The sequence below is a fragment of the Rossellomorea sp. LJF3 genome, from assembly GCF_037046045.1.
In the GTDB taxonomy this organism is placed as follows: Bacteria; Bacillota; Bacilli; order Bacillales; family Bacillaceae_B; genus Rossellomorea.
In genome coordinates this window covers 1-114,599 of record NZ_JBANLY010000008.1, presented here as the reverse complement: position 1 = coordinate 114,599, position 114,599 = coordinate 1, and the positions used below count along the sequence as shown (strand labels likewise).

117 protein-coding genes and 3 riboswitches (1 of these 120 running past the window's edge) are annotated in these 114,599 nt (G+C 42.2%); of the genes, 88 read left to right on the top strand and 29 right to left on the bottom strand.

The genetic code is table 11. The features are described 5' to 3' along the window. The 3 genes from V8G47_RS10165 to V8G47_RS10155 form a co-directional block, all read left to right on the top strand. Positions 1-431: the 3' portion of a TerC family protein gene (locus V8G47_RS10165; protein WP_098440967.1), read on the top strand. 355 nt of this gene lie to the left of the window's left edge; 431 of the gene's 786 nt are visible here — the last part of the coding sequence; the start codon falls outside the window, past its left edge; it ends in the stop codon at positions 429-431. Between the two features lie 321 nt (positions 432-752). Next, entirely contained in the window at positions 753-1,508 is a 756-nt protein-coding gene (sigI, locus tag V8G47_RS10160) for an RNA polymerase sigma factor SigI (protein WP_336200012.1), read from the top strand. Positions 1,509-1,522: 14 nt separating this feature from the next. Then, the gene (locus V8G47_RS10155; RefSeq protein ID WP_336200011.1) at positions 1,523-2,635 is read left to right on the top strand and encodes an anti-sigma factor domain-containing protein; all 1,113 of its coding nucleotides are present in this window, start codon (positions 1,523-1,525) and stop codon (positions 2,633-2,635) included. 92 nt (positions 2,636-2,727) lie between these two features. Here the strand turns inward: V8G47_RS10155 and V8G47_RS10150 are convergent, their stop codons facing one another. Then, entirely contained in the window at positions 2,728-2,928 is a 201-nt protein-coding gene (locus V8G47_RS10150; protein WP_034763616.1) for an alpha/beta-type small acid-soluble spore protein, read from the bottom strand. 267 nt (positions 2,929-3,195) lie between these two features. On the opposite strand from V8G47_RS10150, the gene V8G47_RS10145 reads away from it, so the two are divergent. Then, positions 3,196-4,548, top strand: a complete 1,353-nt coding sequence (locus V8G47_RS10145) for a TrkH family potassium uptake protein (RefSeq protein ID WP_336200010.1) — start codon at positions 3,196-3,198, stop codon at positions 4,546-4,548. A 662-nt stretch (positions 4,549-5,210) separates the two neighbouring features. Here the strand turns inward: V8G47_RS10145 and V8G47_RS10140 are convergent. After that, positions 5,211-5,735, bottom strand: a complete 525-nt coding sequence (locus tag V8G47_RS10140) for a hypothetical protein (RefSeq protein WP_336200009.1) — start codon at positions 5,733-5,735, stop codon at positions 5,211-5,213. Between the two features lie 140 nt (positions 5,736-5,875). Here V8G47_RS10140 and V8G47_RS10135 point away from each other — a divergent pair, with 140 nt between their 5' ends. Both V8G47_RS10135 and V8G47_RS10130 read left to right on the top strand, forming a co-directional pair. Further along, positions 5,876-6,034, top strand: a complete 159-nt coding sequence (locus tag V8G47_RS10135) for a hypothetical protein (RefSeq protein WP_336200008.1) — start codon at positions 5,876-5,878, stop codon at positions 6,032-6,034. Beyond that, positions 6,034-6,159 (top strand): hypothetical protein, encoded by a 126-nt coding sequence (locus V8G47_RS10130; protein ID WP_336200007.1) that lies wholly within the window; start codon positions 6,034-6,036, stop codon positions 6,157-6,159. The genes V8G47_RS10135 and V8G47_RS10130 overlap by 1 nt, the downstream gene beginning before the upstream one ends. Before the next feature lie 29 nt (positions 6,160-6,188). On the opposite strand, the gene V8G47_RS10125 is transcribed toward V8G47_RS10130, so the two are convergent. Together V8G47_RS10125 and V8G47_RS10120 are read right to left on the bottom strand one after the other, a co-directional pair. Further along, positions 6,189-7,916 (bottom strand): B12-binding domain-containing radical SAM protein, encoded by a 1,728-nt coding sequence (locus V8G47_RS10125; protein WP_336200006.1) that lies wholly within the window; start codon positions 7,914-7,916, stop codon positions 6,189-6,191. A 353-nt stretch (positions 7,917-8,269) separates the two neighbouring features. Further along, positions 8,270-9,295, bottom strand: coding sequence for an acyltransferase family protein (locus tag V8G47_RS10120; RefSeq protein ID WP_336200005.1), 1,026 nt, complete (start codon positions 9,293-9,295; stop codon positions 8,270-8,272). Between the two features lie 169 nt (positions 9,296-9,464). On the opposite strand from V8G47_RS10120, the gene V8G47_RS10115 reads away from it, so the two are divergent. From V8G47_RS10115 to V8G47_RS10105, 3 genes are all read left to right on the top strand, one after another. Next, entirely contained in the window at positions 9,465-11,618 is a 2,154-nt protein-coding gene (locus V8G47_RS10115) for a PAS domain S-box protein (protein ID WP_336200004.1), read from the top strand. A gap of 14 nt (positions 11,619-11,632) precedes the next feature. Beyond that, the gene (locus V8G47_RS10110; protein ID WP_336200003.1) at positions 11,633-12,088 is read left to right on the top strand and encodes a methylated-DNA--[protein]-cysteine S-methyltransferase; all 456 of its coding nucleotides are present in this window, start codon (positions 11,633-11,635) and stop codon (positions 12,086-12,088) included. A gap of 158 nt (positions 12,089-12,246) precedes the next feature. Next, positions 12,247-12,840 carry a DUF2087 domain-containing protein gene (locus V8G47_RS10105; protein ID WP_336200002.1) on the top strand — a complete coding sequence of 198 codons (594 nt, stop codon included), beginning with the start codon at positions 12,247-12,249 and terminating at the stop codon, positions 12,838-12,840. A 41-nt stretch (positions 12,841-12,881) separates the two neighbouring features. On the opposite strand, the gene mtnA is transcribed toward V8G47_RS10105, so the two are convergent. From mtnA to V8G47_RS10090, 3 genes are all read right to left on the bottom strand, one after another. Further along, positions 12,882-13,934, bottom strand: a complete 1,053-nt coding sequence (mtnA, locus tag V8G47_RS10100) for an S-methyl-5-thioribose-1-phosphate isomerase (protein WP_336200001.1) — start codon at positions 13,932-13,934, stop codon at positions 12,882-12,884. Between the two features lie 15 nt (positions 13,935-13,949). Beyond that, positions 13,950-15,134, bottom strand: a complete 1,185-nt coding sequence (mtnK, locus tag V8G47_RS10095) for an S-methyl-5-thioribose kinase (RefSeq protein WP_336200000.1) — start codon at positions 15,132-15,134, stop codon at positions 13,950-13,952. Between the two features lie 115 nt (positions 15,135-15,249). After that, positions 15,250-15,405, bottom strand: a riboswitch (SAM riboswitch). Between the two features lie 97 nt (positions 15,406-15,502). After that, complete coding sequence (locus V8G47_RS10090) at positions 15,503-16,285, bottom strand: carbon-nitrogen family hydrolase (protein ID WP_336199999.1); 783 nt, start codon at positions 16,283-16,285, stop codon at positions 15,503-15,505. 120 nt (positions 16,286-16,405) lie between these two features. Between V8G47_RS10090 and V8G47_RS10085 the strand changes: the two genes are divergently transcribed. The 10 genes from V8G47_RS10085 (at position 16,406) to V8G47_RS10040 (ending at position 25,203) form a co-directional block, all read left to right on the top strand. Beyond that, on the top strand, positions 16,406-17,590 hold the full coding sequence (locus V8G47_RS10085; protein WP_336199998.1) for a pyridoxal phosphate-dependent aminotransferase: 1,185 nt from the start codon (positions 16,406-16,408) through the stop codon (positions 17,588-17,590). A gap of 48 nt (positions 17,591-17,638) precedes the next feature. Beyond that, positions 17,639-17,741, top strand: a riboswitch (SAM riboswitch). A 106-nt stretch (positions 17,742-17,847) separates the two neighbouring features. Next, positions 17,848-19,059 carry a 2,3-diketo-5-methylthiopentyl-1-phosphate enolase gene (locus V8G47_RS10080; RefSeq protein ID WP_336199997.1) on the top strand — a complete coding sequence of 404 codons (1,212 nt, stop codon included), beginning with the start codon at positions 17,848-17,850 and terminating at the stop codon, positions 19,057-19,059. Further along, positions 19,059-19,718: a 2-hydroxy-3-keto-5-methylthiopentenyl-1-phosphate phosphatase gene (locus V8G47_RS10075; RefSeq protein ID WP_336199996.1), complete on the top strand. Its 660-nt coding sequence runs from the start codon at positions 19,059-19,061 to the stop codon at positions 19,716-19,718. The genes V8G47_RS10080 and V8G47_RS10075 overlap by 1 nt, the downstream gene beginning before the upstream one ends. Continuing rightward, positions 19,715-20,362, top strand: coding sequence for a methylthioribulose 1-phosphate dehydratase (locus V8G47_RS10070; RefSeq protein ID WP_336199995.1), 648 nt, complete (start codon positions 19,715-19,717; stop codon positions 20,360-20,362). Before V8G47_RS10075 ends, V8G47_RS10070 begins: the two co-directional genes overlap by 4 nt. Further along, a complete protein-coding gene (locus V8G47_RS10065) occupies positions 20,359-20,871 on the top strand; it encodes a cupin domain-containing protein (RefSeq protein WP_336199994.1) in 513 nt (170 codons plus the stop codon). Before V8G47_RS10070 ends, V8G47_RS10065 begins: the two co-directional genes overlap by 4 nt. Positions 20,872-21,075: 204 nt before the next feature. Continuing rightward, positions 21,076-21,321 (top strand): aspartyl-phosphate phosphatase Spo0E family protein, encoded by a 246-nt coding sequence (locus V8G47_RS10060; protein ID WP_336199993.1) that lies wholly within the window; start codon positions 21,076-21,078, stop codon positions 21,319-21,321. A gap of 233 nt (positions 21,322-21,554) precedes the next feature. Beyond that, positions 21,555-22,013 (top strand): MarR family winged helix-turn-helix transcriptional regulator, encoded by a 459-nt coding sequence (locus V8G47_RS10055; RefSeq protein WP_371928730.1) that lies wholly within the window; start codon positions 21,555-21,557, stop codon positions 22,011-22,013. 144 nt (positions 22,014-22,157) lie between these two features. Next, positions 22,158-23,852 carry a M3 family oligoendopeptidase gene (locus V8G47_RS10050; protein WP_336199992.1) on the top strand — a complete coding sequence of 565 codons (1,695 nt, stop codon included), beginning with the start codon at positions 22,158-22,160 and terminating at the stop codon, positions 23,850-23,852. A 126-nt stretch (positions 23,853-23,978) separates the two neighbouring features. Further along, the gene (locus V8G47_RS10045; protein WP_336199991.1) at positions 23,979-25,010 is read left to right on the top strand and encodes a YkvI family membrane protein; all 1,032 of its coding nucleotides are present in this window, start codon (positions 23,979-23,981) and stop codon (positions 25,008-25,010) included. Between the two features lie 73 nt (positions 25,011-25,083). Then, positions 25,084-25,203, top strand: a complete 120-nt coding sequence (locus tag V8G47_RS10040; protein ID WP_219169248.1) for a DUF6254 family protein — start codon at positions 25,084-25,086, stop codon at positions 25,201-25,203. 45 nt (positions 25,204-25,248) lie between these two features. Here the strand turns inward: V8G47_RS10040 and V8G47_RS10035 are convergent, their stop codons facing one another. Continuing rightward, positions 25,249-26,631 (bottom strand): DUF2254 domain-containing protein, encoded by a 1,383-nt coding sequence (locus tag V8G47_RS10035; protein ID WP_336199990.1) that lies wholly within the window; start codon positions 26,629-26,631, stop codon positions 25,249-25,251. A 126-nt stretch (positions 26,632-26,757) separates the two neighbouring features. Continuing rightward, positions 26,758-26,937 carry a YkvS family protein gene (locus V8G47_RS10030; RefSeq protein ID WP_044337597.1) on the bottom strand — a complete coding sequence of 60 codons (180 nt, stop codon included), beginning with the start codon at positions 26,935-26,937 and terminating at the stop codon, positions 26,758-26,760. 166 nt (positions 26,938-27,103) lie between these two features. Here V8G47_RS10030 and V8G47_RS10025 point away from each other — a divergent pair, with 166 nt between their 5' ends. The 13 genes from V8G47_RS10025 (at position 27,104) to V8G47_RS09965 (ending at position 37,654) form a co-directional block, all read left to right on the top strand. Further along, entirely contained in the window at positions 27,104-27,298 is a 195-nt protein-coding gene (locus V8G47_RS10025) for a hypothetical protein (RefSeq protein WP_336199989.1), read from the top strand. 194 nt (positions 27,299-27,492) lie between these two features. Continuing rightward, positions 27,493-28,083 (top strand): cell wall hydrolase, encoded by a 591-nt coding sequence (locus tag V8G47_RS10020; RefSeq protein WP_336199988.1) that lies wholly within the window; start codon positions 27,493-27,495, stop codon positions 28,081-28,083. Between the two features lie 91 nt (positions 28,084-28,174). Next, positions 28,175-28,360, top strand: a complete 186-nt coding sequence (locus V8G47_RS10015; RefSeq protein ID WP_336199987.1) for an aspartyl-phosphate phosphatase Spo0E family protein — start codon at positions 28,175-28,177, stop codon at positions 28,358-28,360. A 142-nt stretch (positions 28,361-28,502) separates the two neighbouring features. Further along, complete coding sequence (locus tag V8G47_RS10010) at positions 28,503-29,240, top strand: SDR family NAD(P)-dependent oxidoreductase (RefSeq protein ID WP_336199986.1); 738 nt, start codon at positions 28,503-28,505, stop codon at positions 29,238-29,240. Between the two features lie 147 nt (positions 29,241-29,387). After that, entirely contained in the window at positions 29,388-30,326 is a 939-nt protein-coding gene (locus tag V8G47_RS10005; RefSeq protein WP_336199985.1) for an AAA family ATPase, read from the top strand. Next, positions 30,326-31,519, top strand: a complete 1,194-nt coding sequence (locus V8G47_RS10000; RefSeq protein WP_261751301.1) for a DUF58 domain-containing protein — start codon at positions 30,326-30,328, stop codon at positions 31,517-31,519. The genes V8G47_RS10005 and V8G47_RS10000 overlap by 1 nt, the downstream gene beginning before the upstream one ends. Next, positions 31,489-32,745, top strand: coding sequence for a hypothetical protein (locus tag V8G47_RS09995; protein ID WP_336199984.1), 1,257 nt, complete (start codon positions 31,489-31,491; stop codon positions 32,743-32,745). Before V8G47_RS10000 ends, V8G47_RS09995 begins: the two co-directional genes overlap by 31 nt. 92 nt (positions 32,746-32,837) lie before the next feature. Continuing rightward, entirely contained in the window at positions 32,838-33,452 is a 615-nt protein-coding gene (locus V8G47_RS09990; RefSeq protein WP_336199983.1) for an ABC transporter ATP-binding protein, read from the top strand. A gap of 18 nt (positions 33,453-33,470) precedes the next feature. Then, positions 33,471-34,253, top strand: a complete 783-nt coding sequence (locus tag V8G47_RS09985; protein WP_336199982.1) for an ABC transporter permease — start codon at positions 33,471-33,473, stop codon at positions 34,251-34,253. Between the two features lie 72 nt (positions 34,254-34,325). Further along, positions 34,326-34,583: a hypothetical protein gene (locus V8G47_RS09980; protein ID WP_336199981.1), complete on the top strand. Its 258-nt coding sequence runs from the start codon at positions 34,326-34,328 to the stop codon at positions 34,581-34,583. 316 nt (positions 34,584-34,899) lie between these two features. After that, positions 34,900-35,166 carry a phosphocarrier protein HPr gene (locus V8G47_RS09975; RefSeq protein ID WP_034756145.1) on the top strand — a complete coding sequence of 89 codons (267 nt, stop codon included), beginning with the start codon at positions 34,900-34,902 and terminating at the stop codon, positions 35,164-35,166. Then, positions 35,166-36,887: a phosphoenolpyruvate--protein phosphotransferase gene (gene ptsP, locus V8G47_RS09970; protein ID WP_336199980.1), complete on the top strand. Its 1,722-nt coding sequence runs from the start codon at positions 35,166-35,168 to the stop codon at positions 36,885-36,887. The genes V8G47_RS09975 and ptsP overlap by 1 nt, the downstream gene beginning before the upstream one ends. Positions 36,888-37,477: 590 nt before the next feature. Beyond that, positions 37,478-37,654 carry a hypothetical protein gene (locus V8G47_RS09965; protein ID WP_167562111.1) on the top strand — a complete coding sequence of 59 codons (177 nt, stop codon included), beginning with the start codon at positions 37,478-37,480 and terminating at the stop codon, positions 37,652-37,654. A gap of 44 nt (positions 37,655-37,698) precedes the next feature. Here the strand turns inward: V8G47_RS09965 and V8G47_RS09960 are convergent, their stop codons facing one another. After that, positions 37,699-38,850 carry an aminotransferase A gene (locus V8G47_RS09960; RefSeq protein WP_336199979.1) on the bottom strand — a complete coding sequence of 384 codons (1,152 nt, stop codon included), beginning with the start codon at positions 38,848-38,850 and terminating at the stop codon, positions 37,699-37,701. Between the two features lie 131 nt (positions 38,851-38,981). Between V8G47_RS09960 and corA the strand changes: the two genes are divergently transcribed. From corA to queE, 4 genes are all read left to right on the top strand, one after another. Next, positions 38,982-39,977: a magnesium/cobalt transporter CorA gene (corA, locus tag V8G47_RS09955; protein ID WP_336199978.1), complete on the top strand. Its 996-nt coding sequence runs from the start codon at positions 38,982-38,984 to the stop codon at positions 39,975-39,977. A gap of 118 nt (positions 39,978-40,095) precedes the next feature. Then, a riboswitch (PreQ1 riboswitch) is annotated at positions 40,096-40,140 on the top strand. A gap of 125 nt (positions 40,141-40,265) precedes the next feature. Continuing rightward, a complete protein-coding gene (queC, locus tag V8G47_RS09950; RefSeq protein ID WP_336199977.1) occupies positions 40,266-40,931 on the top strand; it encodes a 7-cyano-7-deazaguanine synthase QueC in 666 nt (221 codons plus the stop codon). Next, positions 40,928-41,362: a 6-carboxytetrahydropterin synthase QueD gene (gene queD, locus V8G47_RS09945; protein WP_336199976.1), complete on the top strand. Its 435-nt coding sequence runs from the start codon at positions 40,928-40,930 to the stop codon at positions 41,360-41,362. The genes queC and queD overlap by 4 nt, the downstream gene beginning before the upstream one ends. Further along, positions 41,359-42,081: a 7-carboxy-7-deazaguanine synthase QueE gene (gene queE / locus V8G47_RS09940; RefSeq protein ID WP_336199975.1), complete on the top strand. Its 723-nt coding sequence runs from the start codon at positions 41,359-41,361 to the stop codon at positions 42,079-42,081. Before queD ends, queE begins: the two co-directional genes overlap by 4 nt. Before the next feature lie 57 nt (positions 42,082-42,138). On the opposite strand, the gene V8G47_RS09935 is transcribed toward queE, so the two are convergent. Next, complete coding sequence (locus V8G47_RS09935; protein ID WP_336199974.1) at positions 42,139-42,336, bottom strand: hypothetical protein; 198 nt, start codon at positions 42,334-42,336, stop codon at positions 42,139-42,141. Positions 42,337-42,933: 597 nt separating this feature from the next. On the opposite strand from V8G47_RS09935, the gene V8G47_RS09930 reads away from it, so the two are divergent. Beyond that, entirely contained in the window at positions 42,934-43,854 is a 921-nt protein-coding gene (locus tag V8G47_RS09930; protein WP_336199973.1) for a chemotaxis protein, read from the top strand. 78 nt (positions 43,855-43,932) lie between these two features. Here V8G47_RS09930 and V8G47_RS09925 read toward each other — a convergent pair whose 3' ends face one another. Both V8G47_RS09925 and V8G47_RS09920 read right to left on the bottom strand, forming a co-directional pair. Then, positions 43,933-44,400, bottom strand: coding sequence for a YkyB family protein (locus tag V8G47_RS09925; RefSeq protein ID WP_336199972.1), 468 nt, complete (start codon positions 44,398-44,400; stop codon positions 43,933-43,935). 174 nt (positions 44,401-44,574) lie between these two features. Beyond that, positions 44,575-44,862 carry a hypothetical protein gene (locus V8G47_RS09920; protein WP_336199971.1) on the bottom strand — a complete coding sequence of 96 codons (288 nt, stop codon included), beginning with the start codon at positions 44,860-44,862 and terminating at the stop codon, positions 44,575-44,577. A 409-nt stretch (positions 44,863-45,271) separates the two neighbouring features. On the opposite strand from V8G47_RS09920, the gene V8G47_RS09915 reads away from it, so the two are divergent. The 5 genes from V8G47_RS09915 to V8G47_RS09895 all read left to right on the top strand — a co-directional run bounded on the left by V8G47_RS09915 (position 45,272) and on the right by V8G47_RS09895 (position 48,805). After that, positions 45,272-45,490, top strand: coding sequence for a hypothetical protein (locus V8G47_RS09915; RefSeq protein ID WP_336199970.1), 219 nt, complete (start codon positions 45,272-45,274; stop codon positions 45,488-45,490). Between the two features lie 133 nt (positions 45,491-45,623). Next, positions 45,624-46,391 carry a 2,4-dienoyl-CoA reductase gene (gene fadH, locus V8G47_RS09910; RefSeq protein ID WP_336199969.1) on the top strand — a complete coding sequence of 256 codons (768 nt, stop codon included), beginning with the start codon at positions 45,624-45,626 and terminating at the stop codon, positions 46,389-46,391. A 160-nt stretch (positions 46,392-46,551) separates the two neighbouring features. Beyond that, a complete protein-coding gene (locus V8G47_RS09905; protein WP_336199968.1) occupies positions 46,552-47,775 on the top strand; it encodes an EAL domain-containing protein in 1,224 nt (407 codons plus the stop codon). Positions 47,776-47,848: 73 nt separating this feature from the next. Next, positions 47,849-48,088, top strand: coding sequence for a hypothetical protein (locus V8G47_RS09900; protein ID WP_336199967.1), 240 nt, complete (start codon positions 47,849-47,851; stop codon positions 48,086-48,088). Positions 48,089-48,301: 213 nt separating this feature from the next. Next, positions 48,302-48,805 (top strand): DUF3993 domain-containing protein, encoded by a 504-nt coding sequence (locus tag V8G47_RS09895; protein ID WP_336199966.1) that lies wholly within the window; start codon positions 48,302-48,304, stop codon positions 48,803-48,805. 70 nt (positions 48,806-48,875) lie between these two features. Here the strand turns inward: V8G47_RS09895 and V8G47_RS09890 are convergent, their stop codons facing one another. After that, positions 48,876-49,109: a glutaredoxin family protein gene (locus tag V8G47_RS09890; protein ID WP_336199965.1), complete on the bottom strand. Its 234-nt coding sequence runs from the start codon at positions 49,107-49,109 to the stop codon at positions 48,876-48,878. After that, positions 49,106-50,059, bottom strand: coding sequence for an MBL fold metallo-hydrolase (locus V8G47_RS09885; RefSeq protein ID WP_336199964.1), 954 nt, complete (start codon positions 50,057-50,059; stop codon positions 49,106-49,108). The genes V8G47_RS09890 and V8G47_RS09885 overlap by 4 nt, the downstream gene beginning before the upstream one ends. Before the next feature lie 155 nt (positions 50,060-50,214). Between V8G47_RS09885 and V8G47_RS09880 the strand changes: the two genes are divergently transcribed. Beyond that, on the top strand, positions 50,215-50,460 hold the full coding sequence (locus tag V8G47_RS09880) for a YkuJ family protein (RefSeq protein ID WP_034756109.1): 246 nt from the start codon (positions 50,215-50,217) through the stop codon (positions 50,458-50,460). 154 nt (positions 50,461-50,614) lie between these two features. After that, complete coding sequence (gene cbpB, locus V8G47_RS09875) at positions 50,615-51,055, top strand: cyclic-di-AMP-binding protein CbpB (protein WP_336199963.1); 441 nt, start codon at positions 50,615-50,617, stop codon at positions 51,053-51,055. 134 nt (positions 51,056-51,189) lie between these two features. Here cbpB and V8G47_RS09870 read toward each other — a convergent pair whose 3' ends face one another. Next, positions 51,190-51,915: a sulfite exporter TauE/SafE family protein gene (locus V8G47_RS09870; protein ID WP_336199962.1), complete on the bottom strand. Its 726-nt coding sequence runs from the start codon at positions 51,913-51,915 to the stop codon at positions 51,190-51,192. Positions 51,916-52,025: 110 nt separating this feature from the next. Here V8G47_RS09870 and V8G47_RS09865 point away from each other — a divergent pair, with 110 nt between their 5' ends. The 11 genes from V8G47_RS09865 to V8G47_RS09815 all read left to right on the top strand — a co-directional run bounded on the left by V8G47_RS09865 (position 52,026) and on the right by V8G47_RS09815 (position 67,243). After that, positions 52,026-52,904 carry a LysR family transcriptional regulator gene (locus V8G47_RS09865; RefSeq protein WP_098440916.1) on the top strand — a complete coding sequence of 293 codons (879 nt, stop codon included), beginning with the start codon at positions 52,026-52,028 and terminating at the stop codon, positions 52,902-52,904. Positions 52,905-52,999: 95 nt separating this feature from the next. Then, positions 53,000-53,707 carry a 2,3,4,5-tetrahydropyridine-2,6-dicarboxylate N-acetyltransferase gene (dapD, locus tag V8G47_RS09860; RefSeq protein ID WP_336199961.1) on the top strand — a complete coding sequence of 236 codons (708 nt, stop codon included), beginning with the start codon at positions 53,000-53,002 and terminating at the stop codon, positions 53,705-53,707. Between the two features lie 109 nt (positions 53,708-53,816). Further along, positions 53,817-54,935 carry an N-acetyldiaminopimelate deacetylase gene (locus V8G47_RS09855; RefSeq protein WP_336199960.1) on the top strand — a complete coding sequence of 373 codons (1,119 nt, stop codon included), beginning with the start codon at positions 53,817-53,819 and terminating at the stop codon, positions 54,933-54,935. Positions 54,936-55,167: 232 nt separating this feature from the next. Next, the gene (locus V8G47_RS09850) at positions 55,168-57,573 is read left to right on the top strand and encodes a hypothetical protein (protein ID WP_336199959.1); all 2,406 of its coding nucleotides are present in this window, start codon (positions 55,168-55,170) and stop codon (positions 57,571-57,573) included. Next, positions 57,570-58,505, top strand: a complete 936-nt coding sequence (locus tag V8G47_RS09845; protein ID WP_336199958.1) for an ABC transporter ATP-binding protein — start codon at positions 57,570-57,572, stop codon at positions 58,503-58,505. The genes V8G47_RS09850 and V8G47_RS09845 overlap by 4 nt, the downstream gene beginning before the upstream one ends. Continuing rightward, positions 58,502-59,353 carry an ABC transporter permease gene (locus V8G47_RS09840; protein ID WP_336199957.1) on the top strand — a complete coding sequence of 284 codons (852 nt, stop codon included), beginning with the start codon at positions 58,502-58,504 and terminating at the stop codon, positions 59,351-59,353. The genes V8G47_RS09845 and V8G47_RS09840 overlap by 4 nt, the downstream gene beginning before the upstream one ends. A gap of 4 nt (positions 59,354-59,357) precedes the next feature. Further along, a complete protein-coding gene (locus tag V8G47_RS09835; protein WP_336199956.1) occupies positions 59,358-60,845 on the top strand; it encodes a hypothetical protein in 1,488 nt (495 codons plus the stop codon). A 5-nt stretch (positions 60,846-60,850) separates the two neighbouring features. Continuing rightward, on the top strand, positions 60,851-61,852 hold the full coding sequence (locus tag V8G47_RS09830; protein ID WP_336199955.1) for an AAA family ATPase: 1,002 nt from the start codon (positions 60,851-60,853) through the stop codon (positions 61,850-61,852). Next, positions 61,849-62,712: a DUF58 domain-containing protein gene (locus V8G47_RS09825; RefSeq protein ID WP_336199954.1), complete on the top strand. Its 864-nt coding sequence runs from the start codon at positions 61,849-61,851 to the stop codon at positions 62,710-62,712. Before V8G47_RS09830 ends, V8G47_RS09825 begins: the two co-directional genes overlap by 4 nt. A gap of 9 nt (positions 62,713-62,721) precedes the next feature. Continuing rightward, positions 62,722-64,482: a vWA domain-containing protein gene (locus V8G47_RS09820; RefSeq protein ID WP_336199953.1), complete on the top strand. Its 1,761-nt coding sequence runs from the start codon at positions 62,722-62,724 to the stop codon at positions 64,480-64,482. Beyond that, entirely contained in the window at positions 64,466-67,243 is a 2,778-nt protein-coding gene (locus V8G47_RS09815) for a VWA domain-containing protein (RefSeq protein ID WP_336199952.1), read from the top strand. The genes V8G47_RS09820 and V8G47_RS09815 overlap by 17 nt, the downstream gene beginning before the upstream one ends. Before the next feature lie 36 nt (positions 67,244-67,279). Here the strand turns inward: V8G47_RS09815 and V8G47_RS09810 are convergent, their stop codons facing one another. Further along, on the bottom strand, positions 67,280-68,146 hold the full coding sequence (locus V8G47_RS09810; RefSeq protein WP_336199951.1) for a mechanosensitive ion channel family protein: 867 nt from the start codon (positions 68,144-68,146) through the stop codon (positions 67,280-67,282). 356 nt (positions 68,147-68,502) lie between these two features. On the opposite strand from V8G47_RS09810, the gene V8G47_RS09805 reads away from it, so the two are divergent. The 7 genes from V8G47_RS09805 to V8G47_RS09775 all read left to right on the top strand — a co-directional run bounded on the left by V8G47_RS09805 (position 68,503) and on the right by V8G47_RS09775 (position 76,794). Beyond that, positions 68,503-69,045: a peroxiredoxin gene (locus V8G47_RS09805; protein WP_336199950.1), complete on the top strand. Its 543-nt coding sequence runs from the start codon at positions 68,503-68,505 to the stop codon at positions 69,043-69,045. 90 nt (positions 69,046-69,135) lie between these two features. After that, positions 69,136-69,591: a TlpA family protein disulfide reductase gene (locus V8G47_RS09800; RefSeq protein WP_336199949.1), complete on the top strand. Its 456-nt coding sequence runs from the start codon at positions 69,136-69,138 to the stop codon at positions 69,589-69,591. A 205-nt stretch (positions 69,592-69,796) separates the two neighbouring features. After that, positions 69,797-71,551 carry an ABC transporter ATP-binding protein gene (locus V8G47_RS09795; protein WP_336199948.1) on the top strand — a complete coding sequence of 585 codons (1,755 nt, stop codon included), beginning with the start codon at positions 69,797-69,799 and terminating at the stop codon, positions 71,549-71,551. A gap of 10 nt (positions 71,552-71,561) precedes the next feature. Continuing rightward, complete coding sequence (locus V8G47_RS09790; protein WP_336199947.1) at positions 71,562-73,385, top strand: ABC transporter ATP-binding protein; 1,824 nt, start codon at positions 71,562-71,564, stop codon at positions 73,383-73,385. Positions 73,386-73,621: 236 nt separating this feature from the next. Next, complete coding sequence (locus tag V8G47_RS09785; protein WP_336199946.1) at positions 73,622-74,959, top strand: cytochrome ubiquinol oxidase subunit I; 1,338 nt, start codon at positions 73,622-73,624, stop codon at positions 74,957-74,959. 59 nt (positions 74,960-75,018) lie between these two features. After that, the gene (locus V8G47_RS09780) at positions 75,019-76,032 is read left to right on the top strand and encodes a cytochrome d ubiquinol oxidase subunit II (protein WP_336199945.1); all 1,014 of its coding nucleotides are present in this window, start codon (positions 75,019-75,021) and stop codon (positions 76,030-76,032) included. A 102-nt stretch (positions 76,033-76,134) separates the two neighbouring features. After that, positions 76,135-76,794, top strand: coding sequence for a potassium channel family protein (locus V8G47_RS09775; protein ID WP_336199944.1), 660 nt, complete (start codon positions 76,135-76,137; stop codon positions 76,792-76,794). A gap of 46 nt (positions 76,795-76,840) precedes the next feature. Here V8G47_RS09775 and rnjA read toward each other — a convergent pair whose 3' ends face one another. Beyond that, positions 76,841-78,508 (bottom strand): ribonuclease J1, encoded by a 1,668-nt coding sequence (rnjA, locus tag V8G47_RS09770; RefSeq protein WP_336199942.1) that lies wholly within the window; start codon positions 78,506-78,508, stop codon positions 76,841-76,843. A gap of 3 nt (positions 78,509-78,511) precedes the next feature. Further along, positions 78,512-78,718: a DNA-dependent RNA polymerase subunit epsilon gene (locus V8G47_RS09765; RefSeq protein WP_034756052.1), complete on the bottom strand. Its 207-nt coding sequence runs from the start codon at positions 78,716-78,718 to the stop codon at positions 78,512-78,514. Positions 78,719-79,369: 651 nt separating this feature from the next. Here V8G47_RS09765 and V8G47_RS09760 point away from each other — a divergent pair. Then, on the top strand, positions 79,370-80,143 hold the full coding sequence (locus V8G47_RS09760; RefSeq protein WP_336200053.1) for a Cof-type HAD-IIB family hydrolase: 774 nt from the start codon (positions 79,370-79,372) through the stop codon (positions 80,141-80,143). A gap of 51 nt (positions 80,144-80,194) precedes the next feature. Here V8G47_RS09760 and def read toward each other — a convergent pair whose 3' ends face one another. After that, complete coding sequence (gene def, locus V8G47_RS09755; protein WP_336199941.1) at positions 80,195-80,749, bottom strand: peptide deformylase; 555 nt, start codon at positions 80,747-80,749, stop codon at positions 80,195-80,197. A 330-nt stretch (positions 80,750-81,079) separates the two neighbouring features. Here def and V8G47_RS09750 point away from each other — a divergent pair, with 330 nt between their 5' ends. The 5 genes from V8G47_RS09750 to lpdA all read left to right on the top strand — a co-directional run bounded on the left by V8G47_RS09750 (position 81,080) and on the right by lpdA (position 87,206). Further along, on the top strand, positions 81,080-81,739 hold the full coding sequence (locus tag V8G47_RS09750) for a YkyA family protein (RefSeq protein WP_336199940.1): 660 nt from the start codon (positions 81,080-81,082) through the stop codon (positions 81,737-81,739). 464 nt (positions 81,740-82,203) lie between these two features. Then, positions 82,204-83,319 carry a pyruvate dehydrogenase (acetyl-transferring) E1 component subunit alpha gene (pdhA, locus tag V8G47_RS09745; protein WP_336199939.1) on the top strand — a complete coding sequence of 372 codons (1,116 nt, stop codon included), beginning with the start codon at positions 82,204-82,206 and terminating at the stop codon, positions 83,317-83,319. 3 nt (positions 83,320-83,322) lie between these two features. Further along, entirely contained in the window at positions 83,323-84,300 is a 978-nt protein-coding gene (locus tag V8G47_RS09740; RefSeq protein WP_336199937.1) for an alpha-ketoacid dehydrogenase subunit beta, read from the top strand. Positions 84,301-84,454: 154 nt separating this feature from the next. Then, on the top strand, positions 84,455-85,792 hold the full coding sequence (locus tag V8G47_RS09735) for a dihydrolipoamide acetyltransferase family protein (protein WP_336199936.1): 1,338 nt from the start codon (positions 84,455-84,457) through the stop codon (positions 85,790-85,792). Positions 85,793-85,796: 4 nt separating this feature from the next. Beyond that, complete coding sequence (gene lpdA / locus V8G47_RS09730) at positions 85,797-87,206, top strand: dihydrolipoyl dehydrogenase (RefSeq protein WP_034756034.1); 1,410 nt, start codon at positions 85,797-85,799, stop codon at positions 87,204-87,206. A 114-nt stretch (positions 87,207-87,320) separates the two neighbouring features. Here the strand turns inward: lpdA and V8G47_RS09725 are convergent, their stop codons facing one another. Continuing rightward, complete coding sequence (locus V8G47_RS09725) at positions 87,321-87,707, bottom strand: small peptidoglycan-associated lipoprotein (protein ID WP_336199935.1); 387 nt, start codon at positions 87,705-87,707, stop codon at positions 87,321-87,323. 290 nt (positions 87,708-87,997) lie between these two features. Here V8G47_RS09725 and V8G47_RS09720 point away from each other — a divergent pair, with 290 nt between their 5' ends. From V8G47_RS09720 to V8G47_RS09710, 3 genes are all read left to right on the top strand, one after another. After that, positions 87,998-88,246 (top strand): hypothetical protein, encoded by a 249-nt coding sequence (locus V8G47_RS09720; RefSeq protein WP_336199934.1) that lies wholly within the window; start codon positions 87,998-88,000, stop codon positions 88,244-88,246. Between the two features lie 65 nt (positions 88,247-88,311). Continuing rightward, positions 88,312-89,151: a polysaccharide deacetylase family protein gene (locus tag V8G47_RS09715; RefSeq protein ID WP_336199933.1), complete on the top strand. Its 840-nt coding sequence runs from the start codon at positions 88,312-88,314 to the stop codon at positions 89,149-89,151. A gap of 228 nt (positions 89,152-89,379) precedes the next feature. Continuing rightward, complete coding sequence (locus tag V8G47_RS09710) at positions 89,380-89,499, top strand: GapA-binding peptide SR1P (protein WP_082051137.1); 120 nt, start codon at positions 89,380-89,382, stop codon at positions 89,497-89,499. Between the two features lie 92 nt (positions 89,500-89,591). On the opposite strand, the gene V8G47_RS09705 is transcribed toward V8G47_RS09710, so the two are convergent. Further along, on the bottom strand, positions 89,592-91,061 hold the full coding sequence (locus V8G47_RS09705) for an aminotransferase class I/II-fold pyridoxal phosphate-dependent enzyme (protein WP_336200052.1): 1,470 nt from the start codon (positions 91,059-91,061) through the stop codon (positions 89,592-89,594). A 492-nt stretch (positions 91,062-91,553) separates the two neighbouring features. Here V8G47_RS09705 and V8G47_RS09700 point away from each other — a divergent pair, with 492 nt between their 5' ends. Together V8G47_RS09700 and V8G47_RS09695 are read left to right on the top strand one after the other, a co-directional pair. Further along, a complete protein-coding gene (locus V8G47_RS09700) occupies positions 91,554-92,510 on the top strand; it encodes an NAD(P)H-dependent flavin oxidoreductase (RefSeq protein ID WP_336199932.1) in 957 nt (318 codons plus the stop codon). A gap of 28 nt (positions 92,511-92,538) precedes the next feature. Then, a complete protein-coding gene (locus tag V8G47_RS09695; RefSeq protein WP_034756022.1) occupies positions 92,539-92,811 on the top strand; it encodes a UPF0223 family protein in 273 nt (90 codons plus the stop codon). Positions 92,812-92,871: 60 nt separating this feature from the next. Here V8G47_RS09695 and V8G47_RS09690 read toward each other — a convergent pair whose 3' ends face one another. After that, positions 92,872-93,492, bottom strand: a complete 621-nt coding sequence (locus tag V8G47_RS09690; RefSeq protein ID WP_336199931.1) for a YktB family protein — start codon at positions 93,490-93,492, stop codon at positions 92,872-92,874. Positions 93,493-93,671: 179 nt separating this feature from the next. Here V8G47_RS09690 and V8G47_RS09685 point away from each other — a divergent pair, with 179 nt between their 5' ends. After that, positions 93,672-93,866, top strand: coding sequence for a hypothetical protein (locus tag V8G47_RS09685; protein ID WP_034756016.1), 195 nt, complete (start codon positions 93,672-93,674; stop codon positions 93,864-93,866). A 222-nt stretch (positions 93,867-94,088) separates the two neighbouring features. Then, positions 94,089-94,886 (top strand): inositol monophosphatase family protein, encoded by a 798-nt coding sequence (locus tag V8G47_RS09680; RefSeq protein ID WP_336199930.1) that lies wholly within the window; start codon positions 94,089-94,091, stop codon positions 94,884-94,886. A 50-nt stretch (positions 94,887-94,936) separates the two neighbouring features. On the opposite strand, the gene V8G47_RS09675 is transcribed toward V8G47_RS09680, so the two are convergent. After that, positions 94,937-95,122, bottom strand: a complete 186-nt coding sequence (locus V8G47_RS09675; protein ID WP_336199929.1) for a YlaF family protein — start codon at positions 95,120-95,122, stop codon at positions 94,937-94,939. 288 nt (positions 95,123-95,410) lie between these two features. Between V8G47_RS09675 and typA the strand changes: the two genes are divergently transcribed. Both typA and V8G47_RS09665 read left to right on the top strand, forming a co-directional pair. Further along, positions 95,411-97,249 carry a translational GTPase TypA gene (gene typA, locus V8G47_RS09670; RefSeq protein ID WP_336199928.1) on the top strand — a complete coding sequence of 613 codons (1,839 nt, stop codon included), beginning with the start codon at positions 95,411-95,413 and terminating at the stop codon, positions 97,247-97,249. Between the two features lie 23 nt (positions 97,250-97,272). Continuing rightward, on the top strand, positions 97,273-97,581 hold the full coding sequence (locus V8G47_RS09665; protein ID WP_034755992.1) for a YlaH-like family protein: 309 nt from the start codon (positions 97,273-97,275) through the stop codon (positions 97,579-97,581). A gap of 43 nt (positions 97,582-97,624) precedes the next feature. Here the strand turns inward: V8G47_RS09665 and V8G47_RS09660 are convergent, their stop codons facing one another. Beyond that, complete coding sequence (locus V8G47_RS09660; RefSeq protein ID WP_336199927.1) at positions 97,625-98,065, bottom strand: hypothetical protein; 441 nt, start codon at positions 98,063-98,065, stop codon at positions 97,625-97,627. Beyond that, positions 98,055-98,255 (bottom strand): YlaI family protein, encoded by a 201-nt coding sequence (locus tag V8G47_RS09655; protein WP_336199926.1) that lies wholly within the window; start codon positions 98,253-98,255, stop codon positions 98,055-98,057. Before V8G47_RS09655 ends, V8G47_RS09660 begins: the two co-directional genes overlap by 11 nt. Positions 98,256-98,428: 173 nt before the next feature. Here V8G47_RS09655 and V8G47_RS09650 point away from each other — a divergent pair, with 173 nt between their 5' ends. Next, entirely contained in the window at positions 98,429-98,884 is a 456-nt protein-coding gene (locus V8G47_RS09650; protein ID WP_336199925.1) for a pyridoxamine 5'-phosphate oxidase family protein, read from the top strand. 51 nt (positions 98,885-98,935) lie between these two features. Here the strand turns inward: V8G47_RS09650 and V8G47_RS09645 are convergent, their stop codons facing one another. Next, positions 98,936-99,538 (bottom strand): YhcN/YlaJ family sporulation lipoprotein, encoded by a 603-nt coding sequence (locus V8G47_RS09645; RefSeq protein WP_336199924.1) that lies wholly within the window; start codon positions 99,536-99,538, stop codon positions 98,936-98,938. 178 nt (positions 99,539-99,716) lie between these two features. Between V8G47_RS09645 and V8G47_RS09640 the strand changes: the two genes are divergently transcribed. Continuing rightward, positions 99,717-101,045 (top strand): PhoH family protein, encoded by a 1,329-nt coding sequence (locus V8G47_RS09640; protein WP_336199923.1) that lies wholly within the window; start codon positions 99,717-99,719, stop codon positions 101,043-101,045. A 74-nt stretch (positions 101,046-101,119) separates the two neighbouring features. On the opposite strand, the gene V8G47_RS09635 is transcribed toward V8G47_RS09640, so the two are convergent. Further along, positions 101,120-101,617 carry a peptidyl-prolyl cis-trans isomerase gene (locus tag V8G47_RS09635; protein ID WP_336199922.1) on the bottom strand — a complete coding sequence of 166 codons (498 nt, stop codon included), beginning with the start codon at positions 101,615-101,617 and terminating at the stop codon, positions 101,120-101,122. A 139-nt stretch (positions 101,618-101,756) separates the two neighbouring features. Between V8G47_RS09635 and glsA the strand changes: the two genes are divergently transcribed. The 4 genes from glsA (at position 101,757) to pyc (ending at position 108,068) form a co-directional block, all read left to right on the top strand. Then, a complete protein-coding gene (gene glsA / locus V8G47_RS09630) occupies positions 101,757-102,680 on the top strand; it encodes a glutaminase A (protein ID WP_336199921.1) in 924 nt (307 codons plus the stop codon). A 194-nt stretch (positions 102,681-102,874) separates the two neighbouring features. Next, on the top strand, positions 102,875-103,156 hold the full coding sequence (locus V8G47_RS09625; protein ID WP_034755973.1) for a YlaN family protein: 282 nt from the start codon (positions 102,875-102,877) through the stop codon (positions 103,154-103,156). Between the two features lie 111 nt (positions 103,157-103,267). Further along, the gene (locus V8G47_RS09620) at positions 103,268-104,485 is read left to right on the top strand and encodes an FtsW/RodA/SpoVE family cell cycle protein (protein WP_336199920.1); all 1,218 of its coding nucleotides are present in this window, start codon (positions 103,268-103,270) and stop codon (positions 104,483-104,485) included. 142 nt (positions 104,486-104,627) lie between these two features. Continuing rightward, positions 104,628-108,068 (top strand): pyruvate carboxylase, encoded by a 3,441-nt coding sequence (pyc, locus tag V8G47_RS09615; protein WP_336199919.1) that lies wholly within the window; start codon positions 104,628-104,630, stop codon positions 108,066-108,068. Between the two features lie 35 nt (positions 108,069-108,103). Here the strand turns inward: pyc and V8G47_RS09610 are convergent, their stop codons facing one another. Next, the gene (locus V8G47_RS09610; RefSeq protein WP_336199918.1) at positions 108,104-109,021 is read right to left on the bottom strand and encodes a COX15/CtaA family protein; all 918 of its coding nucleotides are present in this window, start codon (positions 109,019-109,021) and stop codon (positions 108,104-108,106) included. A 478-nt stretch (positions 109,022-109,499) separates the two neighbouring features. Here V8G47_RS09610 and cyoE point away from each other — a divergent pair, with 478 nt between their 5' ends. The 5 genes from cyoE (at position 109,500) to ctaF (ending at position 114,456) form a co-directional block, all read left to right on the top strand. Continuing rightward, complete coding sequence (gene cyoE, locus V8G47_RS09605; protein WP_336199917.1) at positions 109,500-110,414, top strand: heme o synthase; 915 nt, start codon at positions 109,500-109,502, stop codon at positions 110,412-110,414. A 101-nt stretch (positions 110,415-110,515) separates the two neighbouring features. Continuing rightward, the gene (gene coxB, locus V8G47_RS09600) at positions 110,516-111,592 is read left to right on the top strand and encodes a cytochrome c oxidase subunit II (protein ID WP_336199916.1); all 1,077 of its coding nucleotides are present in this window, start codon (positions 110,516-110,518) and stop codon (positions 111,590-111,592) included. 29 nt (positions 111,593-111,621) lie between these two features. Beyond that, the gene (gene ctaD / locus V8G47_RS09595; protein ID WP_034755956.1) at positions 111,622-113,490 is read left to right on the top strand and encodes a cytochrome c oxidase subunit I; all 1,869 of its coding nucleotides are present in this window, start codon (positions 111,622-111,624) and stop codon (positions 113,488-113,490) included. Next, positions 113,490-114,119, top strand: coding sequence for a cytochrome (ubi)quinol oxidase subunit III (locus V8G47_RS09590; protein ID WP_336199915.1), 630 nt, complete (start codon positions 113,490-113,492; stop codon positions 114,117-114,119). Before ctaD ends, V8G47_RS09590 begins: the two co-directional genes overlap by 1 nt. Positions 114,120-114,123: 4 nt before the next feature. Further along, positions 114,124-114,456, top strand: a complete 333-nt coding sequence (gene ctaF, locus V8G47_RS09585; RefSeq protein ID WP_034755952.1) for a cytochrome c oxidase subunit IVB — start codon at positions 114,124-114,126, stop codon at positions 114,454-114,456. Positions 114,457-114,599 lie beyond the last annotated feature (143 nt).

Genomic DNA, 114,599 nt, shown 5'->3' with positions numbered 1-114,599 from the left:
TTGCGGATATCGCATTCGCGGTTGATTCCATGCTTGCTGCCGTTGCTTTGGCCGTAACCCTTCAGCCGACTGGGTGGTTTGATGTAGGAGGAATTGACGGAGGTCAGTTTATTGTCATGTTCCTAGGCGGCATCATCGGGTTGGTGATCATGAGATTTGCTGCAACCTGGTTTGTGAAATTACTGGAGAAATACCCTACATTAGAATCAGCAGCATTCTTAATTGTTGGCTGGGTAGGTGTGAAACTTGCCGTGTTTACCCTCGCTCATCCTGATGTAGCCATCCTGGATCACCACTTCCCTGAATCAAAAGGGTGGAAACTTGTATTCTGGAGCGTATTGATCCTGCTATCTGTAGGTGGGTATTTATTATCAAGAAGAAAAGCAAAACAGGAAGAAGCAGAAATAGAAAGAAAAGCAAAAGCAGAATAATGTCGTCATATAAAGCTAACGTGGAATTTTCCCGTTAGCTTTTTTCTGTTGTTGAACGGTAGTATCTATGGGATAAACCCCGGTAATCGGTGTTTGACTGCCCGTTGGCATGAAGATTTATTCAATTGAGGGAATTTCTTTACTTTTATTTGGTTGAACCCCCTCAAAAAAAGTTTTTTAAACGTAACTCCTTTAATAAGGCGATCGATCGGCCAACCATTAAATAACATCTGAGGTGATATGAAACCCTTTCCCATATCCTTTTCACTTTTACATTCGACACCATATGAGTATAATAGTGTGCAGGATGGGGTGAGGCTGATGCTAAATGTTCTACTATTTCTACTCGCTAAACAAAAGAAAAAGCAATCGCTTGAAGAGATGGCGATCCAAATACAAAATGGTGATGAGCAATTATTGAACATAGTGCTAGACGACTATAAGCCATTTATTAAAAAAACGGTATCATCGGTCTGCAAACGATTCATTTATGAAAGTGACGATGAATTCAGCATCGGTCTGATTGCCTTTCATGACGCCATTTTAAAGTATAATCATCAACGTGGCTCTTCCATCATCAGTTTCTCTGAAGTGATCATCAAGCGGAAAGTGATCGATTATATCCGGAAAAATGGGAAGTATCAGGATATAAGCTTCGATTTGGGCTTATTTGAAGATGGTGAAGATCCTTCTGGTTTAACGATCGATCAGATCGTGTCCGTAGAGGAATTCGGAAAACAAGAGGAAGCCAGAAAGCGACGGGAAGAGATCCTTTACTTCCAAGAACAACTGGCTCAATACAAGTTGTCCTTTCACGATCTGGTTGAACAATCTCCCAAACATGAAGATGCAAGATTGAACGCCATAGAAATCGCCAAGAAGGTAGTGGGTTCACAAGAACTTTTAGATTATCTTATAGAAAAAAGACGATTACCGATAAAAAAACTAGAAAAACAGGTGAACGTCACCAGAAAAACAATTGAGAGAAATAGAAAATATATTATAGCCATTTCTCTAATTCTTATAGGGGATTATGTCTATTTACGGGATTATTTAAAAGGGCGGTTAGAGATATGAAAAAAGGGATCATTATGGAAATCAAACAGGATATCCTGGTGATGATGACAGCGGAAGGAGAATTCCTTACAGGAAGAAAGCAGCCCGATCAACAGTATGCGATAGGCGAAGAAATTCCTTTCTTTCCTTTAAGCTCAAGAGCTGATAAACCAAATTCGATTCATAAGTGGAATTGGAGAGTGTCGACTTCTTTGTTGACAGTTCTTGTCGTCGTCATTGCCCTGTTCTCAAGTTCTGTGCTACAGAATAACCGGGCGTATGCCTATGTATCGGTCGATATCAATCCCAGTATGGAATTAACATTAAATAAAGATCAGCAGGTATTGAATATCAAGCCATATAATGGTGATGCCAAGGTCCTCTTAAAAGAACTGAGTGACTGGAAAAATGAAGATGTTGGTGCAGTGACGGAGAAAATTTTCCTAATAAGTGAAAGACTCGGGTATTTAAAGGGAATTCAAAATGTTTTCATTACTTCTTCCTTCATTGATGACTCCGATCCTAAACGGGAAACCGAATTACTGGACGAATTAAATGAATTTGTTGAGGACTACGGTTCTGATCATTCCACGAACATCATCATGAAAGAAACATCCCGGGAGTTTAGGAAAAAAGCATCTGAAAAAGGGATGACTGCAGGCTCCCTTATTCGGGAAACAGAACAAAAGGACTCCAATCGAACAATTGAGCCTGTAAAAAATGAATCGAAAAAAGAAGATAAAGAAGTTCAAGAAAAAGTGATCAAACAAGAAAAAGAGAAGCAAAAGAAAGCTATTATAGATGAAAAAATCAAAGCTGCGAATCAAAAAGTGAATCCGCCAGTAAAAGAGAAGAAACAAAATGCGGATAAGGCTCAAAAACCTCAAAGAAACCATGATCAGCGTCAAAACCCTCATCCCGAAAATAAAGGGGAGAGGGGAAAACCTGAGAAGTCACAAATTGGGAACTCCTCAAAGGGGAACAATGGGAACAGAGGTATTGACAAACCTAATAGAGGGCATGATCATTCTACCCATAATGACAAAGGGTCCCATGGAAACAATGATAAGCATAATGATCATCAAAATAATCGAAACGAAGAAAAGAAACACGATCATGGAAATAGAAAAGAAAATAAAAAAGACTAACAAGATAGGCAAAGACTCATTCAACTGAATGGGTCTTTGTTATTGAGAACGATAAAGGGTAGCTGGTACATGCCAGCTACCCGGGTGCCAAGTTATTTAGTTTGTTGTCCGGTTAATTGAGATTGAGCTTGCTTCACAAGGCGCTTCGTGATTTCTCCCCCAACTGATCCATTAGAGCGGGCAACTGTATCTGATCCAAGAGTCACGCCAAACTCCTGGGCGATTTCATATTTCACTTGATCAAGGTACTGTTCAACACCAGGAACAAGCAATTTATTTGAACTTCTAGCCATAGTCGTTTTCCTCCTTACAGGGATACTTGAAACAATGAATGTTTCAGTACCTATATTATTTGTATTATCATCGTGAACATGAATGGTAATATTTCGCCGAAATTGTATTGTTTGCTTAGAAATACTATGAATCACCACACTTGCCGGTTTAGGCGGCTTATATTAAAGGAAGAATAAACATAAAAGAAATTATTCATTTTTCCTTTCATTCTTCGGTTTTATTCTTTAAGATAGAAAAGGAAATAACGTTGAAAGGGAAATACATACATGTGGTATAAGCTTAGATTGAATTTAAATAAATTAACTCCTGCACAAGTGATTGTCACGTATTATCTTCTGGCTGCGACGATTGCGACCGTCCTGCTCAGTCTTCCCATTGCGCATAAATCCGGGGGAGAGTGGAGCTTTTTGGATGCGATCTTCACTGCCGTCAGTGCGGTGAGCGTTACTGGTCTTACCGTTGTGAGCACTGTCGACACATTCAATACAACGGGAATCTTCATATTAATGTTTGTTCTTCAATTCGGAGGAATTGGAATCATGACACTTGGTACGTTTTTTTGGTTGATCGTAGGGAAGAAGATCGGCTTGAAAGAACGCCGCCTCATCATGACGGATCAAAACCAGACAAGCCTGGCTGGACTCGTGAGTTTATTAAAACAAATCTTATTACTGATCATCTTCATTGAAATCGTGGGGGCTTTCATTTTAGGTGTCTATTTCTTAGGCTATTACCCAACATGGCAGCAGGCTTTTATCCATGGGTTGTTTGCCTCTGTCAGTGCCACGACGAATGGGGGCTTTGACATTACAGGTCAATCGCTCATTCCTTTTGCGAATGACTATTTTGTCCAATTCATCACCATCTTGTTAATGACACTGGGGGCGATTGGGTTCCCTGTATTAATCGAAACGAAGGATTATCTCATGAGTAAGAAGAGAAATAAACATCACTTTTCCTTATATTCAAAGATTACGACCGTAACGTTTTTTGGACTTATGGTGTTTGGTACTTTGGTCATCTTTATCTTTGAATATAACGGGTATTTTAATGGGATGGAATGGCATAAGTCATTCTTCTACTCCTTTTTCCAATCGGCTACAACAAGGAACGGGGGGCTCGCCACTATGAATGTGGCTGAGTTTTCTACTCCCACCTTATTGGTCATGAGTGCCCTTATGTTCATCGGGGCTTCACCAAGCTCGGTTGGTGGAGGGATCAGGACCACGACATTCGCCCTGAATATTTTATTTTTGTTCCATTTCGCTAAGGGAAACCAAACCATTAAGATATTCAAAAGGGAAATTCATCATCAGGATGTCATCAAATCCCTGGTCGTGACGATGATGGCCATTTTTATCTGCTTCCTATCTGTCATCATCCTCACGTTCACAGAGGACCATTCCATTATGGAGATTGTCTTTGAAGTTGCTTCCGCGTTCGGGACGACAGGATTATCCATGGGGATCACCTCTGAGCTGTCCTCTATCGGAAAATGCGTGATCATCGTGTTAATGTTCATTGGTCGAGTGGGGATACTTTCCTTCCTCTTCATGATTGGAGGAAAAGAAAAGACAGCTAAATATCACTATCCAAAAGAGCGTGTCATTATTGGTTAATGGACAAAGATTCTGGGACATAACAAAAGCCATTCCTTTTTAAGACAAACAATCAAAAGATTAGGTAGGGTCACTTGTTACACCGCTGTTGATTTCCGTGCAAGACTTCGCTTTCCTCGGGCGGAAGGCAAGCCTCCTCGTCGCTGACGCTCCTGCGGGGTCTTGCCTACTCCGCTTTTCCCGTAGGAGTCTTCGTCTTGCACTCCAATCAACAGCTAGATCCTGCTTTATACACTGAATAAACTTTAGCAATTATAAAATGGCCAATTTCAACCAAGTTAGCTGTTATCCATTTACAATAATTGATCACTTCAACAAACAGAATAAGAGTTGTTGAATGAAATGGTGTAGCAATCTCGACATTACAATGTTAACGTGAATCATTTACGTTTGGAAAGTTGATTGGAGCGGAAGGTGCTCGACTCCTGCGGGAAATGCTGGACAGGTGAGACCCCACAGGGCTTTAGCCCGAGGAGGCTCACCGCCAGCCCCGCGGAAAGCGAGCACCTGGAGCGCAAATCAACCACCACTCACTACATCTAAAAATAATAGAATCTACTTAAATAGCCAAATAATCAATCCGAACGTGTTGGATTTTCCAAAGGGAATTTCGAATAATCGTTCGGATTTTCTTTTTTCTATTAAAGAAGAAAAGGAGACCCTCATTTTAATGCAGAATAGGGCACGTGAAAGTGGATCATAAGGAATAGGATGATGGGGATGGAGATGATCCATCCTAATACCGGGTTTTTGTGATGTACGATCAGTACGGTGAACATCATGAGATTAAAAAGAAGATCCCAACCGAAATGCCATCCGTTGTGGTATGTCATCATCCCGATGAGGTGGGAAAGGCCTTCTGTCAAACCATAGATACCTGTCCATAACAAGATCCAACCAACCCTCATCCATAAACCCGTCGGAAGTCTCCCGATAAAAATTGCAATTGTGACTGTATATTGAATTGCCATTTTGCTCAATGAAATAATGGTGTGATTCAAATGAAGAGAGTCCCCAAATGGGGTGACAGTGCGGAACTCCCACATGGAATAATCAAATAATAGAAATTGTGAAAGTAAATCCCCGATAATGAAAAATAATAAAGTGGGATAATAGCTGTAAAAATCCTTCCATTTGCCAAACCTCCACCCTAAAAACGCGTATGCCAGCAGAAAAATTAGTATCATGTCCTCATATCCTATTCTCATTCGCACTTTTCCTTAGTTTCCGGAGTGAACATTGATTTATTCAGTTGAGTGAATACCTATTTTTAGAAGAATGGAAAAGGGAGAGGTGGAGAAAATAAGGTCAAAGGAGATGAGTCAAAATGAAACGTAAAGCACAGTATGATGCTGCTGAGAAAAATAATCAAACACCCCTTAAAAATAAGCAGGAGACTGAATTTTCTGCTGAGTTTTCTCAAGGTGAGGATCCGGCAAAAGGGAAGAATAGAAATTCATCAAAGGGCAAAAAAGGGAGAGGCTGATGAAAGAAAAAAAACAGTCGTTCCGTGAAGAATTCGGTCAGGAATTTGGAGATGTTAATGCAGCCAAATTAATGGAAGTGACCCGAAAACAACCAAAGACAGAAGAAAAGAAGAAAAAATGTTAAGCGACTCGCTTAACATTTTTTCTTCTTTATTATTGAACAAGTTGACGGTCGAACTCGAATACAGTTGATTGACCAGTTGAGGGTTCAAAGTAGGCAAGGACGTATTGATCCTGACCTTCTTTTGAACGAATCGTTTCAAGGAGTGTATGCTTATACAACTCTTTTTCATTTAGTTTCAGATTGGCAAATGCTTCGCCTGCGATGGTTGGTTGTGCTAAAAGATTTTGATAAATGGCAGATCGCTCTTCCTTATTCAGTTCATGGGTCCACCATGGTTTTCTTGGTTTGTACCTTTGATTATCTAAATAGTCAAGCTTCATGAGACCTTCAATGACTGAAATTTCAAAGCTTGTTTCATTGGACAAGAATTCATGCAGTCGTTTGAACAGATCTTCTAACTGATGGCCGATCCGGGACCATCCGCGATTTTCCCAATAGGAACCAAACTGCTGGAAGAAATCAAATGGAGTGTCAAAGCATTCTGTGACCAGGTACTCAATCGTTCGATCCATGCGGTGATCGTTCCAATATTTCTCCAATACGTCTTCCACTTGTTTGATCCGAACGATATCGTCGAAAGACAATACGTTATTCCCCAAAATTTCATAAGGAGAATGATCCATATACGTATATTGATGATCATTTGCGCGAATTCTCAGGCCGGTCCCCCGCAGCATTTTAAGAAATCCTAATTGTAGCTCTTCAGGTCTCATTTCAAACACATCATTGAACGTTTTACGGAATGATTGGTAATCCTCTTCAGGGAGACCTGCGATCAAATCCAGATGCTGGTCGATTTTTTTACCCTCTTTTACCATGGTGACGGTTCTCGTAAGCTTTTTATAGTTTTGTTTTCTCATGACCAGATCATTTGTTTCATCGTTGGTTGATTGGACGCCGATCTCAAATCTGAATAGCCCTCGTGGTGCATGTTCATTGAGGAATTCAATCACTTCGGGACGCATGATGTCTGCCGTTATTTCAAATTGAAAGACGGTACCCGGCAAGTGCTCGTCAATAAGAAATTGGAACATTTCCATTGCGTAGCTTCGGCTAATATTGAAGGTCCGGTCCACAAACTTAATGGTCTTAGCCCCATGTTTCATCAGGAATCGAATATCTTCTTTTACCTTTTCACGGTCAAAGTAGCGTACACCCACTTCAATAGAAGAAAGACAGAATTGGCAGCGGAAAGGGCAGCCTCTGCTTGTCTCGATATATGTCACCCTTTTGCCGAGCTCTTGCAGATCTTCCTGGAAACGGAAAGGGGAAGGGACATCCCTTAAATCAATTTTATTTTGTTGCGGTTTGATGACAGGCTTTCCATCAGCTAAATAAGCCACTCCATGGACCTTGGACCAATCTTTATCACCATCAAGCTGATCCAATAATTGTTTGAAGGATTCCTCGCCTTCGCCAATTACAATGAAGTCGACGTCTTCAAGGCGCTCCAGCCAATATGGAACGTCATATGTCACTTCGGGACCTCCGAGGATGATCGTTACCTCAGGCATGATTTTTCGAAGGATCTGAATCACTTTGATTGTTTCTTCGATATTCCAGATGTAGCAGCTGAATCCGATGATATCCGGCTTTTTAGAGAATAAGTCGGTAACGATATTGAGGGTTGGATCCTTTATTGTGTACTCGGACAGCTCAATTTCGTGGTGGGGTTCTGCATAGGCCTTTAGACAGCGAATGGCTAAATTCGTGTGAATGTATTTTGCATTTAACGTACTTAAGACGACTTTCTTCATTTATAATCTCCTTTATTCTAAGTCCGTATGACTATCAGTCAAATGACTTTCATTAACCATAACCAAATTATTATCTGTGGCAAGTTGTTCGTACAACATAATTAACCAACCTGACTATCATTTTATCTAAGCTTGCGATAAAGCTCAATGTTTGTCTGAAATGAATTTAAATTTATTGTAACTATTAGAAGGAATTTTAGGAAAAGGTGCGAATAATATAAGGTAATATACGTTTTTTGAAAATTGTGTTGAATGGTGATTCGGATGCTCGTATTCTCGACCCAAGCGAATAGTTAATCATGAAAAAGGGACTGACCCGTGAATACAATGGGGTCAGCCCTTTCTAGTGAGATTTATCTTGTTTTCATTTCCCTTTTGGAAAGCAGTTTCTGCAGCCTTGTTGATCTAAACTCGATAATAGGTTGTGTGATGCTCGTAAAGAATTTGGTTGAGAATATCATCGTCAGTACAAAGGATACCCCAAGTAACAGTAACAGACTGGCGTTAGGGTCAATCGCGTCCTTTAGATGGCTTTCTCGGAATAAACGAATGAGAAAACCATGGAGCAAGTAAACATAGAGAGTGTTTTTTCCCCACTTGGTGAAAAACTGTCTCTTTGTAGGAACAAATGTGAAAAAGCTGAAAATCATCACGACGTTTAATAAGTAAACAGCCGCCCTGACACCCATGCTGATTACGTTGTTCCATTCAAAGTCTCCGTAAGGTTTGGAACCCAGCAACCATTTGTCTGAGAATTCAGGTATAAAATACATCCCTAAAAATACGATTACAAATAATGAACCTGCCACTAAACGGGCTTTACTCGTTTTAAAATATTCGAAGTGCTCCTTCTCCATGTAGTACCCCATCAGGAATATAGGAAAGAACACAAATGTTCGGGACAAGCTCAAATAATTTGAAATAACATCGGCGAATCCTACAATCAGTCCAAGTGAAAAAGCCACTGTCAAGCCAATTCCAGGTTTGAATTTAAACCATTTGATGAAAGCATAGAGCAGTGCGTTCCAGCAAAAAAGGCTGATAAGGAACCACAGTGACCAGTGAGGATTAAGTGGATTCACCTCGAATGTTGATTTTTGATAAAGAAAATGATAGTACACCGTATAGATCAGTTGAAACACAATGTAGGGAAGTATCAACTTTTTAGCAAGTTTCTGGATATACCCCTTTTTATAGAATCCTTTTGCGAAGAACCCTGCCACAAGGATGAAGGCCGGCATGTGGAAGGTGTAAATCGTTTTATACAACGAAAGGATAAAGGGATCACTTTCGATATAGGATCGGATGACATGTCCAAATACCACTAAAAAGATCAAGATGAATTTGGCATTGTCGAAGTAATAGTCGCGCTGTTTCATATCTTCACCATCTTTTAAAAAAGTTTAATCCTAATTCATTCTTACCCTAGGATACAATGAGCAAAACATGATTTTCATTGTTAATTATCACCAGAAGTACGGGGAGCTATGCGAATTCTGTAAGATTTAAGCCAATGGTCGTCTTTTAAAATAGTAGGGGGATGAGGAAATGACTAATAGTAGTAAAGTGAAAGAAGAGCAAAATAGGGATTTATGTCATCCCGTCGATAGGGAAATTTGCTCAGCTTCACCCATGCCGATGCTAGTGATCAATAAAGAGTTGAAAATCGTTTACGCCAACCCCGAAGCATATGAAACCCTGGAGTCAAATGATGAGAATGTTGTAGGGAAGCTTTTCAGCTCATTTTTCTCTTCAGTGCCCGCGCCTATTGTGGCCCATTATAAGGAAGTAATGGAGACGGGGAAAACATTGGAAGACGAAACCCTGATGAATGTAAATGAGAAGAAAATCATCCACGTTGAACTTCTGTTGAAAAAATCGACCATTTCACCTAATGCTTATTTATACTTTAAGGATGTAACGGAACTGAAGGAAAAGGAGCGCAAGGATCATTTAAATGTACACTTACTATCGAACATCTTCCAGAATGCTTCAGAGGGGATCGTGTTATTTGACATTAATGGAAATATCAATGATGTGAATCATGCATTCAGTTTGCAGGTGGGGCTCGATAAGGATGAGATCACCAAGAGGAATATCAGTTCGTTCATTCCCGAAAATGCCCATTATAAGGTTGAAAAAATCAAAGAGTTGATTTCTCAAAATAAAAAAGCCCGTGGCGAAATTCCGATCAAGAAATCACAAAGTATTTCAATCGTTGAATTTACGACAAGCCCATACGTGCATCATAAGCTCCATATGGCTATTCTTCGAGATGTAACGGAAAAAAGGCAGATGGAGATCCAATTGAAACGTAATGAAGAATTGTTCAAAGGATTGTTTGAAGAAGCGATTGACGCCATTGTCTTATGGGATCAGGACGGAAGGGTCCTTAAAGCGAACTCTTCAGCACTGAAAATATTCGAATGCACACTTTCCGAGCTCCTCTCAAAAAAAATCAGGGACTTCGTTTATCCTTTGGAAAGCCAGAAGTTCGATTTGGTCATGGAACAATTATATAGAAGTGGGGCCGTCAGGGATGAGGTATTGTTCCTCATGCCGAACAATCAGCTCAAGCATTTGGAATTCACGTCCAAGCTTCATTCCGTAGATGGTTATAATATGACCATATTCCGTAATGTAAGTGAGCGATATCAAATGGAGAAGGAACTGCGGGAGAGTGAGGAGAGGTTCCGGAAGATATTCGAAGGTTCATTGGACGGATTGCTTCTGACCAATCACAATTATGTCGTCGTTGATGCGAATCCTGAAGTGAGTAACATCATTAAGTTGGATAAAGATCAGCTCATTGGTAAAGATGTACGAGAAATATTGAATATTGAGCCGGGTGAAGAAGCCTATGAGGATTATCTGCATCAATTAAAGGAGGATGGTCAGGCAACGTTTTTAAAAACGCTGATATCCTCCAGGGACAGGGTTCAATACGTTGAATTATCATCGAAATACAATTTGCTCTCTAACCTGAATTTAACCATCATCCGGGACATTACGGATCAAATCGAGATGCAGGAACAACTGAGGAAATCTGACACATTAAGTGTAGTAGGGGAGCTTGCTGCAGGGATCGCCCATGAGATCAGAAACCCTATGACTGCACTTAAAGGATTCATTCAACTGCTTGAGAACAGCGTCGGCAAAGATCATGAGATGTACTTTAATGTGATCACTTCTGAATTCCAGCGAATTGAGTCAATCATCACAGAGTTTCTCGTATTGGCCAAACCTCAGGCGATCCAATATCAGGAGACGAATTTAATCAGGATCATGAAGGATACGGTGGAATTACTGAGTGCACAGGCTGTCATGCATAATGTTCAGTATGAGGAAAGATATCAGGAAGACCTTCCGACCATAGTAGCTGAACCCAATCAATTAAAACAGGTATTCATCAATGTCATTAAGAATGCGATTGAAGTCATGTCAGATGGAGGAGTGATTTCCATCAGCATCGGGGAGACAGAGGACGGCTTGATTCATATCGAGATTAAGGATCAGGGAGGCGGAATCTCTAAGGATAAGATCAAGAAGCTCGGCGAACCTTTTTATACAACAAAAGAAAGAGGGACTGGACTTGGGCTTATGGTAAGCTTTAAGATTATTAAAGAACATAAAGGCAGCGTCCAGGTTGAAAGCATCGTTGGAGAAGGAACCGTTTTCCATATCTATCTGCCTAAATCATAAAGGAGTCCTGTATTATGACCATTCATACGATTGTAATCGATAGTCCCATTGGGAATTTGAAGCTAATGGCCGATCCGACTCAATTGCTTTCTGTGCAGTTTGTTGAGGAAGAAGCGTCCATCGAAACGGATCATCCCATTTTGATTAGAGCAAAGGAGCAAATCCTGGAGTTTTTTAAGGGTGATAGAAGAACATTTGATCTTCCTCTGAAAATCGAAGGGACCGAGTTTCAAAAGGAAGTATGGAATATTCTCAAGGAAATACCCTATGGCGAAACCTGGTCGTATCAGGATGTAGCACAAGCCATTCAAAGACCGAAAGCGGTCCGGGCTGTGGGGCAGGCGAATAAAGCCAACCGTTTTCCCGTCATCATCCCTTGCCACCGTGTCATTGGGAAAAATAAGACACTCACCGGTTATGCAGGTAAGCAAATAGACAAAAAAGAAACGTTACTCTCATTAGAAAGATAATAGAAACAGGCATCTTCCATGTGGAGAATGCCTGTTTTTGGTTTTAGTGACACGTAACGATTGTTTGGGGGGGAATTCTGAAAATAACAGTTGAAAATTCGTTCTATTTAGACTATCATCTAATTAGATAATAATCTAAATAGTTAGGAGGCGGAATGGTGCAATTAAGCAAACAGATCGCATTTCATAAAACGATGGGGGACGCGACCCGCATCAAGATCGTTTATTTATTGGCAGAAGAGAGTTTGCACGTGGGGGCCATAGCTGGAAAGCTCGGACTTACTGCGCCAACGATCTCCCATCATTTGGCGAAACTGAAAGAGTGCAATCTTGTTTATTCGCGGAAAGAGAAGAACACGGTTTACTACCATTTGAATAAAAAAGTATTAAGTCATCACGGGGACGTTCTGCACAGGTTTGCTCAAGAGGAGAAAGGGGACAGGACAATGTCAGAGAAGTTAGTGAAAGAAAAACAGAAGGTGAAGAATAATTTTCTGGAGAAAAATGGACGGATCAAAAGTATTCCCGCCCAACAAAAGAAAAAACTATTCATTCTTGAACATCTCGTGGAAGGTCTGAAGGTGGGGGAGAAGTATAAGGAAAAAGAGCTGAATGAGTACATTCTACAATTCCATGAAGATTTCGCCACCTTGAGGAGAGAGTTCATCATCCATCAGTTCATGTATCGGGAAAACGGCATTTATGAGGTGAATCCGAAGGAAATGTGGGCATCTATAAAACTATCAGAATAAGAAATGAAAGAGAAGGATGAATTCCTTCTCTTTCATTGTATTTATGCCAGGTTTATAGTTCGTTGAATGCTTTCTTGAAAACGAGGATACAGCACTCCCTTTTCGGTGATGATGCCGGTAATCAATTCATGAGAAGTCACATCAAAAGCGGGATTATATACATGAACGTGTTCGGGTGCAATCATAGAGCCGCCCATCGTCGTGATTTCGTCTGGCCCTCTTTCTTCAATCGGGATATCGTCACCTGTTCTCGAGGTAGGATCGAATGTGGAAGAAGGGGCAGCCACGTAGAATGGTATATTGTAATGATGGCATAGGATGGCAAGCATGGACGTACCGATTTTGTTCGCGGTATCCCCATTCGCAGAAATCCGGTCGGCTCCGACGATGACGGCTTCCACACCCTTCTCCTTTATTGTATGAGCGGCCATGCTGTCAGTAATAAGGGTCACGTCGACACCTGATTGCTGAAGCTCCCAGGCAGTGAGTCGGGCGCCCTGAAGGACAGGGCGTGTCTCACAGGCGAATACTTGAAACCCTATTCCCCTTTCCCTGCCTAGGTGAAAGGGGGCAAGTGCAGTTCCATATTTACTCGTGGCAATGGATCCCGCATTACAGATGGTCATGATCTTCCTCTTGTCATCCAATGCATCCAATGCGTGTTCACCGATCATCCTGCATATTTCCTCATCCTCCGTATGGATCTGAATGGCAGAATGAAGCAGATTGGTCTTGGCTTCATTCACGGATTGTGCATGGGCAAGAACTTGTTCCAATCGATTCAATGCCCAGAACAGATTGACTGCCGTCGGCCTTGAGTCAGCGAGGTATTCTTTATCCTTCCTGAAAAGGTGATTGAATTCTATCAGATTGTCTGTTTCATAATGAGAAGCAGCATGTGCCAATCCATAGGCGGCTGTGATCCCGATTGCGGGGGCGCCTCGCACTTTAAGCGAAACGATGGCTTCATAATAGTCTGTAATGTTCGTTAGCGTCAAATATTCCACAGTGTTCGGCAGCTTTTGTTGATTAAGAATCAGTAAATGATCTTCATGCCACTCGAGTGAAGTTGGAATGGTCGGTGTATGTGTCATGAGTATCTCCTTTAATTATTCAGAATGTGATCGTACTAAAGTCAGAAGCTCTTCAATGGTAAGAATGTGTTTCCGATTTACAATCAATTTCTTTCCAAGGTTGAGGCATGCTCGTTTGGCCTTTAATCTTTGTTCATTATCTTCGATGCTCTCAAGGTCTTCCACATGTGCAAGACCGATCGTTCTTCTGATGCACTCGCATCCTGCAAAACCGATGCTGTCCTGAAAACTCTTCTCCAATACATACTCAAGGTACCCATTCACCTTCGTATAAGCGTCGCCACTTTCCTTCCAATGTCTGGAGAACGTAGCAGAGAAGACGTTCCAAGTATTTTCGATATGGTGAAGGATGGTTTCCTTTTCACCTGGATTCGCGATCACTTGGAAAATAAGATTTGCAATAAACTGACCGATATCGAAACCGATCGGCCCATAAAAAGCAAATTCCGGGTCAATGACTTTTGTGTGTTCGTCATCCACAAAGATACTTCCCGTATGGAGGTCTCCATGAAGCAGGGCTTCCCCTTCGGTAAGGAAACTCTTTTTAAGTTTTGCCACCTCGAGTTTTACAGTGAAATCATCCCATAATTGCTGCACATCTCCTGACAATTCCTCCTCAAACTCATTCGTTTCACTGTTGAAGAAAGGATCCGTGAATACTAGGTCCTCCGTGATTTTGCACAGCTCAGGATTTGAAAATTCCTTCACATATTCTTTTTTCTTGAATGGATGAAGGGCATAATCAGACGTGAAGTACAGTGTATTTGCAAGGAATGTACCAATGTCTTCTGATAGCTTCGGGTACTTATTCCCATTGATCAGGCCGGCACGTGCGATGGTGAGGTTGCTTAAATCCTCCATCACTGTGACGGCGAGGGATGGATCGGAATGATACACTTCCGGGACAAGGTCCCCTACAAGTGATCGCTGAAGGTGTAGGGCACCCGCTTCAATTCTTGCCCGTTCGATCGTAAGTGGCCAGCTTTCACCTACAACCTTTGCATAGGGGAGTGCTTGTTTGATGATGATCCCTTTACCTGTATCCCTTTCAACTACATGAAAAACCAGATTAAGGTTCCCATCACCGATTTCTTCACAGATTAAATGTGAACCTTCTTCGAATATTCCTACATTCACTGCCATAGCGATGGCCGACTGTTCCGTTAGTGGTTGATACGTATTAAGCTTAGTGATTGCCATTTTCGTTCCTCCTTTTAGTGAACCCTTTAAGAAAGGGTGTTAGGGAGGCTTTTCCGTGGCATAAGAAAAGCCTCTTTCCATGTTCGAAAGAGGCTTGAAGAGTCATCTTCTTCGCCTCTTATCTCCCAGAAAGATGATCTTTCTGTTGGAATTAGCACCGTGCCTTACTGGATTGATCATCCGGCGCATACAGCGCCCCGTTTTACAACGGTATTATGGTCGGTTGCTGGGCTTCATAGGGCCAAATCCCTCAGCCAGCTCTTGATAAGAGTTGCGTGTATCTTATTTAATTAAAATTCTGAATGTTCATTTGAATTGAATGGTACCATTGAAGTATTTTCCATGTCAACGGTTTTTTAGAATTTTTTCTAATAAAAATTTGGTCTCCGGTCTTGAAAGATCGGAATTTGTTTACGGACCTTTTCTACTTCCTGCAAATCGATTTCAGCAACGACCAACTGTTCACTTTGGGTTCCTTTTGCAAGGATTCCCCCCCATGGATCGATGATAAGGGAGGAGCCGCCAAATTCATTGTCAGGGTCACTCCCCACACGGTTGCATGCAATCACAAAGCATTGATTTTCAATCGCACGTGCCCTTAAGAGGGTCTCCCAGTGATCCATCCTGGCAGCCGGCCATTCAGCCACCACAAAGACAATCTTCGCTCCCATCATGACATGTTTCCTGAACCATTCAGGGAAACGAATGTCGTAACAAATGAGTCCTGCCATCATGGTATCATCAAGAGAGAAGGCCCCGTCTTCCTCTCCAGGAAGTAGATAATGATGTTCATTCATTAGTTTGAATAAGTGAAGCTTAGAATACCGTTTCACCAACACGCCATTTGCATCCGCCACCAACAGTGTATTTCTAACCCCATCTGTTGATTTATTGGCAACAGAGCCTCCTATGATGTGAATGGAATATTTTTTTGACAGGGAAGTCAGGAAGGAGGAAGAATCTTCGGCTCCTTCATCTGCGATCTCATCTATCCGTGTCAGATCATAGCCTGTCGTCCACAGTTCAGGAAGAACGACGGTAGCGCATCCTTCTTCCTTTGCTTTTTTGACCCACTTTTCCACTCTCACCTTGTTTTCTTCAGGATTCCCAAACACAATATCCATCTGGACGAGACCAACCTTTTGAATCATACATTCACCTCATTATGTACTTTTTGTCATTTATTCCTTTACATTCTTTATGTTCCGTTATATCATTTGTGACTAGAATTTGAAAGTAATTAATTTTCAAAAAAATGAGTGGGTGAATGTATGAAACACTTTGAAAAAGCAAAACGCTTGGAATCATTACCGGAACAATTTTTCGCTTCCCTTGCAGGAACTGTGAATGCTGTTGTGAATGAGGGGCATGATGTCATTAATTTGGGACAGGGAAATCCAGATCAGCCTACCCCTCCACATATTGTGGGAAAATTAACAGAAGCGGCCAAGTCTCCTTCTAACCATAAATATCCTCCATTTCGTGGTTTATCGAGCTTTAAGGAGGCGATTGCAGCTTTCTATTTGCGGGAATACGGTGTGGAGATAGATCCCGAAACCGAAGTAGCGGTTCTCTTCGGAGGAAAAGCAGGATTAGTGGAGATCCCTCAATGTTTATTGAACCCCGGGGATGGAGTATTTGTCCCGGATCCCGGTTATCCGGATTATGTATCGGGGGTCGCATTGGCAGAAGCCAGTATGATCAAGATGCCGTTGAAAGAGGAAAACGGTTTTCTCCCGGACTATCGTGTACATTCCCGTGAAGAATGGGAAAGGGCGAAATTAATGTTCCTCAATTACCCCAATAATCCAACGGGTGCGACCGCAACAAAATCCTTTTTTGAGGACACGGTGGAACTTGCGTCAAAGCATGATATTTGTGTGGTGCATGACTTTGCTTATGGGGCGATCGGTTTCGATGGACAAAAGCCTGTGAGTTTTCTCGAGACAGATGGTGCAAAGGATGTCGGGATTGAGATATATACTTTATCAAAAACCTATAATATGGCAGGCTGGAGAATCGGTTTTGCCGTTGGGAATAAAAGTGTCATAGAAGCGATCAATCTCCTCCAGGATCACCTTTACGTAAGCCTGTTCGGCGCGATTCAAGAAGCAGCCACAACGGCTTTACTGAGTTCCCAGGATTGCGTAACGGAACTGGTTGCCACTTATGAAGAACGAAGACAACTCCTGATCTCGGGTCTACAGGGAATTGGGTGGGATGTAAAAGCTCCACAAGGTTCCTTCTTTGCCTGGCTTAAGGTGCCGGAAGGGTTCACATCTGTTGAGTTCTCAACCTATTTACTTGAAAAAATCAAAGTGGCCGTTGCTCCTGGTGTAGGATTTGGTGAATATGGAGAAGGGTATGTACGGGTCGGTCTTTTAACTACAAATGAACGGATAAAAGAGGCGATTTCCCGTATAGAAAGTTTAGAATTATTTCACAAAAGGGATTGACATATGTCGAAATTGGTGCAATAATCCAACTGAATTAATATAATGAAATTCTTATCAAGAGCAGGCGGAGGGACCAGCCCGATGAAGCCCGGCAACCGACTTATTTAAGCACGGTGCTAATTCTTGCAGCTATACAGCTGACAGATAAGAAAGAGTGCGGAATGTAAACCTCTTCTTATTTGGAAGAGGTTTTTTTGTTTGCCGGCACGATGAAATCAAGACGCGGAAATGGGCTTTTACATAGGGAGGTAATATGAATGAGTGAAGTGATCGCAACATATCGACTAAAGGGTAAGATTGGTTCCTTCGAGAAAAAGGCAGAAGGGATTGCTTTGGGACTCACGGTAGGATCATGGACGGACCTGCCGCTACTGGAACAGGAACAATTAAGAAAATACAAGGGGAGAGTCGTTTCAGTGGAAGAGAGGGAGGACGAAGGATCCTGGGGTGAGGTGAAGATTGGGTATCCCAGTCATAATTATTCCAATGATATTCCGGCTATCCTTACAACGGTATTCGGCAAGCTTTCTCTCGATGGTGAAGTGAAATTACTGGATCTGGAGTTCTCAGAAGACTTGAAAAAATCATTTCCCGGTCCACGTTTTGGGATAGAGGGCATCAGGGAATTAACAGGGGTTCATGGTCGACCGCTGTTAATGAGCATCTTTAAAGGGGTGATCGGCAGGGATCTCACATTTCTTGAAAATCAGTTAAGAGCGCAGGCCCTCGGCGGAGTCAATGTCGTAAAAGATGATGAAATATTATTTGATAATTCCTTGACTCCATTTTTTGAAAGAGTAAGAGTAGGAAAAAAAGTGTTGAACGACGTATTCGAAGAAACCGGTAAGAGAACCTTGTATGCCGTAAATCTGACAGGGAAAACCTCACAGTTGCGGGACAAAGCAAAAAAAGCCAGGGAGCTTGGGGCAGATGCTCTTTTATTCAATGTATTTTCATACGGTCTCGATGTTCTGCAGGAATTGAGGGAGGACCCTGAGATTTCCTTGCCGATCATGGCTCATCCTGCTTTTGCCGGGGCTGCTGCTGCATCTCCAGTATATGGTGTGAGCTACTCTTTATGGTTGGGTAAATTATTGCGAATGGCCGGGGCTGATTTTTCACTATTTCCATCTCCGTACGGAAGTGTGGCACTAGAGAAGAGCAACGTCCTTTCCTTAAGCTATGAATTAACGAAGGATGACGAACATTTGAAGAGAACATTGCCAGTTCCATCAGCAGGCATTCACCCTGCTCTTGTCCCCCTTTTGGTGAAAGATTTCGGGACGGATTGTGTCATTAATGCCGGAGGAGGCATTCACGGTCACCCTAACGGCGCAAGTGGGGGAGGAAGGGCGTTCGGTCAAGCGATCGATGCTGTTTTAAACGGAACGTCACTCCAAGAGGCAGCCAAAACTCATGAAGAACTGCAGAAAGCCCTGTCCCTATGGGGAGGGGAGGTAAAGGTGTAATGAGTCTTCCAGTGATATTCTGTGATTTTGATGGGACGATCACAGAAACAGATAATATCATTTCTTTGATGAAAGCCTTTGCCCCACCGGAATGGGAGCCTGTAAAAGAGGACATTTTAAGCCACTCGATCTCGATCAAAGAAGGGGTAAGCAAGTTGTTCTCACTCATTCCTTCTTCAAAGAAAGACGAGATGATCCAGTATTTGATGGAAACAGCGGTTATTCGTGAAGGCTTCAAGGAATTCGTGGACTATACAAAAGTCAATGAGATTCCCCTGTATATTGTGAGTGGGGGAATAGACTTCTTCGTTCACCCGTTACTGAAAGAATTCGGGCCTTTTAAGGCTGTATATTGTAACGAAGCGATCTTTAACGATTCGAACATAACCATTCATTGGCCATATCCATGTGACGTGCACTGTGAAAACAAAGGATGTGGATGCTGTAAGCCTTCCATTCTGAGGGCATTATCCCTGGAAGATCATGAGGTGATTGTAATAGGGGACTCTGTTACAGACATCGAAATGGCGAAGCTTGGAGATACAGTACTCGCAAGGGACTATCTCGCACGTACCTGTGAAGAAAAGGGAATCCCGTATCATCCTTTTGAAACCTTTCACGATTGCATAAAAGTGATAGAAAAAGGAGTGACAATATGAAGTCATATCAATCCGAATGGGAAGAGCTCGCTGATATCAAAAGGGAATTGGCAGAGAGGGACTGGTTTATGGGAACCAGTGGCAACCTGGCAATACGTGTGGGATCAACTCCTGTATCATTTCTGGTTACGGCAAGTGGAAAGGATAAGCGAAAGCACACGAAAGAGGACTTCCTCCTTGTGAATGCACAGGGTGAGGCCTTGGAGGAAACCCAACTGCGTCCATCAGCCGAAACCCTGCTTCACAGTCACATATTCAGTGGGAGTTCAGCGGGATGCAGCTTACATGTCCATACTGTTGCCAACAATGTGATCAGTGAACTGTATGGGGATGAAGGTGTCATCACATTCAGAAACCAGGAACTGATTAAAGCCTGGGACAAATGGGGTGAACATGATTCCCTGTCGATTCCCATCATCCATAATCATGCGCATATCCCAACCTTGGCGGATTCCTTCCTCCCATTCATTAAAGAAGATAAAGGGGCCGTGCTCATTCGCAATCATGGCATTACCGTCTGGGGACGTACAGGATTTGAAGCTAAGAAACTATTGGAAGCGTGTGAGTTCCTGTTCCAATACCACCTTACACTATTATCTTTAGCAGCTACAAAATCTATTTCCAAGGGAGGAGTAAAATTATGACAACGGTACACATTCAGGGGAAAAATCAGTTCATTGAGCAACAGGAAGAGGTAGTAAATTATTTAAATGACCAAGGGGTCATCTACGAACATTGGAACATGGATAAACTCGACGAATCATTACGGGACCGATACGCTTTAACCGATGATGATAAAGAGGCCATTCTCTCCACCTTTAAAGAGGAGATAGAAGATATTTCAGCTCGCCGGGGGTACCAGGCAAGGGATGTGATTTCCCTTTCCGAAAGCACACCAAATCTTGAAGAGCTATTAAAGAATTTCCAACAGGAGCATCATCATACGGATGATGAGGTACGATTTATAGTAAATAGACATGGTGTTTTCGTCATTCAAGGAAAGGACGGTGATTTCTTTGAGGTACATCTGAATCCGGGTGACTTAATTTCCGTTCCTGAAAACATCCGCCACTATTTCACTTTAAGCGATGATAAGCAGGTGGTCGCCGTCCGCATTTTCGTCACCCAGGAAGGCTGGGTACCAATCTATTAATCATCCATCAGGATAGACAAAGAGTCGCTTCTTTTGTCTATCCTTTTTTTGCACGTTTGGCGAAAAATGTCTAATTCAGCAATAATACTAGTTATTTTGTCTTGTTTTGCGAATCTATTTACTTTTCTGATAATACTTGCGATAATGCTCAAGTAATGATTTTACTTTAAATAGACTAGGAGCTAAAAAAGGAGTTTAGTAGAAATGGGTCGTTTATTAAAACAGAAGTGGCTATTATTGAAAATCAACCACAAGCGCTCGGAAATGGTAGCAATGGGAGTAAACTTAGGGTTATGTGCTGAGGAGACAATTAAATGCAGCCAGCAATTGGATCAGCTGTTGAACGACTATGAAAAGTGCACAAGTAATGGTGGATCAGAGCCACTGCACGAATCATCAAGCGAATTAGGGCAATACATTAAGAGTTTATTGAAACGCACTGCTTCTTGACCACTCACCAGGAATTCCCTCATCATTCAGACATATGAGAGACAGAATCTCCGTTCAATTCCACATTCACATCATACGAACAAAACTAATTTGTCGTTATTTCAAAAGTAAAGGACGGTTCGCCAAAAGCGGGCCGTCCTTTGCTTTTTCCTTCTGCAGAAAGACTCTGACAGTTGACAATGACCAGATATATTTGTATAATATTTTGAAACTGAGATATATTCTTTAAAGGAATGAATGCTATGACCGAGAAACAAGATACAAAACAATCGTTGAAACTTTTCATTGTCCTTTCCAGAGCTTTTAAAGCGTTAAATGAAGAGATAAATAAGAACATTCAAGAAAATGGTCTGAACCCGACGGAATTTGCCGTATTGGAGCTTCTGTATCATAAGGGAGACCAGCCTTTGCAACAAATTGGAGGAAAGATCCTGCTAGCTTCAGGCAGCATCACGTATGTAGTCGATAAGCTTGAAAAAAAGGGATATCTTAAACGCGTTGCCTGTCCAAAGGATCGCCGGGTGACTTACGCCCAGATTACTGAAAATGGCAGAGGGTTGATCGATGATATCTTCCCGAACCATGAGAATCGGATACACGAATTGATGTCTGCCCTGTCTCCCGACGAAAAGGAAGAAACCATTCAAATGCTGAAAAAGCTTGGACTATCCATCAAAGATCTGTCCTACTAGGCCATATCAATCTGCCCTGTCTATTATAGACGGGGCTTTTATTTTTGGGGGATTTTAATGAAATCGATCCTTATATCAACAGGAGATTCCGGCTATGAGGTCGAATAACTATAATCGGGATGAATTTAAGAGGAGGAACAAAGTATGAAGTTTGAAGAATATACATATGATAGACCAAATCTGGAAGAGATTAAGCCGGCATTCGAAAAGGTGCTCCGGAAATTTAAAGCAGCGTCAAATGTTTCAGAACAGATGGAAGCGATCAAGGAAATCAATGAAATTCGACTTACCATCGACACCATGCAGAATATTTGCTATATCAGGCATTCCATCGATACAAATGATAGTTTTTACAAAGAAGAGCAGGAGTATATCGATGATATGATGCCTGAGGTTTCCGGCATGGTGACAGAATATTATCAGGAACTGGTGAACTCCCCATATCGGAAGGAATTGGAAGATAAGTGGGGAAAGCAGTTATTTTCTCTGGCAGAGAGTGAAATCAAAACGTTTTCCCCAGAAATTATCACTTTGCTTCAAAAAGAAAATAAGCTGTCTTCCCAATATACGAAGCTGATGGCTTCTGCCAAGATCCCATTTGAAGGCGAAGAGAGAACATTGGCCCAAATGGGTCCCTTTACACAATCCGTAAATCGCGGGACAAGGAAAGATGCAGCCTTTGCCAGCGTTTCTTTCTTTGAAGAAAATCAGGAAGAACTAGATCGATTATTCGAAGAGTTAGTAAAAGTACGTCATACCATAGCGACGACTTTAGGTTATAAGAACTTTGTTGAGTTAGGGTATTATCGTATGACGAGAACGGATTATACACCTGATATGGTAAAAGCATTCCGTGATCAGGTGAAGGAGCATATCGTCCCTCTTTCCACAGAGCTGAAAGAAAGACAGGGGAAACGGATTGGAATCGACTCCATGAAGTTTTATGATGAAGGATTTAAATTCACATCCGGCAACGCATCCCCTAAAGGAGATCCTCAGTGGATCATCGACAATGGAAAGAAAATGTATGAAGAGTTGTCATCTGAGACAAAGGAATTCTTTGATTTCATGATCGAACGAAACCTCATGGATTTAGAAGCGAAGAAGGGGAAAGCGGGAGGAGGATATTGCACATATATTGCAGGGCATGAAGCGCCTTATATCTTCTCGAATTTCAATGGTACGTCTGGCGATATCGATGTATTGACACATGAAGCGGGCCATGCCTTCCAAGTGTATTCAAGCCGTGGATTCGATATCCCGGAATACATTTGGCCAACGTACGAAGCCTGTGAGATCCATTCCATGAGCATGGAATTCTTCACATGGCCATGGATGAACTATTTCTTTAAGGAGGATACGGATAAGTATCAATTCTCTCACTTGAGTGAGGCACTGCAATTTCTCCCGTACGGTGTAGCAGTCGATGAATTCCAGCACTTTGTGTATGAGAATCCTGAAGCCACACCTGCTGAACGGAACGCAGCATGGAGAAAGCTCGAGAAAGAATATCTGCCGCACAAAGACTATGATGGGGTTTCGTATCTAGAAAATGGAGGGTTCTGGCAGCGCCAATCCCATATTTACAATTCACCATTCTACTATATTGATTATACGTTAGCTCAAATCTGTGCTTTTCAATTTTGGAAGAAAATGAATGAGGATCGTGAAGGGGCATGGAGTGACTATGTTGCCCTTTGTAAACTGGGTGGAAGCCGTTCATTCACAGCACTGGTGGAAGCGGCCCATCTAGACTCCCCTTTCCAGGAGGGAACGGTCGAAAAAGTAATCGAACCAATCAGGCAATGGTTAAATGGAATCGACGATACAACCCTATAAATGAAACTGGGCAGCCGCATTTTATGCGGTTGTTTTTTTTTCGTTTAATTAAAGAATTCTGTTCTTTTGCTTCTGTTTTCCCATGCTTGTACATATGGTGAAGTAGAAGGTGTCAGAGGTGATGGGATGAAAAGAATGGCTGGATCGTTTCAGATTGCAGCAGTATATGTCGGAACTGTCATAGGAGCCGGATTTGCCACGGGAAGGGAAATTGTCGAGTTTTTCACCCGATTTGGTTTTGTCGGGTTTATTGCCATATTACTAAGTGGATACTTATTTATTACGATGGGAACCAAGATCATGCTCAAATCCCATGATATTAAAGCGAAGTCATTCGAGGAATTCAATGAATATTTATTTGGCAAATGGTTTTCGAAAATCATGAATATCGTCATGATGATCATGCTGATCGGGGTTTCAGCCGTCATGCTTTCTGGTGCAGGGGCCGTTTTTCAGGAGCAGCTCCTATTATCCAAACAGTTAGGCATTTTGTTGACCATCGGATTGGGTTTTTTAACGATGATGGTAGGTATTAAGGGTTTATTTGCTGTGAATACGTTTGTCGTTCCTCTTATGATTGTCTTCAATCTGCTCCTGATGGTGTATTCTGTTCGGCATGCGGATTTTTTGGATGCATTCCTCATGATCCCTCATGCGGAAGATGGTTGGAAATCGGTGGTGGCGCCATTTTCATATGTAGCCTTCAATCTCGCTATGGCACAGGCTGTTCTCGTTCCAGTTGCAGGAGAAGTGAAAGATCGGGAAGTCATTAAATATGGGGGATATCTTGGCGGTTTTTTTCTTACACTCATTTTGATCTCCAGTCATATCACGCTGGTCATGATTCCGAATGTAACCCAGTATCAGATTCCCATGGCCGTGGTGATGAAGTCATTCGTAACAGGCTTCTACTTTGTATATATCCTCATTATTTATGGTGAGATTTTCACTTCCGTTATCGGTGGCGTATTCGGACTCGAAAAACAGCTGGGGAATTATTGGAAAGGCTCATCTTTATTGACTTTTACCGGGATCTTCCTGATGATTTATTCTTTGAGCTTTTTTGAGTACAGTGAACTCCTGTCCTATTTGTACCCTCTATTTGGCTATATGAGTTTGTTATTCATTATCCTTCTCTGGATGAAGCCGAATAAATGATGGTCAAAAAGAGTAAAAAATGAGTCTGCTGCTCATGTTAATAGAGAGTAAATAATCAAAAGGAGTGACAAACATGACCCAGTCCAAACATGAAAAAGAAAGACAGTGGAATGTAAGAAAAGAGGAGCAGCATCCTCACGGTAAAGTTTCTTCGTTCAAGGAGCTTTCAGAAGGAAAGAAAGAAAAGCAATAAAAGGAAAACGGATGCTAAAGGGCATCCGTTTTTTTTATTAGGTCATTAGTCTTTAGTATGATGATAAGAATCATCGGTTTTGTACTGCTCGGGAAAGTATTTATTTCTCACTTCATCCTTGTCCCAATCTTTCTTACCACAAGCTGCTGCCAATTCGTCCAAATGTCTCATGATGTACTGAATATCAAGGTCCTGCAGGCTGTCATAGTCGACGCCTTCAAGTATATAATTCTTGAATGTCCAGACCATCCGCTTCGTTTCACCGCTGTTATTTTCACTAATCATTCTCAGGGAACGCAGGATTTCTGCAATGATGGATACATCTTGTTTACCATAATGCCTTAATTGATAAAAACTTTTGTATAAATAATCGACAAAGGTTGGCTGTTCTAAAATGATACGCAGCTGGTTCCCATCATCTGTCAAATAAGAGCTTGGAAGCTTATGTTTAGCGAGCTTTGATAAGATGATCCCGATTTCTTCAATGCAGTTCTTGGCAGTATTAGGGTCGTTGATGGCGGGAGAAATGGCCCTTAAGGCTATTTCTACAAGCTTCCGGATCCCGAGTTCAATGTCTTCCATAGGTTCTTTATCAGGCCCCAATACAAGATAGCCGAGGTAATCTTCAACGTCAATGTCTTCATTCCCTGTCCAAATCGTCATCACAGGGGTTCCCTCAAGTAAGTATTCGCCGGGTGTCTTCACCATCCGTACGATACACTTGTCTTTTTCGGCCTTTTTAATCATCCCTTCAATATCAATCTGTTGCAGATATCCGGATGCTTCACTGAATACATTGACCGGCTCCGTTTCCTTGAAGAAGGACTCATTGAAAGCTGATGGTTCCTCTTGGAGGGCATTTCTTCTATATAGGTAGCTATTATCAATTTTTTTATTTGTTTTAATGGTGATGTTATGGATTAAATTACTCACCTTCACCCAATTGGAAACATGATGTACAAAATAAACGAAGACAAATAAACAAATAACTGCCACCACCCCTGCAAAAGCCGAGGATATATATAATTCCTGCCCTGATTCATCCTGGAGGAGGACAAGCAGGGTTATGCAATAGACCACACCCGACACAAAGATGGCAAGCACCCGCTGAGTCGGGCGATCATTGATGAAATTCTGTAATGTCCTCGGTGAATACTGGGATAGAAATGTCGTGAGAACAACCATGATGGTTGAAAAAATAATGGTCGTCATCGTCATGATGGATGATGCAATCGTACTGATGATTGTCATGGATAAGTTGAAATTAGAGAACAAAACCTTTGGAAATATGGGATAGTTATGCTGACTTAACCACCAATCAAAATAAAAGGTGACAAGAGAAAGAAGTAAAGAGATCAGGGAAAATAAAAATGGCACAAACCAAAAGCTTTTTTGCGCTTTATTCAATATATGTATATTCAGGTTCATAACATGGTTCCACCTTACGAGACAGTATGCTATCAGAATAACCTCAAAGCCGCCACCGTAAACCTTTCTAAATTTGTCCTTCATGAAAAAAGGAGGAGGAAGCCCTCCGCCTAAAAAATTTTAATATCATGCCTCTACAATCTTATAGTTTTTATGATTTACCACCGTCTTTTCTTCTAATTCAAGATCCCGGTAATTCTTCATATAAGTTAAATCGACGATTACTGAATTTTCATTCACTTTCTCAACGATTCCTTTTAATCCTTCTCTAAATTCAATTACATTCCCGATTTCTGCTTTTTTCATCAAAAGCCGCTCCTTTTTGGCAAAATTCTACAAACAATTACTAATATTTTGACGCAAAGTCATGAAAAGGTAAAGAGTTTTCTAAAAATTGCATCTAAAATTTATTTCTTGAGCTCATTAGCCTTTTGAAACTACAATAGAAACAGTGAAGATGGAGGTTTTGGATATGAATGAAACAGAAATTCTTGAACAGTTGCAATCATTGCGTACAAGAGAAGTAGAGGAAATAATGGTTTTGAAGGAAGATTTTCTTGCTTTCCGATCTGTGCTGGTGAAACAGGATGATTTCAAACAGTTCCGTGGGATAGCTAAACAAGGTGGGAATATCTTCTTTCAATATCTTGATTCACCACGAAGTTAAATGAAGTGGGGGAGATCATCCTCTGCTTTTTTTATTGGCCTGTGGGCATCGGAGTCTTGCTATATATAATCAATATATGAAGGGATTTCTTCATTTAGTATAGAAGCATGGACGATTGGTGGTAACCATTACCTGCTGAAATTCTCCCCATTCATTGTTATCTTATGGGGGAACGCTATTTAGGAGGTAGAAATATGATTAAGAAGAGCTTTATTTTAGGAATCGCAGCACTTTCTTTTGTTACATTCTCTACTCAAACATTTGCTGCAGGTGGAGAACACACAGTAGAAAAGGGTGAGTCCCTTTGGGATATCGGTAAAGAGAAATCCGTATCCGTCATTCAATTAAAGGAAGCAAATAATTTAGAATCCAATGAAATCCAACCGGGTCAAACCATCGAGATCCCTGACAATAATGTGACACCCGAAGATCGGGAGCTGCTTGCAAAGCTTGTACATGCAGAAGCGAAAGGTGAGCCATATGCAGGTAAAGTCGCAGTCGCAACCGTCGTATTAAACAGAGTGGATTCTACTGAGTTCCCTGACACTATCAAAAGTGTAATCTATCAGGTTTCAAATGGACACTATGCTTTTTCACCTGTACAAAATGGACAAATCAACCAGGCGCCTTCACAGGAAGCAAGGGACGCTGTCCAGGAAGCCTTGGCATTCAGAGGTCAAGGGAAGGGATCACTCTTTTTCTATAATCCAGTGACATCTACAAGTGACTGGATCACAAACAGGGAAACCCTGCTGACAATTGGAAAACACCGTTTCGCAAAGTAAGAATAATCGTGAATAATAAAAGAGCGTTCGGATATCTTTTTCTTTCCTCTATGTGGGATTAATAGTAAAATAGAGAAAAGAAAAAGAGGTGATGTTGATGAATGGGACAATTGTTGCTCGAATTGAGTTGGTAAGGTGGAAGATGATAGAGTCAGGAATTCGTTTAGGGCTGGACAGTCCCACTACCATTCAACTGAGTAAAGAGCTGGATGCCTTGATCAATATTCATCAGCGAAATGATACTGAAAAATCAACTCATAAAAAAATGATTCAATAAATAGTAAAGGGTTAACCTTTGGAAATCTTTCTTATTTTATAAAGAGAATTCCAACCGGGTTAACCCTTTTCTATTAAAGTAGATTGAACCTTCAGGGCGAAGGGTATCCTTCTATATAAACATTTTAATGGGAGATGAAGACATGAAGAGCAAAATTGTATGTATCACAGGGGGAGCCAGCGGTATAGGAAGAACACTGGTTGAAGAATTTGCCAAGGAGGGCGCCATGGTAGAATTTTTGGATAAGGACGTGGAAAAGGGAAGAGAACATTCCGATAGGCTTAATGCAGAGGGATATACCACAAGATTCCATGAAGCAGATGTGGGTGTCCCCGAGGAAGTGAACGTCGTCTTCACTAAAATAAAAGAAGATCATGGGGTTCTGGACATTTTGATTAATAATGCAGGGGTCTCCGAATTCATGTCCTTCTGGGAGATGGAACCTGACGACTGGAACAGCATTCTATCATCAAACCTAAGCAGCGTATTTTATTGCAGCCGGGCAGCGGCCCCTTTAATGAAGGGGCGTGGGGGGTGCATAATTAATATGGCCTCCACAAGGGCTTCTATGTCTGAACCGGATACTGAAGCCTATTCAGCGACAAAAGGAGGAATAGTAAGCCTCACTCATTCTCTTGCCATCACCTTGAGCGGAATGGGGATCCGCGTCAATTCTATCAGTCCCGGATGGATTCAAACGGAAGACTATGACACCTTGAGAGACATCGACCATAGTCAGCACCCCTCCGGCAGGGTGGGGAAACCTGGAGATATTGCTAGGGCATGCTTATTCCTTGCCCACCCCGATAATGATTTCATCACAGGTGAAAACATCGTGATTGATGGGGGAATGACAAGGAAGATGATTTATGAACATTAACGGTAAAAAAACGAATCGTTCACCTATCCTGGTGAAGTGGTTCGTTTTTTTTTAGGAAAAGGGATAATTTAACAACAAGTTATGATAGAATAAAAAAATAATATATTTAGAAAATTTAATTAATACAGTCAATGAGGGGGAAAAAGAATGAATCGATTGGATTCAATCAAGAGAGAGATGAATAAAGTGCTAGTGGGAAAGGATAAAGAAATCGACCTGTTGTTAATTGCATTACTTCAAGAAGGACATGTTCTATTGGAAAGTGTCCCGGGTACAGGTAAGACTTTGCTCGCCAAAACATTCAGTCACTGTATCGATGGAGCATTTAAAAGGATCCAATTCACACCGGATGTATTACCGAGTGATGTGACAGGTATACAGTTTTTTAATCCGAAAACACAGGAATTCGAATTAAGGACAGGACCCGTAGTCACGAATGTCCTCTTGGCAGATGAGATTAACAGGGCCACTCCGAGAACACAGGCGAGTTTACTCGAAGTAATGGAAGAAAAACAAATCACCATAGACGGGGAAACCGTCCCATTAGAGCCGCCGTTTATCGTGGTCGCCACCCAGAATCCGATTGAATCCCAGCAGGGAACATTCCCACTGCCTGCTGCACAGCTGGACCGGTTTTTATTGAAGATTCCGTTTACGTATCCTGATTTTGAAGAGGAGAGAGGAATATTAAATCGCTTTAAATCATCTGAACCATTAAATACAGTCAACAAAGTGTTAAGTCTTGATGAGTTACAATCATTGACCCGCCAAGTCAAAGAAGTACATATATCTGAGGATATTGAAACATATATCCTTCAAATTACAAGGGGAACAAGGGAACATGAATGGGTGGAGGTAGGTGCAAGCCCACGGGCGAGCCTCGCACTCCTCAAGGCCTCTCAGGCTCAAGCATTCCTCGAAGGCAGGGATTTTGTGAGACCGCAGGATATTGTAGCCGTTGCCCCATATGTTCTCCAACACCGGATCCAATTAACGATCGAGTCTTCCTTAACGAGAACGGCTGAAGAAGTGATCGAGCAAATTGTAGAAATGTCGGTTACTCCTGTAGAAGCGAGGCAAGCTTAGTGAATTGGAAACGTGACATTGTCGAAGATCCCTATATATCCTTGACTCTGGTCCTGCTTGTCATCGTTGGGGCAGCAAGCTTTTATGTACATTCCTATGTAGGGTTGGGTATTTTTTTGTTGATGATCCTCTATTTCAGGGTCCATCAATGGTATCTAATGAAAATTGGTGAAGGCATCAGCATTGGGAGGACCACGAAGAGGATTAGGCTGCATTGCGATGAGGAGCAAAAGTGGGAATTTCAACTTCAAAATAAAGGCATGTCCATTTGGGGTGCGACGTTGAAAATCACATTTAAAGATATCGTCATCCCCACTATGCACCCCTACTCGTCAGGGGTGGAGGACAAAATTGAAGTGTCCATCCCATTCTCCATCCGTAAAAATGAGGAAGGGAGCATCTCCATACCTGTTATGGGAAAAAGAAGGGGATTATGCAAGATTACCAATATGCAGCTGGAAATCCCCCACTTATTCGGAAGTGGTAAAGTACTTTTGGATTTACTTGATAATGTCCCGTCCACCATTATCGTATTTCCTTCTGATTCTCCCGTGAAAATGGCCGAACAAAAGCTTACATGGAAACAGGGAGACGTCCCCATCCAACATTCATTATTTCATGATGTCTTTCATCAGATAGGGACAAGGGATTACATCCAAGGAGACCGCTTTCAGGATGTTCACTGGAAGGCAACTGCCAGAACCGGCAGCCTTCAAACGAAGATCTATGCACCAGCTACCCAAAAAGAGTGGATGATCGCCATCAATCTATCTGATCGCTATGCCATCACAAACCAGCTCGAAGAAATCATTCAATATGCCTCCTATATGATGAGGCTTGCGGTAGAACAAAATATCACTTTCTCCCTTGTCTTAAACGTGAGATCCCAGGGAGGGACCCCTTACTATTATCTTCCGCCCGGAATAGGAAGGGTTCACAGGCAGAGAGGGATGGAAATGCTTTCTACTCTATCGACAGATGAGTTTACAATCCCATTCCATATTGTTCTGAAGCATTTATACCTTAGACAATTGGTTCCTTCTGTATTTATAACTGCAGGGGCACTGGGGGCACGTGAAGAAGTTTTATTGACAAAGATTGAAAAACAGAAAATCCAAGTTTACAAGTTGAATTCAGAACAAAAACAAGGAGTCGTCACATTATGGAATCGTTCGCTGAAAGTTCCTTCTTGATCAAACATAAACAAATGCTCATGGTGAAAATGGGGCTGCATGTCGGAATCGATATTTTATTCGCCCTATTAATGACCACATTCCTTTTTTCCAAAGAAGCACTATTAAGCAGCTACGTACCGGCACTTTGTATGGTGTTTATCATAATAATGACATTTCTTATAGTAAGCACGTTGAAACCTTGGATCTTTAAACTATTGTTAGGGGCACTCGCTATTTCTCTTGTATTAAGTATCTATTTCTTCTCTGCTGCATGGTGGGTGATGCTGGCTATACTCGTTTTTTTGCATTGGAGAATCACGTCTTATACCAAAAGTAACGATGCATCCATCGAAGTGAGCAGCGGGTCTGTCCTGATCTTTTTATTTATCGCTTCGTTTTCATTATTGACAGGTTCCATAAGAGACTTGGGAAATACGAATATCATCTACAGTCTGTTATTCATCTTACTTTCAATCATCATCACGCTCACGCCGATTCAAAGAATGCTCAGTGATGTGAAAAACGACCATAAAAAAGTGCTGTTGAAACCAATGGGATTTTGGTTATTAGTAACATTGGCAGGCGGTATACTGGCTATATTCAGCTCGCTCGCCAGTAAAGGGATCTATTGGGGAGCTGAGAAGGTGTTTTGGGTATTTTCTTTCTTGGTGGATCCAATTTATGATCAGTTGATAAAATTAAGAGACATGTTCTTGAGTACGAGGGATGCTCAGGAGGGAGAGGGAAGTGAAGTTCAAAAACAGGATTTAGGAGAAACTCCCGATTATGAACTTACCCAGGGATTATCATTTTCCTGGGTGAATGAGGTCCTACTCGGGTTATTGGTTATAGCAGTCATCATTTATTTAGTGAAGAAACGGAAATCCTCCTTTGACATGGCAAGAGAGGCAGAAAATTCTCCAACGATGATGACTCAAAAGATCGTACCCCATGTCGAGGAGGATGATAGGGATCGAATTTCGTATTCAAAAGCAAGGGACGTAATCCGGCTATCCATGGAGAAGCTCGAAGGGGAAGCTCACAGGTGGGGAGCGGGAAGACAACAGAATGAGAACGTTCAATTATGGTTCAATCGGATCGGGCTCAGTGAATCTGAACGTTTTTTCTCTCTATATGAACGCATCAGATACGGTCAATCCGTTCCAAGTCAGCAAGAAGTCGATTACTTCACAAATCAGATTCAACATCATATTGGTGAATTGAAAGAACGGGAAGATCAATAGAAGAAGCTAATGCTTACATGAGTCATTAATGTAAGTATTAGCTTCTTTATATTTTTCTTGGTGGGGTATGATAAAGATGAGGAGGGCGTTATATGTTGTATGAATTAAGAGATGTGCATTATAAAGATATTTTACATATTAAGGAGATGGACATTTCCGAACACAGGACGACCTGCCTTGTTGGGGAAAGCGGTGCCGGGAAATCTACTCTATTGAAATTGTTGAATAAAATGAACATACCAGATAGGGGGGAAATCCGTTATAAAGGGAATTCCTTGGAAAAAGTGGAACCGGTGAAGCATAGGAGGGAAGCTGTCATGATTTCTCAAACACCTCTTCTGTTTGAAGAAACAGTAGAAGAAAATCTTCAGAAGGGACTTGTCTTTTCAGAAAAGCCCCTGGCAAGCCGGGAGGAACTATTGAAGATTTTGACCATTGTTAAGCTTGATAAACCACTGGATGCTCGTGCAGAACTGCTGTCTGGCGGCGAGCGCCAGCGATTATCCCTCGGCAGGGTGTTAGCAATGCAACCAGCAGTCTATTTATTGGACGAACCTACGTCGGCTCTTGACGAAGAAACAGAGATTGAAGTGATGAAAAGTTTTATTGCGTGTGCAAATGGGCATGGAGGGACCATCATCATGGTGACCCATTCGACAAATGTGGCCGAAGAGTACGGAGAAGAAATCATTACGATTAGAAAATAGCCAAAGGAGGGTTTGACATTGGAAAAAGGAATTATCGATATAGAATTATGGAGATTCATTGCAGCGTATGCCTTTGTCCTTCTCTTGTTATTTATCGTGAAATGGAGGGGGATATCGAGGGAAAAACAAATCATACTCGCTTCTTTCAGGATGACCGTTCAATTGATTATCGCTGGATACATACTAACGTATATTTTTGATCATCCCAGCCCTTGGCTTACCTTGAGTATCATAGTCGTAATGGAAGTATTTGCGATCAGGAATATATTCAAACAGGTCAAATATGAAATGGATCAAAAGCTGAAAGGCATCGCAGCTATCTCATTATGCGCAGGAACACTGATCAGCTTATTTTATTTCAATATGGTCGTCATCCATTTCTCCCCATGGTATGAACCAAGATATTTCATTCCGATTGCAGGGATGATTGTGGGGAACGCCATGACGGGTATAACGCTTGGAATCAATACCCTCCTCGGGGGATTGATTGATCAGAGAGAAAAAGTAGAAGGGGCTTTGATGCTGGGGGCAACCCCTAAAGCAGCCTCTAAGACTTATTTGGATAATGCATTTGATTCTGCCATCCTCCCCACTCTGAATAATATGCTTGGGATGGGCATCATTTTTCTTCCTGGGATGATGACTGGGCAAATTCTTTCAGGAGTAAGCCCTCTGGTGGCCATTGAATATCAGATTGCCATTCTGTTAGGCATTGTCGGAAGCGTTGCATTGACTGTCGTCCTGTTTATTTTAATGGCATATAAGCGACTTTTTACAAAGGATGCACAATTGAATATTTGATAGCTTCCCCGTTCTAATCTAGTTTCCACGGCATATGCTAGAGAAAGAATGATAGAAAGGGGAGGGTTCCATTTGAAATACGAAATAGAGCAGGCACTGCGGGTGAAAAGCCTTGCCATCGATGTGATGGAAGAATTGATGAAAGAAGACAGGAAGCATGGTGTTCAAGAATTAAAGCAGCTGTCAGAGTTATTCTCCCGATGTATTTGTGACTTGGTAAATGTATACTCAAATATCTCCGAAGATCATGAAATGACCTTGAAAGGAACGGTCATAAAAGCAAAGATCGGCTATAATCTCATGAAGGCAGAAACAGTAGAAAAAGAATAGTATGACAACGGGAAGGCTGACTCATACTAAAGACTCCATATCAGATGGATATGGAGTCTTTAGAACGTTTTTTTCTTTGGGGTTTACAATAAATCATCAAATTTTACATAATTAGGTTCATAACAGTGGCAAATTTATGAAATACTAAAAAAATCAAGCTTTACAATTGTGTATATCCTCATTGCATGCTATTCTTTTTTATTGAACAGCTTTATAGGAATATTGGATTAATCACTAGAAGTAGTTGACGTTTTCTTTATAATCCATTACTTTTATGAAGCAACTAAAAACAAGATAATTGAAGGAGTCGATTCACATGGCACAAAAAACATTTACAGTTACAGCTGAAACAGGAATTCATGCTCGTCCGGCAACTCTACTGGTTCAAACGGCAAGCAAATTCGACAGCGATGTACATCTAGAATACAAAGAAAAGAAAGTTAACTTAAAATCAATCATGGGTGTTATGTCTTTAGGTGTTGGTAAAGGTGCAGAAATCACAATCATTACTGAAGGTAGTGACGAGGAAGAAGCGTTAAACAGCTTACAGGAAACATTGAACAAAGAAGGTTTAGCTGAGTAATGTCCAGTCTCTTAAAAGGTATTGCGGCATCAAATGGTATTGCCATAGCAAAAGCGTATCGCCTGGTTGAACCTGACCTGAGCTTTGAAAAGAAAAGCGTAGACAATGCTGAACAGGAAGTTTCACGCTTCCAGGATGCCATTGCTACTTCTAAATCAGAGCTTGAAGCGATCCGTGATAAAGCGAGAGTTGATTTAGGGGAAGACAAAGCTCAAATCTTTGAAGCGCATCTTCTTGTCTTAAGCGATCCAGAACTACTGACACCTATCGAAGACAAAGTAAAATCAGAAAATGTAAACGCTGAATCCGCCCTTAAAGAAACAGCGGATATGTTCGTTTCCATGTTTGAATCCATGGATAACGAGTATATGAAGGAACGTGCGGCGGATATCCGCGACGTGACGAAACGTGTCCTTTCACACCTATTGGGCGTGCAGATTGCAAACCCAAGCATGGTAACAGAAGAAGTGATTGTGATTGCAGAGGATCTAACTCCTTCTGACACGGCACAATTAAACCGTGAATTCGTTAAAGGATTCACAACGGACATCGGTGGAAGAACATCACACTCGGCCATCATGGCCCGTTCAATGGAGATTCCGGCCGTAGTGGGGACGAAATCCATTACTTCCTCTGTTGAAAATGGTGATATGATCATCGTTGACGGATTAAATGGAGAAGTACATATTAATCCGACTCCGGAAGTCATTGAAGAGTACAAGAAAGAATATGCCCGTTATGAAGAGCAAAAGGCTGAATGGGCGAAGCTCGTGAACGAACCTACGGTATCCAAAGATGGGGAGCATGTTGAACTTGCTGCCAATATCGGGACACCTAAGGATCTTGAAGGGGTAAAGAATCACGGTGGAGAAGGTGTAGGACTATATCGTACAGAATTCTTATACATGGGTCGTGACGAATTACCGTCAGAAGAAGAGCAGTTCGAAGCATATAAGGCTGTATTAGAAGGAATGGAAGGAAAACCTGTGGTGGTTCGTACCCTAGACATCGGTGGGGATAAAGAGCTTCCTTACTTAAATCTGCCGAAAGAAATGAACCCTTTCCTTGGGTATCGTGCGATCCGTCTATGTTTAGATGAACAGGATATCTTCCGTACACAGCTTAGAGCGTTATTGAAGGCAAGTCCATTCGGAAACTTGAAAATCATGTTCCCGATGATTTCGAATCTTCAAGAGTTCAGAGAAGCGAAAGCGATCCTGGAAGAAGAGAAGAAAGCCCTTCTTGAAAATGGGACAACGGTAGCTGATCACATTGAAGTGGGAATCATGGTGGAAATTCCTTCAACTGCTGTCATGGCTGATGTCTTTGCCAAAGAAGTTGACTTCTTCTCAATCGGGACAAACGACCTGATTCAGTACACAATGGCGGCCGACCGCATGAATGAGCGCGTTTCCTACTTATATCAACCGTATAACCCTGCCATTTTACGTCTTGTAAAAATGGTCATCGATGCGGCTCATAAGGAAGGGAAATGGGCAGGTATGTGTGGAGAAATGGCTGGAGATGAGATTGCCGTACCGATCTTACTTGGATTAGGTTTGGATGAGTTCTCAATGAGTGCCACGTCCATTTTGAAGGCACGTTCACAGATCCGTCAGTTGAACCGTTCTGAAATGAAAGCACTGGCTGAACAGGCACTACAATTAGACACCAATGATGCGGTCATTTCTGCAGTGAAAAAAGCGACATCAATGGAATAAATTTAGGTTTAAAAGGTTGAAATGAGGGTAATATATCTGAGAAGAATAAGGCACACACCCTTTGGGCCTTTTTATTCTCATTTCCCCCTTTCTTGTGGATTGAAGGAACGCTTGGTTCTTTCAATCCCTTTTTCTTTTTCAAAGGGGATCCTACAAGTGGTTACCATTTGTCATTTCATGTTCAAACTTCATCATCCGAATTCACTTGTTTATTATACTGTATGAAAGCGCTTTTTTAAAGTGTTTTACTAAAATAACTTTTTTGGGTGCCTGGCATGTTTGAACGGCCATTAATGGACGATTTTTGTTCAGTGAAATGGCGTTTCGGAAGATGAAAAATTTTTTATAAAAAAAGTAGAAAGATGGTTTATCATCTTTAAAAGCGGGTATTCTATTACTAAGCATGAAATTGGAGATTAATTTCTCACTAACACCCCCTTTTCCTTTTTTTATTGAACTGACTCAGTTAACTGTGTTGGTTCTTTTTTTTGATCTTTGCCCATTTGAATAGGACTTCAGGTGAAGATGAATAATAAACATATGCTGATCAATTAAGTGGTTCAGCAGTATTATAAAGGGGGAAATCAAAGATGGCTAAAAGGACAAAGAAAAATGATCCGCAACAAAAAAACAAAAAAGGCTTTGATTCTTCAAAGATCAATGCTGAATTTGCCCATGAAATAGGGAGTGCAGCAACAAATAAAATCCACAACGACAAAGCGAAAAAAGAAAAAGCACCTAAAAACAATGGTGAATATAAAGGGTAATGAACAAAGAGGGACGGTCCTTGATGCAAGGTCCGTCCCTCTTGTTAGGATTGAATGAAGGATTGAAGCCGGTTGAGTCCTTCTGTCAGTTGATCCATGGAGCATGCGTAAGAAAGACGGAAATATCCTTCTCCAAGTGGGGAAAAGGCATCACCAGGGACGACAGCCACCTTTTTCTCCTGTGCCAGGGCCAAGGAGAAATCAAATGAGCTTAACAGGACGTTATCCGGTATTTTCACGAAAAAGTAAAAGGCACCGTGGGGTTTGACGATTCCCTCAAATCCCATATCAACAAGTCTGTCGTATACATAATCCCTTCGCTTCTTATACTCTTCCTTCATATCCAGAGCATCGTCTTTTCCAGCGGTCAAAGCTTCATAAGCCGCTTTTTGGGAGATGGACGAAGCACAGGACACATTATATTGGTGCACCTTCAAAAGGTGCCTCGAAATGGCTTCAGGAGCGAAGATCAGACCGATCCTCCAACCAGTCATGCTATGTGACTTTGATAATCCATTCACGATGATCGTTTGCTCTCTTAAATACTCGGCAATGGAATGATGTGAACCATCAAAGGTAAGTTCACTATATATCTCATCAGCCAATACAAAGATGTCCCGGCTCTTCAGTAATTCGGCAATTTCTTTCAGTTCTTCCTTTGATAAGCTGACCCCTGTTGGATTCGAGGGGTATGGAAGGATGATGCATTTGGTTGAAGGGGTAAGGCTGCCCTCGATCAATGTTGCATCTAATTTAAACTCATTTTGGGTAATATCGATATGGACCGGATTGGCACCACATAGCTTGATGATGGGTTCATAACCGGGATATACGGGCCCTGGAAGAAGGCAGTCGTCACCCGGGCAAAGGATCGTCCGCAGAATCACATCGATTCCCTGAGACGCACCATTTGTGACAATGACTTCAGTTGCAGGATCATATTCTACATGATATTTTTCTTTGACGAATGAAGCAGCCGCTTCACGTAATTCGATATAACCTGCATTGTGCGTATAAGAAGTGAAATCTCCATCAATGGCCGCTTTTCCTGCATCTTTAATATGTTGTGGGGTTGGGAAATCAGGCTGACCGATTGTAAGGGAGATCATATCCTCGATGTCTGATACCATGTTGAAAAATCGCCGTATACCAGAAATTTGTATGTCCCTGACCCTGGGGTTAATATGCTGTTCCAATATGTACACCTACTTTGATCGTTTGATTCATATTTTAACATTAAATTGAACGGTATCGCAGGGGTTTAGTTTGAATGGAGAAGAAAAAGGGAAAGGATAAAAAATGAAAAAAGACAGTTAGGGAGAGCCATATGATTCGAACCTGTATAATCATGGAAGACGGGGAAATCCAAAGTGATGTTCCCTTATCAAGAATTAAGGAAAAAGATGTGAAATGGTACTGGGTGGATTTCTCTGAGCCTTCAAGCAAGGACATCAGATTGCTTAAGCTTTATTTTCGATTTCATCCCCTTGCGATCGAGGATTGTCTGGATGATTTCAGTCAGCGTCCCAAGCTCGATTTTTATGATCAATACATCTTTGTGCTCATGCACGGAATCAATACAAAAACCCTTGATTCCCATGAGGTGAATATGTTTGTGAATTCAAGATTTATCGTTACGTTCCATAAAGAACCTGTCAGTCAGTTAAATCAAATTTGGGAAGAGATGAAAGAGGAAGGGGGACAGCTCAGCCCGTTTAAAATCATGCATAGAATCGTCGACCGGCTCGTGGATGATTATTTCCCCCTTGTGTATAAGATAGAAGACCGCCTTAATACGATTGAAGACAACACGAATGAAGAAGCCGACAGTGATCTGATGGATGAGTTATTTGATATCCGACATGATATGTCAAAGCTACGCCGCACCCTGGTGCCGATGAGGGATCTATTGTATCGCATCAGTAATTCGGGCAGATTGAATGCCCTGAAGGAAGAACAGCTATACTTCAATGATGTCTATGATCATTTAATAAAGCTGGTGGAAATGCTTGAATCTTATCGGGAATTCTCATCGGATATACGTGATAATTATTTATCGATCAATTCCGATAAAATGAATAACATCATGATGACATTGACTGTCATCACGACGATTTTCATGCCACTTACCTTTATTGCAGGTTTATATGGGATGAACTTTGTCAACATGCCTGAACTCGATGAGCCTAATGGTTATTTCATCGTTTTGGGTATCATGGGACTCATAGCACTGATCATGTTTGGGTTCTTTTTGAAAATAGGCTGGCTGCGTTTCGGTTCGAAAAAAAGAAGGAAGAGGAGAAGGCTCCTTCGTTTAAAATAGTCATCCACCTGATCTTCGGGTTATTTTCGAATAAATTGTAAGTGAAATGTAGATTTTTTTGTGAAAAAACGTTATATTGGTTGAGGACAATAGAAGAAGAATTGGGTCTATAAATGATACCCGAGAGGTTCTAGCACAACCCTCTATAAAAAACTAAGGAAAACGGCATCCTTAGGTGTCGTTATTTTTTTGTTAGTGGCAAGTGGAAGCCTATATTATAGAGTCTGACAGAATCTCTTTCTTCTTTTCATGGCAGAAGAGCCCGTAGAAGAGAAAGGAGAACCTTTTATGAACACAGAGAAAGCGTTAGTCGTATTCAGCGGAGGTCAAGATAGTACAACGTGTTTGTTTTGGGCAAAGAAAGCATTTAATGAAGTAGAAGCAGTGACTTTCAACTATGGACAGAGACATGTTGCAGAGCTTGACTGTGCTAAAGAGATTGCTGAGGATCTGAATGTACCTCACCATGTTTTAGATATGAGCTTGTTAAATCAACTGGCACCAAGTGCCCTTACAAGAACGGATGAAGAAATCACCCATCACGAGGGGGAATTACCTTCCACATTTGTTCCCGGAAGAAATTTATTATTCCTATCATTTGCAGGCATTTTAGCTAAGCAAATCGGTGCGAAACATATTGTAACGGGTGTATGTGAAACGGATTTCAGCGGTTATCCGGACTGCAGGGATATCTTTGTGAAATCATTGAATGTTTCCCTCAATCTTTCGATGGATGAACAGTTTGTCATTCATACCCCCCTTATGTGGATCAATAAAGCCGAAACGTGGGAAATGGCTGACGATTTAGGAGCGTTCCATTATATTCAGGAAAATACCCTTACCTGTTATAACGGTTTGAAAGGAAGCGGGTGCGGGGAATGTCCTGCTTGTGAACTGAGACAAAGGGGATTGGACGAATATATAAGTGGAAAAAAAGGAGGACAGGGATCATGATTCAACAGATATACCCTGTTCCCGATCATCCATATGAATATGAATTAAATAAAGATATGCATTTTGCTGCTGCACATTATATTCCTCATGTGGAGGCAGGAAGCTGTCAGGAGGTTCATGGTCATACGTACTTTGCCAACATTACGATTGGTGGAGATCAACTCGATGATTCAGGATTCCTCATTAATTTCCAACATATAAAAAAACTGATCCATAAACGATTTGATCATACGATGATCAATGAGGATAAACGGTTTTCTTCAGAGAGAGGGACGGAATTCCCAACGACTGAAGTAGTGGCGAAAGTCATGTGGGAAATCATCCAGGATCATTTAGACACTCTTCCCCACCGACCACAGTGTCTTCAAGTGTTCTTAAGGGAAACCCCTACCAGCTATTGTATATACAGACCAAAGAGGAAGCGCTCATGAAGAAAATTCCCGTTCTGGAAGTATTCGGTCCAACCATTCAAGGGGAAGGGATGGTCATCGGCCAAAAAACGATGTTTGTCAGGACTGCAGGATGTGATTACAGCTGTGCCTGGTGTGACTCAGCCTTTACATGGGACGGATCTGCCAAAGAGGATATCATGCTCATGACGGCAGAAGATATTTGGAATCGATTGCTGGAAGCAGGTGGGGACAGATTTTCCCATGTAACGATTTCAGGTGGGAATCCAGCCCTATTGGCGGGCTTGAAGGAACTGATTGATATCTTAAAGGAAAACGGTATTGAATCTGCCCTTGAAACACAGGGAAGCCGGTGGCAGGATTGGTTTTATGATATCAGTGATCTGACCATATCGCCGAAGCCGCCAAGTTCCGGCATGGAGACGGACTTTGAGAAACTTGATGAAATCGTTCATCGATTAAGTGAGAATCGTTCACAGTTCAGTTTAAAAGTGGTGGTATTTGATGATCTCGATTTAGAATATGCCACACGCATCCATCACCGCTATCCAGGTGTACCATTTTATATCCAAACAGGCAATCCTGCCGTTGCAGAAGGTGACACAGCCAAGCTGGTTTCGGATTTGCTGATGGATTATGAAACACTCATAGATAAAGTGTGTGAAAGAAAAGAATTAAATAAGGTTCGTGTGCTCCCGCAGCTCCATACATTGGTATGGGGGAACAAGCGAGGGGTGTAGGAAGAAAAGCGATTGATGGATTCCCATTCAATCGCTTTTTCGATTGGGCTGATCCAATTAATCCCTGGGATCTTCATCTGCCCGATTCCTGCGCTTCTGACCTTCAATATACGAAAGTTCATCCGGTTCATCCTTGCCATCTGCATTCTTTCCGAGAGCAATCAGGGGAGAATTATTCTGTGCAGGCAGAATGTGATCGGTAATATCATCAAAATCAGGCAGGCCCCTGCCTTCATAACGTCTACGATCCGTCATAACAACACCTCCTGTTCATAGTATGGATGCAAATTTCAATTCTAGTCTTCTTTACCTTTTCTGCTTATAACGATGCGTGTGCTGTGGTTGATTTTCTTACGAAAAGTGATTTACATCCTAACAATCAGTTAGCATTTGTAGTCTGAGATGTAATTCTTGTAGATATCTGTTCTAATCACAAACCGAATTTTATTGATGAATTCAACTGAAAAATTAAAAGGGAAGTTGAAAAGGTAAATGGAAATGAATTGAATAACTATTTTCAAGTTACATAATTTTAAGGAGTTTTTAGTGTTCAATTATAGAAGGAAGAGTGGATTGTAGCGGAAGGCACTTGACTCCTGCGGGAATTAGAGGAAAGGTCGAGACCCCGCAGGGCAAAGCCCGAGGAGGCTTGACTTCCTCCCCGCCGGAAAGCAAGTGCCTGGAGCGGAAAGGAACGGTCACTGAATTCACTATTATCTTCTCTTGGATAGACCAAATCAATAAACATCTTTATCTACTGTCATCTAACAGTTATCCCCGAGCCGACTTTTTTCTTTACCGATGTAAAGAAGTTCCTGGTTTGTTCGATATAAGTAGGGAGGGCAATAATGTATGGAAGGACGAAAATCATTGAATCAATCAAATGGAATACTTCTCGAAAGCGGTACAAATGAACTTGAAATCGTTGAATTCGAGGTTCAAAACAATAAATTTGGTATTAATGTCATTAAAGTGAAGGAAATCATCCAGCCGACTGCGGTGACACCGATTCCCCACGCACACCCCCATGTGAAGGGAATTGTTCAATTAAGAGGGGAAGTACTGCCGGTCGTTGATATGGCGAGGGTACTTGGGGTGGAAGAAGAGGAAACAACGAAATCAAAATATATTGTAGCTGAATTCAATCAGCAGAAGGTCATCTTTCACGTCCATAACGTCACTCAAATCCATCGCATTTCCTGGAATCAAATCGAGAAACCTTCAGAAATGTATTCAGGAGTCCACTCGGGGATCATCGGGGTGATCAAACGGGAAGAAAGCATGATTCTTCTTTTGGATTTTGAGAGCATCATGCTCGAGATTAATCCTGAAACAGGAATCCGCGTCGATCAAGTGAAAAAATTAGGTCCAAGAGAGAGAAGGAACAAGAGAATCATTGCAGCTGAGGATTCTCCATTACTTCGGAAGCTGTTGAACGACACGCTGAGAGAAGCAGGATATGAGGATGTAGAATTCTTTGAAAACGGAGCAGATGCATTTCAATACTTAGAATCCATTGTGGATGGAAATCATGACGTGAAAGAAAGCGTACATCTCGTACTGACGGACATTGAAATGCCCCAGATGGATGGACATCATTTGACAAAAAAAATCAAAAATCATCCAAAGCTCAATACCCTTCCGGTCATCATATTTTCATCTCTTATTACAAATGATTTAAAGCATAAAGGTGAGATGGTAGGGGCGGAAGACCAGATCAGCAAACCGGAAATCGCCGAACTTATTTTAAAGATCGATCAGTACATTCTGTAATCCCACTAAAAAAGGGTTTTGACAATGGTCAAAACCCTTTAGAGGATATATGCGTTACTGTACTAAAATCAGTGGGTATCAAAAGAAGCTATCGCCCAACTTTTTGAATACAGGCTTTTGATATTGATTTTTTCCCGGTTTTCGTATTTGATCATTATGATCTGACATTCCGGTATACTGTTCCAGAATTCCTTTTGCCTGATGTAATCCCATTTTACATTTCGGGTTTCGCAGGCTTTGATCGAGTGATCCCAAATGTGGAAGCTCTTTGAAATCTTCCTTTGCAGGAGGGAGATGGAACGTATATTCTCCGCAATCAATCAACACATCAGATTGTTGCTGACTGTTCTTTGGGTTTTTAGAGAAGTGAAGTCCCACTTTTTTGGCCTTACCTTCCCTGATCATTTTCATTAAAGCTCGTTTTTTTAATGAATATAAGTATTTTGGGTTACCTGCTGTTTTCGCATGACGATTCACAGTGAAAATAGCTTGAGAGAGGGTAATGACAGATGTGGAAGAAGGGGTGGATTTACTAGTATTTCTCAAGTTATTGGCTCCTTTCTAGTGTATTCTTCTCTATTATACCCCCTTTCCCTATGATTTGAAAGGGTACCGAGGGGAGTTTATTGGTAAAGGTCAGAGGAGCTGCGATGGGGAGAACGGAGAGGCAGTACAATAAAGGCTCTGCCTAAACCATGTAATGTTAGGCGAGCCTTTTGATTATCTTCCGGGGTATATATTGATATTCTCAGTAAAGGTATTCGGTGAAGCTTGAAAACTGTTGACACCATAGGGTTGTGGATAGCCAGGATAAGGATACCCTCCGTAAGGCGGATAAGGCGGGTAGCACGCAGGACCATAGCATGGTCTGTTGAAAAGCAAAGGACTGATGGCCAATCCTGCTAAACCTCCTGCTAAGAATGGTAATCCAAAGAATGGGAAGAAACGCTGATCGCCCCCTCTGTAAGGCGGATAGCTTCGATGTGGATAATATGCATATTGGTACATAATTAAAGAAAACCTCCTCTCTCTAATTATTCTATGGTTCATGATCAACCTGCGCGCCTGTCCCGGATATAATGGGCTTATGAGAGAGGACAATGGTCACTTTCTGAAATGCTGCGAATATTCCTGAGACGCGTATTAGCGTTACCTGCGAGAACGCATTTCAAGCTATAAATGGAAATCGGGTAGTGAATTAGTTCATTCTGACAGTGGACAAGTAGGGTATGTCGTTTCCCTTACAGCCACAGCCTGGTTCTTAAAATGTGATACAGAGTATCTCCTCAAATGTTTGACAGAGTAATTCCTATGACTTATTTTAAAGTGAGGAGAGTAATAGGTTCATAGAAGGATAAGGGAAGGATACCTTTCCGATTGAATCACGGTTCCTAATGCTTTATGAAGGAGAGGGATTATGAAAAAGACAAAACGTATGGAAGTCCTCTTTCTCCCTACCGAAAGAGGAACGATCAGAGTGTATGTATACGGCTTTAAATCTCCTCGATCTTTAGGTCAGGTAGTTGTTTCATATAATGATGTTTCAGTTGAAGCTAAAGGATATAAGCGAAATAAAACAATTATTAAGGCACTTGCCCAGTTACATGAACTCATCGTGAATAATAAGGATAGTTAGCACGGAAGACTGATTTTTAAGGAAAAGATATTTTCTTAAAAATCAGTCTTTTTTTATGGTAAACATGGTTGTAGAGTATTGTTGTATGGTAAAATATGAGTGAGTATTCATTCATTACTAGGGGGAGTTACATATGGGAGAAGAACAAGTTGTCATCGTAACAGGCGGTTCGAATGGTATGGGGAAGTATATGGCAAAGCACTTCGTAGAAACAGGGGCAAATGTCGTTGTCACGGGGAGGAATGAGGAGAGGCTTCAATCGGTGAAGGAAGAGTTCTCTTCTCTCAAAGGGAAAATTGAAGTATTTCAAATGGACGTTAGGGAGCAGGAACATGTTAAGGCCATGGTGGAGTTTACGGCAGAAAAATTCGGTAAAATCGATGTTCTGATCAACAATGCAGCCGGAAACTTTATATGTCCTGTAGAAAAGCTCACTCCAAATGGGTGGAAGTCCGTCATTGACATCGTTTTGAATGGAACATTCCTATGTTCACATGCTGTTGGGAACTACTGGATCGAAAATGATCAAAAGGGATCCATCATTAATATGGTGGCAACATATGCTTGGAATGCCGGAGCGGGTGTCGCTCATTCGGCAGCTGCAAAAGCCGGGGTTTTATCGTTGACAAGAACTCTGGCCGTCGAATGGGGCCATAAGTATGGTATCCGTACGAATGCGATTGCACCGGGACCGATCGAACGTACCGGAGGAGCAGAGAAGCTGTGGATCTCGGAAGAAGCTGCCAAAAGGACCATTGACAGTGTACCATTAAAACGTCTGGGCACACCGGAAGAAATTGCAGGACTTGCCTTTTTCCTCGCATCAAAAAAGGCTGCCTATATTAATGGAGAATGTATCACGATGGATGGAGGCCAATGGCTGAATCCGTTTCCATTTTGATCTACCATTTTCATAAAAAGAGTTAATACTAAAAAAAGCTTTCTCCATTCCTGTTCAACTGACAGGAAAGGGAAGCTTTTTTGGTTTTTCTTTTTTAATTCATCAGAATAGTTGTGTTATAATTATGCAAAAAAACATGAGCGATGGCGGGGGAGTGCGAATGGACGCATTAGAGATATTATCCAATATAGAAAAAGTGATTCCGTACTTTCAACCGATCTTCAGTGCAGATGAACATAGAATCATCGGGTACGAGGTACTTGGAAGAATGAATATGGGGAATGATGGGGTCGAAAGTCTTGGCCCATTCTTCGGAGACGATGAGATACCTGATGAATATAAAATTGAAGTGGATGAACGCGTCACACGTCTTGCACTGGAAAAATTATTAGCAGAGAAACAAGAGGGTTACATATTTTTGAACCGGAATGCCAGGTTACTTATGCTGGATCATGGAGAGTCCTTCCTTGAGCTTCTCCTGGAATATGAAAAGAAGGGATTGGACTTAAGCCGGACAGTAATCGAATTATCAGAAAAAACGTTTGTAGGGGACTTTGATCAATTGGTCCACCTTCTCCTCTATTACAAAACATATGGAATAAAGATTGCCATCGATAATATCGGTGGTAACAGCGGTCAATTGGACCGGCTATCACAGTATTCGCCGGATATACTGAAAGTGGATTTATACCAACTTCGTAATGATGCCGGGAATAAAGTGTATAAAGACATTTTATACAGCTTATCGATGCTTGCCAGAAAAATCGGGGCATCCCTGTTGTTCGAAAATATCGAAATCAACTACCAGCTCCAATTTGCCTGGCTGAATGGGGGCAGGTATTACCAGGGCTTTTATCTGAAGCATCCTTCCGACTCCTTTCTTGAACCGGATCTGTTAAAAGAAAAGCTGAAAGAAAAATGCCAGGACTTTATCCGCTATGAAAAGAAGCATCTGGAAGCAGGCTATGAATTTGCTGACGTCCTTCATAAAGAAATCAGTCAAAAATTAATGACTCTAAAGAAACAAACGGTTGAATTCGATGATCTGCTTTTTGAGGTGGCGAGACATTTTACGGATAAATGTTTTCGGGCTTACATTTGCGATGAGAATGGCTTTCAAGTCACGAGTAACGTAGTGAAATCCAATCAAATTTGGACGATTGAACCAAGGTACAAAGGGAAAAATTGGAGCTGGCGCCCGTACTTCCTGGAAAATATCATCCGGATGAGAATCGATAAAAAAGGTTTGCTTTCTGATATTTACAGTGATATCGATTCTGGAGAATCCATCCGTACGTACTCCTACCCGTTCGGAAATGGCCTTTATCTCTTCATGGACCTCTCGTATGAATTTTTATTTGAAGAAGACGGGTTGCTTTTTTAGTATGCATTTCTTGAATAGCCACCTCTTGTTGGGACAAATTATGTTAAAGGACATTTTGTAAGGAGGGGCTGTATTGAGTATATTTATGATTGTGCTTGCGTTGATTGCTTTGGCGCTTGCTGGTTATTCCATTGTGTATACCTTTAAGCTTGCGGGGCAGGAAAAGCGGTTGAAGGGTGACTTTGACACGGACATTCCCGACGTCGTAAAAGAGCACCCGTTCATTCGTAATCCCGTGTTTTTATCCATCCTGATTGGTACCATTCTGATTACATTATTCATCATTTATTGGTCGATACGCTATTTATCATAATAAATGAATGATGCTGCATGAACTTCATGCGGCATCTTTTTTTGGTTAAATGTACCATCAAAAAACGTGTTTGAGCGCCACTGACAGGGGGAATTTTACAATCAAACCAAAAAATATGTCAGTCATTGTTGTGATTTAACGAAAGAATGGTATCCCATCGACAAATTTCCATTGCTACAATCATTTCATCTACTGAAATAGGAGTGAAAATACATGGGGAAGAGAAAATTATCGCTATTATTTTTCATTTTAGTCCTCGTAACAGCAGCTTGTGGACAAGCCAGCCAAATACAGGCATCCGGATTTACGAAAGAAAATGCCTTATCCCTTGTTAAGGAAGCTTTTCAAACTCAAGTATCCTTGAGTGAAGAACCACAATCGAAGAATCAAATTGAGGAGAAGCTGTCAAAGTATTTTACACATAGCCTTACAACAGGTTTTATGAGTGAAAACGTATATGAGGTAGATGGTGGGTACATCACATTCGGCTCTGATTTCGCCTCGCACTATGTACCATATTTCCATTATGATGATTCCACCAGGGCACAATACATAGATGGGAAATGGTATGTCTGGGAAGAAAGAACAGAAGATCAGGAGGGGCCAGTGTCCAGCGCAAACGGCATCGAAGCCGTCGTACTGAGTGAAGAAGAAGGAACATGGAAGGTTTCCTCGATCACGTATGAATTACCGGAATCAATTCAACAATCACAATAGAAGGATAAGGTGGCCCCAAGATGCTTTGAGGAATGAAAGCATCTTGGGGCCACCTCTTTAGTATAGGAAATTATTTGTTTAAGGCAGCGGACAGGGCCTCGAGGTTGAAGCCTGAGATGACCTCCGAATCAATGGTGACGGTGGGGGTGGAGTAAGACTTTAATTGATTGATAAGATAGTTTCTTGCTTGCTCGTCTTCTTTTATGTTGATTTCTTTATATTTCACATGATGTTCTTTCAAGAACATTTTGACCACTTCGCAGGGTGGGCATTCGGGTTGAGAATATAGTGTGACTTCCTTCATGATGAACGGTCTCCTTTTTGTTTTATGAAATAATCTACGATCCCCATTGCAGAAACGTTCATATCCAATTCCAACAATGAGAAAATAGGGTTCTTTGGATCGATTCCTTTTTGCATCAATTCCCTTCCTGTCAGGTCAATCAGTGCTGAAGTGATGGTTCTTACATTCTCCTCCATTGTAACATGGGAGGAATACTGTTCCTCACTCTTTATTAGAAAAAGGTCCAACCACTTTTCTACTTCTGAAAGGGCAAAAGATACTTCCTCGCTTACCCCGTAATGGCCAAAATACAACCGGTCGAGATGAAGGCTTCTATACAGGCGAATGGAAGCCTTCATTTTTTCAGGATCAAATTGATTGGGAGAGGTTGAAGGGAAATAAAACCGTTTCGATCCTATGGTGTATTGAATTCCACACGTATCGCCCGTGAACATCCCGTTTGAAGCGGGATCAAAGATACTGAGGTGATGATTGGCGTGTCCCGGGGTATGATAAAAAGTCAGCGTGCACGTATCACTGAGACTCAGTTCTTCTTCATGGGCCATCTCCAGGATCCTCTCTTCCGCAATCGGTAAAATCGGGTGAAATAGTTCATCGAATTTTTCACCATAAACCGCTCTCGCTCCTGAAATCAAACGGGTGGGATCAGTGAGATGACGCCTTCCTTTGGGGTGTACGATAATTCTCGCGTTTGGGCACTCTTTTAGAAGAAGTCCTGCGCCTCCAGCATGATCAAGATGGATATGGGTTAAAATTATGTATTGAATATCTTCAGGATTAATGTTTAACTTAGAGAGACCTTTTTTTAGATGAGGGATAGAAGGGCTGGCGGATGTTTCGATAATGGTCAGTGCCTCTTCGTTTATGATATAACTGCCTGTGCGTTCCTTTAAGGATAAATCCATTAAATCAACTAATGATATTCGGGAATCTATACGGTAAATACTCATCGAATCAATCCTTTCATTGAGAGAAGATAGTAGTCACCTTTCATTATAAAGGAATTTATGTAGAAAAAGGACAAAACATTAGATTTCACAGGATAGAATCTGGTACAATGCAAAAGCTATGACCAAGAATTAGAACAGGAAAGGAGAGAGTGATTATGTCTCAGCTTCTTGGAATTATACAAAGATTAAAATCATTACAAGAACAAGGTGAACAAGGGGAAACTCAACAACGATTTTTTGAATACAATGGTAAGAAAATCTGTGAGGTAAAGTATCTTCCCAAGCAGGATACATTCGAAATCGAAGTCATGAATGAAAAAGGAAACAGCTTTCCTTTTGATAACATAGACATTACAGCCATTGAAATTTTTGAGCTTTTACAGGAAGCCCAACAAGATTAAAACAAGCAAAAGGTAACCATACGGTTATCTTTTTTAGTCTTTAAACCGGTCGTTTTAACATACATTTTTCTTCCAGTATGTTAAAATAGGAAGAGTCAGTTCTTTTGTCTAAAGGCGTCACGCAAATTCTTATTGATTAAATGAGGGGTTATACATGATTTCATTGAGTAGCAAGGAGTTATTAGAAACGAATATTAAGGATTTCATTATTCCTTCTGAGAAGGTGGCTCACGTTCAAGTGGGGAATTCCCTGGAACATGCGTTACTATTACTCACAAAGAGCGGTTACTCAGCCATCCCTGTTCTTGATCCAACATTCCGTTTCCAGGGGTTGATCAGTTCAAGTTTAATTACCGATTCGATTCTCGGTCTCGAACGTTTTGAGTTTGAAAAACTTGAAGCGAAAAAGGTAGAGGAAGTCATGACGACAGATTTTCCGATAATCTCTTTACAAGCAGATTTCAAGAAGGCTTTGGAATTACTAGTCGACCACCCATTCTTATGCGTGGTGTCAGACGATGGCTATTTTGAAGGGATCATGACAAGAAGAGTTGTATTAAAGCAACTTCAACGACAGCTGTTTAAAAGGGATTAAACCCCTTGAGGCAGTTACATACAGGGAAAATGTTAGAGGATGGCGCACTTGTCATCCTCTTTGTTCTTTCATAAGGTAAGATAAAAGAGTTACCGTTAGCTTCATTATTTATCAACAGTACTAATGGGCCTTTCTTAAAAGAACAGGTTCTTACCGAGCTGCAGGATCAGAATGAATGTCAAAATGTTTAAAAGTATGCTGAGGTGTTTCATAGAAATTCTTGATGCCAGTCTTACTGCTAACTGAGCTCCTATGAGGGCGCCCAATGCAAATGGAATGGCTACATCCCATTCGACGTGACCATTTTGAAAATAGACAGTGAATGCCCCTAGACAACTGACAAAGGTTTGGAAACGGGTAAGGGCCACTGATTTTAAATAAGACAGTCCATGAAATAAATGTGTGTACATGAGCATCGTAGCCTGCCCTGGTCCGAACAAACCGTCGTACGTACTGATGAAATACAGAAGCCCGTAGACCCGGTAGTGTTTCTGTGTCCTTTCCTTTGGCTGGAATCCCTTTAGTAGGCTTAATGCCAGGGCAAAGAGAAGGAAGAAGAAAGCCATCCATTCAAGGAGGGAAGCGGGTATTTTATCCGACAGAAAGGCCCCGGACAGCCCCCCGGCGAGTGCTATGGGAAGGATGGGCAACGATTCCTTCCATGTGATTTTCCGATCCCGCACCAGGTAAATGAAACTAGAAAATGAACTGATAATATTCGAAAATTTAGCCGTTGCAATCGCGGTATGAATTGGTAACCCCAAAAGGAGCATGACTGGCATACCGATCAGGCCGCCGCTTCCGGCAAGCGTGCCGATAAGAGCTACAATCAAACCTGTGAAAAACAATATCACTTCCATAAGTGCCACACCTCTTTTCTATCTACTCTCAGTGTATTCGACTACAGCTAATAATGAAATTTTATATAAGTTAAGATATAATATAAGAAAAACTTATGAAGGTGAACATAATGGCATTTTCAGAATATCAGCTGCTCCATGTACTTGCCCAGGAAATGAATATGAGGAAAGCTGCTGAACGGTTATTTGTATCTCAGCCTGCGTTGTCCCAGAGACTGCAGACGATTGAAAAGGAGTGGGGGACGAAATTATTTATCCGTTCCCAAAAAGGCTTGTCACTGACTCCGGCCGGAGAACTTGTCGTGAAGCTTGCAGATGAGATGCTGCAGAAGGAAGAAAGTGTGAGGGAGCGGATACAGGCCCTTGAGTCTGAAGTGCACGGAACGTTGAAGATCGCCTGTGCCTCGATCGTAGGGCAGAATTGGCTTCCGAAGGTTCTTAAGCGCTTTGTGGAGACCTATCCACATGCCAAGATTTCTTTGATGACCGGATGGAGCAGTGAGATTCTTAAAGCCATTTATGAAGATGAGGTGCATATCGGGATCATCCGGGGCACTCCGGATTGGAAAGGGCCGAAACACCATTTATTTCAGGATACACTGTACTTGGTCGATAGAGAAATTCAATCTATAGATGAAGTCATGAAAACGGATCGCCCCTTTATCCAGTTTAAAAGTGATTCGAATTATTATCAGGAAATTCAAGACTGGTGGCATCGTCAATTTCAGACCACTCCCAAGCGGACGATCGTGGTGGACCAAATTGAAACATGTAAGCAGATGACTCTAAACGGGATCGGCTACGCCATACTGCCAGCCATCACGTTGGACGGCATGGAAGAAAATATTTATAAAATTCCCCTCATCGATGAGCATGATTCACTCATCCACCGTGATACATGGTTACTTGGTTACGAGTCTGCCTTTCAATTACGACAGGTCGAAGCATTTCTCGAGGTTGTAAACGAATTCATCCATGAAAACTCATAGGATTCAACAATATGGGTTGTCTTCCACCCTTTAATCTGATAAAGTAATTCAAGAAACGAATTCTGAATTTATACATAATTACGGAGGGAATTCTCATGAACATGATGGATGCAAACGAAATAATTTCTTTTATTCAAAATAGTACTAAATCGACTCCAGTAAAGGTTTATGTAAAAGGTGATCTGGATGGGATCAACTTCGGTTCTGCCCAAACGTTCCTTCAAGGAGCATCAGGGGTGGTTTTCGGAGAGTGGAGTGAGCTTTCTACTATTCTTGAAGAGAATAAAGATAAAATCGAAGACTATGTCGTGGAAAATGATCGCCGAAATTCTGCGATTCCACTTCTGGACCTTAAAGGCGTGAAAGCCCGTATCGAACCGGGTGCCATTATTCGCGACCAGGTCGAAATCGGTGACAATGCGGTCATCATGATGGGTGCAATGATCAATATAGGTTCCGTAGTAGGGGCAGGAACGATGATCGATATGAATGTTGTACTGGGTGGACGTGCAACGGTAGGAAAGAATTGTCATATCGGGGCAGGAGCGGTGCTTGCTGGAGTCATTGAACCGCCATCTGCTAAGCCTGTGGTGATTGAAGACGATGTCGTCATTGGTGCCAATGCAGTTGTCCTTGAAGGTGTAACGGTCGGAAAAGGGGCTGTTGTGGCAGCTGGAGCGATTGTCGTGGATGATGTTGCTCCATACACGGTTGTGGCAGGTACACCGGCGAAGAAATTGAAAGATATTGATGACAAAACAAAATCAAAGACAGAAATCAAACAAGAATTACGTCAATTGTAATCCATTCAATCATAGAAGATAGAAGAAAGAACGGACGGCTTTCGTCTGTTCTTTTCTTGTAGATTCCAGCTTTCACAATCCATTATTTTTCCTTACAAGGAGGATACCCATGTTAACAGTAGACTTTAAGTCGATCAGGAGAGATCTTCATCAAATTCCTGAACTTGGGTTTCAAGAGTTTAAAACTCAAGCATACTTAATGAATTATATTGGCACTCTCCCTGCTGACCGATTAGAGATCAAGACTTGGAAAACGGGCCTTTTTGTCAAGGTTCATGGCACCAGGCCTACGAGGATGATCGGGTACCGTGGGGACATTGATGGCCTGCCGATCCAGGAAGAAACGGAGCTTGAATTCCCTTCTTCACATGAAGGGAAGATGCATGCTTGTGGACATGATTTTCACATGACGATCGAGTTGGGGGTTCTCACCCATTTTGTTCACCACCCAATCGAAGACGACCTCCTCTTCATTTTCCAACCGGCAGAGGAAGGGCCAGGTGGGGCGGAGCCGATGCTCCAAAGTGAAATCATGAAGGAATGGAAGCCGGATTGTATATTTGCCCTGCACATTGCCCCGGAATATGAAGTGGGAACGGTTGCCGTTAAAGAAGGGCTGCTGTTTGCCAATACGTCTGAACTATTCATAGACTTTAAAGGTAAGGGTGGACATGCTGCCTACCCCCATCATACAAAGGATATGATTGTCGCGGCTTCCTCCTTTGTCACCCAAATGCAGTCGATCGTCTCAAGGAACGTTGATCCATTAGACAGTGCGGTCATTACAGTCGGAAAAATGGAAAGTGGTACTGTCCAGAATATCATTGCAGAAACGGCACGATTGGAAGGGACCATCCGTACCTTGTCACCTCAGTCGATGCTGAGTGTGAAAGAGCGGCTGGAAGCATTGATCAAAGGGATGAGAATCAGTTATGACTGTGAAATTGAAGTGAGTTATGGCAGCATGTACCGGCAGGTCTTTAATGATCCCGAATGGACAAATCATTTTATGTCTTTCCTGCGGGAAACCGACCGGGACCTTGTCATCTGCAAAGAAGCGATGACTGGTGAAGACTTCGGTTATATGCTTGAGGAAATACCCGGCTTTATGTTCTGGCTCGGTGTCGACTCCCCATACGGCCTCCATCATTCAAAATTAAACCCGAACGAAGATGCCATTGACTTTGCCATCACTCTTCTTACGGATTATATCGGTTCATTAAAATGATCTATCTTTATCTCTTTATCACGGGACGTATCCAGGATACGTCCCGTGATTTTTTTTTGCTTTTGACCTGCACAAACGAAAATACTTGCCATTAATTTCAAAAACGGTCTTGCGAATATGTGAATATAGTGTAAAATTACACTTGTAGAAGTTGGGTAATTAAGGAAAAAATAAAAAAGAAACTTTTTCCTGTTACATTTCGTCTATGTTCAAGAGAGAAAGAGAAAGGGGAATGCATGTGAATAGATGGGGGAAAGTATTATTCGTTGTGTTCTTAGGCTTATTGATGTTCCTGTTCATACAGGATACAACACTTGCAAAAGGACAAATAAAAATTTCAGTTGAAGAAGGAATCGACGGAAAAATAAAGGAAGGCCGGGGATTTCCTCTTAAAGTCACCGTGGAAAATTCAGGTTCCGATTTTAAGGGAGACCTTATGTTTGATTATGCACCATCTTATCAAACTGGGGGAGCGAGGGCAATTTCCATCGATGTTCCTGCCAACTCCGAACGTACATACACATTTTCCATTCCGGGATTCAATGATGAGATCAGACACAATTCAAATCTCCAGACCATTCATCTGTTTGAGGGGTCATGGGAAAATGGAAAAGAAGTGAAATTCAAAGGGGATAAACGTTTAACACCCAATTTCATTTATAACAATAATACTACCATTGGATTATTAAGTGAGGATCCTGATAGCTTGAAAGGGATCAAGGGCTCGAGCATGGGAGGGAACCGGGTCGAGGCGTTGACACTTACAAAGGATACATTTCCTGAGGAGCAGGGCGGTCTGCAGATGCTTGATTACATCGTCATAGACCAATTCAACGTAACAGGACTCAGTCAGGAACAACAGGGGGTCCTGAAGAGCTGGGTTGAAAATGGAGGGGTCCTATTTATCGGGGCTGCCCCTCATCTGGCAGATACACTTGGTTCGGTAGCCGATATGGCTCCTCTATCACAAGAGGAAGAAGCGACACTTACCGATACGTCTTCCTTTAATGTAAAGAAGAACATCAGGGCTTCATTCAGCTCTTTATCCATCTTTGAAGGTGAAGTGAAGCAAGAAGCGGAAGTGGTGGCTGAACAAGGGAATATCCCTTTGGTTGTAAAGAGTGCAAGAGGTCTTGGTGAAGTGTGGCAAACGTCTTTTTCATTGGGAAATCCTGTTTTGAACGACTGGCAAGACTATGATGAATGGTTTGCAAACCTGCTTTCTAAAACAGAACCCAATTTCTTATTGGTTCAGAACAATGGTGACCAAAGTTTTCTTGAGAGAATTTATTATGAGGTGGCAGATAGTAACGAACTCTTTCCATCGACAAATTTTAAAGTAAGCACATTAGTCATCATCCTGATACTATACTTGGTTATCATCGTGCCGCTTCTATATTTCCTATTAAGGAAAATGGATAAACGTGAACAGGCATGGTGGATCATCCCTCTCATATCGATCCTTGTCTCATCAGGAATATTTATAACAGGTGCTAAAGACAGAATCTCAAAGCCTCATTTAAATCAAATGAACATCTTAAAGGTGGAGGATGATAGGAGTGCCCATGGGATTTCAGCATTCACAGCCCTTTCAAACACAGGGGGGGACTACGACTTTGTCTCCGACAAGAACCATTTGGAGCTCACACCGGCAAGGATGAGAAATAATCCAGGTGGAGGCAGTCAATATAAGTTCGCCATCGAAGAAATGACCAAAGATCAAAGAAAGATCACGTTCAGGGATGTCGAGTACTGGTCAACGAGAACCGTATTGGGCACCAGTGAAAAAGAGGACCTGGGGAAATTTATCGCGGAATTGAATTTGAAGGATAAGACGATTTCGGGTACGATTCAAAATGCTTTCCCTTACGATTTCACCGATGTATATATTTGGTCGGGATCACGGATTTACCGCGTGGGTGAAGTAAAGGCAGGGGAAACACTTAATGTCGATAAGAAGCTTTCGACCGACTATCTATCATCACCAATCGGTAATCCCAATATGTCGGCACCGTTCCCGAACCAACAAAGCATTAAGCAGCAAAAGAAGGAACGCTTGGAAAATTTCGCATCACAAATGATTTCTTCCGACAATGAAAATAATTCACCCGTCATTTTTGGATATACGGAAGCTGGGATTTTTGATATGAGCATCAAGAATAAAGAGTCGAAATCCGATAATTTCTCGTTGCTTTATCAGCATTTTCCGTCTCTTGGCACTTATAAGGGAGCCTTTACCCTTCGGAGTGAGCAGCTTGATCTTGATGTCAAGCCTGTAAACGGGCAAATCATTGAGCATTATTCCCATAATGGTGCAGATGAAATGGGGCTTGAAGATGGAACGTATGAAATGACCATTCAACTTCCTAATCAAATCGATTTGTCAAAGGTCACTCTTCATTCTTTAAATATGACGCTTCATACGGGAGGGGTCCTGAAGTTCTCACTTGTAGATCCAAATACGGGCGAAAAGTTCCCTCTTGAAGAGACATCTGCAGGAGCTATAGAAGTGAAAGAGAATGTGAACAATTATTTGAATGGCAATGGGGAAATCGTTTTTGAGTTTGAAAAACGCTCTCAAGGGGATCCTTTCGTTCGTCTTCCTGCCATTGTATTGAAAGGGGAGGTACAACCATGATCGAAATTCACAACTTATCCAAACGTTATGGGTCATTTCTGGCCCTGGACAATCTGAATTTATCCATTGGAAAAGGTACCGTATTTGGGTTTGTCGGTCAGAACGGGGCAGGGAAGTCCACGACATTTTCCATACTGGCCACCCTTTTGGCCCCTACGAGCGGAACGGCCACGGTGAATGGATTCAATATTAGTAAAGAACCTAAATTGGTCCGGAGACAAATTGGCTATATGCCCGATTTCTTCGGTGTCTATGATCAATTGAAAGCGGATGAGTATCTTGATTTCTATGGTGCAAGCTATAAAATCCCGGCTGACCAGAGAAAAAAGCTCATCCCTCAGCTGTTGGAATTGGTGAACCTTACTCATAAGAAAGATTCCTATGTGGACCTGTTGTCCAGGGGGATGAAGCAGCGACTCTGTTTAGCCAGGTGCCTCATCCATGATCCAGAGGTTCTCATACTCGATGAACCGGCTTCGGGACTGGATCCGAGGGCAAGAATCGAGATGAGAGAAATACTGAAGGAATTGAAGAAAATGGGAAAAACGATATTGATATCGTCCCATATTCTTCCCGAGCTCGCAGAAATGTGTGATGAAATCGGGGTCATCGATAATGGAAGACTTGTGGCTCACGGTTCTGTAGCGGATATCCAATTTCAACTTCAGGCAGATAAGCTGATCGTGGTGAAGGTGAGGGGATTAGTAGAAAGCGCCGTTGCATTTTTTGAAGATGATCCTTTCGTCTCGAAGATTGATGTGAATGAAGAGAACAGAACTCTTCAATTTCTCTATAAAGGTGATGAGACCGGGCAAACAGAATTACTCAGAAAAGCCATTCTGAATGATATTCCCATCTTGAGTTTCAAAGAAACAGAGACGAATCTCGAGGATGTCTTTATGGAAATCACGAAAGGAGTGACCCTTTCATGAAACAATTACTTATCAATCCCATGCTGAATAAAGAATTCAAGCTTCGCTTCCGTTCATTTAAAGCGTTCATCGGAATGTTATGCTACCTGATTGCAGTAGGGATCGTGGTGATCGGCTTCATCTATATGCAAACCAGATTTTCCAATACGGGATATTTTCGTCCGGAAGAGAGCAGGGTGATGTTTATGATTCTCTCATTCTTACAGCTTGCTCTCGTATTATTCATCACCCCGGGTTTAACAGGAGGCGTCATCAGCGGTGAAAGAGAGAAACAGACGTTAAGCATGTTGCTGACGACAGAACAAAGCTCCATGAGCATCATCCTGAGCAAGCTCGTTTCATCCGTTTCTTATTTGTTATTACTTGTAATATCAAGCCTGCCCTTATACAGCTTCGTTTTCTTATTCGGAGGCGTATCTCCTTCCGATTTACTCACTGTATTTGGATACAGTTTATTTCTGGTCTTTACATTTGGTTCGATCGGAGTGTATTATTCAACGGTCATAAGGAAAACGATTGTGTCCATGGTAACGACCTATGCGACGGTTCTATTTCTGGTAGGGGGGACGTTGTTTCTCTTCATGCTTTCCATGGCAATCGGTAACGGCCCATATCAGAATCAGACCACTCCGGTTCCTTATCTCATCGCCATGTTCAATCCTGCCATTGTCATCATGGGGCATTTTGAACCGATGGCAATTGATGAAATTTATTCACGCAGCGGGATCACGTTTCCGTTGTGGATCTCATTCCTGATTATTTATTCAATACTTGCAGTGATTTCCCTGTCTTTAAGCATTATGAAGCTGAGACCGAGTATGAAGGTGAAGAGCACAAATAAAGGGTGAGAAGATGGACGCGAAATTTCTTCAATTACTAAAGCAATTAAGAAAAATGCTCTTGATCAGGCAATTTTGGTATGTCTTCCAGCTCCTGCTGGTCATCGCAGGGGCATTTGCCCTAAGCTTGATCTCTTTGGCATCAGTCATCATCATCCCCTATTGGGATAGAATACTTTGGATCGGGATTTTTTTCATTGTCGTTTCCGGATTGGTGCTATCTTTTCCCAGAAGGGTGACCTTGAAGGAAAGTGCCCTATTTTATGATCGATTCGTTGAGGATGATCGGGTCACAGCCGCTTATAGCAGTCTTCACAATGGTCATGTATTATCCCCACTGATCATCCGGGACGCACTGGTGAAGATGGAAGAAACCCCTCCAAAAATGGAAACCTACCGAAAAAGAATCATCCAGCCAAGGTTGATGATTTCCACCATGCTCCTTCTTTTCTTATCCCTGCTGATTTTCACTCAACGGGATGCCACTTTTCAAGAAGCGAAACGAATGGAGAAGGAAAAGGAGATCATTGCCCAATCAAACAGTAGAATAACCAAACAGGCAAATAAGAAAGAGAATGCCTCTATCAAAGAAAGGCTGTTAAAAGAAAACGAACAGCTTAAAAAAAAGAAGGCAGCGATAGAACGTTATGAAGAAATAAACAAAAAAGTGAAAGAACTGACCCTTCAGAAGAAAACGATGGAAAAACAGAGGGCTAAGCAGCAGGATGTGAAGAAAGAGTTGGACGGATTAGATTTCCCTGATATAAAAGCCGCCATTCAAGAGAATGACAGTGATAAACTTCAGCAAAAGTTAAATCAACTGTCAGAGGAACAAAAAAATCAGTTGCTTGGGGCGATGAAAAATCATGGTATTGCCTCCCTGGAAGAATTGGCGAATGTATTGAAGGAAACGAAGGGGTCCAACCAACTAAATGAAATAGCCAACCTTCAGGAGGAGCTGCAGCAGGAAGCAGATCTCTTAGGTAATGCAATCGGTAAAAGCAGTACAATCGATCAAGGGCAGGCAGCTCAAAACACGCCCTCCAAACAGAAGGGAGCGGCCTCATCAAAACAATCAAACAGCAATTCTGAAACAAATAAACAAAATGATTCTTCTACTAAAGGGAGCGGGGCGACAAGCTCTTCCGGACAAAGTGGCAAAGGAGCTGGAACGGGTTCAGGCACCGGAAAGGGCAGCAGCGGCAAAGGAAACGGAACCGGGGCTGGCCTTGGACAAGGGGACAGGGAATTACTCTCTGTTCCTGAAAAAACAGGCGGGGAAAGTCGTATAGAACTTGATTCGGGAAAATTGGGTGAGGGGAAGAGGGGAGATCAGTTCCAGGCCGATGGACCGGTTCAAAAAGGGTCTCTGAGGCCATATGAAGAAGTGTATCAACAGTACTATTCCTCGTATCGGAGAGGAACGGATCGAGCCACCATCCCTAAAGATTTAGAGCATATCATCGAATCGTATTTTAGTGAGATTGATCCAGGAGAGTGAAAAGGATGAACATAGAAGAAAAGGAGCAACAGTTCAAGGAAGCATCAAAGAAGATAGAGGAAGTAAAAGCGGAGGTTCAGAGATTCATTGTCGGACAAGGGGACATTGTAGAAGCGGTGCTTTGGACAATCCTGGCGGGAGGACATACTCTCCTTGAAGGACTGCCGGGGGTAGGGAAAACTATGCTCGTAAGGTCTCTTTCCGATGTGATGGATCTCAGTTTCTCCCGCATACAATTCACCCCCGACCTGATGCCTACGGATATAACAGGGACAATGGTCATGAAGCAAGTCCGTGACGATCACCATCCTTTTATCTTTCATGAAGGGCCATTGTTTCATCACCTGGTATTGGCAGATGAAATTAATCGTTCAACGCCCAAGACCCAAAGTGCCTTACTCGAGGCGATGGCCGAGCATACGGTGACGGTGGTAGGGGAAACGATGACCTTAGAGAAGCCGTTTTTTGTCCTGGCAACTCAGAATCCCATCGACCTTGAAGGGACGTACCCGCTACCCGAAGCACAGGTTGACCGTTTTATGAGTAAAGTACTCGTTTCCTATCCTTCTAAACAAGAATTGAAACAAATCATCAAGAGAACAACGGGAATCGAAGAAGTCTTTCTTGAGAAAAAGCTAAGTCAACGGGAGCTTCTGACGATTCAGGGGCTTGTGAAAGAAATCGTCGTGACAGATGAAATGATTGATTTTGCCATCGACATCATTGACGGTACACACCCGGCCTGTGAGAAAACTACCGGAGGAATCAAACAATATGTCGAGTATGGGAGTGGACCAAGAGGGCTGCAGAACGTCATATTAATGGCAAAAGCCCGAGCGTTGACACAAGGCAGATACCATGTGTCAACAGGAGACATCAAAAAGGTGGCCCCTCTCGTTCTGAGACACCGGATCATCCTGAATTTCGAAGGAGAAGCCATGAATGTGCATACCGATGACCTTATCCGTGAATTAATCGATTTTGTTCAAAAGGGTGATCATCTATGAACTTTCACAGTCAGTTTTTAGCTCAGCTAAAAAGGCACAGGATCAACGGGGGCAGCTTGAAAAGGGGTCACCATAAAGGATCCCGCCTGGCTACCTATCGGGGCAGTTCCCTTGAATTTTCCGATTATCAACTCTATGAACTTGGTGACGATGTCAGGCAAATCGATTGGAACGTGTATGCCAGGACCGAAAAAGTCTATATAAAAAGGTATTTGGATGAGAGGGAATGTAAGATTCACATTTATCTTGATTGCACCAATTCCATGGTAACCGAAGATAGAAAGTGGAAGAGAGCAAAAGAGTTGGCAGGAGCCCTTTCCTACCTCGCCCTGTCAAATGACGACCGACTCACCCTGCATTGTGTCGGGGCTCAAAAGACTTTCATGAAGAAAGGACCCAGGGACGCAAAAAGCATTCTCTTTGATATTGGCCAGCTCACACCTGAAAGAGCCGGAGTCACCTCGTTTTATGGGGATATGATAAAAGGCTTCAGGAACAATAGCTCGATTTCCTTTATCATCTCGGACGGTATGGAACCTATTTCACGGATTGAGGATGCCCTTAAAAGGCTGTCTATTAAAAGAGTGATGACTTATTTCATTCAATTGTTGGACGAGGAAGAGCTTTCGCCATCTTATGAGGGTGATGTGAAATTGATTGATAGTGAAAAGCACCAGGAAGTGAATGTAACTTTGAACCGAAATGTAGTGGATAAGTATAAGGAACGCTTAGTGGAACACAACACCATGATTGAATCGTTGTGCAGGAAGTGGGGATTCGGCTATATACGGACAAACTGTCTTACATCGTTGAACGCAGTATTCTTTAAGGATTTCAAAGAAAATGGATGGATTCGCTGAGGTGATGGTATGGGAATAGGAAATCCGGTCTTTTTTTTCTTTTCAATTTTCATAGCAGCCGTCATTTTGATGTACTTTTTCCGGAAGCATTACCGTGCACTTATTGTGCCTTCCAATCTATTATGGGAGGAGGTAATGAAAGAATGGCAGGCATCACCATGGTTTCATCGATTACAGAGAAATCTCCTTCTCCTACTGCAGGTGCTCATACTGTCCTTGTTGATGTTCGCCCTTATCAAACCATATACTTTAGATGATTTGGAGAAAAAAGATCATGTCATCATATTATTGGATACCTCTGCCAGCATGAATGCCTCAAAGAAAGGTGTATCCCATTTTGAACTGGCTAAAAGGGACATTCAATCACTGATAAAAGACAATAAGGGTGACATTACTCTCTTAGGAGTGGGGAATTCCATCTCCACCGTAGTTTCAAAAGAATCAAACGATCAAGTTGTGTTCAACCGATTGGAGAACATTTCAGTAACAAATGATCATGAAGATATGAAGAAAGCTCTTCGGTTGGGTGAAGCTCTTGGGAAGGGATCGTCATCCGTCATTCATGTCTATTCCGACTCATTATTAAAAGCTGATTTTAAAGAAGAAAAAATAAATACGCCGATCAGGGTTCATAACTTCATACCGGATGCGAAGAATGTTTCTCTTACAAGCTTCGGGGTGGAAAGATCGGGGACTGCCTATAAGGGAGTGGCCGTCATTGAAAATCAAAGCGACGAGTTACAATCCGGGACGATCACCATATATGATGATAAAAAAGAAGTCATCTCTAATCGACTTAAAATCGGTAGGGGGAAGGAAGCCGTCATTCCCCTGGATGAATTACCTTCAAGTCCTGTATTAAAGGCCAGAATTGACTTTCAGGATGATTACAGGGAAGATGACATCCTTACCAGTGTTCAGGCAACGTCAAAACCGTCCGTCCTAGTGCTGGGGGAGATCAATCCTTTCTTGCTAAAGGGTTTTCAATCACTTGGCGTAAATGTGAAGACGATTGAAGAAAACCAGCTGAAAACGGGTGATGAAATCATTGTGACAACGAAAGAGAAATGGAAAGAGCTATCGGTTACCAACCCCGCCCTCATCATCCCGGGACCATCGGACAAGTCCACTGTCCTTACAACAGATGTGGAAGTGAAAGGCGATGACCCGCTTTTAAAGCATGTTGACTTTGAAAAAGTGTTTGTTGAAAAAGCAGGTTCCATTGAAGTAAAAGGTCTGGATTCCTCTGCTAGGAGTGGATCCGTACCGCTTATCCAGAAAGGTGAAAAGAATGGGACGAAAATGGTGGTCCTGAATCTTAATCTTACTGACACAGACTTTCCCCTGCACCCCGGATTTCCGATCTTTCTTCACAATGCCTATCAATATCTATCAGAAGATGGAGGATTCATAGGGTATTTTCAGCCGGGAGAAGAAAGGACTGTTTCGCTTGCCCCGGGGGATTGGGATATATACTCCAGTGAAGCTGAATTTATGAAAGAATGGGGTCAGGGGGAATGGTTTAAAGCTCCTCTCACACCAGGGGTTTATCAAGCAGTACAAGGAGATGTGACGAAGTACTTCAGCGTCGTACTTGACGACAGAGAAAAGCAGCCCGGAGGCGAGGCTTTTTCAATGGACCCAACAGAAGGAAAGGGAGAAGAAGAGAGGGAAACCATTCACGGGACCCTTTCTTCCTGGTTTCTGATGTTGGCAATCCTGATCTTATTTATAGAGTGGGAGGTTTACAGGCGTGGGAATCGAATTTGAAGAAGTTCTCTGGCTATTGCTCCTGATTCCTCTTGGATTGGTTCTCTTTCTCTTTGCGAAACAGGGGGTGAATAGGAAGGAAAGAATGATCATCCTGGCATTAAGGTGCTGTGCCATGGTCCTGTTGATCCTTGCCCTTGCCAATCCGTCCATTGTTTTACCCGAAAAGGCAAAGACGGTCATCTTCTTGGCGGATCGCTCAGCTTCAGTATCCCTGCAAGAAGACCGTCTCCTTGATTTAATCAACCGGGGCGTGCATTCCAAAAATGAACTGGATCGATACGGTATTGTATCATTTGGTGAAAATGCGGCAATCGAACAGACGGTTTCAGATGAGAAGGACGATCCGGGACAGCTTGTGGGAGAAATCAAGGAAGGAAATACAAACCTTCAGGAAGGGTTGGAATACTCATCGAATATTCTTCCCCGCGGCGGGAGGATCATCGCCATGACAGACGGGAAGGAAACGATGGGGGCAGGGGAAGATCTCATTCCTTTATTAAAGGGAAAGAAGATCGAGGTTGACTGGATGCCCCTCCCGTCCGATACGAAGGAAGATGTGGCCATATCAGATGTGTCTGCTCCCTCTGTCCAATATGAAGGAGAAGAAACGACGCTCACAGTGAATACATATAGCAGGACCAAAAAAGAAATTGAAATGCGCATTACTTTGAATGATCAACTGATCATAAAGGAAAACCTTCAGGTGCAAGAAGGCAACAACGAGTTTCAGTTCAAGCATGTAGTCGATCAATCCGGATTACTGGTGTATAAGGCAGAAGTGTTCTCTAAGGGAGATGGGAGTCCTGAAAACAATACGCTCTATCACCTTGCACGCTCAGAAGGAGCCGCGAAAGTCCTGCTGGTGGAAAACGCCGGCGGGGAAAGTGCATTGGCACCGTTACTAAATTCAGCCGGGTTTACCGTCGATGTATATAAGCCGGAACAGCTGCCGGGCAAGCTGACATCCTATCTGCAATATCAGAGCATTTTGTTTGATAATGTAGCTGCCACAAGCATTCCTGAAGAAAAAATGCTTCTAATGGAAAAAAGTGTGAAAGAATTTGGAAGAGGATTCATTATGTTCGGTGGAAGTGACAGCTTTGCCCTTGGGGGATACTTTAAAACACCTATTGAACGGATACTTCCCGTCGAAATGGATGTGAAGGGGAAGAAGGAATTGCCTTCCCTTGGACTGGTGATCGTTCTGGACCGCTCCGGCAGCATGGATGGCCAAAAGCTGGCCCTTGCAAAAGAAGCAGCTGCCAGGACCGTTTCCCTACTAAGAGACAAAGATACCCTGGGAGTCATTGCATTCGATGACCGGCCATGGGATATCGTCAAAACGAAGCCACTTACTGATCGTAAAAAAGCAGAAGAAAAGATTCGTTCCATTTCACCAGGAGGCGGGACAGAAATCTACAGCTCCCTTCAGCAGGCATACGCGAGTCTTGAGGATCTCCCATTAAAAAGAAAGCATATTATTCTTTTGACAGACGGACAATCAGCCTCATCCGGGAGTTACCAGGCACTTGTAGAAGGAGGCCACGAAAAACAAATCACCCTATCCACCGTTTCAATCGGGGAAGGGGCGGACAGGGGACTGCTGAACGATTTGAGTCAATGGGGGAAAGGAAGATTCTATGATGTCACCGATGCCGGCGTGATACCGAGCATCTTAACGAGGGAGACGGTGATCACGACAAGGACTTATATAGAAGATCAACCGTTTTATCCAAGGATTGCCTCGTCCGATTGGTTGACCCTGTTTAAGGACGGTGTTCCTCAGATGAATGCTTATATTGCGACCTCACTGAAAGGGACTGCCCGTATGGAAATGGAGAGCGGAAAGAACGATCCGGTGCTGGCTGGCTGGAGATATGGTCTTGGGAGATCATTCGCCTTTACGTCGGACACGAGTGGGAAATGGTCGGGTGATTTTGCAAGGTGGCAGGGGTGGCCGGCATTTCTCAATGAGCTTATTACCCGCTCATTTCCTGATATCCGTTCGAATCCTTTCTCCATCGATGTGAAGGAAGAAAACGAAAATACCCGACTAAAGTTGTCGTCGTCCGAGGGGAACATTTCACCAATTGAGGTTACGGTCCTGTCTGAAGATGGAAAAATGATTCCCGCCACGACCAGGATAAAGGCACCGGGGGATTATGAGGTCGTATTTGAAGAACGTTTATCACCCGGTCTGTACAATATGAATATTGCCAATAAGGGAGAGGGTGGCGGAAGTACATTTCAGACAGGTTTCTCAGTCCCTTATTCGAAAGAATATTCTTTCAAGGGAGGATACCAGTCGCTTGATACAATCGTAGAAGAGACGGGTGGAAGGAAGACTTCTTCCGTGAAAGGGGCATTCAGGGAGCTGCATGACCCCTCGTTTACAGAACAGTCCATTCAAACCATGCTGATTACGGCAGGCTTCCTATTATTCTTCTGTGAAATATTCATAAGGAGATTCGGGGTTGGACCGATCATGGTGGTGGTTGATCTGATTAAACCACAGAGGACGTCGCAAGAGATGAGAGAGGAAACAAGCATCGAACAGCTTGGCAGAAAAGTCAACAAGGAGCGCGGGAATGATGAGTGGATGAGAACTGACAGTCAGCCAAGCTTGGAAGTGACCAAAGATGATAGGGAATCGGTCAAGATAGTGAAACGGGAAAAGAAAACAGCGGAACCTGTAGGAAATGGTGATGACGAGCGACTGAAACGTCTCCTTGAGGCAAAAAAGAAAAGGGAGAAATAAAGAAAGAGAAGGCTGCGCCTTCTCTTTTCCACTTCATCAGTCTTCTTTTTTCTCGATGTAAACCTGGTGAGGATAAGGAATTTCGATTCCATTCTGATCGAGGGCTTCCTTTAATGCTTTACGAAGCTTTCGTTCCACTCCCCATTGCTCCATGTTCTTTGTTTTGCATAACACCCTGAGAACCACATCAGAGGCAACCAGTGTCTGAACACCGATCACATTCGGACCGTCGACAATGTTATCATCTTCCTGTGCAATGGTATCGCATACTTGCTGAAGTACGACCATTGCCTTATCGATGTCATCATCATAAGAAATACCGATATCGACAAGTGCCCTCATGTTTCCACGTGAATGATTGCTGACACTCGTGATTTCCCTATTCGGCACATAGTGAAGGGTCCCATCGAATCCGCGGATATGAGTCGTCCTTAAACCGACCTCTTCCACAATTCCTGAGAAGCTGCCAGTCGTCACATAATCACCAACGTCGACCTGCTTTTCAAGAAGAATAAAAAAGCCAGTGACCACGTCACTTACCAACCCTTGGGCACCGAACCCGACAGCCAGTCCGACAATACCGGCTCCGGCAAGGATCGCTGTCACCTGGATACCGAAGATTTGTAGGATTGTAACGAAGAAAATAAAAATCAGAATATAGCCGACAATATTTTTAGAAAGACTTTGTAATGTCTGAGCACGACCAACTGATACATCATTTCTCTTGCGGTATTTGTCAAAGATCCTCTCGATCACTTTGTTCGCCGCACCTTTTACAATGATAAAAGCGATCCAAATCGCTAAAATTTGAAGTGCACCTATTCCGATCGTCACTAATAGACCGCCCCAATTAAAATTAGATAGTCGATCACTTAAAGCGGTTAAACCAAATATGTAATCCAAACCAAAACATCCTTTCCTATTAAATAATGACCATACTAGTATACACAATACCCCATAGGTTATGTCAAAGGAGATCCCATCTTAAAAAGCATACTGGTTTATTCCCTGGTTGATAAATGATAAACTTAACTCTGGCAGATAATTCTTGCAATGATAGAGTAAACGATAGCTTATTTGGGCAAAACAACTAAGGGATGATGAAAATTAATTATAATTATTATAATATTATATTAATTATAATTGACTAAAAAAATCCAATCCTATATAATAATACCTGTGAGTTGAAATGGACAGGTTTATAAAGCCATCCTTTCACAGACATTATTTCATCAAACACTCATTGGAGGGATTTATTCATGGCAGAACGCATGGTTGGTAAACAGGCTCCACGTTTCGAAATGGACGCTGTAATGCCAAACAAAGAATTCGGTAAAGTTTCTTTAGAGGAAAATATGAAAAACGATAAGTGGACAGTATTGTTCTTCTATCCAATGGACTTCACATTTGTATGTCCGACGGAAATCACAGCAATGTCAGACCGTTACGATGAGTTTGAAGACCTAGATGCAGAAATCATTGGTGTCTCCACAGACACTATCCATACACATTTGGCATGGATCAACACCGATCGCAATGCAAATGGAATCGGTGAACTGAATTATCCACTTGCGGCAGATACAAACCATTACGTATCCCGTGAATATGGTGTTCTGATTGAAGAAGAAGGTGTGGCTCTTCGTGGCCTTTACATCATTAACCCTGAGGGAGAACTTCAGTACCAGGCTGTATTCCATAACAATATCGGCCGTGACGTTGAAGAAACATTGCGTGTACTTCAAGCACTTCAAACCGGCGGACTTTGCCCGGCGAACTGGAAGCCAGGTCAAAAAACTTTATAATGTTCAAATGAATAAGGCCTAACCGTTTGTTAGGTCTTTTTTTCACATAAATGGGTAAGTTCTAAACAGATATTAAAGGAGGCAATAGTAATGAAACTGCGTGAACCTATGCCGGAACTCTCCGGCGCTACTGAATGGTTGAATGGAGAAGTGACAAAGAGTGATCTCGTTGGAGACAAACCGACTCTTATCCACTTCTGGTCGATTTCTTGTCACCTCTGTAAAGAGGCAATGCCCCAAGTCAATGAATTTCGTGACCGATACAGTGATAAATTGAATATAATGGCTGTTCATATGCCTCGTTCAGAGGAGGATTTAAATCTTGACGAAATCAAAAAGGTGGCTGCGGAGCACGATATCACTCAACCGATCTTTGTGGACAGTGAGCATAAATTGACAGATGCATTTGAAAATCAATACGTCCCTGCTTATTATGTATTTGATAAAGACGGAAATCTCCGTCACTTCCAGGCAGGGGGAAGCGGAATGAAGATGCTTGAAAAGCGTGTGAACCGTGTCCTGGATGAAATGGAAAAAAGCGAATAGGCATCAAACGTAATATGGAGGAGAGATCGGTCAAAAGACCGATCTTTTTTTGTGGTTACATTTTTACAATATAAAAGAATAGTGAGATTTAAAGGAGAATTCACAAAAAGGAAAAAATTCTAAAAAAAGGGTAGATAAATATTTCGAAAGCCGATATATTTAGTAGTACGTTGTTTTTTTATGGAACATGGAGGGGAGAGGAATTATGGATACATTTAAAAAATTGAAAGCCTTTTACTGGCCTTATAAAAGGCATTTTATCATTTCAATGATTTTCTTGATTTTTGTTACTGGCATTACTGTGGTATATCCAATGATCTTACAAATTACAATTGACGATGTCATTATCCAAGGCGAATATAAGTGGATTCCGTACCTTGCATTCGGATTTATCGGCATCATGGTCGTGAAAGGGGTCGCCACTTTCATCCAACAGTACAATGGGGACCTATTCGGGATAACATCGGTCTACCGTCTGAGGAACGAATTGTATGAGAAGCTTCAATTCCTTCCATTCAGTTATTATGATAACGCCAAAACAGGGGACTTGATGTCACGCTTGACGGCGGATGTAGAAGCTTTCCGCTTTTTCTTATCATTTGGTTTCTCGGAATTGCTCCGCTTCTTCCTGCTGGTGACGGTCAGCTTTGGGGTGATGTTCTACTATTCACCTTCATTGACCTTTGTCACCCTGGTGTCCCTGCCTTTTCTGGCCATTGCCGTCTACAAATTCGATAAGGCGGTCCATCCTGCCTTCCGCGGTATCCGCAAGTCCTTCGGAAAGCTGAACACGAATGTCCAAGAAAACATCTCCGGGATCAATACGGTCAAATCACTGTCCCGTGAAGATTTTCAAATCAATAAATTCAACCGGTCCAATGGTGATTATAAGGATAAGTATCTTTTCACCTCGGACATTTGGGCAAAATACTTCCCGCTCATGGAGTTCTTAGGGAATGTGAGTGTCGTGACACTCCTTGCATACGGTGGATATCTCGTCATGAATGGAAATCTACAACCAGGGGAGCTTGTCGCCTTTTACAGTTTGGTCTGGTATATCATCTGGCCCATCATGAACCTTGGTTTCACAATCAACCTTTTTTCCCAATCCAAGGCTTCGGGAGAGAGATTATTGGAAATTTTGGAAGTGGATGAAAAGATAAAGGATCATAGTGGGGTCATCCATGTAGATCGATTGAAAGGCGAAGTGGAATTCAAGGCCGTATCATTGAATTACACGGTGCATGATGAAGCAGCCCTAGAGGGTATTTCCTTTAAGGCAGAACCCGGTAAGGTCATCGGTCTGATCGGGGGCACAGGATCAGGGAAAACGAGTATCACTCAGCTGATCACACGTTTCTATGAACCGGATGAAGGAGAGATCCTGATTGATGGAAGGGATGTAAAAGATTACTCGCTAAAATCACTCCGTCAAAATATTGGATTCGTCCTCCAGGAGTCATTCTTATTCTCCTCCACCATCAAATCCAATATCTCATATGGTCGACCGGAAGCATCGATGGAAGAAATCATCGAAGCAGCAAAACGTGCCGAGGCACATGATTTCATCTCCGAATTGCCTGATGGGTATGATACAAGACTCGGAGAAAGGGGATTGGGTCTTTCAGGCGGTCAGAAACAACGGATTGCCATAGCACGTGCGATCTGTACGGACCCGTCGATCCTCATTCTCGATGATGCTACAAGCGCCGTTGATATGGAAACGGAATTTAGAATCCAAAAAGCGCTGAAAGAAGTCATGTCCGATCGTACGACCTTCATCATCGCACACCGTATTTCATCGCTTAAGCATGCCGATGAAATCATCGTCCTGGAAAATGGGAAAGTGGTTGAACGAGGGGTTCACGATTTCTTGCTGAAAAATAACGGACCATATCAGCGAATCTATGATATTCAATACCAAGACCAGAAAAAAATATTACAAACTCAGGAAGGGTAGGTGAGAGGGTTTGAACGATAAAAAGAAAGTGAATAAAAACATTCTGAGCAGGTTCCATTACTCAACCGATCAAGTGATCGATAAGCCATTCAACTGGGAACAGCTCTACCGGTTACTGACATATTTAAAACCATATTCTAAAAAACTGTTGCCGTTGTCGATCATCACCGTTCTGATCACAACGGCTGTCCGCCTGATCATCCCGATCCTGATCGGGGTGTATACACTCGATAAAGCGATCAGGCAAAAAGATGAAAATCTTCTCTTTACCCTTGTGGGAGTCATAGCGGGACTTTATGTTTTGAACTATATAGCCAACGTCCTCAGGATCAAATGGATGAATCAATTGGGGCAGGGAGTCATCTATGACCTGAGAAAACATTTATTCAGTCATGTGCAGTGGCTTTCCCATCGTTTCTTTGATCAGCGTTCAGCAGGCTCGATCCTTGTCCGGATTATGAATGACATCAACTCCCTGCAGGAGCTTTTCACAAATGGTGTCATCAATCTATTGATGGATATCATTTTGCTCATTGGAATCATCGTGATACTCTTTACGTTAAGTCCGGAACTCACACTTGCCGTCATGGTCATTTTGCCTATCATGTTCTTCATCTCTACAAGCTTGCGCAAAAAAATACGTAAATCCTGGCAAGTGGTAAGGCTCAAGCAATCAAAACTTAACTCTCATTTAAATGAAAGCATCCAGGGGATCAGGGTGACACAATCCTTCACCCAGGAAAAAGAAAATATGGCCTTCTTTGATGGAGTCAACACAGAGACCTTCGACAGCTGGAGAACGGCCACAAAGAAAAATGCCATGTTCCGTCCACTGGTGGAATTAACGAATGCCATCGGAACTGCCGTCCTTATTTGGTTTGGGGCCCACCTCATTCAAAATGGATCACTGGAACTAGGTGAATTCGTCTCTTTCGCCTTCTATCTTGGTATGTTCTGGGAGCCTATCTCCAGACTCGGGCAGGTATACAATCAGCTATTGATCGGGATGGCTTCATCCGAGCGAATCTTTGAATTCCTTGATGAACAACCAATCGTAAACGAAAAGAAAAATGCCTTGAATCTGACTGATATCAAAGGAAGAATCCAATTCGAACATGTGGAATTCTCTTATGATGATAAACGTAAAGCACTCAGGGATATCAATCTGGAAATGAAAGCCGGGCAAACCGTTGCCCTCGTCGGACATACAGGATCGGGAAAAACGACGATTGCGAATCTCATCAGCCGATTTTACGACCCGACAAATGGCGTGGTAAAAATTGATGGAGTCGATTTACGGGATGCATCTGTTTCAAGCTTACGCAGTCAAATCAGCATCGTCCTGCAGGATACATTCATCTTCTCAGGAACGATCATGGATAATATCCGATTCGGACGCCCGGGTGCATCCGATGAAGAGGTCTTGAAGGCAGCCGAAGCCATCGGGGCCAACGAATTCATCGAAAAGCTCTCAAACGGTTACGAAACGGAAGTCGAGGAACGGGGGAATGTGTTATCTGTAGGTGAAAGACAACTATTGTCCTTCGCCCGTGCCCTTTTGGCAAATCCTCGCATCATCATCCTGGATGAAGCGACAGCATCCATCGATACAGAAACAGAAGTCAAGATCCAAAACGCATTGAAGAAATTATTGAACGGCCGTACCGCGATCATCATCGCCCACCGCCTTTCCACAATCCGTGAGTCCGACAATATTTTTGTCCTTGAAAATGGCAGAATCAAAGAGTCCGGAAATCACAACGAGTTGATGGAACAGGAAGGAGATTATTTTGAACTGGTGAAGTCACAGTTCAGGATGTTGGATGCGATGTGATGTGTAGTATAGAGGACCTCACACTGGTGTGTGGGGTTTTTTTGTGTGGTGTCGGTGAAACGGGGTGGTACCCAGTTGGAAAGACTAAATAGCAAAAAACTTTGTGAAAAACGTCACAAAATATTCATGTTCAATACTTCACAAACTTACCATCAGGTTTTATAATGAACAATAAGTGATAAACAGTAGGAAAGAGCTGTTTACGATAAAAAGTAATTCGGTAGGGGGAGTAAAGAATGGTTTTGGATAGTGTGATTTTAAGCAGGATGCTCACGTCGACAACCCTTGCATTCCATATTATTTTTGCAACGATTGGGGTAGGGGTTCCGGTTATGATATCCATAGCGGAGTTCATGGGAATCAAACGAAATGATCCTCATTACCTTTTGCTGGCACGAAGATGGGCGAGGGGATTTACGATTACGGTGGCAGTCGGGGTGGTGACCGGTACTGCGATCGGGCTTCAGCTGTCCTTGTTATGGCCTTCTTTTATGCAGGTCGCCGGACAGGTGATTGCCTTGCCTTTATTCATGGAGACTTTTGCGTTTTTCTTCGAGGCCATCTTTTTGGGGATATATCTTTATACGTGGGATCGATTCAAGAATAAATGGATTCACTGGCTGCTGACGATACCGGTGATGATCGGTTCTTCGGCTTCAGCCCTTTTCATCACGACGGTGAACGCATTCATGAATACGCCACAGGGATTCGAATTGGAAAATGGAAAAGCAATTAATATCGATCCGATTGCAGCGATGCTGAATCCGGCGACACCAACCAAAGTGTTTCACGTGCTGACTACGGCGTACTTAACATCTGCCCTCATTCTGGCAGCGATCACAGCATTTGCTATCCTCCGTAAAAAGGGAGGGGACTATCATAAGAAAGCCCTTCGGTTAACGATGGTATCTGCGTTGATTTTCGCTTTTGGTTCAGCTTTGGCAGGGGATTTATCGGCCAAGTTCCTGGCTGAATATCAGCCTGAGAAACTTGCGGCGGCAGAGTGGCATTTTGAGTCAGAAGAGAATGCCGATTTAATCGTTTTCGGGACGCTTGATGAAAACAATGAAGTCCATAATGAGATACGATTACCAGGTTTCCTGAGCTTCCTGGCGGGGAGTTCGTTTGATACAGAGGTCATCGGGTTGAATGAATTTCCGGAAGACGAACGGCCGCCTTTATGGGTACATTACTTGTTTGATTTGATGGTGTCCATCGGGTTTTACAGTATCTTCATTGCTGGGGCATTTATCTTATTCTGGAAATGGAAAAAACGGAATGAATGGAATAAAGGATTGCTATGGGGGATTGTTGCAAGTGGGCCGCTTGCGATGCTTGCCATCGAATTTGGCTGGATTTACGCCGAGGTCGGACGGCAGCCATGGATTTTGCGTGGTTATATGAAGGTGGCAGAGGCGGCAACAAAGGCAGACGGGGTTGGCTTGACGTTCGCTCTCTTTGTGGGTCTCTATATACTCCTCGGCATCCTGTGTGTCACTGTATTGATTAAAATGTTTAAAAATAAGCCGGCAGAGGCTGAATTGGAACAACGATTTCCTGAAAAAGCGAGTTAGATTTTGAGGCTTCTTATAAACAAGGGGCCAGCTGATTTTGTTAAGGGGGAGGAATGAATATGAGTCTGGAAATCGTGGGGATCACCGTCCTGTGGATTTTTCTTTATGGTTATCTGATAGTGGCTTCGATTGATTTTGGAGCCGGCTTCTTCGCCTTTTACGGCAGGATGAAAGGAAAAGAGCATACGTTAAATGTGTTGATCAGTCGATATCTTTCTCCTGTATGGGAAGTGACGAACGTCTTCTTTGTCTTCTTTTTTGTCGGTTTGGTCGGGTTTTTTCCTGACGCAGCCTATTACTATGGGACGGCATTATTGCTTCCGGGGAGTATCGCGATAATATTACTTGCCATCAGGGGGAGCTTTTATGCTTTCGGAAATTACGGATCCAAAGACAATATCGTCTATCTGTTTTTATACGGCGCAACAGGGTTACTGATCCCGGCTTCACTGTCTACGGCATTGACCATTTCAGAAGGAGGCTTTTTGGAAGAGCAGGGTGATAAGGTGGTATTCCTGGCCCGTGAATTGTTTACGAGTCCTTATTCATGGAGCGTGGTCGTCCTGTCCATCGTATCGGTCTTATTCATCAGTGCCACATTCCTGACCTATTATGCCAATCGTGCCGGGGATATGGATTCAAGAGAAGAACTGAGAAAGTTTTCACTATTCTGGAGCCCGCCAACGATTTTAGCTAGTTTACTGGTGTTCGTATCTTTAAGAGAACATAATCCCGAGCATTTCAATAGCGCCATCGAAATCTGGTGGATGTTCGGTTTATCCCTTGTCTGCTTTCTTGGCGCTTCATTTTTTATCTTTAGGAGAAAGAGTTTTGGCCTGGCGTTCATCCTGGTCATGCTGCAATTCTTCTTTGCGTTCTTTGGCTACGGGGCGTCACATTTACCATATATCTTGAAACCGTTTATCACGGTTGAAACGAGTGTCACGAATCCAACGATGGGGATGGCACTGGTCGTAGTCTTTATCGCAGGACTGTTATTGCTGATTCCCTCTCTATATCTCTTGATGAGACTTTTCTTATTTGATGCGGATTACGTTAAAGGAAACAAGTGACGGGTTGGAACTTAAATGAAATACCAAAAAGGAAAGGGAGAAATGTCATTTTCTCCTTTTTTTTATGCTAAAATATAGATTATAGAGACTTCGGGGGGATGCATGGTGAAAAAAGAGTTTGTAGTTATTGGCTTGGGCCGGTTTGGCGGGAGTATCGTTCGATCATTGACGGATCAAGGCATGGAGGTCATGGCCATTGATCAGGACGAGGACAAAGTGAATGAATTTTCTTCCATCGCTTCACATGCCGTTGTAGCGGATTCAACCGACGAATCCGTATTGAAGAGCCTGGGAATCCGCAATTTCGATCATGTCATTGTCGCGATTGGAGATGATATCCAGTCCAGTGTACTAACGACATTGATGTTAAAGGAAATCGGAGTCAAGAAAATTACCGTGAAAGCACAAAATGATTATCATGAAAAGGTCCTCCGTAAAATTGGAGCGAACCAGGTCGTTCATCCGGAGAGGGATATGGGAAGAAGGATTGCTCATAATATCATTTCAAATAATGTGCTGGATTATCTGGAATTGTCAGATGAACATTCGATCGTGGAGATTGTCGCGAGTGAACATCTGAGTGGAAACTCCCTTATCGATTTGGATATCCGTGCTCAATTCGGAATCAATATCGTGGCGATAAAGCGGGAAAAAGACATCATCGTTTCCCCACAAGCCGAGGAACAGATCCGGGTAGGCGACATCCTTATTGTCATTGGTGCCGATACGGATATTAACCGGTTTGAAAAAAAGGTATTATAAAACGAAAGAAGAGGCTGACCCATTTGGGTCAGCCTCTTATGCTTTATTATACTTCCATGATAATTGGTAGGATCATCGGGCGACGTTTCGTTTTTTCGTATAAGAATGGAGCAAGTGTATCCGTGATTTCATTCTTGATTTCTGACCATTGGGACGTTCTTCTTTCAAGCACTTTGTTCAAGTGTTTAGAAATGAGCGTCTGTGCTTCATTAATAAGGTCGCCTGATTCACGCATGTAGACGAATCCTCTTGAAATAAGGTCCGGGCCGGAAGCGATCTTGAAATCCTTCATGTCGATGCTTACAACGACGATCACAAGGCCTTCTTCTGAAAGGATGCGGCGGTCACGAAGGACGATATTACCGATGTCACCGATTCCGCTTCCATCGATATAGACGTTTCCAGAAGGGATCTTCCCGGCTACCTGTGCGGAGTCATTGCTTAATGCAAGGACTTCACCGTTATCCATGATGAAACAGTTTTCCGGTTGGACGCCACAATCGACACCAAGCGAAGCGTGCATCTTCTGCATACGGAACTCACCGTGTATCGGCATAAAGAAGGTTGGATTCATCAGGCGAAGCATCAGCTTCATCTCTTGCTGTCCACCGTGACCGGATGTATGGATATCACTTAATGGTCCATGGATGACTTCTGCACCGGCACGATATAAAAGGTTGATCGTACGGTTGACACTGATTGTGTTCCCCGGAATTGGTGAAGAAGAGAAGACAACGGTGTCACCCGGCTGAATCTGGATTTGACGGTGGGTACCGTTTGCGATCCTTGATAATGCCGCCATCGGTTCACCTTGTGAACCTGTACAAAGAATAGCCACTTCATTCGCTGGAAGGCGATTGATCTGGTTATGCTCAATGAATGTATCCTTAGGTGCGTTGATATATCCTAATTCTTGTCCAATCGTGATGGCTGCTTCCATACTTCTGCCGAAAACAGCAACCTTTCTGTTGTGGAACACTGCGGCTTCAACCACTTGTTGAAGACGGTGAATATTCGAAGCGAAAGTAGCAAAGATGACTCTTCCGTCCACTTTGCGGAAAATATCATTGATGCTTTCTCCGACTTTGCGTTCTGACATCGTGAAGTTTGGAACTTCGGCATTTGTACTGTCAGACAGTAGGCAAAGAACGCCTTCTTTTCCGATTTCAGCCATTTTGGTTAAGTTCGCGGGTTCACCAACCGGCGTGAAATCGAATTTGAAGTCACCTGTATGCACAACATTCCCAGGTGGTGTTTTGACAACGATTCCGTAAGAATCAGGGATACTGTGTGTCGTTCTGAAGAAGGTTACAGATGTTTTGCGGAATTTCACTACATCATCTTCCTGGATGACATTTAATTTCGCATTACGTAATAACCCGTGCTCTTCAAGCTTATTCTTAATAAGACCAAGTGCAAGCTTCCCACCGTATATTGGGATGTTTAACTCGCGAAGTAAATATGGGATTCCTCCGATATGATCTTCGTGTCCGTGAGTGACGAAGAGTCCCTTGATTTTATCTGCATTCTTCACGAGATACGTGTAATCAGGGATTACGTAATCGATACCGAGCAGTTCGTCCTCAGGGAATTTGATTCCTGCATCGATCAGGATAATTTCGTCTTGGAATTGTACGCCGTATGTGTTTTTACCGATTTCACCTAAACCGCCAAGGGCAAATACAGCGGTTTGGTCATTCTTTACAAATTTCATTGATTATTGCTCCATCTCGAAAGAATGGTGGTTTTTTTCATACTCTAAAAAAGCGCCCTCAAGCTTTTGTACGAATTCGATGTTATACGGTTTGTCTTTTAAATTCAGGCGTACTTCACGTTCTGATTCTGCTTCCATGTAAAGAGATTGAGTGCATTCGCGAACAGGCACTTCTGCTTTACTTTCTTGATAAAATACTTTAAAAATCATTTTTCTCTCTCCTTATCCGTTTTCAAAAAATCTAACTTTCATCTATGATAAAAAAGTTATCAACTACATTTACATTAACTTATATAATAGCCTATCATTTCTATAGGAACGAATCATTCAGTTATGTATGTATTAAATTATATAGGATTCTCCCGTGTAAATAAAGCTTTTGAATAATCCTGTATTAAATCTTGACAAAGATAGAAGAGGGACCAATGCCAATGGAGGAAAAGCTCACTAGTGGCGTCAGTCCCTTATTCATTGTGCAATTGTATGTCAGTATGTCCGATTGTCATGCATTTTAATAGCGTTTCCCCTTTAATTGTTTCCTGAGAAACAGGGGGGTTATGCAATCGTTTTTTTTCTAAGCAATTCTTTCCACTGTTTTAAAAGCTTTTTCCTGAGCTTCTTTAACATGGTGGATCACTCCTTATTAATAGTTTACCGAGATTTTCCTTTGAAGTAAAGGAACAATAATACGGACGTCTCTGTTGTGTTACTTATATTGTACGGAAATAATGGAATCTCTTACATGGTTAAGTTTGGTAAATGGATCTGTCCGACTGTCTTCATTGACATTTTTCTTGTAAAGGATTACTTTAAACAACGAGTAAAATAGAATCGCAAATGAATATTTTGAAAAGGAGAACGATCATGTCTAAAATAGTTTTCTTTGATATAGACGGCACGCTGCTTGATCACGATAAAAAACTGCCACAGGCCACAAAAGAGGCCATCCGGACACTGCAGGCAAACGGAACGTATGTTGCGATCGCGACTGGAAGGGCCCCATTTATGTATGAAAGTTTAAGAGAGGAATTGGGGATAGAGTCTTTCGTATCTTTTAATGGGCAGTATGTGGTTTTTGAAAATGAAGTAATATACACGAATCCCCTGCAAGTTGAAACATTGGAAGAATTATTAGAGGATGCGTATACAAAGGAACATCCTGTCGTTCATTTGAATCATGAAACGATGAAATCGAACCATGAGCATCATGAATATATCGAGAAGAGTATGAACAGCTTGAAGTTTCCCCACCCGGGATTTGCCCCTGATTTTTATAGAGGAAGGGACATCTATCAATCCCTGCTATTCTGCACAAAGGAAGAGGAGGACTTTTATCGGGAGAAATATAAAGACTTCACGTTTATCCGCTGGCACCAATACTCCATGGATATTCTACCGAGAGGCGGTTCAAAAGCAGAGGGAATCAAAAAGATGATCGCGAAGCTTGGATTCAACATGGAAGATGTCTATGCTTTCGGGGACGGACTGAACGATATCGAGATGATCCAATCCGTCGGAACCGGTGTTGCAATGGGCAATGCCGTACAGGAAGTCCAAAAACATGCAAATTTGATTACTAAGCACGTGGATGATGGTGGAATCTACCACGGATTAAAGGAACTTGAATTGATCTAGGACATGCTAAAAAAGACTCCCACTTGCTATCTGTGGGAGTCTTTTTTGGGTTTATCGTTCAATGGCAATGGCATCGGGGATCGGCTCAAACGGATTAGAAGGATTGATGTGGTCATAGAACATGATACCATTCAGGTGGTCGATTTCATGTTGGAATACGATTGCCGGCAGACCTTTGAGACGAAGCTTTACTTCATTGCCGTCCACATCCCAGCCCCTTATCGTCACTCTTGCATATCGGGGTACGAAGCCCGGTACGTTCCGATCGACGGATAAACAGCCTTCCCCGGAAGTTAAATAGGCTTTCTCTATGGAATGGCTGATGATTTTCGGATTGAATAATGCGTAGCTGTATAATTTCCCCTGATTGTCTGTAACGTTGACGGCAAGCATCCGTTTTGAAATATTGATTTGAGGCGCTGCAAGGCCGATACCAGGTCTCAATCCATATTTGGCGGCCGTTTCGGGATCCTGGCTGTTTATTACATATTCCAATAAACTTCTCAAGGTTTCCCGGTCTTCTTCCGATGGCGGGATGGGTACTTCCTTAGCTACCATGGTTAATGTGGGGTGACCCTCACGGATGATGTCATTCATCGTAATCATTGTTTTTCCTCCTAGGATACATAGAGATAGAAACAGCTGGCCCCGTTCATTCAGAACACAAAAAAGACAGGGCCATCCAAATTGATCCCTTCTCTACTTTACGTATTAAGATAATCTATTATGTATGGTACTAGTTTATCATTTTCCTTAGAAAAAGTTAATGAATGAGATTTGATAATAACAGGAATACCCGGTGGCAAATAGACATAATGATTTTAATAGGGAGAATAGTCCAATCGACATTTTTTTCCACAGTTGTAAATCCCTATTGTCAAAAGATGTAGACATAGATATAGTAGAAGGTGGTAAATAGTTAAGGGGGATCTTGTTGTGTCGAAATTTCGTTTTGCTTTCATTTTAGGAGCCGCTATTTTTGTATTAATGGGTTGTGTCGGTGGTTCTTCACCTGAGGAAAATGTGTATAAGGTTCTTGAAGAAACCGTGGCCAAAGAAAGTCAATATGTTAAAGTTCAGAAGCCTCTTCAAGAGTTGGAAGAAAAGGAGCAAGAAATCTATACGAAAATCATGGATCTTGGAATGAAAGAGTTTGACCAGATTGTAAAGCTTTCCGATGAAGCTCTGGACAACATCGATAAGAGAAAAGAGAAAATCGAAAAAGAACGTGAGTCCATGAGTGAAGCTAAGAAAGAGTTTGCTAAAGCAGACGAATATATTGATGATTTGGAAAGTGATGACCTAAAAAAAGATGCGGAAAAGCTGAAAAAAACGATGGAAGAACGTTATCAGCTACATGAAAAGCTAACAACTTCTTACTTAAAGGCCCTTTCTCTTGATAAAGAACTGTATAATATGTTCAAAAAGAAAGACCTTACGATGGAAGAGCTTGAGAAGCAGATTTCCTCCATTAATGAACAATACGAAAAAATAGTGAAGTTCAATGGGGACTATAATACAAAGACAGAGGAATTCAATAAACTTAAACAAGAATTTTACTCAAAGGCAGAACTTGATGTCAAAGAGTCGGAATAAACGGTACATATAAGATGAAGGGAGGCGTAAAGCCCTCCTTCATCTTTTTTACGTTTTAAGGCTGGCCGTTGGTGTCTTACTCTATAACAGATCTGTCATAAGGATATGTTTATATATAACAGGGTGTTTCCAGGTATTAATACAGTTTTGAAAATTTATGGTAGATCTTTTCGAAAAGATTGGAAAGAAACAAGAATTTATAATACTTTGTCGTTGACTAACTGATTTTTAATATTGTAAAATAAGATAGGTATTCATGAATTGTATTAGTCGATAATAATTTCTGACTAATACAGATAAACTCGAAAGTAATTTCGGGTTTTCTTTCTTGGTATTTGTGGAAAACTACTTATAGTGTGTGTTTTTCCACGGGTATTGTGGTAGGTCATACTGAATTTGGGTAATCTAAACTATGTATGTAAAAAAACCAAAATAAATGTATAAAGAAAGGATAGGTGACTTCGATGGCTTCTAAATCAAAGAAGGCACAATTCGATGCAGTTAAGACGCTCGAGCAAATTGAAGACAAGTTTGAAATGTTCCAAATTTTGAACGAAGAAGGCGAAGTAGTGAACGAAGATGCTATGCCGGAGATCTCTGATGAGGATCTTCAGGAATTAATGCGTCGCATGGTTTACACTCGTATTCTAGATCAAAGATCAATCTCACTGAATCGTCAGGGACGATTAGGTTTCTATGCACCAACAGCTGGACAGGAGGCATCTCAGATTGCTTCTCATTTCGCACTTGAGAAGGAAGACTGGATCCTTCCTGGATACCGTGATGTTCCACAAATCATCTGGCACGGTCTTCCACTTGCAAAAGCATTCTTATTCTCACGCGGACATTTCCAAGGTAACCAGGCTCCAGAGGGGGTAAATGTATTATCACCACAAATCATCATCGGTGCTCAATACATTCAAACTGCCGGTGTGGCACTTGGCCTTAAAAAACGTGGTAAGAAAGCAGTTGCCATTACGTATACAGGAGACGGTGGATCTTCACAAGGTGATTTCTATGAGGGAATCAACTTTGCAGGTTCTTATGCAGCTCCTGCGATCTTCGTCGTACAAAATAACCAATTTGCAATTTCTACTCCTCGCGATAAGCAAACGGCAGGACGCACGATTGCTCAAAAAGCGGTTGCTGCAGGTATCCCTGGTATCTTAGTTGATGGTATGGATCCGTTAGCGGTTTATTCCGCCACTTTAGAAGCGCGTAACCGTGCAGTGAATGGGGAAGGTCCTTCACTGATCGAAACACTTTGCTATCGTTATGGTCCACATACAATGGCTGGTGATGATCCAACTCGTTACCGTACATCAGAAATGGATACAGATTGGGAAAAGAAAGATCCATTGGTACGTTTCCGTAAATTCCTTGAAGGTAAAGGACTATGGAGTGAAGAGAAAGAAAACGAAGTGATCGAAGAAGCAAAAGACGATATCAAAAAAGCAATCAAGGAAGCAGATTCAGCTCCAAAACAAAAAGTGACTGACTTCATCAACAACATGTATGAAGAACTTCCTTATAACCTAAAAGAACAATTAGAAATCTACAAAGAAAAGGAGTCGAAATAAGCCATGGCGCAAATGACAATGATTCAAGCGATCACTGATGCACTGCGCACAGAACTACGCAACAACGAAGACGTTTTAGTTTTTGGTGAAGACGTAGGTCTAAACGGTGGTGTATTCCGTGCAACGGAAGGGCTTCAGAAAGAATTCGGTGAAGACCGTGTATTCGATACTCCACTAGCAGAATCAGGAATCGGTGGTTTAGCAATCGGTTTAGCATTAGAAGGGTACCGTCCAGTACCGGAAATCCAGTTCTTCGGTTTCGTATATGAAGTAATGGATTCAGTAAGCGGACAAATGGCGCGTATGCGTTACCGTTCAGGTGGTACGTATACATCACCTATCACAATCCGTTCCCCATTTGGTGGTGGAGTACATACTCCAGAACTTCATGCGGACAGCTTAGAAGGTTTGATGGCTCAACAACCTGGTCTTAAAGTGGTTATCCCATCAACTCCATACGACGCTAAAGGACTTTTAATTTCATCGATCCGTGATAATGACCCTGTCATTTTCTTAGAGCATATGAAATTATACCGTTCATTCCGTCAAGAGGTTCCTGAAGAGGAATACACAATTGAACTTGGTAAAGCAGATGTAAAACGTGAAGGTAAAGACCTTACGATCATCTCTTACGGAGCTATGGTACACGAATCACTGAAAGCTGCAGATGAGCTTGAAAAAGAAGGTCATTCAGTTGAAGTAATCGATCTTCGTACTGTAAGTCCACTGGACATTGACACGATCATGGCATCTGTTGAGAAAACAAATCGTGCCATCGTGGTTCAGGAAGCTCAAAAGCAAGCTGGAATCGCAGCGAACGTTGTAGCTGAAATCAATGACCGTGCGATCCTTAGCCTGGAAGCACCAGTTCTTCGTGTAGCGGCACCGGATACAGTGTTCTCTTTCTCTCAAGCAGAGCCTATCTGGTTACCAAACCACAAAGACGTCATCGAAACGGCGAAAAAAGTACTTAATTTCTAATTGGTAGGAGCTAAAAGGCTCCTCCATTGATAGATAAATAAAAACAGAAGGGTACACCACCCTTCTCTTTTCCAATTATAGATATAAGAAATAGAGACAGATATAACCAAACATTCATCTATATATTCATTATTCAATACAGGAGGTCGAGTCCATGTCATTCGAATTCAAATTACCAGACATTGGTGAAGGTATTCATGAAGGTGAAATCGTCAAGTGGTTTGTAAAGCCAGGCGATAAAGTGGAAGAAGACGATGTACTATGTGAAGTGCAAAACGATAAAGCTGTTGTTGAGATTCCTTCTCCGGTAGCAGGAACGGTTGAAGAACTTCTTGTTGACGAAGGTACTGTAGCAGTTGTAGGCGATACTCTTATCAAGTTCGATGCACCTGGTTATGAGGACCTGCAATTCAAAGGTGGAGAAGAAGATAAGAAAGAAGAAAAAGCCGAAGAGAAGACGGAAGGTCAAGTTCAAGCAACTGCAGAACAAGGCCAGGACGTAAAGAAAGAAGCTTCTCCAGAAGCTTCTGAAGAGAAATCCGATGCAGAAGTTGACCCTAATAAGCGAGTGATCGCTATGCCTTCAGTACGTAAGTATGCAAGGGAAAACGGTGTTGAAATCCGTCAAGTATCAGGTTCAGGTAAAAATGGACGTGTGGTGAAGGAAGATATCGATGCATTCCTAAGTGGAGACAGCAAGCCTGCTTCTACCCAGGAAGAAGCGAAAACAGAAGAAAAAGCACCAGCATCAGAATCTAAACCATCTGCACCTAAAGCTCCTGAAGGTGAATACCCTGAAACTCGTGAGAAAATGAGTGGAATGCGTAAAGCGATTGCGAAAGCAATGGTGAACTCAAAACATACAGCTCCTCACGTAACGTTGATGGACGAAATCGATGTAACAAAACTTTGGGCCCACCGCAAGAAGTTCAAGGAAGTTGCAGCTGAAAAAGGTGTGAAATTGACTTTCCTACCTTACATCGTCAAAGCATTGACAAGTGCATTACGCGAGTATCCAGCTCTGAACACATCCATTGATGATGCAACAAGCGAAATCGTACAAAAACATTATTACAATATCGGTATCGCTGCTGATACGGATAAAGGTCTATTAGTACCGGTTGTGAAAAATGCAGACCGTAAGTCCATGTTCTCCATTTCAAATGAAATCAATGAACTGGCTGGAAAAGCACGTGATGGTAAACTTTCAGGCGATGAAATGAAAGGTGCATCTTGCACAATCACGAATATCGGTTCTGCCGGCGGACAATGGTTCACTCCGGTCATCAACCATCCAGAGGTTGCCATCCTTGGTGTTGGACGCATTGCAGAAAAACCTGTGGTTAAAAATGGTGAAATTGTAGCGGCACCTGTGTTAGCATTATCATTGAGCTTCGATCACCGTATGATTGACGGAGCTACTGCTCAACATGCACTTAACCATATCAAGCGTTTGTTGAACGATCCAGAATTATTATTAATGGAGGCGTAATACAATGGTAGTAGGAGATTTCCCAATTGAAACAGATACAATCGTAGTCGGTTCAGGTCCCGGAGGATATGTAGCTGCAATCCGTGCAGCTCAACTCGGACAAAAAGTGACAATCATCGAAAAAGAAAACATGGGTGGAGTATGCTTGAATGTTGGCTGTATCCCATCCAAAGCTCTTATCACAGCAGGTCACCGTTTCCATCAGGCGCAACACTCTGATGATATGGGGATCGTCGCTGAAAACGTAAAAGTGAATTTCGATAAAGTTCAAGAATGGAAAGCTGGAGTTGTTAAGAAATTAACCGGCGGTGTTGAAGGACTTCTTAAAGGGAATAAAGCTGAAATCGTTCGCGGTGAAGCTTATCTTGTAGATGCCAATACGCTACGTGTCATGGACGACAACTCAGCTCAAACATACAAGTTCAATAACTTGATCCTTGCAACTGGTTCACGTCCGATTGAAATTCCAAGCTTCAAATTCTCTAAGCGCGTGCTTGATTCTACAGGCGCACTTGCATTAGAAGAAATTCCAAGCAAGCTTGTTGTCATCGGTGGAGGGTATATCGGAACCGAGCTTGGTACTGCTTATGCCAATCTTGGATCAGAAGTAACGATCTTGGAAGGTGCCGACGATATCCTTAGCGGATTCGAAAAGCAAATGACATCTGTCGTGAAAAAAGAACTTAAGAAAAAAGGCGTTGAAGTTGTAACGAAAGCTATGGCTAAAGGCGTTGAAGAAAGTGACAGCGGAGTCGTTGTTAAATATGAAGTGAAGGGCGAAGAGAAATCGGTTGAAGCTGATTACGTTCTAGTAACGGTTGGCCGTCGTCCAAACACTGATGAAATCGGTCTTGAAGAAGTTGGAATAGAGATGACAGACCGCGGAGTTATCAAAATTGATAAACAATGCCGTACGAACATCCCGAACATCTTCGCGATCGGTGATATCGTTGATGGACCACCACTTGCTCACAAAGCTTCTTATGAAGGTAAGATCGCTGCAGAGGTTATCTCAGGAGAGCCTGCAGAAATCGATTACCTTGGTATCCCGGCTGTCTGCTTCACAGATCCTGAACTGGCAACAGTAGGTTATTCCGAAGCAGAAGCGAAAGAAGAAGGCATTGAAGTAACTGCTGCCAAATTCCCATTTGCAGCAAATGGACGTGCTTTAGCTCTTAATGCAAGTGATGGCTTTATGAAGCTTGTCACTCGTAAAGAAGACGGTTTAATTATCGGTGCTCAAATTGTTGGTTCTGGTGCATCTGACATGATCGCTGAATTAGGACTTGCAATCGAATCCGGAATGACAGCTGAAGATGTTGCCATGACGATTCATGCTCACCCGACTTTAGGTGAAATTTCCATGGAAGCAGCAGAAGTTGCAATGGGAAGCCCGATTCACATTATCAAATAATAGGCATGACAAAAGGATGATCCCATCATAGGGATCATCCTTTTTATTATGGAAAAGAAAAAGGGGTCGAAGCGTATATGGCTTCGGTCCCCGGTCATTAAATCATGCATTTTGTCACCAGGTTTGTACGGCTCTGGAAACAGGCTTGATTATATTTTCTTTAGACTTATGCCCCTCCACTTTACATATGATCTGATTATTCTCTACCACAACGATCGCTGGAGAAGCGGGTGGTGTATCAGCGATATCATTTGTCGTCTTCGCGTTTAGACTAACAACTTTCAGCTGCTTAAAGTGATCCGGATATCGTTTTTTAAGCTCAATGATGGCATCGTAATATGGTATTTCCCTCGAAACATTTCTTTCATCCGTAAAAAAAATCACCTGTTTTTCTATAAATTGATTCTGTGCCAAAACCACTTTATTGGATGAGAAATCATCACACGAAGTCAAAATCAGCATAGTGGAAGTAAGTATCGCAAAAGCTAATATATGTTTCATACATCATCCTCTTTTCTTAAACGATGCTATGAACGTGGAATTGTAAATTTGCAAATGAATTACTCTTTAACGTATCTTACGTCACATTTTATCATAGGGGAAAATGAAAAAGCGCCAAGTCATAAAAATGTTACAAAATTGAAAAGTCATACATAATGAAAGTCATCTTAAAAGAATATACTATGTTAATACAATGATTTTGATTGAAAAAGATATATAAGAGCCATCCGAGAGTTTTTATTAAAGTGGGACGGGTAAATGTAAATAAATCTATTAAAGGATGTTTTATCATGAAATCGTACATCGCTTTTTTGGTCCAAATGATTTTATGGAGCGTGTTTTCAATAGCTGAATGGATTTCTGAAAAAGATCATGTAGAATATAAATGGATTATGTTTGTCCTGTTTTTTTACCTTGCTTTTATGGCTGCAAGGAAGATCGTTCAATCAAGAAGGCTTACGTTGTTTATCACTTCATTCAGTCTGACATGCTTTTTTGTTTTTAAAATGGCGTTTGAAAATATATTGGAAATATTTTAATTCTTTCCCAGATTCTCTTTAGAATATGTTAAAATATTCAAAGTGAATACGGAAAGGTGAGAGACATGAAAAAGATTTTGGCATCCGGATTAACCCTCCTGCTCCTGACTGCTTGCGGTAGTGAACAAACGGGGTCCAGCCACGAAGCTGAAAAATCCAACAAGACTGAAGTGAAAGAAGTGGATCAGAAGCAGAGTGAAGGACCAGACACTGAAGTGTCAGAAAGCGAAACAAAAGAGAAGGAAGAACCTTCAAAAGAAGTGGTACAGACCAAGGATTATAAGATAAATGAGGCCAATTGGAGCATCGAACCAATCGATGAAGCCAATCCTAAAGTGGTCCTCCTGACGATTGATGATGCACCCGATCAACATGCACTGCAAATGGCTAAAGACCTAAAAGAGTTGAAAGCACCAGCCATTTTCTTTGTAAACGGTCATTTCCTTGATACGCCTGAGGAAAAAGAAACGTTAAAAAAGATTCATGATCTTGGATTTATGATTGGGAATCATACATATAGTCACAGCAGTTTAAGAGATCTTTCCCCGGAAGAGCAAAAAGAAGAAATCCTCTCTGTCAGTGACCTTGTGGAATCCATCACAGGAGAGAGGCCGCAATTTTTCAGGGCACCTTTCGGCCAAAATACAGATTTCAGCCGCGAGCTTGCAGCTAAAGAAAAGATGTCCTTGATGAATTGGACTTACGGATATGATTGGGAAAAGCAATATCAAAATAAAGCAGCGATTACGGATATCATGGTAAACAGTCCATATTTGAATGACGGAGCGAATCTCCTCATGCATGATCGTACATGGACGAGTGAAGCGCTGATGGACATTGTAAAAGGCCTTCGTGCAAAGGGGTATGAAACACTGGATCCCCACCGCATTAAAACAATAGAATAATGCTTATAGATGCATAAATGAGTCACTTCATTTATGCATCTTTTTTAAAATTCCACATATTTGGGAAGGCCCTTACATACACTCTTATGATTAAAAGTATGATTGATTGTGAGGATATAAAGTTAAATATGTTATACAATTTAGGCTTGATATTTTAAATGTGTTATATTATTATAGAAACAGATAAGATAAAGCGTTTACAAAACCACTTAAAGGAGAGGAAACAAGATGGGAACAATTGTATGTCAATCATGCCTGGGTACTATTGAGCATTATGAAGATGAGAAGGTTTCTGTTTTATTCTCTAACTGCTGTGACTGCAACGACGATAAAGAATTAGATGATTAATGCCTGCTAAGGGGAGCGGGTATGAATAGCGTCTTGAAGGGGTTCTTATAAATAAAAAGGATGAAGAAGGGCACCCTTCTTCATCCTTTTTTTCATCGGATGGCCCGATGCTCTTTGATGACTCTTAAATGTCGTAAATCATAGTCTTCTGGCCCTTGTACTGGCAGACCTGCTTCTATATTGGTTTTGATATAATGGATGTTTTCCTGAGTGATGATCTCCCCTGGAATGAATATAGGAATTCCGGGAGGGTAGACCATGATGAACTCAGCGATGGTCCTTCCAACGGAATCATCAATCGGAATGACTTCGGTATCAGCATAAAAAGCGTCCCTCGGTGTAATGGATAGAACAGGAATATCAGGCAGCATCACTTTAACCGGTGTCATCTCGCCTTGATTCTTAAGGCTCGTAACCAGTTCTTTTAAAGCAGTGACCAATTGGTTTCCTTCATATTCAGTGTCACCAGGTGTGATGATGCAGAGGATATTATACAGGTCAGACATTTCAACCTCGATATTATGAGCTTCTCTTAACCACTTTTCCGCATCGAAACCACTGATCCCAAGATCCTTCACGGACACAATAAGTTTGGTTGGATCATACGCATAGGTGGCTTTCGTTCCAAGAATTTCTTCCCCTACACAGTATAAACCTTCAATCTCGTTGATTTGCTTTCTCATACTCTGTGAGAGTTCGATCGTCTTGGTGATGAGCTCCCGTCCTTCAGTAGCAAGTCGTTTTCTTGCAACATCAAGGGATGCTAGTAGTAAGTATGACGTGGAAGTCGTCGTCAGCATGCTTAAAATGGTCTGTACACGCTTAGCAGAGACGAGTCCTTCTTTCATATTGAGAACCGAGCTTTGAGTCATGGATCCCCCGAGCTTATGAACACTCGTAGCTGCTAAATCAGCACCTGCCTGCATGGCTGACAGGGGAAGTTCATCATGGAAGTGTATATGAACCCCATGAGCTTCATCGACCAGTACCGGAACATGATAAGAGTGGGCAATTTCCACAATTTTCTTTAGATCTGCGGAAATCCCGAAATAGGTTGGATTGATGACCAGTACACCTTTGGCATCGGGGTTTTGTTCCAAAGCCTTTGCAACGGCATCTGTCGTGATTCCGTGAGAGATTCCAAGATCCTCATCAATATCTGGGTGGATAAAGATAGGAGTGGCCCCTGAGAAAACAATCGCAGACATAACGGATTTATGCACGTTTCTTGGAACAATGATCTTGTCTCCAGGTCCGCATACACTCATGACCATCGTCATGATCGCTCCGCTCGTTCCCTGAACAGAGAAGAAAGTATGATCGGCACCGAATGCCTCGGCAGCCAAATCCTGAGCTTCCTTGATCATCCCTTTAGGCTGATGAAGATCATCTAAAGGACCGATATTAATCAAATCAATGGAAAGTGCATTATCTCCTATGAATTCCTTAAAGGAAGGATCCATCCCTGCACCCTTCTTATGACCGGGAATATGAAACTGGACGGGATTTTTTTTACTATGTTCAATTAAGCCGGTAAACAACGGCGTTTCATTTTGAGACAATTCATTCAACACCTCTTTATATTCTTCATGGCACAATAAACCAACATGCATGCTAAAGATATCATTATATAGGATTCAAACCATCATTTCATACATTCTTACGATATTTTCAACAAACAAAAGAATTATAGCACTTAAGAAAATCTTTGCATAGTGACATACGCCCATGAAGATGTATTTTTTTTCATAGCACAAAAAAAAGAGAGAAGACCCCTGATTTTTGGCTCATTTCCGTCCAGTGTGAGAGTGACCGCCGGACCAAGCTCGCTTGGTCCGGCGGTCACTCTCACACTGGACGACCTTTCAGCAAAGCTGAAAGGCGGGTGAAACATCCGTTTCACCCGAATGAGCCAAAAATCCACCTAACTTATCAATTAAATGCATACAGCTCTCTCATCTAAGGCTGACCTTATCTCTTATGAATATACAACATACGAAAGAAAGGATTTCACCACCTCCATCCAGAATAAATGAATGAATGGAGGGATTCAAATGAAGTGGAAAACGAGGGTAACAGAATTATTGAACATTCAATATCCAATCATACAAGGGGGGCTTGCCCACCTGGCATATGCAGAACTGGCCGCAGCGGTGTCGAATGCAGGCGGCCTTGGCCAAATCACTGCCATGTCACTCGATGACCCTGAGCAGCTTCGTCATGAAATCAAAAAGGTAAGATCATTAACAGATCAACCGTTTGGAGTGAACTTTGCCATCGGTCAACATGGCCGCCCATTCAGCGGGTTTGTTGATATTGCCATTGAAGAAAAAGTGCCGGTCATCTCCGTTACAGGAGGAAACCCGACTCCCCTGTTTCAACAAATTGAAGGGAAAGATATGGTGAAGCTTGTATTGGTCGCATCAAAAAGACAGGCCCTGAAGGCTGAGGAGCTCGGTGCGGATGCCGTCATGGTCGTTGGACAAGAAGGGGGAGGACATTTGGGTAAGGATGACATCGGGACATTCGTCTTGATTCCACGTGTGGTGGATGCTGTATCCATCCCTGTCATCGCCTCGGGAGGTATTGGGGACGGACGTGGTCTGATGGCAGCCCTCAGCTTCGGCGCAGAGGGAGTCGAGATGGGGACGAGATTCATAGCGACAAAAGAGTGCGTCCACGCCTCAGACGTGTATAAACGTGCCTTGATTGAAGGGGACGAGAGTGGTACAGTAGTCATTAAACGATCTTTAGGTGCCCCGGCCAGAGCGATATCAAATTCTTGGACAAATCAAATCCTGGCTGCTGAAACATCGAATCCGGGATATGAAGGATTAAAGTCATACATAAGCGGCGAGGCGAATAAACGATATATCTACGATGGTGAAGTAGACGGAGGCTTTGCATGGGCAGGACAGGTGATGGGGTTGATCCAGGACATCCCTTCGGTTAAAGATCTCATCGAGCGAATGATTTCACAAGGTGAAGGTATTCGTGAAAAGTGGAATTAATACATCATCAAAGGAGTTGTAGTGTAAAATGGAATATCAATACCCCTTCGATATAGACTGGTCCACAGAGGAAGTCATCGACGTCATTGCCTTTTTCGAAGCGATTGAAAAGGCATATGAAAAAGGTGTTTCAAGAGAGGATCTGATGAATCGATATAAGCGATTTAAAGAAATCGTCCCTGGAAAAGCAGAAGAGAAAAGGATCTGCAATGAATTTGAAGAATCCAGTGGCTATTCTTCCTATCATGTAGTGAAAAAAATGAAAGAGCAGCAGGACGCTGCCAAAATATCGATGAATTAAAAGAACGACTGCCCTAAACGGCAGTCGTTCTTTCTGCATTATTCCCTACAGTTATATGGTTTAGTTCATTTTATAAAGGGGTAAAAGTGTTTCAAAGGCACTTTCAACTTCCTGGATCAATTCATCACCGGTCATCTTAATGGCAGAGTCACGATCCAGATGAAGTCCGCATAGAAGTTCAGCTTTCTTTACATTTTGAACTCTTTCAGTTAAAGCAATGAATTCATCTTGTGACAAAGAGGAGAAAGGTGTAGCATCCGGTTTAGTGTGATCTCCGGACCAAACAAAGTGACCGGGAATCATTGACCTGATCCTATCTGCATTTTCTTCGGCTTTCTTACCGAATTCAACTTTATTTGGAGCTTCATAGATCATTGCAAACCAAATAAATACATGGGTTTCCCATAACCCGATTTGGAAATGAGGATGTTTTTTGTACCCGCGTTTGTTGTTTGCAAAAGCAACCCAGGTGTCATCTGGAGGATTCACTGAGCGTCTTGCATGTTTCGCCACATGATAAAACATCTCATCACCGGTCAGGGCACTAAGAGCAGGTGCGAAATGTTCACCCAGGTAGTCCAGTTTTGGCCTGATCCGTTCTGCGATGGCCGTCATCCGGTCGTCGAGACCATCAATCTTAAAAACATTGAAATCATCTTTAGTGAAACCGTTAAATGTCATGTTATAACCTCCTTATTTCCACCAATATCTTACCATAAAGAGGTACAGGCTTGTAGCCAAATGAATTATCTATAGGTGTCTGCACATTTTAGTTACAAGATGAGAGGATATTTCATAACATGTAGTAAATATTATCAGAACACTCAGATAAATCGAAAACTCGGAAGGGGTGTATGGCCATGAAACAAGTAATGAACACTTCTAAAAAACGTGATGTCCAGCAGCAAAGAATGAACGTATTGAGACTTGAAATGGATTATGAATTAGCCGTATTGTTCGAAGCAATTCAAACGAAGAATACAGAAACCCAGACCAAGTCCAAGCAGAAACTTATGAGTATCAGGGAAGAACTAATGAAAATGAAGGCTTTATAGGGCAGATAACATTCAATGGTTTAAAGTATGCTGATAACAAAATCTACTTTTGAACGCGAGCTCATTGTGGTTGGAGAGTTCGCTTTTTTATGGGGAAATGACCTTACTTGGTTAAGGCTATTTTCTTGAATGAAATGGTTCCAGGAGTTAAGATTATCTGAAAAGATCATATTAGTAAAGACTACACTGATTTTCGCTAAGCATATTGGAGGCAAATAATACATGACAAATTGGACTGAACTAGATCAAAATGTTAGAGCATGGATACATGAAGCCGGTGAGAGGATTCGTCAGTCATTTAAAACCGAACTGAACATCAAAACGAAATCGAACCGAAATGACTTGGTCACCGATATGGATGAAGCGACTGAGCGATACTTTACTGAAAACATACGAACCCATTACCCCGATCATCAAATATTAGGTGAAGAAGGATATGGTGATGATTTTAAAGAATTATCGGGAATAACATGGATCATCGACCCCATCGATGGAACGATGAATTTCGTCCATCAGCAGAGAAACTTTGCCATTTCCATCGGGATTTACGATGGAGAGGAAGGGAAGTTAGGATACATATATGATGTGGTGCATGACGAGCTTTACTTTGCGAGTAAAGGTAAAGGTGTGTATATGAATGATGTGAAGCTTCCGAAGCTTGAACCCGTACCTGTTGAAGATGCGATTGTCGCATTGAATGCACTGTGGGTAACAAAGAACAAGCGTATTGATTCCTCCATTCTGGCTCCGCTCGTACAAGATGTAAGAGGGACCCGGTCCTATGGTTCAGCTGCGATGGAGCTTGCTTACGTGGCTTCAGGGAGGCTTGACGCATACTTAACAATGCGACTTGCCCCATGGGATTTCGCAGCCGGAAAGATTATGATCGAAGAGCTTGGTGGAGTGGTGACGGACCTTGATGGAAACCCGTTGAATCCATTAAACAAAAGCTCTGTCTTTGTCGGGAAGCCTGGCCTGCATGAAACCATTTTGACTGACTATCTTCATAGAAATAAGTAAATGAAAAAGGAGTGGCGGCCGTTGAATGGCCTCCACTCCTTTTCTTCGTACTACAATCTTCCTTCTTCTCTGTATTTCTTCTTGGTCTTAAAACCGAATCCCATCACAATGAATAAACAAATGATACTACCAGCTGCAAGCAATATGCTTTGTAAACTGATTGAAATGGCTATGCCCATCAGTGATACGGCCGCTAATATCGAAAAAAGTACAAAGATCCATTTTATATTTGCCATCCTGTAACCCCCAATATTGATAAACAATGATTCGTTCCCTAACAGATTGTCGCCGCAGCTTCGTATGCTGCCCATATTAAATTTTACCTATCCATTCAATAAATCGCAATGGGTTTCGGAGACAAGGAAGCAGATTATTCAAGTCGGTAAGGAAACTTTTAGCAAGAATGAATAGAGGATATGAAATATTTATTAGGGCTTTTGTCAATGCTGTGATATAATGGTCTAGTTGAACTGAAAAATACTATCTTTACACTATAAAGAAATCCAATATTCAGGAGTGGAAATATGAAATTAAGAAATGACCTTAGAAATATTGCTATTATTGCTCACGTTGACCATGGGAAAACGACATTAGTTGATGAGCTTTTAAAGCAATCTGGAATCTTCCGCGAAAACGAAACTGTTTCGGAACGTGCGATGGATTCAAATGATTTAGAAAGAGAACGCGGTATTACAATCCTTGCGAAAAATACGGCGATTCAATATAAAGATTCCCGAATCAATATCCTTGATACACCAGGGCATGCTGACTTCGGTGGAGAAGTAGAACGTATCATGAAAATGGTAGACGGTGTTTTACTGGTAGTGGATGCGTATGAAGGTTGTATGCCACAAACTCGTTTCGTTCTTAAGAAAGCACTGGAACAGAACCTTACACCAATCGTTGTTGTAAATAAAATCGACAAACCTTCAGCTCGTCCTGAAGAAGTAATCGATGAAGTATTGGAGTTATTCATTGAGTTGGATGCAAATGATGAGCAGCTTGAATTCCCGGTTGTCTATGCTTCTGCAATCAACGGAACGGCAAGTACAGATCCGGATCCTGAGAAACAGGATGAAAACATGCAGTGTTTATATGAGTCCATCATTGAGCACATTCCTGCACCGGTCGATAACTCTGAAGATCCACTGCAATTCCAGGTTGCACTTCTTGATTACAATGATTACGTAGGACGTATCGGAATCGGTCGTGTGTTCAGAGGAACGATGAAAGTCGGTCAACAGGTAGCACTGATGAAGCTTGACGGCACTGTTAAACAATTCCGTGTAACAAAGATCTTTGGTTTCTTCGGATTAAAACGTGAAGAAATCCAAGAGGCAAAAGCGGGTGACTTGATCGCAGTTTCCGGAATGGAAGATATCAACGTCGGTGAAACAGTTTGTCCGGTTGAACATCAGGATCAACTCCCGGTTCTTCGCATTGACGAACCTACCCTACAGATGACTTTCCTAGTGAACAACAGTCCATTTGCAGGTAGAGAAGGTAAATTTGTTACGTCAAGAAAGATAGAAGAGCGTTTACTGGCTCAGCTGCAAACAGATGTAAGTTTACGTGTTGAACCAACGGATTCACCTGATGCATGGACAGTTTCCGGCCGTGGAGAGCTTCATCTTTCCATCTTGATTGAAAACATGCGTCGTGAAGGCTACGAGCTGCAAGTATCGAAGCCACAGGTTATCATCAAAGAAATCGATGGCGTGAAAAGCGAGCCTGTAGAACGTGTTCAAATTGATATCCCTGAAGAATATATGGGAGGCGTAATCGAATCACTAGGTCAACGTAAAGGCGAAATGTTGGATATGGTAAACAATGGTAACGGTCAGGTCCGTTTAATGTTTATGGTTCCTGCACGTGGACTAATCGGTTATTCTACGGAGTTTATGACTCTTACTCGTGGATATGGTATCATCAACCACACATTCGAAGGCTATCAGCCACTGCAGAAAGGCCGCGTAGGCGGACGTCGTCAAGGTGTGCTTGTATCCATGGAGACTGGTAAAGCGTCCCAATATGGTATCATGCAGGTGGAAGACCGCGGTATCATCTTCGTTGAGTCCGGGACAGAAATTTATGGCGGAATGATTGTCGGAGAACATACAAGAGAAAATGATATTACCGTTAATATCACTAAGCTGAAACAGGCGACTAACGTACGTTCTGCAAATAAAGATCAAACTGTTACGATTAAAAAGGCAAGAATCATGACATTAGAAGAGTCCTTGGAATATTTAAATGATGATGAATATTGTGAAGTAACACCTGAATCAATCCGTCTTCGTAAAAAAATTCTTGATAAGAATGAACGCGAAAGAGCAGAAAAGAAAAATAAGGTTACTCAATAAACTAAGTGAAGGGGGAGTAGGAAATGGATGTAACAGAACGTTTGTCCTTTTTCGCATCCCTTTACCGGGTTGACCAGAACGCGGAAATGGGAATGTGGTTGCTTTATATAACCATAGTTGGGCTCTCAATCTTAGTTTATAAGCTCGGTTTTGCGAAAAAGCTGCCAGTCATGAAATCGATCCTGATTTATACTTTTCTCATACTCGGATGTACGGTGCTTACATTTCTCGGCATCTTTCTTCCGGTTGCTGAAGGGTTGGTCGTTGCGGCTTTAATCTTAGTGATTTACAAAATCCGTTTGACGAATGAAAAGAAAAAAGGCACATTTTAAGCAAAAAAAGCTGTAGTCCCTACATAAAGGACTACAGCTTTTTCTATTTGTGATTCGCCTTCGCAAAGAAGTGATAAAGTGGCGGGAGGCTTAATCCATACAGTAAATGTCCGATCGTCCAAAAGATGAGGGCCGTACCATCAAATAAACCGGGTACATCCTGAACGGCCAGATAAGAAAGGGGAAAATATAGAAAGACAGTGGGGAAGGTAAGCAGCATGGCAAGAATCCAGGCTCCCCTGCTTGTTACATTCAGCTTTTCCATCAGAAACACAAATACCAAACCGATCCCGCAGGAAATGAGTAAATGGAAAGAGAACTCCAGCCATTCGGGCAATGGAGATCCAAACAGTGGGATGAAGTCAACATTCAATAATAATACATATACTTTAATGCCGGTCAGTCCCTGTATCCACTTGAGGAATAAACCTAGTATTGTGCCTGAGATAATTCCGACGGCCGAACCTATTTGTTTAAAAGTCATCTTCGACTAAAGGTGAACGATAAAAACGGAAATTCCCCGTCGAAACACGTTTTTCTGTCTTCTCTTTAATGCGGTCATGACATTTCTCACACATATACGTGTGAATGGGTCTGTTACGCAGCTTTTTTGCCTGCAGGGAATAGTCGTCAATATTTTCAATTACTTCGCATAAAGCACATTTTACTCTCATTTTGTACACCTCTACTTGTTCTAATCATAACTCTGGTCATTTTAGTATATCATGTAGTGAGGCCAAACGCTTTACTTTACATTCTATTATGTCTTTAACAATTGAGTTTGGTATAGTAGAATCAAGATAATCACATGTAGACGTAGAGACAAAACGTCACCAGGGGGGATTGTATGGCTAATCAAGTAGAACCCAGCTTAATTCCTGCATTGTTTGATGAACTGCAATCAGAGCGATTCGTTACACTTGCTACCGTTGACCATGAAACACAAGGCCCCAATGTCAGTGCAATCTCGTGGATCTTTGCCAAAGACGAACATACGCTATTGTTTGCCGTGGATCAACGTTCAAGAATCGTCGAGAATATTAAAGGGAATCCGCTGGTTGTGGTGAACTTAATTGCGAATGAATCAACGTATTCGATTGGCGGAAGAGCTTCTGTGCACCATGAGAAGCTTCCTGGAGTGCCTTTGAAGCTTACCCTTTTTCAACTTGTCATCAATGAAGTGAGAGATGTCATGTTCTATGGATCGAAAATCTCCACAGAGCCTGTTTATGAGAAGACCTATGATAAAGCGGCTGCAGACCGTTTGGACACTCAAGTAATAGAAGCCATGAAAAAAGCTTAGCATCCTAAGCTTTTTCATGGCTTTTTCTCAATTTCAGATTAGGCTATACAATCAATCGATTTTATCGTATGTTTGATCTTCCTGTTTTTTTCTAAGCTGTTTTTCTTTTGCATTGTTCATTTTTTTCTTAGGTTCGTTCGGGGCATTCTCGGGATCGGTCTGCTTTAAAGACTTAGGGATTTCAGGCATCAATCTACCCGATATATCAGACAATTCATTCATGATGCCCTGAACCGGTTCGCCTCTTTGGATATCTTTACTGATCTCCTTCAATCGGGCATACAGGTCCGGATCGGCGATGACCATGGCCTCTGCACCGTATGGATCATTTTGAAGTGCTTCTGCGACAGAATATTTAATGGAACCGACCTGGGAACGCTCGACGTCCGAATCGATATCGATGCCTACAAATGCGTATTTGCCGATGACTACAGCTGTTGCATCTTTCACATCCGGTACACTTGTGGTCAGATCAACCAGATGCTTTGAAATTTGCTGTCCTGTCTTGCGTTGTACCTGTTGGATATTGCTATCCTGGACAGTGATTGGTTTATTATTTTTACTGTTTGCATCATTGTTATACCCGACCTCATTTTCGTTGGCGCATGCTCCAAGGATGATGGTAACCATAAAGAGAGAGATGAGCTTAAACATGTGAATACCTCCCGATTTAGAATCAATATCTTTTCTTATTGTGTAATTTTCTTCTATCTTTATACGTTTATTCATATATTTTAAGAAACGGGCCGTCCTATTTGAGTAGCTGGGAATAACCGGAACATCATTGGCTACATACAATAGCAATAAGAAATCAGGAGCAGGAGGCATCGATTTGAATAAAATTTATGTATTAGATACCAATGTCTTATTACAAGATCCACAAGCCATCTATTCTTTCCAGGATAATGAGGTGGTTATACCTGCAGTCGTTTTAGAAGAAGTGGACTCCAAAAAGCGTTACATGGATGAGATCGGAAGAAACGCAAGACATGTATCGAAACTGATAGATAATTTACGGCAGGAAGGAAAGCTCCATGAAAAAATCCCCCTTTATACAGGCGGATCATTACGGATTGAACTAAATCACCGCTCCTTTCAGCAGCTTCAAGATATATTTGTTGAAAAAACAAACGATAATCGGATCATTGCCGTAGCAAAAAACCTTTCACTCGAGGAAGAAGCAAAAAAGGATGGGAAATCGGTTATCCTTGTCAGTAAAGATACCCTTGTCAGGGTCAAGGCCGATGCTTTGGGTTTACAGGCAGAAGACTTCCTGAGTGACAGGGTCATTGAAGTAAATGATATTTATACCGGATTTATCGAATTATATACTGAGAGAGAATTTCTCAATAAATTTTATGACAAAGGGGAACTGACCCTTACGGATATAACGAAACAACGATTTTATTCCCATCAATTCCTCATTATGAAAGATGCCCTGGGAAGTTCTGCATCGGCCCTTGGAATGGTGGATGCCACCGGACTCAAGGTGAAGAAACTGGTCTATGATCAAGAACATATGTGGGGGATTAAAGCGAGGAATGTTCAACAAACGATGGCGACGGAGTTATTATTACGGGATGATATTTCGTTAGTGACCATGATCGGGAAAGCAGGGACCGGTAAAACGCTTCTGGCACTGGCAGCCGGACTCTTGCAAACGGAAGACTTTAATAAATTCAATAAATTACTCGTTGCCCGCCCAATCGTTCCGGTTGGCAAAGACATTGGCTATCTTCCTGGTGAAAAGCAAGAAAAGTTGAGACCTTGGATGCAGCCGATTTATGACAATCTCGAGTACCTGTTCAATACAAAAAAGCCGGGTGAACTGGATGATATCCTTGCCGGGATGGGGTCCATCGAGGTGGAAGCATTGACGTATATAAGAGGTAGAAGCATTCCAGATCAATATATCATCATAGATGAAGCCCAGAACCTGACGAAGCATGAGGTGAAAACGATTCTGACACGTGTTGGGGAACGTAGCAAAATTGTCTTAATGGGAGATCCCGCTCAAATTGATCACCCCTATCTTGATGAATATAATAATGGACTGACATATGTAGTGGAGAAATTCAAAGATCAAAAATTAGCCGGTCATGTGAAGCTCATGAAGGGTGAAAGATCGGGACTGGCACAGCTTGCCGCGGATATATTGTAAGCATCTAAGATCACACAATGATAACGTATGAAAAAACCGGTTCAGATGTTACTGACCCGGTTTTCATACGTTCATCACTCAACTCGAAATGCCCTGACATTGGTAATCGGATTGTTTCTGTTAGAACCATCCATAAAATAAATGTGAACGGGTCCGTCCTCCCTGAGTGGCTTACCTTCTTTAGAAAACCCGATCAACAGCTGATCAGCCTCATTAATATCCAGAAGGTGATCCCCGGTTTCGGTTTCAATCACGATGGATGCCCCTTCAGGAAGTGGCTCTGCATTTTTTAAAAATGGTGCAAACGGAATGGCAAATGTTCCGTTAAGGATCTTTTCTTTCTCATATCTCTTCTCGGTTTTCAAAGTTGGCGGATAGGTTGCACCTTCTTGAATCTCCCTGGACCAGTGCTTGGAAACCGCTTTTGTATATTCCTCTAACTCATCCACTTTTTCTGTTGTATCATCAAAATATGTAGTTAAATCCACTTTTCGATCATCAAATATCCAAACTCCCGCATCCAATGTAATGGGGAATTTCACTTTCCCTTTTATCGGTATGATACTTTCCACTACTGACTCCTCCTCTCGCTGATAGTATCAGTATATATGTTAAGAGCAGGTTTGTCACATTCTGATGAAAGCATTTTCAGCGTTTTCAATGAATGAAAATAGGGAAATGATAAGTAGGACAAAAGGAGCTGTTGGATATATGATAAGCACTCAGGAATGGTTGGAAGGATTAGTTGAAAAGGCGAGACCCTTTGCATCCGAAGGAAAGGTTGCAGAGTACATACCCGCACTTAAGGATCAAAATCCCCATGATCTGGCAATCAGCATATACACTCTGGATAATAACTCCTGTTATGCCGGGGATCATTTGAAGAAATTCACTCTCCAAAGCATCTCAAAGGTCATCACCCTTGCACTCGTACTAATGGACTACGGGGAAGAGTACGTTTTTTCAAAGGTAGGAATGGAACCGACAGGAGATCCGTTCAACTCCATAGCGAAGCTCGAAACCCACAAGCCGTCAAAGCCCCTTAATCCGATGATCAATGCAGGGGCACTGGCTGTAACGAATATGATCAAGGGAAATACGGGAATGGAGAAGTGGCAGCGCTTAATCGAATTCATCAATCATATGACAGGGGAAACAGTCTCATATAATGAAGATGTGGCATATTCAGAACTGCAAACGGCCAATCTGAACCGATCACTTTGCTATTTCATGAAGCAGCATGGGGTAATCACGGGAAATGTCGAAGATCTACTCGTCCTTTACACGAAGCAATGTGCCGTGGAGATGAACTGTGTGGATCTTGCCAAGATGGGGGCGGTATTCGCCAATGATGGGATCGATCCGGAGAGCGGCCGAGAATTGATTACGAGAGATGTGGCGAGAGTATGTAAAACCTTCATGGTGACATGCGGGATGTATAATACCTCCGGGGAGTTTGCCATTAAGGTGGGGATCCCAGCCAAAAGCGGTGTATCCGGCGGCATCATGGGTTCTGTGCCTGGTAAATGCGGAATAGGGATCTTCGGACCGGCACTCGATGATGTCGGAAACAGCATTGCGGGGCTGAAGCTTCTCGAAATGCTCAGTGATGAACACTCATGGAGTATATTTTAACTTGGAATAATGGTGCATCCCTTGAACAAAAGAGAGCGACTCACGTGATGAAACACCCCCTAAATCCATATGAAAAATGTTCGAAATTCTGTCATTGAATCCCGGGGAAAACACTTATTTTTCTTGCAATTTATCGGGTTTAACGATAAAATTTTAAGACAGGAAGGTTATTTGTTCGGAATGGGGGGATCACTGTGGCGTCAGAAATGACAATCAATCATCGGGAAAAAGCCTATGAACTATTAAAGGCCGACGCAGAAAAGATATTACAACTTATTAAAGTGCAAATGGATAATTTAACGATGCCCCAATGTCCTCTATATGAGGAAGTATTGGATACCCAAATGTTCGGATTATCTCGTGAAATAGAATTTGCGGTCCGTTTAGGGCTTGTAGATGATCAAGATGGAAAAGATCTGATTGATTCTTTGGAAAGACAACTTTCTGCCCTTCATGAGGCATCTACAAAAAAGTAAAATAGTCATGACAACTCAAACAATGCATAGATCTGTTGTTTGAGTTTTTTTGTTAAGGAAAGATGATTTAAAGAGATGAAAATGATATAAGAGAAAAAGGATTGAAATGTCATGATTAAAAAAATAGCAAAATCCTACGATTATTCGTTAATCGCTGTGTATGTATTCCTTTGTTTATTTGGCCTCGTCATGATTTATAGTGCCAGTATGGTCATGGCAGTGGAACGGTTCGGCTGGGATAGCGACCACTTTTATAAAAGGCAGATGATCAATATCATCATCGGCTTTATTGCCTTTACGGCAGCAGCGTGGTTTCCGTATAAAGCCTTTCAAATAAGTAAGATCATTAAAGGCTTGATGATTGTGATCATCGGTTTATTACTTGCGGTACATATTTTTGGGTATGAGGTGAATAACGCTAAAAGTTGGATCAACTTAGGGTTCATGCCCATCCAGCCATCGGAGTTTGCGAAACTTGCCGTCATCATTTACCTTGGTTCCGTGTACTCCAAGAAACAGGCATACATAGACGACTTCAATAAAGGTCTAGCACCTCCATTACTGTTTCTTGGCTTCATATGCTTTTTAGTATTCCTGGAACCGGACTTTGGTACGGCAGCTATCATCTTTGCCATCGGTGCCATCGTCATTTCCTGTTCGGGCATCAGTTATAAAACATTTTTCAAGCTTGCAGGGCTTGGAGTAGGATTTTTAATCGTCCTATCTCCGGTCATTTACCTGGCAAGGGGCTTCATCTTCACGAAGGAAAGGCTTAGCAGGATTGAAGCCTACCTCTCCCCGTTTAAATATGCACAGGGTGAAGGGTACCATTTGGTGAACTCTTACCTTGCGATCGGGTCCGGGGGAGTGAAAGGTCTCGGATTAGGACAAAGTGTCCAAAAACTTGGCTATTTACCGGAACCGCAGACGGATTTTATCATGGCCATCATTGCTGAAGAGTTAGGCGTATTCGGGGTAAGCTTTGTCATCCTCGGCCTTTCCTATATTGTGCTCAGGGGGATTTATACAGGCGTGAAATGTCAGGACCCGTTTGGCACGATGCTTGCAATCGGGATCTCCTGCATGATCGGCATCCAGGCTTTCATCAATCTTGGAGGGGTATCCGGATTAATACCGATCACAGGGGTCCCACTCCCGTTCATCAGTTACGGTGGATCGTCCCTCTTGGTGCTATCTTTGTCGATGGGTGTCCTCGTAAATGTGTCGATGTTTGTAAAATTTGAAGAAAAATATAAAACAAAGAAGGAAAATGACTATCCTTCGGAGAATAAGGATAATAGCAAAAAAATATATGGTGTAAAAATGTAGGTCACTTTGATAGAGTATCTAAAACTCTAAGTCTAGGGTCTGCCCCCTAAGATACTTCTTTATTATCTTTGGGGTCAGCCCTTTTTTCATAGACTTCAATATGGAGAATTTCAATCATGAATAGCCAAAAGGAGAGAGTGTATTGAAACGAATTAAAAAAGTACTGGTAGCAAACCGCGGAGAGATTGCCATCCGTGTATTCCGTGCATGTACGGAACTTAATATTAGAACCGTAGCGATCTATAGTAAAGAAGATTCAGGATCATATCATCGCTATAAAGCGGATGAAGCCTATTTGATAGGTGAGGGGAAGAAGCCTATCGATGCTTATCTGGATATAGAAGGGATCATCCGAATTGCAAAGAATGCAGATGTGGACGCCATCCACCCGGGATATGGCTTCCTGTCTGAAAATATCCATTTTGCAAGACGGTGTGAAGAAGAAGGAATCATCTTTGTAGGGCCTCATTCTGAGCACTTGAATATGTTTGGTGATAAGGTGAAGGCACGTCATCAGGCACAGCTGGCGAATATTCCGGTCATTCCGGGTACTGATGGACCTGTAGAAACATTGGAAGAAGTCATCAGTTTCGGTAAGGAAAATGGATTCCCGATCATTATCAAAGCCTCATTGGGTGGCGGTGGACGTGGAATGCGCATAGTCCGAAACCTTGAAAGCTTAAAAGAAGCCTATGAGCGGGCTAAATCAGAAGCGAAGGCAGCGTTTGGTAATGATGAAATTTATGTGGAGAAATTTGTAGAAAATCCGAAGCACATTGAAGTCCAGATCCTTGGAGATCATGACGGTAACATCATTCACTTATATGAGCGTGATTGTTCCATTCAAAGACGCCATCAGAAGGTAGTGGAAATAGCGCCTTCCGTATCATTGAGCGATCGCTTGAGGGAAGATATCTGCGAAGCAGCCGTTCGGTTAATGGATAATGTCAAGTACGTGAATGCCGGGACCGTTGAGTTCCTTGTAGCAAATGATCAGTTTTACTTTATCGAAGTAAATCCACGAGTTCAAGTGGAACATACCATTACGGAAATGGTGACGGGAGTGGACATTGTACAATCTCAATTGATGATTGCCGAAGGTTATGCCCTGCACAGCGACAAGCTTGGTATCCCTCTTCAGGATGACATCAGGACAAATGGATTTGCCATTCAATCCCGTGTGACAACGGAGGATCCCTTGAACAACTTCATGCCAGATACCGGGAAAATCATGGCGTACCGGTCAGGTGGGGGATTCGGGGTCCGTCTCGATGCAGGGAATGGATTCCAGGGTGCGGTCATTACACCTTATTACGATTCCCTTCTTGTGAAGCTTTCCACGTGGGCTCTTACATTCGAACAAGCTGCGTCCAAAATGGTCAGAAATCTTCAAGAATTTAGAATACGGGGGATCAAGACGAATATCCCGTTTTTGGAAAATGTCGTCAAACATGAAAACTTCATCACGGGGCAGTATGATACCTCGTTTATCGATACGACTCCTGAACTATTCATATTCCCGATAAGGAAAGACCGTGGAACGAAAATGCTTTCGTATATTGGGAACGTAACTGTAAATGGATTCCCGGGAGTAGAGAAAAAGAAAAAACCTGTCTTTCAAAAACCACGGGTACCGACCCTTGATGTAAAGAAAGAGTTTCAACCCGGAACGAAACAAATCCTGGATCAGCATGGGGCGGACGGCCTGGTGAATTGGGTCAAAGAACAGAATGCTGTACTCCTCACTGATACTACATTCCGTGATGCCCATCAATCATTGCTTGCGACACGTGTCAGAACAAATGATCTGAAGCAGATAGCAGCACCGACATCTCAGTTGCTTCCTGATATGTTCTCCTATGAAATGTGGGGGGGAGCGACATTCGATGTGGCTTACCGCTTTCTAAAGGAAGATCCTTGGAATCGCTTATTGACTTTGAGGGAGCGCATTCCAAATGTATTATTCCAAATGCTCCTTAGAGCATCCAATGCGGTGGGGTATAAGAACTATCCGGATAATGTAATCAGGGAATTCGTAGAAAAGTCAGCGTTTGCCGGTATCGACGTCTTCAGGATCTTTGACAGCTTAAACTGGGTCAAGGGAATGGAAGTGGCGATTGACGCCGTGAGACAAAGCGGGAAAATCGCAGAAGCGGCCATATGCTACACTGGTGATATCGATGACCCGACACGGACTAAATATAATATCGATTACTATAAGAATATGGCCAAAGAGCTCGAAGCGAGTGGTGCACACATCCTGGCCATCAAGGATATGGCGGGACTGTTGAAGCCGCAGTCAGCCTACCGATTGATATCCGAACTGAAGGATACAGTCAGCCTGCCGATTCACCTCCATACACACGATACGAGCGGGAACGGGATCTACACATACGCAAGAGCCGTCGAAGCGGGTGTCGACATTGTCGATACGGCCCTTAGCACCATGTCCGGCCTTACGTCCCAACCTAGTGCCAATACGTTGTATTATGCGTTAAAGGGGACAAGAAGAGAACCGAATGTAAACATCGATTCCCTGGAAACCCTCTCTCACTATTGGGAAGACGTCCGGAAGTATTATACAGACTTTGAAAGTGGGATGATGTCGCCTCATTCAGAAGTATACAAACATGAGATGCCAGGCGGACAGTACAGCAACCTTCAGCAACAGGCAAAAGCAGTTGGGCTCGGTCACCGCTGGGAAGAAGTAAAAGACATGTATGCAAGGGTCAACCACCTCTTCGGGGACATAGTCAAGGTGACTCCTTCTTCTAAAGTAGTCGGAGACATGGCTTTGTTCATGGTTCAAAACGATTTATCAGAAACAGATGTACTCGAAAAAGGTGAGAAAATCGATTTTCCGGATTCAGTGGTTGAATTATTTGAAGGATCCCTGGGTCAACCTCACGGGGGCTTTCCGAAAGAATTGCAGAGCGTGATCTTGAAAGGGCGCAATCCGTTGACCGTACGACCTGGAGAACTACTGGATGATGTGGACTTCACAGCCCTGAAAGAAAAACTCTTTGAAGACCTGGAGCGTCCGGTCACGAGTTTTGATGCCCTTGGATATGCCCTCTATCCAAAAGTATTCATGGAATACGCACAAACAATGGATCAATTCGGGGATATCTCAGTCCTTGATACCCCTACATTCTTGTTTGGGATGAGACTGGGTGAAGAAATAGAAGTGGAAATCGAAACCGGGAAGACACTCATCGTGAAGCTTGTCTCGATCGGACAGGCTCAGGCAGATGGTACCCGTATTGTTTACTTCGAACTGAATGGTCAGGCACGTGAAGTAGTCATTAAGGACGAAAGTATTAAATCCACTGTGGCGGCCAAAATGAAGGCTGATGTGAAAAATGAAAATCATATCGGGGCTTCTATGCCGGGAACTGTTATTAGGGTCATCGCAGAAAAAGGAGAAGCGGTTGAAAAGGGAGATCATTTAATGATCACTGAAGCCATGAAGATGGAAACGACCGTTCAGGCGCCTTTTGCAGGAACCGTTAAAGATATCTATGTGCAAAATGGGGATGCCATCAGCCCTGGGGACTTATTGATTGAAGTCAATAAAGCATAATAAAAAAAGGATTCCGGTACCCGGAATCCTTTTTTCTATTGCTTCCGTTTACTTCTTGAGGCAAGAAGATTAAAGTAACACAATAATCCAAACAGACACGAAATGATCAAAGCATGCATTAAGGCAATCGCCAGGTTCAGTCGTGTGAACACTACGAGTGCACCACTCATTACTTGAAGACAAACCAGGGTGAAGGCGATGATCCAACCCCAGTAGATCACTTTCTGGTGCTTATGCTCTTTAATGGCAATGTAAGTGATATAGGCAATCCATAAGAAAATGAAGCCTGCTGCTGCCCTGTGCCCCATCTGGATCCATTCGTACAGGTTGGTGGGGAGGGTGGGGGATGAGTTGACGCATAATGGCCAATCCTTGCACACCAGGCTGGACTCCGTATGCCTTACGAGAGCACCTGTATACACAACAAGATAACTATAAATCGTCACCCCGATCGTATGAAACCTCATCCGTCTGTTGATGACCAATGATTTCGCATCAAATTTCTGGTCAACTTCAAAAATCAGCAGTGTCAATAATAATATGGAAGCAAAAGAGATGAGGGAAATTCCGAAATGAATGGCCAGGACGAAATCCGATTGCCCCCATAATACAGCTGCAGCACCGATTAGTCCCTGCAATACAAGAAAGAAGAAAGAAAGGGCTGCAAGGAATTTTGTTTCCCGTTTATAACCGATTGATCTCCATGACCAGATCGATAAAGCCAGAACCAATAATCCCACACCGCCTGATACAACACGATGTGCTAATTCTATAACAAGCTCAAATGTAATATCACTTGGAATGAACTGTCCGTTACAAAGGGGCCAAGATCGCCCGCAGCCCATGCCGGATTCCGTCTTCGTCACCAGGGCTCCACCTAACAGCACGAATAACATACCCAGGGTGGTCAGAACGGCAAGCCACTTTAATCCTTTGTGAACACCTTTTTGCAATCTATTCACCTTCTTAATTAAAAGACTCTACACACTTTCTATAAATAAATATAGTAGAAAAATATATATGCCTCTACGATATTACATAATAGGTGTGAAAAACTCAACCGATAAAATGTTACAGAATTATGAGCATTTATCTAGGAAGAATAGAGAATAGTAATAGTAGGGAAGGACTAATTTGTGTAAAAACAAAATCTGTAAGCGCTTAGCTGGGTTTTATGGTATGATGGGATTAAAATGTTTGTAGAAATATGAAGAACCTTCTGCGTCTTCCTTTCTTCACAATTTCTTCACATAATTGTCTAATTCTCCCCCAAAAAGGAAAAAATATATGGTTTAATATAATATTGATAGCATATATACTATTTCTTATCTGTGGATGTTTTTACAGATGAATATAGAAATAGTTAATCATTTCCTATATAGTATAGAGGTGGCAACAAACCTCTTGCCTTTTATAGAGAGGAGAGAGAAAATGTCTAACAGTCGAATGATGACAGACGTTGAAAAAGCAGATGTGACAGCTTCAACTGCTTGGAAGGATTTTTTAGCGCTCATTAAAATTGGGATCGTTAACTCCAATTTAATTACAACCTTTACAGGTATGTGGTTAGCCTTTTATTTTACGAATACACACTTTCTAAATTCCCTGGATATCATGTTTCTTACGTTGATAGGTTCTTCCCTGATTATTGCGGGGTCCTGCTCCATTAACAATGTATATGACCGGGACATCGATCATCTGATGGAAAGAACGAAGGAACGACCAACCGTAACAGGCAAGATCAATGGACCAAAGGCATTGTCCCTTGGGTTAATCATGATTGCAGTCGGTCTCATCATGTTATTCATGACAACCATCACTGCGGGTGTCATTGGGTTGATCGGTGTATTTAGTTACGTTGTATTATATACAATGTGGTCAAAAAGAAAATATGTAAGTAACACAATTGTCGGAAGTATCTCAGGTGCGGTTCCGCCGCTGATCGGCTGGGCAGCTGTAGATGCAAACCTGGATGTAGTCGCCTGGGTATTGTTCCTGATGATGTTTATCTGGCAGCCTCCTCATTTCTACGCGTTAGCGATGAAAAGAGTGGAAGAATATAGAGCAGCTAGTATACCGATGCTTCCAGTAGTAAAAGGATTCGCTACAACGAAGCACCATATAGTAGCATGGGTTGCGGCCCTTTTACCCCTTCCTTTCTTCTTGATGGATCTCGGAATGTTCTTCTTTATTCTGGCAACTGCCTTTAACATCGGCTGGCTGGCACTTGGTCTGGCAGGGTATAAAATGAAAGACGATATCAAGTGGTCAAAGCTTATGTTTGTCTATTCATTAAATTACTTGACTATCTTGTTCGTAGCGATGGTCATCGTTACGGTACTTTAAGATTAGCGGGAATTCTTTCTGTTAAGAAATCCAAATAGATATTTTTATGGGTCCTTGTTTTATTCAAAGTACATTACATGAAAGAGGGGTTTGATTAAGCTATGAAAGCAAGGCTATCTAAGTGGCGCTTATTTTCAATTGTAGCTATGTTGGCGCTAGTTCTTTCTGGCTGTGGAGAGCCATTTCTCTCCACACTGCAGCCAGCTGGTGAAGTAGCACAGACACAATATGATTTGATGATACTTGCTACATTAATTATGGTATTGGTCATCATTGTAGTCATGGTTGTCTATATGGTTGCGATCGTTCGTTTCCGTAGAAAGAAAGGGGATACAAAAATCCCTAAGCAGGTAGAGGGCAGTCACACACTTGAAATTGTGTGGACCGTTATCCCTATCATCCTACTTCTTATCCTAGCTGTTCCAACTGTTACGGCAACGTTCCAGTTAGCGGACACAAAGGCGATGGATAAAAAGGATGCAGACGGAAATCGTGAGGCATTGGTCATAAATGTACGTGCCAACCTTTACTGGTGGGAGTTCGAGTATCCTGATGAAAAGATCATTACATCTCAAGACTTAGTTGTCCCGACTGATCAAAAGGTTTATTTCAATGTGACAGCCTCGGATGTAAAACATTCATTCTGGATTCCAGCAGCAGGAGGAAAGATTGATACAAACGTAGATGGTGTGAATAAATTCTTCCTTGAGTTTGACGGGAAAAAGGCTGAAGAAGCAGGCGGATTATTCTATGGAAAATGTGCCGAGTTATGTGGTCCTTCCCATGCTTTAATGGACTTTAAAGTTAAAGCGCTTCCTAAAGAAGAATTTACAGCATGGGTTGAAGATATGAAAAATGCAGGAGAACCGAAACCGACTTCTGATTTAGCCCAACAAGGACAAGAAATCTTCAGCAAAAAATGCTTAAGCTGTCACGCGGTATCACCACAGGATGGAAGACCTGAATCGGCTCGACTTGCTCCTAATTTATCCAACTTCGGTGAGCGTTCACGTATCGCTGGCGTATTGGATCATAATAAAGAAGAGTTGAAAAATTGGATCTCAGATCCTGAGCAGTACAAACCAGGTAATAAAATGACAGGTACATATGGTAACCTGCAGGAAGATGAAATTGATGCACTTGCAGAGTATTTAATGGGCTTAAAGGTTCAAGATTAATTGGGGATTAGTAAAAGGGAGGTTTAATCGTGAGTAGCTATTCACAGAAAAAAGGCTTCGGCGCGACTGTATGGGACTACATGACAACAGTGGACCATAAAAAGATCGCCATCCTTTACCTAATGGCAGGAGGATTCTTCTTCCTTGTCGGTGGTTTAGAAGCTCTTATCATTCGTATACAACTTGCCGTTCCTAACAACGACTTTGTTAGCGCTGGTTTATACAACGAATTATTAACGATGCACGGTACGACGATGATATTCCTGGCTGCCATGCCGCTGATATTTGCATTTATGAATGCCGTTGTACCATTGCAGATCGGTGCACGTGACGTTGCGTTTCCTTTCGTAAACTCATTAGGGTTCTGGTTATTCTTCCTAGGGGGAGTATTCCTGAATCTTTCATGGTTTATGGGAGGGGCTCCAGATGCAGGATGGACATCATATGCATCTCTTTCCCTGGCATCACCGGGTCATGGAATCGACTTCTATGTATTGGGGTTACAGATTGCCGGTGCGGGGACATTGATAGGTGGTATCAACTTCCTTGTAACGATCATTAATATGCGTGCTCCAGGAATGACATACATGCGTATGCCGCTTTTCACCTGGACAGTATTTGTTACATCGGCACTTATCTTATTCGCGTTTCCTGCCTTGACAGTAGGTTTATTCTTAATGTTATTCGATCGTATGTTCGGAGCGAATTTCTTCGATGTAGCAAATGGAGGGAATACGATTATCTGGGAACACTTCTTCTGGATTTTCGGTCACCCTGAGGTATACATCCTTGTATTGCCTGCGTTCGGGATTTTCTCTGAGATCATTCCACACTTCTCTAGAAAACGCTTATTCGGTTACTCATCCATGGTATTTGCGACCGTATTGATCGGTTTCCTAGGATTCATGGTTTGGGCCCACCACATGTTTACGGTTGGCTTAGGACCTATCGCGAATGCTATATTCGCCGTTGCTACAATGGCAATTGCCGTTCCGACGGGTATCAAGATCTTTAACTGGCTCCTTACTATGTGGGGAGGAAGTCTGAGATTCACGACTCCTATGCTTTATGCTGTAGCATTCATCCCTACATTCGTAGCGGGTGGGGTAACGGGAATCATGCTGGCTTCTGCCGCTGCAGATTACCAGTTCCATGATACGTATTTCGTTGTTGCCCACTTCCACTACGTTATCGTAGGTGGTGTAGTATTTGCCCTACTAGCAGGTACTCATTATTACTGGCCAAAAATGTTTGGAACCATGTTGAACGATTTCTTAGGGAAGATCGCTTTCTGGTTATTCTTTATCGGCTTCCATTTGACGTTCTTCATCCAGCATTTCCTTGGACTGATGGGAATGCCGCGTCGTGTATGGACATTCCTGCCTGGTCAAGGATTCGAAACGGCTAACTTAATCAGCTCCATCGGTGCAGGCTTCATGGGTGTAGCCGTCATCGTTTATGTAATCAATATCATTTCAACACAGGTTAAAGGTGTGAAAGTATCCAATGACCCTTGGGGAGACGGACGTACCATTGAATGGGCAATCCCGTCACCACCACCATTCTATAACTTTAAGCAAACACCACTTATCCGTGGGTTGGATGCTTATTGGTTAGAGAAAATGGAAGGGAATAAAGGATTGACTCCAGCTGAACCTATCGGTGATATCCATATGCCTAATAATTCCATTTTGCCTTTCTTTATCTCACTGGGATTATTCATTGCGGCATTCGGTGCCATGTATCACGTAGATGATAAAGCATGGGCACTGCCTGTACTCATCATCGGTATGCTCATCACATTGGGATCCATGTTCCTTCGTTCTGTTGTAGATGACCACGGTTATCATGTGCATAAAGAAGATTTAATGGACGACGATAAAGGGGGTAAGGCATAATGCACGCTGAAGAAAAATTCACGCCAAAGACCTGGCCGGCCTCCCCTGAAAAGGCGACCCTTGAGGGGAAAAATAAATTTATGGGCTTCTGGTTTTTCCTTGGTGGAGAAACGGTCCTTTTCGGCTCTCTTTTTGCAACGTATTTAGCTCTTAAAAACAGAGTTCCTAGTGATAGCCATGCTCTCACTACTGATCTTTTTGATTTACCGCTTTCCTTTTTAGCAACGATGCTGCTTTTAACAAGCTCGCTGACAAGTGTTTATGCAATGTACCATATGAAAAATTTCAATTTCCAACGTATGCAGGCCTGGTTATTGATCACTGTACTTTTAGGTGCAGGCTTTCTTGGATTAGAGATTTATGAGTTTAATCATTACGTACATGAATATGGGCATACTTTTACTAGTAGTGCATTTGGTTCAGCCTTTTACACACTTGTAGGATTCCACGGAGCCCACGTTGCATTCGGTCTCCTTTGGATCGTCAGTTTGATGCTACGCAATGCTAAACGTGGTTTGAATCTATACAATGCTCCGAAGTTCTACTTAGCTTCACTATACTGGCACTTCATCGACGTTGTATGGGTATTTATCTTTACAGTAGTATACTTAATGGGAATGGTGGGATAAACTGATGGCGAATCAACAATCAACTTCAGGTAACCCAAGTGTAGATTACGAGTATCGTCGTAAGAAGAATGCAGAAGACATGAAAATGCAGTTAACATCCTTCATGTTAATGATTTTCTTGACATTGGTGGCGTTTATCGCTGTAGCGGGGGATTTCGATAAGTACTTTGTTGTACCGTTCATTCTCCTGCTGGCAGTCGTTCAGCTGGTGTTTCAACTGTATTACTTCATGCATATGAGTCATAAGGGTCATGAAGCTCCTTCATTGTTCCTGTATTCTGGTGCACTTGTTGCATTTATCACAGTGTTAACATTTTTAACAATTGTATGGATCTAAAGAAAAGTCAGCCGATTGGCTGGCTTTTTTTGGGTTCTATAATATTTGTTGGGGTTCTTACACAATTTGAACATAAAAAATGCACGTAATCATCCAGTCTTTTATACTTGAGTTGTCGAGAAACAAGTATAGATTGGAGATAC

What these genes read in the sequence shown, in the direction of transcription:
- sigI (WP_336200012.1), top strand. Translation starts at nt 753, where the DNA reads ATGCTAAATGTTCTACTATTTCTACTCGCTAAACAAAAGAAAAAGCAA.
- V8G47_RS10155 (WP_336200011.1), top strand. Translation starts at nt 1,523, where the DNA reads ATGGAAATCAAACAGGATATCCTGGTGATGATGACAGCGGAAGGAGAA.
- V8G47_RS10150 (WP_034763616.1), bottom strand. Translation starts at nt 2,928, where the DNA reads ATGGCTAGAAGTTCAAATAAATTGCTTGTTCCTGGTGTTGAACAGTAC.
- V8G47_RS10145 (WP_336200010.1), top strand. Translation starts at nt 3,196, where the DNA reads ATGTGGTATAAGCTTAGATTGAATTTAAATAAATTAACTCCTGCACAA.
- V8G47_RS10140 (WP_336200009.1), bottom strand. Translation starts at nt 5,735, where the DNA reads ATGATACTAATTTTTCTGCTGGCATACGCGTTTTTAGGGTGGAGGTTT.
- V8G47_RS10135 (WP_336200008.1), top strand. Translation starts at nt 5,876, where the DNA reads ATGAAACGTAAAGCACAGTATGATGCTGCTGAGAAAAATAATCAAACA.
- V8G47_RS10130 (WP_336200007.1), top strand. Translation starts at nt 6,034, where the DNA reads ATGAAAGAAAAAAAACAGTCGTTCCGTGAAGAATTCGGTCAGGAATTT.
- V8G47_RS10125 (WP_336200006.1), bottom strand. Translation starts at nt 7,916, where the DNA reads ATGAAGAAAGTCGTCTTAAGTACGTTAAATGCAAAATACATTCACACG.
- V8G47_RS10120 (WP_336200005.1), bottom strand. Translation starts at nt 9,295, where the DNA reads ATGAAACAGCGCGACTATTACTTCGACAATGCCAAATTCATCTTGATC.
- V8G47_RS10115 (WP_336200004.1), top strand. Translation starts at nt 9,465, where the DNA reads ATGACTAATAGTAGTAAAGTGAAAGAAGAGCAAAATAGGGATTTATGT.
- V8G47_RS10110 (WP_336200003.1), top strand. Translation starts at nt 11,633, where the DNA reads ATGACCATTCATACGATTGTAATCGATAGTCCCATTGGGAATTTGAAG.
- mtnA (WP_336200001.1), bottom strand. Translation starts at nt 13,934, where the DNA reads ATGACACATACACCGACCATTCCAACTTCACTCGAGTGGCATGAAGAT.
- mtnK (WP_336200000.1), bottom strand. Translation starts at nt 15,134, where the DNA reads ATGGCAATCACTAAGCTTAATACGTATCAACCACTAACGGAACAGTCG.
- V8G47_RS10090 (WP_336199999.1), bottom strand. Translation starts at nt 16,285, where the DNA reads ATGATTCAAAAGGTTGGTCTCGTCCAGATGGATATTGTGTTTGGGAAT.
- V8G47_RS10085 (WP_336199998.1), top strand. Translation starts at nt 16,406, where the DNA reads ATGAAACACTTTGAAAAAGCAAAACGCTTGGAATCATTACCGGAACAA.
- V8G47_RS10080 (WP_336199997.1), top strand. Translation starts at nt 17,848, where the DNA reads ATGAGTGAAGTGATCGCAACATATCGACTAAAGGGTAAGATTGGTTCC.
- V8G47_RS10075 (WP_336199996.1), top strand. Translation starts at nt 19,059, where the DNA reads ATGAGTCTTCCAGTGATATTCTGTGATTTTGATGGGACGATCACAGAA.
- V8G47_RS10070 (WP_336199995.1), top strand. Translation starts at nt 19,715, where the DNA reads ATGAAGTCATATCAATCCGAATGGGAAGAGCTCGCTGATATCAAAAGG.
- V8G47_RS10065 (WP_336199994.1), top strand. Translation starts at nt 20,359, where the DNA reads ATGACAACGGTACACATTCAGGGGAAAAATCAGTTCATTGAGCAACAG.
- V8G47_RS10060 (WP_336199993.1), top strand. Translation starts at nt 21,076, where the DNA reads ATGGGTCGTTTATTAAAACAGAAGTGGCTATTATTGAAAATCAACCAC.
- V8G47_RS10055 (WP_371928730.1), top strand. Translation starts at nt 21,555, where the DNA reads ATGAATGCTATGACCGAGAAACAAGATACAAAACAATCGTTGAAACTT.
- V8G47_RS10050 (WP_336199992.1), top strand. Translation starts at nt 22,158, where the DNA reads ATGAAGTTTGAAGAATATACATATGATAGACCAAATCTGGAAGAGATT.
- V8G47_RS10045 (WP_336199991.1), top strand. Translation starts at nt 23,979, where the DNA reads ATGAAAAGAATGGCTGGATCGTTTCAGATTGCAGCAGTATATGTCGGA.
- V8G47_RS10040 (WP_219169248.1), top strand. Translation starts at nt 25,084, where the DNA reads ATGACCCAGTCCAAACATGAAAAAGAAAGACAGTGGAATGTAAGAAAA.
- V8G47_RS10035 (WP_336199990.1), bottom strand. Translation starts at nt 26,631, where the DNA reads ATGAACCTGAATATACATATATTGAATAAAGCGCAAAAAAGCTTTTGG.
- V8G47_RS10030 (WP_044337597.1), bottom strand. Translation starts at nt 26,937, where the DNA reads ATGAAAAAAGCAGAAATCGGGAATGTAATTGAATTTAGAGAAGGATTA.
- V8G47_RS10025 (WP_336199989.1), top strand. Translation starts at nt 27,104, where the DNA reads ATGAATGAAACAGAAATTCTTGAACAGTTGCAATCATTGCGTACAAGA.
- V8G47_RS10020 (WP_336199988.1), top strand. Translation starts at nt 27,493, where the DNA reads ATGATTAAGAAGAGCTTTATTTTAGGAATCGCAGCACTTTCTTTTGTT.
- V8G47_RS10015 (WP_336199987.1), top strand. Translation starts at nt 28,175, where the DNA reads ATGTTGATGAATGGGACAATTGTTGCTCGAATTGAGTTGGTAAGGTGG.
- V8G47_RS10010 (WP_336199986.1), top strand. Translation starts at nt 28,503, where the DNA reads ATGAAGAGCAAAATTGTATGTATCACAGGGGGAGCCAGCGGTATAGGA.
- V8G47_RS10005 (WP_336199985.1), top strand. Translation starts at nt 29,388, where the DNA reads ATGAATCGATTGGATTCAATCAAGAGAGAGATGAATAAAGTGCTAGTG.
- V8G47_RS09995 (WP_336199984.1), top strand. Translation starts at nt 31,489, where the DNA reads ATGGAATCGTTCGCTGAAAGTTCCTTCTTGATCAAACATAAACAAATG.
- V8G47_RS09990 (WP_336199983.1), top strand. Translation starts at nt 32,838, where the DNA reads ATGTTGTATGAATTAAGAGATGTGCATTATAAAGATATTTTACATATT.
- V8G47_RS09975 (WP_034756145.1), top strand. Translation starts at nt 34,900, where the DNA reads ATGGCACAAAAAACATTTACAGTTACAGCTGAAACAGGAATTCATGCT.
- ptsP (WP_336199980.1), top strand. Translation starts at nt 35,166, where the DNA reads ATGTCCAGTCTCTTAAAAGGTATTGCGGCATCAAATGGTATTGCCATA.
- V8G47_RS09965 (WP_167562111.1), top strand. Translation starts at nt 37,478, where the DNA reads ATGGCTAAAAGGACAAAGAAAAATGATCCGCAACAAAAAAACAAAAAA.
- corA (WP_336199978.1), top strand. Translation starts at nt 38,982, where the DNA reads ATGATTCGAACCTGTATAATCATGGAAGACGGGGAAATCCAAAGTGAT.
- queC (WP_336199977.1), top strand. Translation starts at nt 40,266, where the DNA reads ATGAACACAGAGAAAGCGTTAGTCGTATTCAGCGGAGGTCAAGATAGT.
- queD (WP_336199976.1), top strand. Translation starts at nt 40,928, where the DNA reads ATGATTCAACAGATATACCCTGTTCCCGATCATCCATATGAATATGAA.
- queE (WP_336199975.1), top strand. Translation starts at nt 41,359, where the DNA reads ATGAAGAAAATTCCCGTTCTGGAAGTATTCGGTCCAACCATTCAAGGG.
- V8G47_RS09935 (WP_336199974.1), bottom strand. Translation starts at nt 42,336, where the DNA reads ATGACGGATCGTAGACGTTATGAAGGCAGGGGCCTGCCTGATTTTGAT.
- V8G47_RS09930 (WP_336199973.1), top strand. Translation starts at nt 42,934, where the DNA reads ATGGAAGGACGAAAATCATTGAATCAATCAAATGGAATACTTCTCGAA.
- V8G47_RS09920 (WP_336199971.1), bottom strand. Translation starts at nt 44,862, where the DNA reads ATGTACCAATATGCATATTATCCACATCGAAGCTATCCGCCTTACAGA.
- V8G47_RS09915 (WP_336199970.1), top strand. Translation starts at nt 45,272, where the DNA reads ATGAAAAAGACAAAACGTATGGAAGTCCTCTTTCTCCCTACCGAAAGA.
- fadH (WP_336199969.1), top strand. Translation starts at nt 45,624, where the DNA reads ATGGGAGAAGAACAAGTTGTCATCGTAACAGGCGGTTCGAATGGTATG.
- V8G47_RS09905 (WP_336199968.1), top strand. Translation starts at nt 46,552, where the DNA reads ATGGACGCATTAGAGATATTATCCAATATAGAAAAAGTGATTCCGTAC.
- V8G47_RS09895 (WP_336199966.1), top strand. Translation starts at nt 48,302, where the DNA reads ATGGGGAAGAGAAAATTATCGCTATTATTTTTCATTTTAGTCCTCGTA.
- V8G47_RS09890 (WP_336199965.1), bottom strand. Translation starts at nt 49,109, where the DNA reads ATGAAGGAAGTCACACTATATTCTCAACCCGAATGCCCACCCTGCGAA.
- V8G47_RS09885 (WP_336199964.1), bottom strand. Translation starts at nt 50,059, where the DNA reads ATGAGTATTTACCGTATAGATTCCCGAATATCATTAGTTGATTTAATG.
- V8G47_RS09880 (WP_034756109.1), top strand. Translation starts at nt 50,215, where the DNA reads ATGTCTCAGCTTCTTGGAATTATACAAAGATTAAAATCATTACAAGAA.
- cbpB (WP_336199963.1), top strand. Translation starts at nt 50,615, where the DNA reads ATGATTTCATTGAGTAGCAAGGAGTTATTAGAAACGAATATTAAGGAT.
- V8G47_RS09870 (WP_336199962.1), bottom strand. Translation starts at nt 51,915, where the DNA reads ATGGAAGTGATATTGTTTTTCACAGGTTTGATTGTAGCTCTTATCGGC.
- V8G47_RS09865 (WP_098440916.1), top strand. Translation starts at nt 52,026, where the DNA reads ATGGCATTTTCAGAATATCAGCTGCTCCATGTACTTGCCCAGGAAATG.
- dapD (WP_336199961.1), top strand. Translation starts at nt 53,000, where the DNA reads ATGAACATGATGGATGCAAACGAAATAATTTCTTTTATTCAAAATAGT.
- V8G47_RS09855 (WP_336199960.1), top strand. Translation starts at nt 53,817, where the DNA reads ATGTTAACAGTAGACTTTAAGTCGATCAGGAGAGATCTTCATCAAATT.
- V8G47_RS09850 (WP_336199959.1), top strand. Translation starts at nt 55,168, where the DNA reads ATGCATGTGAATAGATGGGGGAAAGTATTATTCGTTGTGTTCTTAGGC.
- V8G47_RS09845 (WP_336199958.1), top strand. Translation starts at nt 57,570, where the DNA reads ATGATCGAAATTCACAACTTATCCAAACGTTATGGGTCATTTCTGGCC.
- V8G47_RS09840 (WP_336199957.1), top strand. Translation starts at nt 58,502, where the DNA reads ATGAAACAATTACTTATCAATCCCATGCTGAATAAAGAATTCAAGCTT.
- V8G47_RS09835 (WP_336199956.1), top strand. Translation starts at nt 59,358, where the DNA reads ATGGACGCGAAATTTCTTCAATTACTAAAGCAATTAAGAAAAATGCTC.
- V8G47_RS09830 (WP_336199955.1), top strand. Translation starts at nt 60,851, where the DNA reads ATGAACATAGAAGAAAAGGAGCAACAGTTCAAGGAAGCATCAAAGAAG.
- V8G47_RS09825 (WP_336199954.1), top strand. Translation starts at nt 61,849, where the DNA reads ATGAACTTTCACAGTCAGTTTTTAGCTCAGCTAAAAAGGCACAGGATC.
- V8G47_RS09820 (WP_336199953.1), top strand. Translation starts at nt 62,722, where the DNA reads ATGGGAATAGGAAATCCGGTCTTTTTTTTCTTTTCAATTTTCATAGCA.
- V8G47_RS09805 (WP_336199950.1), top strand. Translation starts at nt 68,503, where the DNA reads ATGGCAGAACGCATGGTTGGTAAACAGGCTCCACGTTTCGAAATGGAC.
- V8G47_RS09800 (WP_336199949.1), top strand. Translation starts at nt 69,136, where the DNA reads ATGAAACTGCGTGAACCTATGCCGGAACTCTCCGGCGCTACTGAATGG.
- V8G47_RS09795 (WP_336199948.1), top strand. Translation starts at nt 69,797, where the DNA reads ATGGATACATTTAAAAAATTGAAAGCCTTTTACTGGCCTTATAAAAGG.
- V8G47_RS09785 (WP_336199946.1), top strand. Translation starts at nt 73,622, where the DNA reads ATGGTTTTGGATAGTGTGATTTTAAGCAGGATGCTCACGTCGACAACC.
- V8G47_RS09780 (WP_336199945.1), top strand. Translation starts at nt 75,019, where the DNA reads ATGAGTCTGGAAATCGTGGGGATCACCGTCCTGTGGATTTTTCTTTAT.
- V8G47_RS09775 (WP_336199944.1), top strand. Translation starts at nt 76,135, where the DNA reads ATGGTGAAAAAAGAGTTTGTAGTTATTGGCTTGGGCCGGTTTGGCGGG.
- rnjA (WP_336199942.1), bottom strand. Translation starts at nt 78,508, where the DNA reads ATGAAATTTGTAAAGAATGACCAAACCGCTGTATTTGCCCTTGGCGGT.
- V8G47_RS09765 (WP_034756052.1), bottom strand. Translation starts at nt 78,718, where the DNA reads ATGATTTTTAAAGTATTTTATCAAGAAAGTAAAGCAGAAGTGCCTGTT.
- def (WP_336199941.1), bottom strand. Translation starts at nt 80,749, where the DNA reads ATGATTACGATGAATGACATCATCCGTGAGGGTCACCCCACATTAACC.
- pdhA (WP_336199939.1), top strand. Translation starts at nt 82,204, where the DNA reads ATGGCTTCTAAATCAAAGAAGGCACAATTCGATGCAGTTAAGACGCTC.
- V8G47_RS09740 (WP_336199937.1), top strand. Translation starts at nt 83,323, where the DNA reads ATGGCGCAAATGACAATGATTCAAGCGATCACTGATGCACTGCGCACA.
- V8G47_RS09735 (WP_336199936.1), top strand. Translation starts at nt 84,455, where the DNA reads ATGTCATTCGAATTCAAATTACCAGACATTGGTGAAGGTATTCATGAA.
- lpdA (WP_034756034.1), top strand. Translation starts at nt 85,797, where the DNA reads ATGGTAGTAGGAGATTTCCCAATTGAAACAGATACAATCGTAGTCGGT.
- V8G47_RS09725 (WP_336199935.1), bottom strand. Translation starts at nt 87,707, where the DNA reads ATGAAACATATATTAGCTTTTGCGATACTTACTTCCACTATGCTGATT.
- V8G47_RS09720 (WP_336199934.1), top strand. Translation starts at nt 87,998, where the DNA reads ATGAAATCGTACATCGCTTTTTTGGTCCAAATGATTTTATGGAGCGTG.
- V8G47_RS09715 (WP_336199933.1), top strand. Translation starts at nt 88,312, where the DNA reads ATGAAAAAGATTTTGGCATCCGGATTAACCCTCCTGCTCCTGACTGCT.
- V8G47_RS09710 (WP_082051137.1), top strand. Translation starts at nt 89,380, where the DNA reads ATGGGAACAATTGTATGTCAATCATGCCTGGGTACTATTGAGCATTAT.
- V8G47_RS09700 (WP_336199932.1), top strand. Translation starts at nt 91,554, where the DNA reads ATGAAGTGGAAAACGAGGGTAACAGAATTATTGAACATTCAATATCCA.
- V8G47_RS09695 (WP_034756022.1), top strand. Translation starts at nt 92,539, where the DNA reads ATGGAATATCAATACCCCTTCGATATAGACTGGTCCACAGAGGAAGTC.
- V8G47_RS09690 (WP_336199931.1), bottom strand. Translation starts at nt 93,492, where the DNA reads ATGACATTTAACGGTTTCACTAAAGATGATTTCAATGTTTTTAAGATT.
- V8G47_RS09685 (WP_034756016.1), top strand. Translation starts at nt 93,672, where the DNA reads ATGAAACAAGTAATGAACACTTCTAAAAAACGTGATGTCCAGCAGCAA.
- V8G47_RS09680 (WP_336199930.1), top strand. Translation starts at nt 94,089, where the DNA reads ATGACAAATTGGACTGAACTAGATCAAAATGTTAGAGCATGGATACAT.
- V8G47_RS09675 (WP_336199929.1), bottom strand. Translation starts at nt 95,122, where the DNA reads ATGGCAAATATAAAATGGATCTTTGTACTTTTTTCGATATTAGCGGCC.
- typA (WP_336199928.1), top strand. Translation starts at nt 95,411, where the DNA reads ATGAAATTAAGAAATGACCTTAGAAATATTGCTATTATTGCTCACGTT.
- V8G47_RS09665 (WP_034755992.1), top strand. Translation starts at nt 97,273, where the DNA reads ATGGATGTAACAGAACGTTTGTCCTTTTTCGCATCCCTTTACCGGGTT.
- V8G47_RS09660 (WP_336199927.1), bottom strand. Translation starts at nt 98,065, where the DNA reads ATGACTTTTAAACAAATAGGTTCGGCCGTCGGAATTATCTCAGGCACA.
- V8G47_RS09655 (WP_336199926.1), bottom strand. Translation starts at nt 98,255, where the DNA reads ATGAGAGTAAAATGTGCTTTATGCGAAGTAATTGAAAATATTGACGAC.
- V8G47_RS09650 (WP_336199925.1), top strand. Translation starts at nt 98,429, where the DNA reads ATGGCTAATCAAGTAGAACCCAGCTTAATTCCTGCATTGTTTGATGAA.
- V8G47_RS09645 (WP_336199924.1), bottom strand. Translation starts at nt 99,538, where the DNA reads ATGTTTAAGCTCATCTCTCTCTTTATGGTTACCATCATCCTTGGAGCA.
- glsA (WP_336199921.1), top strand. Translation starts at nt 101,757, where the DNA reads ATGATAAGCACTCAGGAATGGTTGGAAGGATTAGTTGAAAAGGCGAGA.
- V8G47_RS09620 (WP_336199920.1), top strand. Translation starts at nt 103,268, where the DNA reads ATGATTAAAAAAATAGCAAAATCCTACGATTATTCGTTAATCGCTGTG.
- cyoE (WP_336199917.1), top strand. Translation starts at nt 109,500, where the DNA reads ATGTCTAACAGTCGAATGATGACAGACGTTGAAAAAGCAGATGTGACA.
- coxB (WP_336199916.1), top strand. Translation starts at nt 110,516, where the DNA reads ATGAAAGCAAGGCTATCTAAGTGGCGCTTATTTTCAATTGTAGCTATG.
- V8G47_RS09590 (WP_336199915.1), top strand. Translation starts at nt 113,490, where the DNA reads ATGCACGCTGAAGAAAAATTCACGCCAAAGACCTGGCCGGCCTCCCCT.
- ctaF (WP_034755952.1), top strand. Translation starts at nt 114,124, where the DNA reads ATGGCGAATCAACAATCAACTTCAGGTAACCCAAGTGTAGATTACGAG.